Source organism: Thermotoga profunda AZM34c06, assembly GCF_000828675.1.
Taxonomy (GTDB): Bacteria; Thermotogota; Thermotogae; order Thermotogales; family DSM-5069; genus Pseudothermotoga_B; species Pseudothermotoga_B profunda.
Genome location: NZ_AP014510.1, coordinates 807,401 through 922,743, shown reverse-complemented (window position 1 = coordinate 922,743; position 115,343 = coordinate 807,401). Strand labels below are relative to the sequence as shown.

Annotated in this window: 119 protein-coding genes and 1 pseudogene (2 of these 120 running past the window's edge); 37 read left to right on the top strand and 83 right to left on the bottom strand. The window is 37.9% G+C overall.

All coding sequences use genetic code 11. The annotated features are described in order from the left end of the window. The 3 genes in view from TSP02S_RS04410 to rsmH are tightly spaced (at most 14 nt apart) and all read right to left on the bottom strand, a layout consistent with a single transcriptional unit that may run on beyond the window. Positions 1-1,165 carry the 5' portion of a penicillin-binding protein gene (locus tag TSP02S_RS04410; protein WP_041082192.1) on the bottom strand. 608 nt of this gene lie to the left of the window's left edge, so 1,165 of the gene's 1,773 nt are visible here — the first part of the coding sequence; it begins with the start codon at positions 1,163-1,165; the stop codon falls past the left edge of the window. Continuing rightward, the gene (locus TSP02S_RS04405; RefSeq protein WP_041082190.1) at positions 1,155-1,442 is read right to left on the bottom strand and encodes a hypothetical protein; all 288 of its coding nucleotides are present in this window, start codon (positions 1,440-1,442) and stop codon (positions 1,155-1,157) included. The genes TSP02S_RS04410 and TSP02S_RS04405 overlap by 11 nt, the downstream gene beginning before the upstream one ends. A 14-nt stretch (positions 1,443-1,456) precedes the next feature. Continuing rightward, positions 1,457-2,335, bottom strand: a complete 879-nt coding sequence (gene rsmH / locus TSP02S_RS04400; protein ID WP_144380723.1) for a 16S rRNA (cytosine(1402)-N(4))-methyltransferase RsmH — start codon at positions 2,333-2,335, stop codon at positions 1,457-1,459. 277 nt (positions 2,336-2,612) lie between these two features. Here rsmH and TSP02S_RS04395 point away from each other — a divergent pair, with 277 nt between their 5' ends. From TSP02S_RS04395 to rsmD, 5 genes are read left to right on the top strand one after another with little or no spacing between them, the layout of a single operon-like run. Then, on the top strand, positions 2,613-3,356 hold the full coding sequence (locus tag TSP02S_RS04395; protein WP_041082188.1) for a PIG-L deacetylase family protein: 744 nt from the start codon (positions 2,613-2,615) through the stop codon (positions 3,354-3,356). Between the two features lie 11 nt (positions 3,357-3,367). Continuing rightward, positions 3,368-4,333, top strand: a complete 966-nt coding sequence (locus tag TSP02S_RS04390) for an N-acetylglucosamine kinase (protein ID WP_041082186.1) — start codon at positions 3,368-3,370, stop codon at positions 4,331-4,333. Continuing rightward, positions 4,330-5,583, top strand: coding sequence for a 6-phospho-beta-glucosidase (locus TSP02S_RS04385; RefSeq protein ID WP_041082184.1), 1,254 nt, complete (start codon positions 4,330-4,332; stop codon positions 5,581-5,583). The genes TSP02S_RS04390 and TSP02S_RS04385 overlap by 4 nt, the downstream gene beginning before the upstream one ends. Positions 5,584-5,593: 10 nt before the next feature. Then, the gene (locus tag TSP02S_RS04380) at positions 5,594-6,904 is read left to right on the top strand and encodes an MFS transporter (RefSeq protein ID WP_052465314.1); all 1,311 of its coding nucleotides are present in this window, start codon (positions 5,594-5,596) and stop codon (positions 6,902-6,904) included. Further along, positions 6,901-7,431: a 16S rRNA (guanine(966)-N(2))-methyltransferase RsmD gene (gene rsmD, locus TSP02S_RS04375; protein WP_041082183.1), complete on the top strand. Its 531-nt coding sequence runs from the start codon at positions 6,901-6,903 to the stop codon at positions 7,429-7,431. The genes TSP02S_RS04380 and rsmD overlap by 4 nt, the downstream gene beginning before the upstream one ends. 188 nt (positions 7,432-7,619) lie before the next feature. On the opposite strand, the gene TSP02S_RS04370 is transcribed toward rsmD, so the two are convergent. The 22 genes from TSP02S_RS04370 to TSP02S_RS04265 form a co-directional block, all read right to left on the bottom strand. Beyond that, on the bottom strand, positions 7,620-9,062 hold the full coding sequence (locus TSP02S_RS04370; protein WP_041082181.1) for a gluconokinase: 1,443 nt from the start codon (positions 9,060-9,062) through the stop codon (positions 7,620-7,622). A gap of 18 nt (positions 9,063-9,080) precedes the next feature. Beyond that, complete coding sequence (locus TSP02S_RS04365) at positions 9,081-10,055, bottom strand: phosphoglycerate dehydrogenase (RefSeq protein ID WP_041082180.1); 975 nt, start codon at positions 10,053-10,055, stop codon at positions 9,081-9,083. 24 nt (positions 10,056-10,079) lie between these two features. Further along, positions 10,080-10,922 carry a MurR/RpiR family transcriptional regulator gene (locus tag TSP02S_RS04360; RefSeq protein WP_041082178.1) on the bottom strand — a complete coding sequence of 281 codons (843 nt, stop codon included), beginning with the start codon at positions 10,920-10,922 and terminating at the stop codon, positions 10,080-10,082. A gap of 89 nt (positions 10,923-11,011) precedes the next feature. Further along, positions 11,012-11,767 carry an SDR family NAD(P)-dependent oxidoreductase gene (locus TSP02S_RS04355; protein WP_041082176.1) on the bottom strand — a complete coding sequence of 252 codons (756 nt, stop codon included), beginning with the start codon at positions 11,765-11,767 and terminating at the stop codon, positions 11,012-11,014. Between the two features lie 15 nt (positions 11,768-11,782). Continuing rightward, positions 11,783-13,066, bottom strand: coding sequence for a TRAP transporter large permease (locus TSP02S_RS04350; protein ID WP_041082175.1), 1,284 nt, complete (start codon positions 13,064-13,066; stop codon positions 11,783-11,785). 1 nt (position 13,067) lies between these two features. Next, positions 13,068-13,562: a TRAP transporter small permease gene (locus TSP02S_RS04345; RefSeq protein ID WP_041082173.1), complete on the bottom strand. Its 495-nt coding sequence runs from the start codon at positions 13,560-13,562 to the stop codon at positions 13,068-13,070. A 75-nt stretch (positions 13,563-13,637) separates the two neighbouring features. Beyond that, entirely contained in the window at positions 13,638-14,663 is a 1,026-nt protein-coding gene (locus tag TSP02S_RS04340; protein ID WP_041082171.1) for a C4-dicarboxylate TRAP transporter substrate-binding protein, read from the bottom strand. 133 nt (positions 14,664-14,796) lie between these two features. Next, positions 14,797-15,726 (bottom strand): alpha/beta hydrolase family protein, encoded by a 930-nt coding sequence (locus tag TSP02S_RS04335; RefSeq protein ID WP_232503772.1) that lies wholly within the window; start codon positions 15,724-15,726, stop codon positions 14,797-14,799. Between the two features lie 4 nt (positions 15,727-15,730). Further along, entirely contained in the window at positions 15,731-18,100 is a 2,370-nt protein-coding gene (gene pheT, locus TSP02S_RS04330; RefSeq protein ID WP_041082169.1) for a phenylalanine--tRNA ligase subunit beta, read from the bottom strand. Positions 18,101-18,114: 14 nt separating this feature from the next. After that, positions 18,115-19,119 carry a phenylalanine--tRNA ligase subunit alpha gene (locus tag TSP02S_RS04325; RefSeq protein WP_041082167.1) on the bottom strand — a complete coding sequence of 335 codons (1,005 nt, stop codon included), beginning with the start codon at positions 19,117-19,119 and terminating at the stop codon, positions 18,115-18,117. Then, positions 19,079-20,053 (bottom strand): elongator complex protein 3, encoded by a 975-nt coding sequence (locus TSP02S_RS04320; protein WP_232503797.1) that lies wholly within the window; start codon positions 20,051-20,053, stop codon positions 19,079-19,081. The genes TSP02S_RS04325 and TSP02S_RS04320 overlap by 41 nt, the downstream gene beginning before the upstream one ends. Before the next feature lie 26 nt (positions 20,054-20,079). Next, positions 20,080-20,805, bottom strand: a complete 726-nt coding sequence (gene rnc, locus TSP02S_RS04315; RefSeq protein ID WP_041082163.1) for a ribonuclease III — start codon at positions 20,803-20,805, stop codon at positions 20,080-20,082. Then, on the bottom strand, positions 20,802-22,691 hold the full coding sequence (locus TSP02S_RS04310; RefSeq protein ID WP_041082161.1) for a transketolase: 1,890 nt from the start codon (positions 22,689-22,691) through the stop codon (positions 20,802-20,804). Before TSP02S_RS04310 ends, rnc begins: the two co-directional genes overlap by 4 nt. A gap of 22 nt (positions 22,692-22,713) precedes the next feature. After that, positions 22,714-22,926, bottom strand: a complete 213-nt coding sequence (locus tag TSP02S_RS04305) for a DUF2905 domain-containing protein (protein ID WP_144380722.1) — start codon at positions 22,924-22,926, stop codon at positions 22,714-22,716. Further along, positions 22,919-23,749 carry a PSP1 domain-containing protein gene (locus TSP02S_RS04300; protein WP_232503770.1) on the bottom strand — a complete coding sequence of 277 codons (831 nt, stop codon included), beginning with the start codon at positions 23,747-23,749 and terminating at the stop codon, positions 22,919-22,921. The genes TSP02S_RS04305 and TSP02S_RS04300 overlap by 8 nt, the downstream gene beginning before the upstream one ends. After that, positions 23,749-24,624, bottom strand: coding sequence for a hypothetical protein (locus tag TSP02S_RS04295; protein ID WP_041082157.1), 876 nt, complete (start codon positions 24,622-24,624; stop codon positions 23,749-23,751). Before TSP02S_RS04295 ends, TSP02S_RS04300 begins: the two co-directional genes overlap by 1 nt. Positions 24,625-24,629: 5 nt before the next feature. Continuing rightward, positions 24,630-25,079: a YaaR family protein gene (locus TSP02S_RS04290; RefSeq protein WP_041082156.1), complete on the bottom strand. Its 450-nt coding sequence runs from the start codon at positions 25,077-25,079 to the stop codon at positions 24,630-24,632. Next, complete coding sequence (gene mtnA, locus TSP02S_RS04285) at positions 25,076-26,128, bottom strand: S-methyl-5-thioribose-1-phosphate isomerase (protein ID WP_041082154.1); 1,053 nt, start codon at positions 26,126-26,128, stop codon at positions 25,076-25,078. The genes TSP02S_RS04290 and mtnA overlap by 4 nt, the downstream gene beginning before the upstream one ends. Then, positions 26,125-27,153: a peptidyl-prolyl cis-trans isomerase gene (locus TSP02S_RS04280; RefSeq protein WP_041082152.1), complete on the bottom strand. Its 1,029-nt coding sequence runs from the start codon at positions 27,151-27,153 to the stop codon at positions 26,125-26,127. Before TSP02S_RS04280 ends, mtnA begins: the two co-directional genes overlap by 4 nt. Next, positions 27,150-27,926, bottom strand: coding sequence for a nucleoside triphosphate pyrophosphohydrolase (gene mazG, locus TSP02S_RS04275; protein ID WP_041082151.1), 777 nt, complete (start codon positions 27,924-27,926; stop codon positions 27,150-27,152). Before mazG ends, TSP02S_RS04280 begins: the two co-directional genes overlap by 4 nt. A gap of 1 nt (position 27,927) precedes the next feature. After that, positions 27,928-28,575 (bottom strand): DUF47 domain-containing protein, encoded by a 648-nt coding sequence (locus TSP02S_RS04270; protein ID WP_041082149.1) that lies wholly within the window; start codon positions 28,573-28,575, stop codon positions 27,928-27,930. 1 nt (position 28,576) lies between these two features. Further along, the gene (locus tag TSP02S_RS04265; RefSeq protein WP_082025902.1) at positions 28,577-29,512 is read right to left on the bottom strand and encodes an inorganic phosphate transporter; all 936 of its coding nucleotides are present in this window, start codon (positions 29,510-29,512) and stop codon (positions 28,577-28,579) included. A gap of 124 nt (positions 29,513-29,636) precedes the next feature. Between TSP02S_RS04265 and TSP02S_RS04260 the strand changes: the two genes are divergently transcribed. Genes TSP02S_RS04260 through fliE form a run of 12 tightly spaced genes read left to right on the top strand, consistent with a single transcriptional unit; the run spans position 29,637 to position 39,310 of the window. Continuing rightward, complete coding sequence (locus TSP02S_RS04260; RefSeq protein ID WP_041082147.1) at positions 29,637-30,236, top strand: AroM family protein; 600 nt, start codon at positions 29,637-29,639, stop codon at positions 30,234-30,236. A gap of 14 nt (positions 30,237-30,250) precedes the next feature. Then, positions 30,251-31,789 carry an ABC transporter substrate-binding protein gene (locus TSP02S_RS04255; RefSeq protein ID WP_041082146.1) on the top strand — a complete coding sequence of 513 codons (1,539 nt, stop codon included), beginning with the start codon at positions 30,251-30,253 and terminating at the stop codon, positions 31,787-31,789. Positions 31,790-31,831: 42 nt separating this feature from the next. After that, on the top strand, positions 31,832-32,788 hold the full coding sequence (locus tag TSP02S_RS04250; RefSeq protein ID WP_041082144.1) for an ABC transporter permease: 957 nt from the start codon (positions 31,832-31,834) through the stop codon (positions 32,786-32,788). Between the two features lie 7 nt (positions 32,789-32,795). After that, complete coding sequence (locus tag TSP02S_RS04245; protein ID WP_052465313.1) at positions 32,796-33,611, top strand: ABC transporter permease; 816 nt, start codon at positions 32,796-32,798, stop codon at positions 33,609-33,611. A 6-nt stretch (positions 33,612-33,617) separates the two neighbouring features. Further along, positions 33,618-34,790, top strand: coding sequence for a M20 family metallopeptidase (locus tag TSP02S_RS04240; RefSeq protein WP_041082140.1), 1,173 nt, complete (start codon positions 33,618-33,620; stop codon positions 34,788-34,790). Beyond that, positions 34,787-35,746 carry an ABC transporter ATP-binding protein gene (locus TSP02S_RS04235; protein ID WP_041082138.1) on the top strand — a complete coding sequence of 320 codons (960 nt, stop codon included), beginning with the start codon at positions 34,787-34,789 and terminating at the stop codon, positions 35,744-35,746. The genes TSP02S_RS04240 and TSP02S_RS04235 overlap by 4 nt, the downstream gene beginning before the upstream one ends. A 3-nt stretch (positions 35,747-35,749) precedes the next feature. Beyond that, positions 35,750-36,679 (top strand): ABC transporter ATP-binding protein, encoded by a 930-nt coding sequence (locus TSP02S_RS04230; protein WP_041082136.1) that lies wholly within the window; start codon positions 35,750-35,752, stop codon positions 36,677-36,679. A 13-nt stretch (positions 36,680-36,692) separates the two neighbouring features. Next, positions 36,693-37,616, top strand: a complete 924-nt coding sequence (locus tag TSP02S_RS04225; RefSeq protein WP_041082134.1) for a DUF1177 domain-containing protein — start codon at positions 36,693-36,695, stop codon at positions 37,614-37,616. Beyond that, on the top strand, positions 37,613-38,173 hold the full coding sequence (locus TSP02S_RS04220) for a helix-turn-helix domain-containing protein (RefSeq protein ID WP_041082132.1): 561 nt from the start codon (positions 37,613-37,615) through the stop codon (positions 38,171-38,173). The genes TSP02S_RS04225 and TSP02S_RS04220 overlap by 4 nt, the downstream gene beginning before the upstream one ends. 46 nt (positions 38,174-38,219) lie before the next feature. Further along, positions 38,220-38,597, top strand: a complete 378-nt coding sequence (gene flgB / locus TSP02S_RS04215) for a flagellar basal body rod protein FlgB (protein WP_041082130.1) — start codon at positions 38,220-38,222, stop codon at positions 38,595-38,597. Positions 38,598-38,601: 4 nt separating this feature from the next. Further along, the gene (gene flgC / locus TSP02S_RS04210; protein ID WP_041082128.1) at positions 38,602-39,015 is read left to right on the top strand and encodes a flagellar basal body rod protein FlgC; all 414 of its coding nucleotides are present in this window, start codon (positions 38,602-38,604) and stop codon (positions 39,013-39,015) included. A gap of 4 nt (positions 39,016-39,019) precedes the next feature. Beyond that, entirely contained in the window at positions 39,020-39,310 is a 291-nt protein-coding gene (fliE, locus tag TSP02S_RS04205) for a flagellar hook-basal body complex protein FliE (RefSeq protein WP_041082126.1), read from the top strand. Position 39,311: 1 nt separating this feature from the next. On the opposite strand, the gene TSP02S_RS04200 is transcribed toward fliE, so the two are convergent. The 14 genes from TSP02S_RS04200 to TSP02S_RS04135 form a co-directional block, all read right to left on the bottom strand. After that, positions 39,312-40,601 (bottom strand): glycosyltransferase family 4 protein, encoded by a 1,290-nt coding sequence (locus TSP02S_RS04200; RefSeq protein WP_041082125.1) that lies wholly within the window; start codon positions 40,599-40,601, stop codon positions 39,312-39,314. After that, positions 40,598-41,425: a MurR/RpiR family transcriptional regulator gene (locus TSP02S_RS04195; RefSeq protein ID WP_041082123.1), complete on the bottom strand. Its 828-nt coding sequence runs from the start codon at positions 41,423-41,425 to the stop codon at positions 40,598-40,600. Before TSP02S_RS04195 ends, TSP02S_RS04200 begins: the two co-directional genes overlap by 4 nt. Further along, positions 41,415-42,608 (bottom strand): glycosyltransferase, encoded by a 1,194-nt coding sequence (locus TSP02S_RS04190; RefSeq protein WP_052465312.1) that lies wholly within the window; start codon positions 42,606-42,608, stop codon positions 41,415-41,417. Before TSP02S_RS04190 ends, TSP02S_RS04195 begins: the two co-directional genes overlap by 11 nt. Beyond that, a complete protein-coding gene (locus TSP02S_RS04185; RefSeq protein ID WP_041082122.1) occupies positions 42,605-45,139 on the bottom strand; it encodes a glycoside hydrolase family 38 N-terminal domain-containing protein in 2,535 nt (844 codons plus the stop codon). The genes TSP02S_RS04190 and TSP02S_RS04185 overlap by 4 nt, the downstream gene beginning before the upstream one ends. Next, on the bottom strand, positions 45,136-46,209 hold the full coding sequence (locus TSP02S_RS04180) for an ABC transporter ATP-binding protein (protein ID WP_041082120.1): 1,074 nt from the start codon (positions 46,207-46,209) through the stop codon (positions 45,136-45,138). Before TSP02S_RS04180 ends, TSP02S_RS04185 begins: the two co-directional genes overlap by 4 nt. 8 nt (positions 46,210-46,217) lie before the next feature. Next, positions 46,218-47,012, bottom strand: a complete 795-nt coding sequence (locus TSP02S_RS04175) for a carbohydrate ABC transporter permease (protein WP_041082118.1) — start codon at positions 47,010-47,012, stop codon at positions 46,218-46,220. Beyond that, positions 47,009-47,863, bottom strand: coding sequence for a carbohydrate ABC transporter permease (locus tag TSP02S_RS04170; RefSeq protein ID WP_041082117.1), 855 nt, complete (start codon positions 47,861-47,863; stop codon positions 47,009-47,011). Before TSP02S_RS04170 ends, TSP02S_RS04175 begins: the two co-directional genes overlap by 4 nt. 58 nt (positions 47,864-47,921) lie before the next feature. After that, positions 47,922-49,184: an ABC transporter substrate-binding protein gene (locus TSP02S_RS04165; RefSeq protein WP_041082115.1), complete on the bottom strand. Its 1,263-nt coding sequence runs from the start codon at positions 49,182-49,184 to the stop codon at positions 47,922-47,924. Between the two features lie 117 nt (positions 49,185-49,301). Then, complete coding sequence (locus TSP02S_RS04160; RefSeq protein ID WP_232503769.1) at positions 49,302-50,435, bottom strand: ROK family transcriptional regulator; 1,134 nt, start codon at positions 50,433-50,435, stop codon at positions 49,302-49,304. A gap of 1 nt (position 50,436) precedes the next feature. Continuing rightward, positions 50,437-51,657, bottom strand: coding sequence for a glycosyltransferase (locus TSP02S_RS04155; RefSeq protein WP_041082111.1), 1,221 nt, complete (start codon positions 51,655-51,657; stop codon positions 50,437-50,439). 13 nt (positions 51,658-51,670) lie between these two features. Then, positions 51,671-52,489 carry a carbohydrate ABC transporter permease gene (locus TSP02S_RS04150; RefSeq protein ID WP_041082110.1) on the bottom strand — a complete coding sequence of 273 codons (819 nt, stop codon included), beginning with the start codon at positions 52,487-52,489 and terminating at the stop codon, positions 51,671-51,673. Further along, positions 52,486-53,364 carry a carbohydrate ABC transporter permease gene (locus tag TSP02S_RS04145; RefSeq protein ID WP_041082108.1) on the bottom strand — a complete coding sequence of 293 codons (879 nt, stop codon included), beginning with the start codon at positions 53,362-53,364 and terminating at the stop codon, positions 52,486-52,488. The genes TSP02S_RS04150 and TSP02S_RS04145 overlap by 4 nt, the downstream gene beginning before the upstream one ends. Before the next feature lie 9 nt (positions 53,365-53,373). Beyond that, positions 53,374-54,546, bottom strand: a complete 1,173-nt coding sequence (locus tag TSP02S_RS04140) for an ABC transporter substrate-binding protein (protein WP_041082106.1) — start codon at positions 54,544-54,546, stop codon at positions 53,374-53,376. Between the two features lie 131 nt (positions 54,547-54,677). Next, positions 54,678-56,246 (bottom strand): hypothetical protein, encoded by a 1,569-nt coding sequence (locus tag TSP02S_RS04135; RefSeq protein ID WP_052465311.1) that lies wholly within the window; start codon positions 56,244-56,246, stop codon positions 54,678-54,680. Between the two features lie 177 nt (positions 56,247-56,423). Between TSP02S_RS04135 and TSP02S_RS04130 the strand changes: the two genes are divergently transcribed. The 11 genes from TSP02S_RS04130 to TSP02S_RS11205 all read left to right on the top strand — a co-directional run bounded on the left by TSP02S_RS04130 (position 56,424) and on the right by TSP02S_RS11205 (position 63,969). Beyond that, complete coding sequence (locus TSP02S_RS04130) at positions 56,424-56,603, top strand: hypothetical protein (RefSeq protein WP_041082104.1); 180 nt, start codon at positions 56,424-56,426, stop codon at positions 56,601-56,603. 57 nt (positions 56,604-56,660) lie between these two features. Next, positions 56,661-58,067 (top strand): radical SAM/SPASM domain-containing protein, encoded by a 1,407-nt coding sequence (locus TSP02S_RS04125; RefSeq protein WP_041082102.1) that lies wholly within the window; start codon positions 56,661-56,663, stop codon positions 58,065-58,067. After that, positions 58,068-58,193 (top strand): hypothetical protein, encoded by a 126-nt coding sequence (locus tag TSP02S_RS11180; protein ID WP_269763778.1) that lies wholly within the window; start codon positions 58,068-58,070, stop codon positions 58,191-58,193. A gap of 83 nt (positions 58,194-58,276) precedes the next feature. Then, complete coding sequence (locus TSP02S_RS04120) at positions 58,277-60,019, top strand: ABC transporter ATP-binding protein (protein WP_041082101.1); 1,743 nt, start codon at positions 58,277-58,279, stop codon at positions 60,017-60,019. An 882-nt stretch (positions 60,020-60,901) separates the two neighbouring features. After that, on the top strand, positions 60,902-60,997 hold the full coding sequence (locus TSP02S_RS10980; protein WP_094122519.1) for a Cys-rich RiPP peptide: 96 nt from the start codon (positions 60,902-60,904) through the stop codon (positions 60,995-60,997). Positions 60,998-61,351: 354 nt separating this feature from the next. After that, positions 61,352-61,885, top strand: coding sequence for a radical SAM protein (locus tag TSP02S_RS11125; protein ID WP_232503768.1), 534 nt, complete (start codon positions 61,352-61,354; stop codon positions 61,883-61,885). 70 nt (positions 61,886-61,955) lie between these two features. After that, on the top strand, positions 61,956-62,330 hold the full coding sequence (locus TSP02S_RS11120) for an SPASM domain-containing protein (RefSeq protein ID WP_232503767.1): 375 nt from the start codon (positions 61,956-61,958) through the stop codon (positions 62,328-62,330). Positions 62,331-62,375: 45 nt separating this feature from the next. Further along, positions 62,376-62,726 (top strand): hypothetical protein, encoded by a 351-nt coding sequence (locus TSP02S_RS11115; RefSeq protein WP_052465310.1) that lies wholly within the window; start codon positions 62,376-62,378, stop codon positions 62,724-62,726. Then, on the top strand, positions 62,612-63,487 hold the full coding sequence (locus TSP02S_RS11030) for an ABC transporter transmembrane domain-containing protein (RefSeq protein ID WP_232503795.1): 876 nt from the start codon (positions 62,612-62,614) through the stop codon (positions 63,485-63,487). Before TSP02S_RS11115 ends, TSP02S_RS11030 begins: the two co-directional genes overlap by 115 nt. Then, the gene (locus TSP02S_RS11210; protein ID WP_332370269.1) at positions 63,484-63,618 is read left to right on the top strand and encodes an ATP-binding cassette domain-containing protein; all 135 of its coding nucleotides are present in this window, start codon (positions 63,484-63,486) and stop codon (positions 63,616-63,618) included. Before TSP02S_RS11030 ends, TSP02S_RS11210 begins: the two co-directional genes overlap by 4 nt. Before the next feature lie 138 nt (positions 63,619-63,756). Further along, on the top strand, positions 63,757-63,969 hold the full coding sequence (locus TSP02S_RS11205) for an ATP-binding cassette domain-containing protein (protein ID WP_052465308.1): 213 nt from the start codon (positions 63,757-63,759) through the stop codon (positions 63,967-63,969). On the opposite strand, the gene TSP02S_RS04105 is transcribed toward TSP02S_RS11205, so the two are convergent. The 25 genes from TSP02S_RS04105 to TSP02S_RS10970 form a co-directional block, all read right to left on the bottom strand. Then, positions 63,966-64,571 (bottom strand): nucleotidyl transferase AbiEii/AbiGii toxin family protein, encoded by a 606-nt coding sequence (locus TSP02S_RS04105; protein WP_052465307.1) that lies wholly within the window; start codon positions 64,569-64,571, stop codon positions 63,966-63,968. The genes TSP02S_RS11205 and TSP02S_RS04105 overlap by 4 nt on opposite strands. Next, positions 64,504-64,764 carry a hypothetical protein gene (locus TSP02S_RS04100; protein WP_041082100.1) on the bottom strand — a complete coding sequence of 87 codons (261 nt, stop codon included), beginning with the start codon at positions 64,762-64,764 and terminating at the stop codon, positions 64,504-64,506. The genes TSP02S_RS04105 and TSP02S_RS04100 overlap by 68 nt, the downstream gene beginning before the upstream one ends. A 142-nt stretch (positions 64,765-64,906) precedes the next feature. Then, a complete protein-coding gene (locus TSP02S_RS04095) occupies positions 64,907-67,876 on the bottom strand; it encodes a CRISPR-associated protein Csx11 (RefSeq protein ID WP_041082099.1) in 2,970 nt (989 codons plus the stop codon). Between the two features lie 156 nt (positions 67,877-68,032). Continuing rightward, positions 68,033-68,251 carry a type IV toxin-antitoxin system AbiEi family antitoxin domain-containing protein gene (locus TSP02S_RS04090; protein ID WP_171816319.1) on the bottom strand — a complete coding sequence of 73 codons (219 nt, stop codon included), beginning with the start codon at positions 68,249-68,251 and terminating at the stop codon, positions 68,033-68,035. Positions 68,252-68,268: 17 nt separating this feature from the next. Beyond that, entirely contained in the window at positions 68,269-69,180 is a 912-nt protein-coding gene (locus TSP02S_RS04085) for an RAMP superfamily CRISPR-associated protein (protein WP_041082095.1), read from the bottom strand. Beyond that, positions 69,170-70,168: a type III-B CRISPR module RAMP protein Cmr1 gene (cmr1, locus tag TSP02S_RS04080; protein ID WP_041082093.1), complete on the bottom strand. Its 999-nt coding sequence runs from the start codon at positions 70,166-70,168 to the stop codon at positions 69,170-69,172. Before cmr1 (TSP02S_RS04080) ends, TSP02S_RS04085 begins: the two co-directional genes overlap by 11 nt. Then, on the bottom strand, positions 70,161-71,036 hold the full coding sequence (locus TSP02S_RS04075; protein WP_041082091.1) for a hypothetical protein: 876 nt from the start codon (positions 71,034-71,036) through the stop codon (positions 70,161-70,163). Before TSP02S_RS04075 ends, cmr1 (TSP02S_RS04080) begins: the two co-directional genes overlap by 8 nt. 5 nt (positions 71,037-71,041) lie before the next feature. Next, positions 71,042-71,410 carry a hypothetical protein gene (locus TSP02S_RS04070; protein ID WP_041082089.1) on the bottom strand — a complete coding sequence of 123 codons (369 nt, stop codon included), beginning with the start codon at positions 71,408-71,410 and terminating at the stop codon, positions 71,042-71,044. Between the two features lie 3 nt (positions 71,411-71,413). Continuing rightward, positions 71,414-72,259, bottom strand: coding sequence for a type III-B CRISPR module RAMP protein Cmr4 (cmr4, locus tag TSP02S_RS04065; RefSeq protein ID WP_198407765.1), 846 nt, complete (start codon positions 72,257-72,259; stop codon positions 71,414-71,416). A 197-nt stretch (positions 72,260-72,456) separates the two neighbouring features. After that, the gene (locus TSP02S_RS04060) at positions 72,457-73,356 is read right to left on the bottom strand and encodes a hypothetical protein (RefSeq protein ID WP_041082086.1); all 900 of its coding nucleotides are present in this window, start codon (positions 73,354-73,356) and stop codon (positions 72,457-72,459) included. Between the two features lie 22 nt (positions 73,357-73,378). Further along, a complete protein-coding gene (rmuC, locus tag TSP02S_RS04055) occupies positions 73,379-74,608 on the bottom strand; it encodes a DNA recombination protein RmuC (protein ID WP_052465306.1) in 1,230 nt (409 codons plus the stop codon). A gap of 47 nt (positions 74,609-74,655) precedes the next feature. After that, on the bottom strand, positions 74,656-75,318 hold the full coding sequence (locus TSP02S_RS04050) for a macro domain-containing protein (protein ID WP_232503766.1): 663 nt from the start codon (positions 75,316-75,318) through the stop codon (positions 74,656-74,658). Continuing rightward, the gene (locus TSP02S_RS11215) at positions 75,215-75,433 is read right to left on the bottom strand and encodes a DarT ssDNA thymidine ADP-ribosyltransferase family protein (protein ID WP_408645541.1); all 219 of its coding nucleotides are present in this window, start codon (positions 75,431-75,433) and stop codon (positions 75,215-75,217) included. The genes TSP02S_RS04050 and TSP02S_RS11215 overlap by 104 nt, the downstream gene beginning before the upstream one ends. A gap of 230 nt (positions 75,434-75,663) precedes the next feature. Continuing rightward, entirely contained in the window at positions 75,664-76,572 is a 909-nt protein-coding gene (locus TSP02S_RS04045; RefSeq protein WP_041082084.1) for an RAMP superfamily CRISPR-associated protein, read from the bottom strand. A gap of 6 nt (positions 76,573-76,578) precedes the next feature. Continuing rightward, the gene (locus TSP02S_RS04040) at positions 76,579-76,974 is read right to left on the bottom strand and encodes a hypothetical protein (RefSeq protein WP_041082082.1); all 396 of its coding nucleotides are present in this window, start codon (positions 76,972-76,974) and stop codon (positions 76,579-76,581) included. Continuing rightward, on the bottom strand, positions 76,967-77,866 hold the full coding sequence (gene cmr4, locus TSP02S_RS04035; protein ID WP_232503764.1) for a type III-B CRISPR module RAMP protein Cmr4: 900 nt from the start codon (positions 77,864-77,866) through the stop codon (positions 76,967-76,969). The genes TSP02S_RS04040 and cmr4 (TSP02S_RS04035) overlap by 8 nt, the downstream gene beginning before the upstream one ends. Positions 77,867-77,942: 76 nt before the next feature. Beyond that, the gene (locus TSP02S_RS04030) at positions 77,943-80,888 is read right to left on the bottom strand and encodes a CRISPR-associated protein Csx11 (RefSeq protein ID WP_232503763.1); all 2,946 of its coding nucleotides are present in this window, start codon (positions 80,886-80,888) and stop codon (positions 77,943-77,945) included. Further along, positions 80,875-81,960, bottom strand: a complete 1,086-nt coding sequence (locus TSP02S_RS04025) for an RAMP superfamily CRISPR-associated protein (protein ID WP_041082077.1) — start codon at positions 81,958-81,960, stop codon at positions 80,875-80,877. The genes TSP02S_RS04030 and TSP02S_RS04025 overlap by 14 nt, the downstream gene beginning before the upstream one ends. 11 nt (positions 81,961-81,971) lie before the next feature. After that, complete coding sequence (cmr1, locus tag TSP02S_RS04020; RefSeq protein ID WP_269763784.1) at positions 81,972-83,186, bottom strand: type III-B CRISPR module RAMP protein Cmr1; 1,215 nt, start codon at positions 83,184-83,186, stop codon at positions 81,972-81,974. 187 nt (positions 83,187-83,373) lie between these two features. Beyond that, on the bottom strand, positions 83,374-84,099 hold the full coding sequence (locus TSP02S_RS04015; protein WP_198407763.1) for an ATP-binding protein: 726 nt from the start codon (positions 84,097-84,099) through the stop codon (positions 83,374-83,376). 68 nt (positions 84,100-84,167) lie between these two features. Next, positions 84,168-84,341: a hypothetical protein gene (locus tag TSP02S_RS11085; RefSeq protein WP_198407762.1), complete on the bottom strand. Its 174-nt coding sequence runs from the start codon at positions 84,339-84,341 to the stop codon at positions 84,168-84,170. 172 nt (positions 84,342-84,513) lie between these two features. Beyond that, a complete protein-coding gene (locus TSP02S_RS04010) occupies positions 84,514-88,443 on the bottom strand; it encodes an AAA domain-containing protein (protein WP_232503762.1) in 3,930 nt (1,309 codons plus the stop codon). A gap of 198 nt (positions 88,444-88,641) precedes the next feature. Further along, positions 88,642-88,980 carry a glycosyltransferase family protein gene (locus tag TSP02S_RS11110; RefSeq protein ID WP_052465305.1) on the bottom strand — a complete coding sequence of 113 codons (339 nt, stop codon included), beginning with the start codon at positions 88,978-88,980 and terminating at the stop codon, positions 88,642-88,644. Between the two features lie 122 nt (positions 88,981-89,102). Further along, positions 89,103-89,462: a glycosyltransferase family protein gene (locus tag TSP02S_RS11105; RefSeq protein ID WP_052465304.1), complete on the bottom strand. Its 360-nt coding sequence runs from the start codon at positions 89,460-89,462 to the stop codon at positions 89,103-89,105. A gap of 21 nt (positions 89,463-89,483) precedes the next feature. Further along, on the bottom strand, positions 89,484-89,672 hold the full coding sequence (locus TSP02S_RS10970; RefSeq protein WP_144380721.1) for a hypothetical protein: 189 nt from the start codon (positions 89,670-89,672) through the stop codon (positions 89,484-89,486). 304 nt (positions 89,673-89,976) lie between these two features. On the opposite strand from TSP02S_RS10970, the gene TSP02S_RS04000 reads away from it, so the two are divergent. Continuing rightward, complete coding sequence (locus TSP02S_RS04000) at positions 89,977-91,371, top strand: ATP-binding protein (protein WP_041082073.1); 1,395 nt, start codon at positions 89,977-89,979, stop codon at positions 91,369-91,371. Between the two features lie 557 nt (positions 91,372-91,928). Next, positions 91,929-92,093, top strand: a complete 165-nt coding sequence (locus TSP02S_RS11020) for a hypothetical protein (RefSeq protein WP_171816317.1) — start codon at positions 91,929-91,931, stop codon at positions 92,091-92,093. A 273-nt stretch (positions 92,094-92,366) separates the two neighbouring features. Here the strand turns inward: TSP02S_RS11020 and TSP02S_RS03995 are convergent, their stop codons facing one another. The 7 genes from TSP02S_RS03995 to TSP02S_RS03970 all read right to left on the bottom strand — a co-directional run bounded on the left by TSP02S_RS03995 (position 92,367) and on the right by TSP02S_RS03970 (position 98,263). After that, positions 92,367-94,220, bottom strand: a complete 1,854-nt coding sequence (locus TSP02S_RS03995) for a TRAP transporter permease (protein WP_041082071.1) — start codon at positions 94,218-94,220, stop codon at positions 92,367-92,369. A 47-nt stretch (positions 94,221-94,267) separates the two neighbouring features. Beyond that, positions 94,268-95,233 carry a TAXI family TRAP transporter solute-binding subunit gene (locus tag TSP02S_RS03990; RefSeq protein WP_041082070.1) on the bottom strand — a complete coding sequence of 322 codons (966 nt, stop codon included), beginning with the start codon at positions 95,231-95,233 and terminating at the stop codon, positions 94,268-94,270. A gap of 80 nt (positions 95,234-95,313) precedes the next feature. Next, the gene (locus TSP02S_RS11175) at positions 95,314-95,439 is read right to left on the bottom strand and encodes a hypothetical protein (RefSeq protein WP_269763777.1); all 126 of its coding nucleotides are present in this window, start codon (positions 95,437-95,439) and stop codon (positions 95,314-95,316) included. Positions 95,440-95,547: 108 nt separating this feature from the next. After that, on the bottom strand, positions 95,548-95,784 hold the full coding sequence (locus TSP02S_RS03985; protein WP_144380720.1) for a UDP-N-acetyl glucosamine 2-epimerase: 237 nt from the start codon (positions 95,782-95,784) through the stop codon (positions 95,548-95,550). Positions 95,785-95,832: 48 nt separating this feature from the next. After that, on the bottom strand, positions 95,833-95,958 hold the full coding sequence (locus TSP02S_RS11170) for a hypothetical protein (protein ID WP_269763776.1): 126 nt from the start codon (positions 95,956-95,958) through the stop codon (positions 95,833-95,835). A 241-nt stretch (positions 95,959-96,199) separates the two neighbouring features. Then, positions 96,200-96,892 (bottom strand): class I SAM-dependent methyltransferase, encoded by a 693-nt coding sequence (locus TSP02S_RS03975; protein WP_041082065.1) that lies wholly within the window; start codon positions 96,890-96,892, stop codon positions 96,200-96,202. Positions 96,893-96,907: 15 nt separating this feature from the next. Further along, a complete protein-coding gene (locus tag TSP02S_RS03970) occupies positions 96,908-98,263 on the bottom strand; it encodes a glycosyltransferase (protein WP_041082063.1) in 1,356 nt (451 codons plus the stop codon). A 111-nt stretch (positions 98,264-98,374) separates the two neighbouring features. Here TSP02S_RS03970 and TSP02S_RS11200 point away from each other — a divergent pair. The 3 genes and pseudogenes from TSP02S_RS11200 to TSP02S_RS03960 form a co-directional block, all read left to right on the top strand. Next, positions 98,375-98,452: pseudogene (locus TSP02S_RS11200) on the top strand (hypothetical protein); the annotation flags it as partial. A 181-nt stretch (positions 98,453-98,633) separates the two neighbouring features. After that, on the top strand, positions 98,634-98,783 hold the full coding sequence (locus tag TSP02S_RS11100) for a hypothetical protein (RefSeq protein WP_232503761.1): 150 nt from the start codon (positions 98,634-98,636) through the stop codon (positions 98,781-98,783). A 332-nt stretch (positions 98,784-99,115) separates the two neighbouring features. Next, a complete protein-coding gene (locus TSP02S_RS03960) occupies positions 99,116-100,291 on the top strand; it encodes an ATP-binding protein (protein ID WP_041082060.1) in 1,176 nt (391 codons plus the stop codon). Positions 100,292-100,357: 66 nt separating this feature from the next. Here the strand turns inward: TSP02S_RS03960 and TSP02S_RS03955 are convergent, their stop codons facing one another. From TSP02S_RS03955 to TSP02S_RS03925, 7 genes are read right to left on the bottom strand one after another with little or no spacing between them, the layout of a single operon-like run. Beyond that, positions 100,358-101,449, bottom strand: a complete 1,092-nt coding sequence (locus TSP02S_RS03955; RefSeq protein WP_041082058.1) for a glycosyltransferase — start codon at positions 101,447-101,449, stop codon at positions 100,358-100,360. A gap of 33 nt (positions 101,450-101,482) precedes the next feature. Beyond that, a complete protein-coding gene (locus tag TSP02S_RS03950) occupies positions 101,483-102,940 on the bottom strand; it encodes a lipopolysaccharide biosynthesis protein (RefSeq protein ID WP_171816316.1) in 1,458 nt (485 codons plus the stop codon). Positions 102,941-102,965: 25 nt separating this feature from the next. Beyond that, entirely contained in the window at positions 102,966-104,036 is a 1,071-nt protein-coding gene (gene rfbB / locus TSP02S_RS03945; protein ID WP_041082054.1) for a dTDP-glucose 4,6-dehydratase, read from the bottom strand. Between the two features lies 1 nt (position 104,037). Continuing rightward, positions 104,038-104,613, bottom strand: coding sequence for an acyltransferase (locus TSP02S_RS03940; protein WP_041082052.1), 576 nt, complete (start codon positions 104,611-104,613; stop codon positions 104,038-104,040). Between the two features lie 3 nt (positions 104,614-104,616). After that, positions 104,617-105,699, bottom strand: coding sequence for a DegT/DnrJ/EryC1/StrS family aminotransferase (locus tag TSP02S_RS03935; RefSeq protein WP_041082051.1), 1,083 nt, complete (start codon positions 105,697-105,699; stop codon positions 104,617-104,619). Then, entirely contained in the window at positions 105,696-106,568 is an 873-nt protein-coding gene (gene rfbA, locus TSP02S_RS03930) for a glucose-1-phosphate thymidylyltransferase RfbA (protein WP_041082049.1), read from the bottom strand. Before rfbA ends, TSP02S_RS03935 begins: the two co-directional genes overlap by 4 nt. 23 nt (positions 106,569-106,591) lie before the next feature. After that, positions 106,592-107,551, bottom strand: a complete 960-nt coding sequence (locus TSP02S_RS03925; protein ID WP_232503793.1) for a TDP-N-acetylfucosamine:lipid II N-acetylfucosaminyltransferase — start codon at positions 107,549-107,551, stop codon at positions 106,592-106,594. 978 nt (positions 107,552-108,529) lie between these two features. On the opposite strand from TSP02S_RS03925, the gene TSP02S_RS03915 reads away from it, so the two are divergent. Genes TSP02S_RS03915 through TSP02S_RS03900 form a run of 4 tightly spaced genes read left to right on the top strand, consistent with a single transcriptional unit; the run spans position 108,530 to position 109,558 of the window. Beyond that, positions 108,530-108,724, top strand: coding sequence for a DUF1659 domain-containing protein (locus TSP02S_RS03915; RefSeq protein WP_041082043.1), 195 nt, complete (start codon positions 108,530-108,532; stop codon positions 108,722-108,724). A 13-nt stretch (positions 108,725-108,737) separates the two neighbouring features. Next, positions 108,738-108,947, top strand: coding sequence for a DUF2922 domain-containing protein (locus tag TSP02S_RS03910; protein ID WP_041082042.1), 210 nt, complete (start codon positions 108,738-108,740; stop codon positions 108,945-108,947). Positions 108,948-108,959: 12 nt separating this feature from the next. After that, positions 108,960-109,205 (top strand): hypothetical protein, encoded by a 246-nt coding sequence (locus TSP02S_RS03905; protein ID WP_041082040.1) that lies wholly within the window; start codon positions 108,960-108,962, stop codon positions 109,203-109,205. Then, the gene (locus TSP02S_RS03900) at positions 109,184-109,558 is read left to right on the top strand and encodes a hypothetical protein (RefSeq protein ID WP_171816315.1); all 375 of its coding nucleotides are present in this window, start codon (positions 109,184-109,186) and stop codon (positions 109,556-109,558) included. Before TSP02S_RS03905 ends, TSP02S_RS03900 begins: the two co-directional genes overlap by 22 nt. A 152-nt stretch (positions 109,559-109,710) precedes the next feature. Here TSP02S_RS03900 and wecB read toward each other — a convergent pair whose 3' ends face one another. The 5 genes from wecB to TSP02S_RS03875 form a co-directional block, all read right to left on the bottom strand. Beyond that, the gene (wecB, locus tag TSP02S_RS03895) at positions 109,711-110,763 is read right to left on the bottom strand and encodes a non-hydrolyzing UDP-N-acetylglucosamine 2-epimerase (protein WP_041082036.1); all 1,053 of its coding nucleotides are present in this window, start codon (positions 110,761-110,763) and stop codon (positions 109,711-109,713) included. A gap of 41 nt (positions 110,764-110,804) precedes the next feature. Further along, complete coding sequence (locus TSP02S_RS03890) at positions 110,805-112,112, bottom strand: glycosyltransferase family 4 protein (protein WP_041082034.1); 1,308 nt, start codon at positions 112,110-112,112, stop codon at positions 110,805-110,807. A gap of 25 nt (positions 112,113-112,137) precedes the next feature. Next, positions 112,138-113,178: an EpsG family protein gene (locus TSP02S_RS03885; RefSeq protein WP_232503792.1), complete on the bottom strand. Its 1,041-nt coding sequence runs from the start codon at positions 113,176-113,178 to the stop codon at positions 112,138-112,140. A 244-nt stretch (positions 113,179-113,422) separates the two neighbouring features. Next, positions 113,423-114,433, bottom strand: a complete 1,011-nt coding sequence (locus TSP02S_RS03880) for a glycosyltransferase family 2 protein (RefSeq protein ID WP_041082031.1) — start codon at positions 114,431-114,433, stop codon at positions 113,423-113,425. A gap of 50 nt (positions 114,434-114,483) precedes the next feature. Then, positions 114,484-115,343 carry the 3' portion of a sugar transferase gene (locus tag TSP02S_RS03875; protein ID WP_041082029.1) on the bottom strand. Its footprint extends 382 nt past the window's final position, so 860 of the gene's 1,242 nt are visible here — the last part of the coding sequence; its start codon lies beyond the right edge, outside the window — the gene reads right to left on this strand; its stop codon occupies positions 114,484-114,486.

Sequence of the window (115,343 nt, the reverse complement as noted above, 5' to 3'; positions counted from 1 at the left end):
CAATTGAAATCATTGCAAAATCGATCTTCGACCATTGCTCTGGTTTTCTCAAAACACCAGATATTTCACCTGCAATCTCTACACCAGTTTTCTCACCAAATTCAAACTTCTTGAGCCAATCGTAGTATTGATAGACTCCAAGTTGATTTTTGATTTTCTCAGCAATCAAAATCGTTGCGGTATTACACGAAACAACGAGCGCTTTACTGACATCAGTCTTTCCATGGGCTTCGAGATCTCTTACAGTTATATCGAGTTCCGGTACGGGTTTGATACTACCCGGACAGTCAAAGGAATCATCCAATTGGATAACGTTGTTTTCCAGAGCTATTGAATAAACAATGGGTTTTATTGCCGATCCAGGCTCAAAATAACCCATGACTATATCGTTCCAATCTCTTGTTGTAACCATCGCCCTGATCTTCCCAGTCTTTGTCTCCATTATAACTACTCCGCCTGCGAGTGCCTTATTTTCTTGTACAGCCTTTTGTATCTCTCTATAACATATTCTTTGAATGTCTATATCAAGTGACAACTTTACATCTTGTCCATCGATTGGCTTTACGATCTTATCTATTTTCGGAGATAACGTGACAAACCCTTGGTATTTCAAAAGTAATTTCCCATCGCTTTTCTTTGAGAGCACGCTGTCGAGTTTCTCTTCTATTCCACCTATTCCATGACCATCAATAACCTTTCCAAGGATTTTGTCAAAGTCATATTCTTTTATCTGTTTTCTGACGGTGACCATCTGAATAGATACGTATGGTATGAGTGAGGTTGGGATCTTCACGATTATCGAATTTCGGTCTTTCTCTTCGGCTAATTTCACAAAACTTGTTGATCCTTTGAGAATTTCTTCGGCAGATAAAGAGATGCCAAAGTTTTTCAGCAAAAGTGATAATTGCGGAGATAACCTGTCGGAGTACTGTGATTTGAGGAAACGAACATCCAAGTAGGCAACATAAGAAATTTCATCGACAGCACAAAAGCGGCCATTTGTGTCAAGTATCTTACCACGCATCGCAGGTATGCGAACACTCCAATTTGAAGAAACACCAGCTGATGTGCCACGAAAACAAAACGCCAATATCATCACGGCTGCCGCAATGCCCGCTATTCTAATTATCAACTTCGTACGCAATTCAAGAAAACTATTTCTCATGCTCTCCTGTTCTTACAAGTTCATGATTGGCAAACGTCAAAGATCGCTGGTTCTCAAGTTGCTCAATTTGTTGTTGGAGCTCGACGATTTTCATTTCCAAAACTCTGTTCTGCTGAGACAATTGAGCAGAAAGTTTAGCAAGCCGCACTATAGGGAAGGCTATGGCAACTATTATTGCGACAAAAAGAACCAGGAGAAACACCTTGCTGAGATCGAGGACAATGGTGCGTGTGACAACCCTTGAACTTCTCTTCGCTTGAGTTTTTGCGAGGGCCAAACCCCCTCCTCCTCTCACTTTCGCTCCGCTACTCTCATCTTTGCGCTTCTGGCTTTTGGATTGTTAGATATCTCATCCTGCGTTGGTCTAATTGGTTTTTTCGTTACAACCGTTAAACACCCACTTGATCTGAAACTTTCCTTTACAATCCTATCTTCCAAAGAATGAAAAGAAATAACTGCAATTCTCCCTCTAATACACAATAACTCTGGAGCATACGACAAGAATTTCTTCAGATTTTCAAGCTCATTGTTTACCGCTATTCGAATTGCCTGGAACACCTTTGTTGCAAAATGCCTTTTTCGTAATCTTTTCTCAGATTCTGGCAAAGCCCTTGCTACTACTTTGGCCAATTCCTGGGTTGTTTTTATAGGTCTACATTTGACAATAAAATCTGCTATTCTCTTGGCATAGCGTTTTTCTTCAGCACATTCAAAAAACAACCTTCTAAGTTGCTCTTGTGTCCAGAAATTGACAACATCATAAGCCGTCAATTGTTGATCTTTGTCCATTCGCATATCAAGTGGACCATCCATAGAAAACGCAAAACCACGCTCGCTATTGGTAAGCTGCAGCGTGGACATACCAAGGTCCATAAGTATTGCGTTTACTGACGACACTCCCAATTGTTTTAGAACATCTCTTGCATTGACATATGAAGATTTTACTAAAAACAATCTTCCTTGTTTTTCAAATTCGCTCAATCTTCGCTTCGCTAACTGCAAAGCATCGTCATCGACATCCAATCCAATGACCACGCTGCCATCAATGTTGTTAAGAATTGCTTCCGAATGTCCACCTGCACCCACAGTACAATCGAGAAATATTCCCCTTAAACTGCTAAAATAATGTAGTACTTCTTTTGCCATGACTGGAACATGAATCCAATCCACTTACACCGCTCCGCTACCAATGGTACTTTAATTATATGGCTATGTACGTCGATATTCAAACAAAAACGCTTTACAAGCAAACGTTTTCTAACACGCATGTTAACAATATTCTCGATGCGTCGTCTGTCAGTAACCTTATGTTTACATGAAATTTTACACCCTCCCGCTCTTTTTTCAACACCGAAAAGGTCTTTCACAAAACCAAACAACAAATTCCCAGATTGAACAATAAACACCATTGTGATGTAGAATTATTGTTATGAAAGGAGTGAACATCATGACTGATCTATCCCAAAAGCTCAGAGAGTTTTTCATGGTTCCTAATTTCGAAGAGTGTGAGAAAATTCTGTGCGTTCAACCTCATCCAGATGATGCCGACATCAGTATGGGGGCAACAGTCTCAAAACTCTCAGAGAAAGGTGTTAAAGTTTATTATTTAACAGTCACGGATGGTGGGGCAGGTTCACAAGACCAGAAAATCGTTGGTCAGAGATTGAGCGAAATAAGAAAAAGTGAGCAACAAAACGCTGCGCGAATCCTGGGTGTCCATGAGTTGATTTGGCTTGATTTTGAAGATCTCGGAGATTACACAATTGAACAAGTCAGAACAAAGACGGCTGAATACATAAGAAAGATTAAGCCTGATATCGTTTTTACCGTCGACCCATTTTTGGTTTATGAAGTTCATCCAGATCACATAAAAACAGGTATGGGAGCTTCGCAAGCTACAAGTTTGTATAGATTACCCAAGGTTTGTCCTGGCACAACAGACCATGAAGTAAAGGCTATCAGTTTTTTCAACACAGCCTTTCCGAACACTTTTTATGAAATCGAGCAAAGACATCTTGAAAAGAAATTACTTGCCATTGCACAACACAGGAGTCAGTTTGATGAAAAATCTTTACAAATGCTTTCTTTTTACCTAACTGAGAGAGCAAAATATAACGAGAAACTTGTTGAAGCGTTCAAAGTTCTTCCACCTACAATGCTTCATGTGATGCCAGAAGCCGTGAAATTTTAGGGGTGATCGAAATGTATTTCATGGGAGTAGATATCGGTGGTAGCAAAACAGATGTTGTAATAGCAGACGAATCTGGAAAGGTTGTGTCATATCTCAGAACGAAAGGTGCAAATTACCAAGGTGTCGGCGTGGATCAAGCGTTTGAAATCATAAATCAAGCAGTAAATCAAGCAATGACAAAAGCCGGTTTGAAAAAGATCGATCTGACTTACTCATATTTTGGAGTTGCCGGAGCTGACATGGATTTTGAAATAAAAATCACGAAATCTATCTTGGATAAACTCAATTTGGAAAAATACAGTTTTGACAACGACGGTAGAATTGCTCTGAGATCTGGAACCTTAGATGATGTAGGTATACTGATAAGTTGTGGTACTGGTGGTATCAACTATGCATGTGATAAAAAGACAATCTCAAGAAAAGGTGGATTCTCACGTTTTTTTGGTGAAAGACTTGGTTCATTCATAATAGCTGGCATGGTTGCTTCAGCGATAATCCGATCAAAGGACAAAAGAGACGAACACACACTCATGCAACAGATTTTTGAAACCAAGATAGGCAAACCAATTGAAGATATTATGCATTATGAATACATGGGACATGATAGATCAAAGATTTATGAGTATGCCATCCTACTGATACAAACTCTTTATGAGGCAGCCCATCTCTTTGATTACGTAGCCCTCAAAATACTTTCTCAAATAGTCGATGAAGTGGTTAAAATAGTCGATGCTTTTACAAGAGAAATGCATTTCACTTTTCCTGTGAAGGTAGTTCTTGAAGGTGGGTTTTTCAAAAATGCAGACGAAATACTCATAAAAATGATAAAGTCTGCTCTTGGAAGTGAATTCAACGTAATTATTCCTAAGCATCCTCCAGTAGTTGGAGCGGTACTCCTTGCGGCGGAGATATCGGGTCATCCATTCGATGAAAATGCCATCGCAAGATTGATTAAATATTGGAGTGATGAGCAATGAAAATCGCTGTGATCGGCGCTGGAAGTACATATACTCCTGAACTCATCAAAGGTTTTATGGAAATATCAAAAGATGTGAACATAGATGAAGTTGTTCTACATGATATAGAAAAATCATCTGAAAAACTTCAGATTCTCTATGAGTTCACACAAAAACTTGTCAAAGGTGGGTTCAAGATAAAAAAGACCTTTGAAATAATAGAAGCTGTACAGGGAGCAGATTACGTGATTTTTCAGTTTCGCGTAGGTGGACTCTTGGCAAGGCAGAACGATGAACGAATACCACTCTCTCATGGATTGATAGGTCAGGAGACAACTGGTATAGGTGGTTTTGCGTGCGCTTTGAGAACCTTTCCCGTGGTGAGAAAATATGTTGAAATAGTAGATAAATACAGCAAAGCAACGATTATCAATTTCACCAATCCATCAGGTCATGTGACTGAGTTTGTTTTGAATTACCTTGGTTTTGATAGATTCATTGGACTTTGCAATATACCCATCAATCTTTTGAAGATGATATCACAGATAATCGGTTGCAAAATGGAAGATATTTTTCTCAAATACTATGGCTTGAACCATTTGACATTTCTCGAAAAGGTTTATGTGAAAGACCAAGATATAACAGAGAAGTTGATGCAAAACATGAAATTGCACTTAGCCAATATCCCTTCGCAAGAATTTCCAGAATGGGTTTTAGATGCGCTGAGATTATATCCAAATGCCTATTTGAGATACTATCTCTCTGAAAAAACAATGCTCGAAAAACTCAAAAAGGAAGGCATTCGTGCTGAAAAAGTTCTATCGATAGAAAGCAAACTACTCGAACTGTACAAAAAAATAGACCAAATTCCATTGGAATTGTCCCAAAGAGGGGGTAGCATGTACTCAACGGCTGCGGCTTACTTGATAAGAGATCTTTCACTATCTTCAGGAACAATGCACATAGTGAACACCAAGAACAATGGTGCTGTGAACAATCTTCCAGATGACTATGTGCTTGAAATTCCTTGTCTTGTAAAGGCAGGTAGAGTCTTTCCAGTAACACTTGGCAGAGCTGATGAATTCGCAGTTGGTTTAACTCACACCATCAAAATGTATGAAAGGCTAACAATTCAAGCCTTTCTGGAAAAATCAAAACAAAAAGCAATTAAAGCAATGTTACTACATCCACTTGGACCTGGTATTGAAGATGCTCAACAATTACTTGAAGAAATTCTCAAATCAAACAGAGATTTCATAGACCTGGGATAGGAGGGTAATCATGAGAGATTTTGTCTACAGCCTTGGTTCGTTCAGTTCTGCTCTTTTGTCGAACGCCGTTGCGACCTTTGCAATTTTTTATTATGTAGATGTTCTGAAGGCACCACCACACTTGATAAGTATAGTCATGATGTTGTATGGACTTTGGAATGCCATAAACGACCCATTGTTTGGCTATCTTTCAGATAGAACAAAAACAAAATGGGGCAGAAGAAAACCATATATATTTTGGTTTTCATTGCCTCTTGCTTTGGTTTTTGCACTTTTTTGGGCACCACCTTTTGACAATACAAAACCAATGGCTTTGGTGGTGTACTATTTTTTAATGATCTTTCTTTTCGATAGCTTTTTCACCATAGTCATTCTGAACTGGACCGCACTATTTCCTGAGATGTATCCTACATTGAAAGAGAGAGCAAAAGTATCGGCTTTGAGGCAGATCCTCGCAATACCAGGTTTGCTACTTGGAATAGCTGCACCACCAATGATTGCTTCAATGATAGGTTGGCGAAATATGGGAATAATCTTTGCAACAATAGGTGGCTCTATCCTATACCTAACATTACTTGGCTCAAAAGAAAACCCCAAATATTCTCAAGAACAAAGTTTGAGTATAGTTGAAGCGTTGAAATTTACATTCATCAACAAGTCTTTTTTAACCTATGTAATAGCTTCGTTCCTTTTACAATTCACTTATACTGGACTCACATCGGCTTTACCTTTTTATGCAAAGTACGTTTTGAAAATCAACGACACTCAGACAACGATCTTAATGGCTCTGATATTCATAGTTGCCTTCTTTTTGATTCCACTGTGGCAAAGGATAACAACAAAGATTGGTGCTAAAAAGACCATGATGCTTTCCATGATCATCTGGGCAACACTGTTGAGTGGGTTCGCATTTATAAGAAATTTCGTTCAAGGAATAATACTCACTTCAAGTCTCGCTATGGGTCTTGCGGGTGCATTGATAATACTCGATATAATGATTGCGGATATAGTTGACGAAGATCAGGTCAAAACAGGGAAAAGGCGTGAAGGTATGTATTTTGGTGCGAATGCATTGGTGATAAGGCTTGGCATATCTTTGAATTCCATAATAATGGGACTTGTTTTCTCTTTGAGCGGTTATGACGCAACTGTGTCCGTTGATTCGCAACCACCAACCGTATTAGTTGGTTTCAGAATACTTTGCAGCGTCGTGCCGATAATAGCCACGTTAATAGGCGTTTTTGTTCTAAGATACTATCCACTGGATGGAAAATATCTGGAACAAATCAAGCAAAAGGTCAGGATGCAGGAGAAGGTATGAAAATAACAGGTGGGATTTTTAAGGGGAGGGAATTAAAACCAGTTCCAGATAAAAGAACAAGGTACACAACTTCAATCGTAAGACAAGCGATCTTCAACATGGTTGATGTTTCAAACAAGAGTTTCTTAGAACTTTTTTGTGGGAGTGGGATTGTTTCTTTCGAGGCGATGAGTCATGGTGCAATTAATGTCGTAGCCGTTGATATATCAAAAAAAGCAATTACCACTACCATTGAGAATGCCAAGAAACTCGGTGTAGAAATAAGGATTGTGAACGCAGATTTTAGAAGATTTCTTAGCTCATGTACAGAATCGTTTGATATAGTCTTTGCCGATCCACCATATAACCTTGGTTTCACTCAAGTGCTCTTAAACACCATCTCTGAAAAAGATCATATTGGAAAGATCATCATTTTAGAAAAAGCGATTTTAGAGAAATTCATTTTACCAAAACAATTTACTTTAGTCAAATCAAAAAGGTACGGCGACACAGAACTCGTTATTGTTGAAAGAGTACCAAAAGAGTAGACTTATGCCATTGTACGTTGACAATCTTGCACCGGCCGGTCAGCGCTGTCCATTATATATTATACGATTTTGTGTATATACTAAAAATTCCAGAACCTTGATCTAAAAAGAGTTTAGAATAGAAAAATCAAAATATTCCACGATTTACAATCAAAGTAGAACTTAGTTTAATCTAACTTCTGAAAAGCTCATCTTATGCCATTAAGCCATATTTGGTATAATTTCGCATAATACTCTTTTAGCACAGGTTCTGGCTTATATTCGTCTATATTTTCAGTTGTTTGCTCTAAAGATGATAGATCGCCATTGCTCAATACATAGAGCACCGTACCAAGTGCTGCACCTTGTCGGCTACTCTGAAGAATTATCTTTTGGTCAAAGATGGCGCTGACCATTTTCATCCAAACGTCAGCTTGAGTCAATCCACCGGTAGCTACTACTTTCTCAAGGGATTTTGGCATCGTTTTCACAACGTCGAAGGCGCGCTTTAAATTAAAAGCTATCCCTTCAAGTACACTCTTTGCAACCTGTTCCTGCGTAGTAGTGCTCTTTAGTCTGTCAAACCTTGCACACGGTGTTGGATCGAATTTTGGAAATCTCTTTCCAAAAATGAAAGGATAGAAAAGAACCGAATTTTCTAAATCAAGTTCGTATAGTATCTTTTCAACGTTTTTCACAGCTGCAGTATGGTCGTACTTTGAGAGAAGTTTTATATACCAATCAAAAACATAACCGCCATTTTTAATAGCTGCACCTGTTATGTAGTGATTCTCATCGAGTATATAACACCAAATACCGGGAGCTGGATATTCTTTTGGCGGCTGTTTGACAATAGTTCTAATTGCAGCACTGCTCCCAACAGAAAGCGTCAAAGAATCTTCGACACCTGCACCTGCACCTATACTTGAAGCGGCCGCGTCCGAAAGGCTCACAATTACAGGAATTCCTTCCTTCAAACCGGATCTGTCTGCTGCAGGTTTTTGTAATCTCAAAATCTCTCTCACCGAAACAAGTTGTGGAAATTTTTCTCTCTCAAGTTTTGCAAGGTCTTTCAATTCGTCATAGCACCATTGTTTTTTGTGTATATCAAGACAGCCACTTCCAGACGCAACGGAAATATCACTGACTAACTCGCCTGCCAATTTGTAAACAATGTAGTCTTTCTGAGAGACTATTTTGAAAGTCTGTTCGAGTTTTTCACCATCATTTTCATAAAGCCAGAGAATTTTGTAAAATGGATAGACTGTATCTGGAGGGCAACCAGTTTTCCTGTGCAAATGATTTGCAAGCTCCTGGTTATTTGATATCTTTCTTACTTGTTCTACAGATCTTTCGTCCAACCAGGGAACAATATTACCGATTGGTTCTAAGTCTTTATCAAGTAGCAACAAAGTATGCAATGCAGAATCCAAAACAATCGCATCGATATTTTTAAATGATTGTGCTACTTGCTTTAGAGCATCAAAAACTGCATCCTCTATATCTGAAGGATTTTGCTCGAACATTCCTGGTCCTGTGGAAAAAGGTTGATAGGCTTTACCGATGTCCATTTCTATTTCCTTAGTAAGAGGGTTGTACACAATCACTTTGACGGCAGTTGTACCTAAGTCAACACCAACATATACTCCCATGACAAAAAAACACCTCCATTATTGTGAAAAACCCTGCTTCAAAAGTTTCTCAGCAACCTCACCATTGGCGATGTGCTTAGGTAATTTTTTATTGAAGAAATCGACGACAGATTGGGCTGCCATCATATTCATTTTGTAGATGGCTTCATAGGTATGTGCACCGATATGAGGCGTTAGAATTAAATTAGGACAGTTGTACAACACAGAATCTTCAGGCAAGGGCTCTATTTCAAAGGCATCGAGCGCCGCTCCAGCGATCTGATTTTGCCTCAATGCTTCGACCAACGCTACTTCATCGACTATGCCACCACGTGATGTGTTTATCAAAAAGGCAGTTTTTTTCATCATTTCAAACTCTTTTTTACCGATTAATTTCCTTGTAGATTGATTCAAAGGCAAATGTAGGGAAACAAAATCACTTGTTTTCAAAAGAGTTTCCATGTCAACACATTCAACTGAATATTGCGCCATCGTTTGTTTATCAACGAATGGATCATAGGCTAAGACCTTCATTCCAAGACAGAGTGCTCTTTTTGCTGTTTCTTTACCTATAGCACCAAAACCTATTATTCCAAGAATTTTTCCAAAAAGCTCTACACCAATTGATGACGAAAATCTTTTCCTCTCATACAACTCGTTGTGGACAGCGACTATCTTTCTTGACAAAACAAAAATCAGTCCCATAGTAAGTTCGGCAACCGAAATTGTATTTGCATTCACGGTAATTGTTACTGGTATTCCCATCTGTGTGGCCGTTTTTAGATCGACATTATCCACACCCACACCATTTCGAGCTATGATCTTCAAAGAAGAATTTTGGATTATATCACCGCTGAGTTTGCCAGTCCCCAAAATGATTGCGTCTACATTTTTCAAGATATCTGGATCTAAAGAATCACTCCACCGCAAATCAAATCCATTGTTTTTCAGCAAATCAATCGGTTCAGATGAATACTTACCAAAGGTTCGCGTAACTATAAGTACGGTCTTCACATGATCCCCTCCTGAAAACGAGAATCAGTATTTCAATTCTGAGACTGCAAGACGACTCTTATTCAAACTCTCTATAGCTTTTGCATCTCGCGCGGCAAGCATAGTGTAAATCGTATCTAAGATCACCAACTGAACAATTCGAGATGTCATCGCATCTGTTCTGATTCGAGTTTCTCTGGTGTTCGTGGAAAGAACAATTGTCGAGACCTTTGCCAAACTCGATTTTCTGTTGCCTGTTATAGTAACAACTGGTACGCTCAGTTCCATAGCCTTTTTTGCAAGCGCAACCATTGATTTTGTTTCTCCTGAATGAGAAACTGCCACTAATAAATCGTTGCGAGTACAATTTGCAAGAACAGTAGCCATAATGTGCTCATCATTGGAAAACAAACAATTTTTCCCTATTCTGGTGAATTTGTGAAAGGCATCGAATGCAACGGCCGCAGATGCCGCAAAACCGAAAAAGAGTATCCTTTGGGCGTTTTTGAATAGAACAGTTGCCTTTTCGATAGATTCAACATCTAAACTATCAAGTGTATCCAGTATCGCTTTAACCGTTGCTTTGAAGATTTTTTGAGTAATTGTTCTTGAATCATCCTCTTCTGAGACATCTTCATAGACAATTTCCATCGGTGCTTTAGAAAGATCTTGAGCGAGTAATACTTTGAATTGTTGAAAACTACTCAGATTCAACTTCCTGTAGAATTTAACCACAGAGGCTTCGCTTTTTACATTTGCAAGTCTGCTCAGATCGCTTATTGAACATTCAAGCACGCCCCTTGGATCTTTTAAAATCACATCGGCTATTCTCTTTTCGGCATCTGTTAGTGAATCATAAGCATCTCTCAGAACTTGTAGTATATCCACAAAAACACCTCCTAATGATATCCACTACTTTGATGAAAATTCTATCTCACGAGTATGCATTGTTCTATGACAATTTTCATAATATGAAATTAAACCATCGTCGATCCCCCATCGATGTTGATCACACTACCAGTCATAAAAGACGCTTCATCGCAAGACGCAAACAGTATCGCAAAGGCAATCTCTTCCTCTTTTCCAAGTCGTTTCATGGGTATTCTTGAAACCATTTTTCTCATGGTTTCTTCTGGATTTGGCGATGCTTTAACTCTTTCTGCTAATCCTTGAGAGTATGTTGTTCCTGGACAAATTGCATTAACCCTAATTCCGCAATCCACATAATCAACGGCTAAAGACCTTGTCAAACCCAAAAGTGCGGCTTTTGAGACACTGTATACACATCTTCTTGGGATACCGACCTGTCCAGCTTCAGAAGCGATATTGACTATAACACCCGAACCTTGTTTCTTCATCTCTTGAACAGCGTATTTTGAAAGTAAGAAAGGTCCTTTCACATTTATCTCTATGGTTTTTGCAAAATCTTCTTCAGAAGTTTCTTCGATATTGCCGTATGGAACTATACCGGCATTATTCACCAGTATATCTATCTTTCCAAATATTTCCACAGTTTCTTTCACTATTCTTTCCGCATCTTTTGCAACATCTCCACCAACAAAAATGGCTGTGCCACTTATTTTTTTAATCATCTCAACAGTTTCATTACCTCTCTGCTCTGATATATCATTGACTGCTACTTTTGCGCCTCTTTCAGCAAACATCACCGCAGCTTTGCGACCTATGCCAGAACCAGCACCTGTTATCAAGACTACTTTCCCAGAGAAATTCATCTTTTCTAACCTCCTTTATCTAAACAATAAATTCGGTAGCAACAACACTAATTGTGGGAAAAGCATTACAACAAATATAACGGCAACAGTTGCAATGAAAAATGGCAATGATGCCTTCGTGTACTCTTCTACGGAAGCACCAAGAACTGAACAACCTGCGTACATCGATGCGCCAACTGGTGGAGTTTGATTTCCCATAGCCGCGGCGAGTATAAAAACCAAGCCAAAGTGTACGGGATCCAATCCAACTTTTCTTGCAACAGGAAGCAGAACCGAAGTCAACATCAAAATTAATGCCGTCGCATCTATGAACAAACCTGCAAAAATCAAAAACAAAACTATCACCGTCATTAATAAATATGGATTGGTACTGATATTCAACAAGAAACTTGCCAACTTTTCTGGTGTTTTTTCCCACACCATACCATAACCAAAGATCTGTGACATGGCTATTATGTACATGACACTGCCAACGTCATTAATCGAGTCGTCGAGTGTATGCTTGAAAAATGTTTTTACATCTAATTCTCTGTAGATGATCATACCGACTATCAATCCGTAAACTACTGCGAATGATCCAACCTCAGACGGTGTGAAGATACCTGTTCTGAGTCCCAACAAAAGGAGTATAGGAAATATGACAGCCCAGATACTCCTACCCAAAGCTCTGATAACTTCACTCGCAGGAGCTCGCTTTTCCCTTTCTGGTTGTAAACCCATGCTTTTTGCTGAAAGCCATATCGCAAACATGTATGCAACCATCAACAAAAGTCCTGGAATTATGCCTGCTGCAAACAATCTTCCTATTGAAACCTGTCCAATAGTCCCATATATAATGAATGCAATCCCAGGCGGTATTATCGGTGTTATCAATGAAGTCCAGACATTCACTGCCACCGCATAACCTTTTGGATAACCCCTTTTAAGCATCTCTGGCCCAAGCATTCGTGTCTCCATAGCCGCATCTGCAATACTCGAGCCAGAAACACCACCCATGAGCGTTGACAAAACCGCTGAGACTTGAGCAAGACCACCCCTCATGTGACCAGTCAAAGATGCCGCAAAATTCATCAATCTGCTGGTCACGCCTCCATAATTCATCACATTACCAGCCAAAATAAAGAGTGGTATTGCAATCAACGTGAAATTGAGTACCTGCGACAAACTAACCTGTATGGGTATGGTTATGGGAAGAGATGGATTTTGCAAAAACCACACGAATCCAGATATACCTATAGCAAAAGCCACAGGCATACCCATTAAGAGAAAGATGGCGAAAACGATTATAACAAGAGTCATCTCATTCTGCCCCCTCTGTTTGTACCTTCTTGGGTGTCTTTCGTAGCTCAGTTATTATCTTGATTATCGTGGTTCTAAGCGTGAGAATTGCACCTATTGGCACACTCACGTTTACCCATGAATAACTGAAATTAGGTATACCTGCAAATGTTCTGAACCTGGTTGTGTAGGTCAATCGAAATCCCCAGATTATCAAATAAACCAGGAAAGCAGATATTATAAAATAATTAATCAATCTGATTATCTTCTGTGCTCTTGGTGAAAGCCGTTTTACCAAAAGATCGACTGACATCATTCTGTTGTTTCTCCATGCTACATCAACTGCAAAAAAGCACGCCCATGCAAACATAAAAGTACTCATATCAACTGCCCAATTCATTGGATGTTTCAAGAATCTCGCAATACCAGACATAAAAATAAAAACTATCATCACAATTATTAAAATCTTCGCGGCTGTCTTCTCAAATGCAAGAAGATACTGGTCGAGTTTCTTCATCCATATCACCTCTGCAAAAGACAGATCAAAAGCCCAACTCCATGTGGAGTTGGGCATAGGAAGAACAAAGAGTTGTCATTTCCCTTCCAGTGCTTTTAGTTCTTGAACGAGCTGGTTTCTGGCTTCGACAAGCTTGAGAACTTCATAAGCCTTTTCTCCAGCCTTCATGAATGCATCGATGTCGACATCTGTGATGATTTGCATACCCTTATTCACTACTTCCTGTTTGAATTTTTCATTCAATTCCTTCATGATCTTCAAAGAGGTTTCAATACCGGCTTTATCACATTCTTCTACCAGTATTTTCTGATATTCCGGTGGCAAACTGTTAAACCACTTTGCACTGACAACTTCAAAGTTGATTAAAAGAATGTGGCCAGTTTCAGAACCGTATTTGAGAACTTCGTAGAGTTTTCCACCGTATATATTTGCGTACACTAATTCTGCACCATCGACGGCTTTGGTTTGAATACCCGTGTAAATCTCTCCAAAGTTCATGGCTACAGGTTGTGCACCAAGTGCACGAACAGATTCTTGCCAAATAGGAGTCCCGGGTGTTCTAATTCTCAATCCTTTTAGATCCTCGGGTTTTCTAATCGGTTTGTTGGTGAAGAAATGTCTGTAACCCTGAATCCACATGTAAGAAACCACTTTGAACCCATACTTTTCTTCCAGTTCTTTCAACCATTTTTGCATTGTCGGAGTCTGTTTAAGTTTTGTGAGAGCGTCCAGAGCTTGTTCTGGTGTAGTTGCACCAAGGTAATTAACAAAATACGGTGCATTCATGACTGCGATAGGTGGAACGTACATTCCCATTCTTGCCGAATCTGTATTCTGACCGATATTGGCACCAGCTCTGATTTGTTCGAGTATGTCTTCTTCAACACCAAGTTGTGCGCTGTGATAAACTTCAATTTTCAGTTCACCGTTTGTTCTTTCTTCAACAGCCTTTGCCCATTTGAGAAATCCTTCATGGTATGGTTCGGTAGGAGCAAGAACGTGGTTGAACCTCAAGACATATTTCGGAGCTGCGAACAATGCAGTTGTAAGAACACATAGAGCCACCAAGAAGATCACTGTAAGTCTGCCTGTACCCTTCATGGGTTCACCCCCTGTGAAAAAATTATATGACTGCCACCGTTAATAGTGGTGTCCGAAAAAAAATTATACACCAAATCAAATTCAAGTCAACGACATAGGTGATTTTTTAACAAATAACTGGAGAGTGGTTATCTCAAATGCCTTTAGAGAATGTACTTCTCAAGAAATATATTACCCTTTTAGCTATATATCTTCTGAAGATATATGAAGATTTGTGTCCAGAGAAAACCATCGCCTTTTTTGCATTTGGGAGTTTTTCAAAGAGAATCTGCGAACTTTTATACGGAATAATTTTGTCAAAGATTCCCTGGAAAAACAATATAGGTTGCTCTACAAATTGTGCATAAGCGATGGGATCGTAATGAAAACAAGCTGGAAAGAGTGAAAATATATCGTCGATTTGTTTGAGCTTTCCTATTTTCTGAAAATCTTGCAATCTATTTTTGATACAACTTGATTCGTTTACACAGTTGTACTCATTACTGTACTTTGAATAATTTTTCCTGAGTGGCTCTGTATAAGGTGAGTACCAGTTTATCCATCTCCAATCGCCACCAGCAAAGGCAATTACACCGTTTTCTAATCTCTTATCTAAGGCAAGACACATCGTGGCAATCATGCCACCAAAACTAAAACCCATTATTGAGACAGGCAAAGTTGAGATTTTCTTTACATAATCAAGAGTTCTTCTGACATCTTTCACAGCTTGATGAAAGATCTTAGAGCAATAAGATGGAGAAGGAGAGAAGAAGGGCTCCCCACCATTCCACTGTGGTTTTGCCCTGTTTTCATGATATGGAAGGATCATGAAAAAAGTTTGCACACCATATCTTTCGAAATACTTTCCAAACCAAAGTAAATAGGGTATATTTCCGTTGCCAATACCGTGTAGGAAAATCAGATTGACCCACGGATCCTTTGGTTGAAAAGCGTACACATATATCTTTTTTGACTCGGGTACATCTGGTTCATAAACTGCATCAAAGGAGATTATTGAATAATCTCCACAGTTTTTTTGTTCGATGTTCATTGGTAGATCTGGGTTATACTCATAAATCTTCACAACTTCACACAAATCTCCTTTTCACGCCAAAGGTACTCTCGATATCACCAATGGTTTTATCAAAGATGGTATTTATCTCTTCATCTGTCAATGAACGATCAGAAGCCCTATAAATGACATAAAATGTTACACTCATCATATTTTGTGGTATATCTTTACCTGTGTATATATCGCTCACGCCCACTTTTTCAACATATTGATTCGATTTCATCAGGAATGAAGTTATTTGTTGCGAAGAAAATCCGATTGGTATCAATAACGATATATCTCTTCTTACCGCTGGAAAGTTGGAAATATCCCTCAATTGTTTTACAGTCCTGCTATTTTTGAAAATCTGTTCCAAATCAAGTTCCATATAGTAAACTTCTCCTTTTATATCGTAGATCTGATTGAATTTGCTGTTCAACATTCCAATTATCCCAACAGTTTCATTCTCCAACTGAATCTTTCCAGATCTACCAGCAGTAAGCCAGTCAATCTGTGCAGGTACAACTTCTAAATTCACCGAAAGATGGTCAGAGAGTTCATCGAGAACGCCTTTCATACTCAGCAAAGATACTGAACGATGATCTGTATAGTCTTCTTCATTCAACTGTCCTGTCATAATAACGCCAACTTTTTCTTTCTCGATAGGAACACCATTGTCCAAATAGTATACCTTGGCTATCTCAAAAAACTTGATATCTCTGATCTGTCGTTTGGCATTGTAAGAAAGTGAATCTATCAAACCAAAGACAAGCGATGGTCTTAGACAATCCATATCTTCTGTCATCGGGTTTTTCAATTTCAACAAATCGATATCCATAATTTGTTTTACAATCGAAGAAGATGCAAATGAAAGACTCACAGTTTCGTCAAAGCCACTACCGATGAGAAGTTGACGGATAGTTTTTCTGAAGGTGTTGAGCTCACTCCACCCCTTGCCAGATGCCGAAATTTTCGGTACCTGTTGAATTATCTTGTCATATCCATATATTCTCCCGATTTCCTCGATCAGATCTTCCTCTATGGATATATCCGGTCTAAATGTCGGAATCTGGGTGATCCATCCATCTTCTACGTTTTCAACTTTCATTCCCAGCGAAATCAAAATCCTTTGCACCGCGTTTCTGTCAACATTCGTTCCCAAAAGCTTGGAAAGCTTGGATTCTCTGAGTTTGACCTGTTTTGGGGTTATTTCTTTGGGATACACATCTACAAAATCCCTTGTGGCTTTTCCATTGGCAATTTTCTCAATAAGGTGTACCAATCGCTTCATGACGAACAACGAATCGTTTGGATCAACACCCCTTTCAAATCTATAAGACGCATCTGATTTTATGTTTAAACTCTTTGAACTTCTTCGAATTCTCACTGGATTAAAGTAAGCGACTTCCAAAACAATGTTTTTTGTTGAATCAGACACTCCACTCTCGTGAGCTCCCATAATCCCACCAATTGCCAAAATTTTATCTTTATCTGTTATGAGAGTCTCTATCCCGTTGAGTGAATACAATTTCTCATCCAGGAGCGTCACTTGCTCACCTTCCAAAGCCTTCCTCACAATTATGTACCCATCTGAAATCTTAGAATAATCAAAAATGTGTACAGGATGTCCTGTTTCAAGCATCACGTAATTTGAAATATCAACAACATTGTTTATTGGTCTAATACCGGCATTCATTAATCTTCTACGCAACCAAATTGGACTTGGTTTAATTTCAACAGATTCCATAAAACCAGCACAGTATCTTGGACAACCATCTAAATCTTCTATCTTGACCTTGACAAAGTCCTTTGTGAGATTACCTGTCACATTGAAATTCGTGTCTGGCTGCTGCAAGGTCTTACCACAAAGTGCCGCAAGTTCTCGTGCAACACCGATGACTCCAAGGCAATCAGGTCTGTTAGGGGTTATTTCGATCTCCAAAGTTTTACCATCCAGATTCCAGTATTCTATTAGATCCGTTCCCAAAGGTATATCCTCTTGTATCTGATAAACGTGCTCAGATTTCATTTCCAGTCCAAGTTCTTCCAAGGAACACATCATCACTTCAGAAGAAACACCTTTTATCGAGATTGGTTCAACAACTGAACCATTGGCAAGAACGGTACCAGGTATTGCAATAGCTACGAGCGATCCTTCGCCTACAGTCATGTCAGAAGTTATAGTTCTGTAGCGATTACTCCCATCGAAAACCTCACAGATATGGAGTTTGTCTGAATTTGGATGTGTTTGTATCTTCTTAACGACTGAACATATAACCTTTCCTTTTGTCAAAGGCGTTATTATACTCTTCACACTCACACCAACCATTGTGAGTCTGTTTGCTATTTCCTCATCCGTCCAGTCTATCTGAACATATTCTCTGAGCCATTCTAACGGTATAAGCACGACTTATCCCTCCATCAAAAGTTCTCAAGAAATCTCTTGTCGTTTCTGATAAAATCCCTCATATCTTTGATGTTGTATTTGAGCATTGTTATTCTTTCGACACCCATTCCAAAAGCAAAACCAGTCCATTTCTCCGGATCATAACCGACATTCCTAAAAACATTTGGATGTACCATACCCGCACCCAATATCTCAAGCCATCCACTGTAACCACATGCTTGACAGCCTTTTCCACCGCATACTCCACAAGAAACATCTACTTCGAAACTGGGTTCTGTAAATGGAAAGAAACTTGGTCTGAGCCTTATGCGTCTTTCACTACCGAATATCTGTTGAGCGAATTTCTCAAGCGTATATTTCAAATGTGCCACAGAGACATTTTCATCTACGTATAAGCCTTCAACTTGAGTAAACATTGGAAGATGTGTTGCATCATAATCTCTTCTATAAACCCTACCAGGAGATATGATCGCAATCGGTGGCTGCGCAGACAACATAGTTCTCACCTGAACAGGTGATGTGTGAGTACGCAGAAGAAAACTATCTAAATAAAACGAATCGTGCTCGTCTCTCGCAGGATGCCACTCAGGAGTGTTCAATGCATCGAAGTTGTGCCAACTATCTTCGATTTCCGGACCTTCAACGACCTTGAATCCCATCGATACGAATATAATCTCTATTTCCTCAAGAGTTTTCATTATTGGATGTCTGTGACCTACACGTCTTCTGATTCCTGGAAGCGTTATGTCGACCCACATTTTTTTAGATAATTTTTCGGCTTCTATTTTCATAAGTTCCTCTCTTTTTACCTCAAGAGCTCTTTGAATCTCCTCTTTGAGTTCGTTCAAAACCCTACCCGCTGCCGGACGTTCTTGGATAGGTAATTTACCGATACTCTTGACTTGCTCTGTGATTGTTCCTTTCTTGCCGAGTAATGCCACTCTTAGTTTTTCAAGCTGCTGAAGATCGTTCACACTCTCAATTTGTTGTAATATATCTTTTTTGAGCTGTTCGAACACCTTGCACACCTCCAGAAATGTATCTATTCAGTGCGTCTTTCCATCTTAAAAACTGACCATCAACCAGAAAGCCGAACTCTTCACCCATCTGTCTTTGCAAATCGACAAATTTCAAAATACCCGTTTGTCTATGAGTATAAACGATTTTACTCGGTTTCAGATAAGAGATCACATCATTGACGAGTTTGATTCTCACAATTTCACCAAACCTTGGATGGTAAGGACCGGCTATGATATTACCCTCAAGCTCATTTGGAATGAATAAACCCACTCTGATCACCTTTACATTATGCGATTCAAGTATGCCAACCATTTTTGAACATATATTGACAGCATTTTCAAAATCGAGTGGACGGTACTCACCGGTCATGAAAAGCTTTGAAAGAGTGGAATTTTTTAAAACCAAAGTTGGATGTATCCTGCATGTCTTTGCACCAACTTCTATTGTTCTCCAAGCACTGTAAAGATCTTTTTGCTCATCGTCGGCAGGCAATCCCACCATCAGATGTAAACCAAAATCCACTTTCATGTCATTCAACATCTTGCAAACATTTTCTACATCTTCAACACTATGACCTCTATTCGATCTTTCCAGAACCTCTTCATCAAATGACTGAACACCTATTTCTATGAAATTCACATTGTGAATCTTGAGATATTCAATCTTTTTTTCGTCAATTTGATCTGGCCTTGTTGAAATTCTAATACCCTTACAAACCCCTTCTCTGACATATTTATCCGCCCAATCAAGATAAAATTCCTGCAAAGTTTCACTCATACCTGTGAATGTGCCCCCATAAAAAGCTATTTCAAACTGCTCAGTGCTGGATCTATAATTCTTCACCAACTCATCCAGCTGTGAGAGTTCGGGGGCTTTTGAAAACCCTGTCGCTGATCCCTGGTCGCAGAATACACACTTTTTTTCGCAACCCATTTGAGGTAAAAATACCGGTAAAATCTTCACTGATTCTGTTCTCCTTTGAGCTTTTCAATGGCTTTTTTTGCAGCATTTTTTTCGGCTTCTTTTATTGAAAACCCCTCTCCTACAGCAATGACTTTTCTGTTTAATCTAAGTTCTACAGTGAATCTTTTCATATGAGATGGTCCTTGTTCATCGACAACAACATATTCAGGAAGTTGCTTGAATCTGTCCTGAGTTATTTCCTGCAAAAAGGTTTTATAGTCAAAAACAATTTTTCCTTCTACCACTTGATGGGCGTACTTTGCAAAATATGAAAGGAGACATCTTTTTAAAGATGACATACCACCATCAATATAGATCGCTGCAGCCACCGCTTCGAGTGTGTCGGCAAGTATTGAATCTCTATCACGACCACCCGTGACCTCTTCTCCATGGCCAAGGAAAAGATACTGCCCCAAATTTATGTCTCTGGCTATTTGCGCAAGGGCTTCCTCACTTGCTACGGCGGCTTTTACCTTCGCCATGATGCCTTCTGAAGCATCGGGAAGATTAGTATACAAATACTCAGCGATCAAAAGATCGATAGCTGCATCACCGAGAAATTCCAATCTTTCATTCGATTCAACATCTTTTCGACCACGTTGATTTTGTTCATGTGCATATGAAGAGTGACACAGAGCGTTATAAATTAACTGTGGTTGGAGAAATCTATAACCAATAGATTCCATGAAAGAAATTACAGTTGATATTTCTTCTTTATTCACTCGATCATCCGACCCAGTTTTTCAACGATCTTAGGAGTACTGAGTCCATAAATGTCATACAAAGCTTCATAGGGTCCAGAAACAGCATGTTCTTCGATCGCTACGTGTTCAAATCTCGATGGAATTATCCCCTTGACAAGGAAAAATTTAGCCAGCAGAGCAGCAAGACCTAATGGTGCAGCATGATCTTCTAAGACAAGAACATTTTTCCCATGGGCATATTCTCTGAGAACAGACTCATCGAGATCAAATGGACAAGATACATTTAACACAGTAACTTTTTCTTTGAAATTGTCGGCGGCTTTTACCGCATTTTCAACAATTGAACCACAAGTGATTATCGTTATTTTATCTCCCTTTCTGAGAACATCGATTTTTCCATAAACAAATTGATAATCATCACCAAAGAATATTTTTCCTGTTTCATCTAAGATCGGTGCCATCTTTGCTCTACCCATTGCAATTAAATAATTTCCATATACCCCTGAAACATATCTGATCACCCGATCTGTTTGATTGGGATCTGCTGGAACTATCACTTTATACCCAAGCCAATTCGCGGGAGCAGAGATATAATCAAGACCATGGTGAGTCTTACCATCTTCACCGACATTCAGCCCACAGTGAGTTACAACTACTTTCAAATTAGTATGATTTATTGCATTCAATCTATGCTGATTGTACGTTTCACTAACCCCAAAGACACCGAAATCTGCAAAGAACGTCACTACACCATCTGCTGACAAAGCTCCTGCAACTGCTGCAGCATTGTGTTCTTGAACACCAAGCTCAAGAACCATCTGTGGAAGATGTTTTTGAACATCATCTAATTTGACTGATGTAGCAAGATCGCAGTCTACTGCTACAATAGGAGTCTCGATGTCTTTATTCGCCTTTACCAGATCAAGTAAGGCTTTCCCGAAAGCCCCACGATTGTCCATCTTGTCTGTGTAGGTTCTGCTCGGTGGAATAGTTATTTTAACGGGATACTCAATATGAAATGGCCTGTGTCTTTGATTTCCAAGTTGTTGACGCATCTTGAGATATTTTTCCACATCATTTTCTATTCCAAGTTCATTCAAAGCCTTCTCGAGTTGTTCCTTAGTCAAAGGTTTTCCATGGAAAGAAACATCATTTTCCATGAATGAAACACCTTTTCCCATAACAGTGTGTGCAATAATAGCCACAGGGTTGACTTTATCTTCAACTGCTTGTTCCAATGCATTCAAAAGCTGTTCTATATCATGACCATCAACTTCGATTACTCTCCAACCATCAGCTTCGTAATTTGCTTTTATATTAACTGGCATTACATCTCTGGCTCTCCCAGATATTTGAGCGTCGTTGTAATCTATGACAACTGTTATGTTACTCAAACCATATTTCTTTGCCACCCTACGCGCTTCTCCCACTTGACCTTTTGCCTGTTCGGCATCACTCATCGCAACAAAGACATGATAATCTTGCTCTTTTATCTTAGATGCAAGAGCAAAGCCAACGCCTGCTGAAAGACCTTGACCGAGATTGCCAGTTGTCCATTCAATACCAGGTATTCCACGGGTAACGTGGCCTTCAAAAATGCTTGCATGATGCCTGAAACCCGCGATGACTTCATCTATATCTACAAAACCAAGCCTTCCAAGCACAGAATAAACGCCAGGTGATGTGTGACCATGGCTGATAACAATTCGATCTCGCAAAGGATCTTGAGGGTTTTTTGGATCTATCTTAGCGAAAGAAAAGATACTCAAAAAGATCTCAAGTGATGACATCGACCCACCTGGATGACCTGAATTAGCAATATACGTCATTTTAAGGATATCACCACGACACAATCGAGCAATTTCTTTAAGCCTTCTAATCTCTTCCTTGGTGAACTTTTTCATTCGCCATGTCCCTCCCTTAAACTCACTTGGTCAATTTTGATATTACGAAAAAGATCAACGACAAAGCAGCGCTTATGATCAAGCATGTCATGAGTGGAAAATACAACACAAACCTTTCTCTCTTTATAACAATATCCCCTGGTAAACGTCCAAGTGGTGTGAAACGACCAATTATGTATGTGAATATCCCTACTACTATAAGAATAAGCCCTACAATTATCAATAACTTACCCACCTGAAGCACCTTCATCACCTCTGAAATATGAAAATGGTAGATACACCATTTCTCCTTCTTCAGACATGACAAGCACCGTTTTTTTGAACACATCTGTCGATTGAACTTTGTAACTTTTTTCATTGTAAAGGACCGTTTCGCCCTCTTCGGGGATACCCCTGAGTTCCTCTTCATAAAAATTGTACTCATACATTAAGCAACATAGAAGTCTTCTACAGGCACCAGATATCTTCGCCGTGTTGATCATTAACTGCTGGCATTTTGCATGTTTCAAGGTAATACTGTCAAATTCTCTTAGGAACGTGCTACAACATGTTGGTAAACCACACAGCCCCAAACCACCAATGAATTTTAACTCATCTCGCACTCCAACTTGCCTCAGTTCTATACGTGTCTTGAAAATTCTCGCAAGGTCTTTCACAAGTTCTCTAAAATCGACCCTGGTTTCTGAACTGAAAAAGAAAACCAGCCTCGATCTGTCAAACATATAACGAGTATGGAGTAGTTTCATAGGAAGATTGTGCTCTTTTATCTTTTCCGCACATACATTGAATGCTTCTTGAGCATCCTTTATATTTTCTTGATGTGTTTTTAAATCTTCCTCGGTCAATTTTTTGATAATCGGCTTGAGCTCAGTTCCGAGCTCTTCTATTCCCATCTCTTTAGGACCCTTTATAACCCTTCCGACATCCGGTCCAAATTCAGTCATGACCAAAACAAGATCACCTGGTTTTATATCTTCACCATTCTCTGCGTAATAATTCAGCTTTCCCTTTGGCAATACTTCAACAGCGTATACAACTGCTGTCATATACAAATTCATCACCTCTTTGCTGTTTTTTTGATCAATATAAGCAAATTCAATAAAGTAAGCGACCCATTGAAATTCATCAATCTGTTAGTTAATATCGAATCAAGCCATTTAAATGTCGATACATCTCTATATCCTCTCAATTCAAGGATGTTTTGCAAAATCCTGCACATAAGAAATACCATCATGTTCAAGTCTATCTTATCTGAATTTTTCATTATACTCAGATACAGTTGTACTAAATCTTTTTCAGTCCATTTTGAAAACCTCGCATATAAATCATCGAGCATAAGTGCCATTTTTAATCTGTCATGAGCAGCTATTTCACCATCAACAAACATCTTAATAAATTCTGACTCTTCAAATTTAATGTCTGATGGAATTTCCTCAATTTGTTGTATATAACGAAGTATTTCAAAATCATCTTTGCACAGGGCGAGTATCAAGTCAATCTTCGGATGATTAAGAAATCTTTCTTTCAGTGATTCGAAGATGCCTTTGTCGATAAATATATTCAAAGTCTTTACCCTGCTTCTGACAGTTGGCAATAAGTCAGTAAATCTCGTGGTAGTCAAGACAATAGCAGAATTAAAAGGTGGTTCTTCTAAGATTTTGAGCATTGAATTGGTTGCCTCCTGCAAAATTCTCTCTGCTCTGTGAATAAAGACAATTTTGTAACTATCATTAGCCGCACTGTACAAAAAATCAATCATATAACGTATATCATCGATACCCGGTTCATTCAAAGTCAAATACTCTTTTGTAATCATTTCAACAACCCGTGGACAGATCCATTGCAACAGATGTTCATCGTTTGAACATAGACATATAGATGATCCAATATGCGCAGTGATGAAATTCTTAACCCTATCTATTAAATCATCCATACTGCTCACCTGTATAGATCCATGAGCAAGCCGTATATCTCTTGAACTCTGGCTGCAAGCATGATCGCACCTTTTTCAGCTTCTATCAAATCCTTCGCAATCTGTTCTAATCTTTGATCGATCTCTTGACCTACAACATGTAGATCGATATCTTTTGAGATCTGCTTCCCTATTTTGTATAGCCTTTTCTCAATCACTTTGAGAAATTCTTTTACGCTCTCCCGGTATTTCTTGAGGTTCTCCTGGGTGGGAGATCTGACAAGCTCATTACCTGAATTGACGACCTTCTTGATCAATTGCTCCAGAAGTTCGTCTAACTTTTCTTCTTCGACATCTTCAAGGATTTCAAAAAAACCAGATTTTGAGACTTCACTCAATCCCTTTGATTTTATCTGTTTTTTTCTCTTTACCTCAGAACTTTTGAATTTTCCATCCTCTAAGGGATCTATCCTCACATTTGGTCCTCCAGTGAAAATAGTTTTCTGATACTTTCACTGTATGGTTTTCTCAAGACTCCCTTTTGCGTTATTATCGCGCTTATCAATTCGTGCTCTGTGACATCAAAAGCGGGATTGTAAACTTTGACACCATCGGCAGCAATTCTTTTTCCATTTATATGTGTGACCTCTTCGTGAGAACGTTCCTCTATAGGGATTTGGGTGCCGTCTTTAATCTTTATATCTATCGTCGAAATGGGTGCTGCAACGTAAAAAGGCACGCCATTTTTATTCGCAAGAACTGCAACGGAATAAGTACCTATTTTATTTGCCACATCGCCATTTGCAGCTATTCTATCGGCTCCAACGATCACGGCATTGACCTTACCTTGTTTCATAACCCAGCCAGCCATATTGTCCGTTATGAGTATTGTTTCAACACCGAGTTGTACCAATTCCCAAGCAGTTAAACGTGATCCTTGTAAATAAGGCCTTGTTTCATCTACATAAACTCTTATCTTTTTACCGTTTTCAACTGCTGCCCTTATCACTCCAAGAGCAGTACCGTAATCCACTGTTGCCAGAGCACCAGCATTACAGTGCGTTAAAACCGTGTCGCCATCTTTCAACAAAGTTTGTCCATACATTCCAATGGCTTTGTTCACTTTTATATCTTCGTTTGCAATTTCTATAGCTTCTTTTTCAAGAACAGATACAAGTTGATCAACATCGTCAATTTGATCCATTTTGTTGTATATGCGTTCCAATGCCCAGAAAAGATTAACTGCGGTTGGACGAGTTGATGCGAGAACTTCTTTGACTGTTTTCATGTGTTCAACAAAACTCTTTTCCTTCAGATTCGAAAATTGCTTTGCTCCAAGTACAAATCCAAATGCTGCTACCGCACCTATGGCAGGGGCGCCACGGACGATCATCTCCTTGATCGCCCGTGCAACCTCTTGATAAGTTTTACATTCAATATACTCAACAACGTGTGGTAACTTTCTTTGATCAACAAGTACAAGAGAATCTCCTGTCCATTCCAAAGTTATTGTCTTAAGATTCATTGATTTGCTTGTCCTCCTTCTGCTAACAGATAGATATTTATCGTGCTGGAATTTTTAAATGGTATGAATTGCTGAGATATCCAATCCTGCCAAAGTTGTTGAGCTTTTTGCTGGGTTAAGTACTGATATATATCGTTCATAACGTTTTCGAATGCCTCATATCCCTTTGGTCTTTTATCCAAAATACGATAGATTTCCCATCCACCTGTACTTTGAAGTGGTCCAAGCGTTGCACCTTTAGGACTTGCGAAGATCTTCTCTTCTATGTCGGTTGCTATCAATCCACTGTTACGCTCAACCCATCCAAGATCCCCTGCTTTGCCCTTGGTAAGAGGATCGATAGATACATCACTTGCAACTTGAGAAAATTCCTCACCAGCTCTTATACGATCAAGGACCTTGTCAGCCTTTTCCTTACTGTCCACGATAATGCGCAACAATTTTGCCGCTTCTTCGACAGCAAAATAATCCTTGTTTTCTTCATAAAACTTTTTTGCTTCTTCCTCAGTAACAGTTGCCGAGGAAGTAACTTGTTGTTGAATCAAAGTAACAGCTTGCTGAACAGAGAAGATCCACCTCAATCTATCCTTGAATGATTCAAGATCCCCTAATCCAGATTGTTTTAGATACCAATCCAAATCGGTCTCTGTCATGCCATACTGGGTAAGTGTTTTGTTCAGTTCATCTGAAACCATTTTCTCGATATCCTCTTTCTGGATAATTATATTCATCTTTTCAGCAATTTGTTTGATCAACACTTGGTCTATAAGGCTGTTCAATACTTCTCTCTTGTAACGAAGCAAAAGATTCATGCCTTCCGATGTACCTGTGAGAACTTCATAAAATCTGTCGTCAATGGACTGGATCTGAACTAACAGCCTGTTAAGGTTTGCCTCTCTGTCCAGTTCAGCCATGGTAATAGGTGTACCGTTGACTTCAGCAACTACCGTTGTTGCTGGTTGGGTTTGTTGAGCGAACAAAAAAACTGTTAAAAAGATTGCGCAGAACACGAAAAACTTCTTCATTTTGATTCTCCTCCCTTCACTTCTTCCCAAAGTGCATCGAGTTGAGCAAGGGAAAGTTTCTTCATATCCAATCCTCTTGCTCTGGCAAATTCTTCAACAATTTGAAATCTTCTGACAAATTTCTCGGTTGCCTTTCTCAAAGCAATTTCGGGGTCTAAATCCAAAAATCGTGCTACGTTGACTACTGCAAATAGTAAATCACCTAATTCTTCTTCAAGTTTATTCCTTTGACCCTTTCCCATAGCCTCTTTCAATTCTTGAATTTCCTCATCGATCTTTTGTAAAGCACCTGAAACATCAGGCCAGTCAAAACCAACTGCTGCAGCATTTTCTTGAATCCTTCGCGCAAGACTCAATGCCGGAAGTGCGTGATTGACTTTACCAATTGCGGAAGATTTTTCCTCTCCTTTCTCTTGAGATTTGATCTTCTCCCATTGTTGATAGGAATACCCGGGACTGTCTCCAAAAACATGCGGATGTCTTCTGATGAGTTTTTCATTCAAAGATTTTATAACTTCTTCAATCTGAAAAGTTCCTCTTTCTGATGCGATCTGACTGTGAAAAACAACTTGAAGCAACACATCACCAAGCTCTTCTTTCATTTTTTGATCATCTTTTTGATCTATTGTTTCAATCAATTCAAAGATTTCCTCAACCAAATAAGATTTTAAACTTTCATGAGTTTGTTGTCTATCCCACTCACATCCTCTCTCAGATCTCAATTTTCTCATTATTGAAACTAATTCTTCGAAGCTCTGACCAATCTGTGACAAATCACACCCTCCTTTTTAATGATACTATCTCTACTCTATCGGAACAATCCTCGGCGCGATCTGCAATATCGGCGATATTTCTAACGAGTTCTTTGAGTTGCATCTTATGTCCATTCGAAATATCCATTCTGTATATCTGCTTGATCAAACATCTCTCAACACCATCGACTTCATGTTCTTTTTGTTCAACCAACAGGACATGTTCCTCTATTTTTTCGAGATCTTCAAACAAATCTTTTATCGAAACCTTTAATGCTTCGTACGTTTCAACACAAATGTCAAACAATTTTAGCAATTGGGAATTCAAAGAATCAGGAATAATAGGATGCTCAAGTTCAAGAATATCAGCCACATATTCTCCTTTATTTCCAACTTTGTCTGCCGCTTCAATGATACCGAGTAGATCCCCCCTGAAATTCGGTAAAAATGCACCACTGTACATCATTGTCTCAGCTTCTCTTCTCGCAATATCCGCTTGATGCTCATAATATCTCACTCTTTCAGCAAGAGACTCGATTTCGTCAATTTCATGATTTAGATATTTCTCAATGAGCTTTCTAAGTTCCTGAAGCTCTGTACTCATGATATCCAGATGTTCCAAAACTTTTTTTATTATCTCCTGTTCCTTTCTTCCAACTATCCAACCCATATTAACCTCCTCTCAATACAAGATAGAGGAAAACAGAGATAATACCACCAACACATGGCGTCAATGTCAAACCAAGGACAATCCTAACCTTCGTTTTTCTGCTACTCAGACGTTCACCTCTACTCATACCCGCACCTATCACCGCACCCACAGTGGACTGCGTGGCAGAAATTGGAACACCTACTAAGGAGAATATAAAGACATTTGTTGCCATAGAAATAGATGCAACAAGTGATGAAAAATGATCCAACAATATTATACTTTTTCCAATGACAAAAGTCATCCTCTTACTGAAAATCAGAACACCAAAACCTATACAAACACCACCAACTAATTGAGCCAAAAATGGGTCCAGACCCATTTCAACAAAAGAACCAGCAACATTAGCAACATTGTTAGCTCCAAGTGAATATGCACTATAACAAACCGCTATAAAACTCGCATATCTCAAGAGCAAATCTTGCACGTAAATGCTTCTCAAATGTCTGAAGATAACCGCTAATATTCTGTACACAACAAAAGCCAGAAAACTTGCAAGAAGCGGTGTAAAAACCCAAACTAAGATTATCTTTAGCAGAACAAACCATCTCACATTCTCGGGCCCGAAAATCAGTCCGATACCAATGAGTGAACCAACGACTGCCTGAGAGACTGAAGCTGGAGCTTTTAAAGATATCATCAAAATAACGGTTATTGCTGCAGACAATATTGCTATCGAAATCTGATATTGATCGAGTGTGGTCAGAGTATTCAAAGTCTTTATACCTTCACGACCGCCAAAGATCGCACCCAAGATCACAAAAAGACTGCTGATCAAAACAGCTGTTCTTCGTTTGATCGACCCCACAGCCACAAGGGGGCCAAAGATACTTGCGCCATCATTTGCACCTAATACAAGTCCGAGTGCAATACCAGGTATCAGGTACAACATGCTCATTGTTCACCATCCTTTTAATTACAGTGAATCTTATTATACAACTTAAAAAGCCCAATGAACTAAATGTTGACACTTCAAAGTACGTTTAGTATAATTAATTAAACAATAGTGGGGGTAAAGAAAAATGCTTTTCATCACCATAGGTGAGAGCCCGAGAAACGACGTGATTCCAGAGTTAATGAAAATAATCGGTAAAGACTTTGCATATCGCGAAATAGGTCTCATAGATAACGTTGAACCTTCTATTTATGCGCCGATGGGCCCAGACGATCTCCTTGTCAGTAGAAAGAACGATGGTACAATCTCTTATATATCACACAAATGGGTATGCAAAAAACTTTCAAAGATGGTATTCGATGAGCCTACAGTCCTTCTCTGCACTGCAAAATTTGACAATGATAGATTGATCTTGCCATACAAAGTTATCAACAGTTTTTTCCAGGCATTGCCAAAGGTTCAAAATGCGACCGTTATAGTACCGCAAAAAGATCAATGCAAAGACGCCATGAAAAGATGGAATGAAATCGCACAAAAGGTGAACTGCATAGCTTTTTCACCATATACAGAAGATCATTTGGATTTTGATCTAACTGATCAACAACTCATCTATTTAGATTGCATTGGATATACATTGGAGCATGAAAAATTCTTTAGAAGATATACAAAAGGTATTGTTTTGAGTGCAAGGAGGATTTTGGGGAACTATTTAAGAACTTTACTCTAAAAGGGGGTGTTCAAATGAAAAAGTGGGTTTTGGTGTTTTTTTTGGTAGCTTTGTTCAGTTTCGTCTTGGCAGCGCCAAACTACGATTCAGTTATTACAGTTGGCTCAGATCAAAATCCAACAACTATGGATCCCGCCATGTATCAAGACCTTGCCTCAGCACAGGTTATGAGAAATGTCTTTGAAACCCTTGTTGCGTACGATGCAGAAGTCAAGGAAATTCATCCTCTCCTTGCTGAGTCATGGGAAGTTAGTTCAGATCTGAAGGAATGGACTTTCAAACTGAGAAAAGGAGTTCATTTCCAGAAAGGAAAGTTCCAGGATGGAAGGGAAATGACCGCCGAAGATGTGAAGTACAGTTTTGAAAGGGAGATATCAATTTCGCCGATGGTTAGAATCTATATGGTGGATCGTGTTGAAGTTCTGGATAGATACACTGTAAAAATCACACTCAAATATCCCTACGCTCCGTTCTTGACAGTTTTAACAGATATAGGTGCAGCAATTGTTCCGAAGGAAGAATGTGAGGGATGGAAAGATCAATTCACACTCCACCCAGTAGGAACAGGTCCTTTCAGAATGGTCGAATGGGTAAAAGACAGTCACATGGTCTTTGAGAGAAATGAAGATTACTGGGGTGAAAAACCATACTTAAAACAAATCACATACAAATTCATACCAGATAAATCTGTACTGACGGTAGCATTGCTGAGTGGACAAGTGGACATAACGAGCGATATTCTCGATCAAGATATTCCCAAGGTAAATGCCAGTTCAAATGTCGAGGCAAGAATGGTTGGAGGATGTAATGTCTACGCAGTTTACTTGAGTTCGATCAAGGGACCGACAACCGATAAAAGAATCAGAGAGGCATTTTTCAGGGGAATAGATGTCGAACAACTCGTCAAAGTCATCTTTCCAAATGGAACTGCCGAAGCAGCTTATGGTCCTATCCCAACAGGTTCCTGGGCATATAATCCTAATGTGAAGTCTTTCTACACCAAATACGATCCAGAGAAAGCAAAACAACTCTTGAAAGAAGCTGGGTATGAAAACAAACCAGTCAAACTCACCATCTACACACCAGAAGACCCCAACAGAAGAAAGGCTGCTGTGATAATCCAGTCAATGCTCAAAAAAGTCGGTTTCGAAATCGAGGTCCAATCACTCGAATGGGGCGCCTTCACCGGAACTACTTCCAAAGGCGATGCGGATGCATATACTATCGGCTGGACGTGGTATCCTGACCCAGAATTCTTTATCTTCTATATGTTCCACTCTTCAAGAAAGGGAACCTATGGAAATGGTGGAGGCTATAACAATCCAGAAGTAGACAAATACATTGAACTGGGGGAATCATCGGTTGATCAGGCAAAAAGAACAGAATATTATAGAAAAGCAGAAGAACTGATTATGAAAGATATGGTTTACTTTCCAATGTGGCACAAATTAGTCGTTAATGGAGTTAACAAGAAGGTTCAAGGTTACAAACCATCTCCCGACATGATGATTCGCTTGTTCGCACCAGGTACAAATGTGTGGGTTGAGAAATGAGCCAAGGGCGCGCAAGCGCTCTTGGTTTCTTGGAGTGATTGAATGGGAAAGTATGTCGCAAAAAGACTTCTTCAAGTTATTCCTACGCTTTTCTTCGTGATACTGACTGTCTTTTTGATAATGAAAATGATACCAGGAGATCCAGCCATGGTGCTACTTGGTCCACAGGCAAGATCCGAGGACATCGCACGATTCAGACAACAACTTGGCCTGGATAAACCTGTTTTGATACAATTTGTCATCTATTTGAAAAGGGTTCTAACGGGAGATCTCGGAAATTCTCTCATATATAGACAAAATGTTTTATCACTCATTCTTGAAAGACTACCAACAACCATCACGTTGAGTTTGTGTGCGTTACTGATAGCCGTTGTTATAGGTATTCCATCAGGTATCTTGGCGGCAATGAAACACAACTCTTTTGTCGATTTATTTGTGACTGTGTTGGCTTTGATAGGTATCTCCATTCCAATATTCTGGTTCGGTATGGTCTTGATAATCGTCTTTTCATTACAACTTGGTTGGTTACCCGCTGTTGGTCTTGGTAACCCAACTAAGGGTTTGTGGGATGTCATAAGCCATTTCATACTACCATCCTTCGCGTTGGGGATTCTTTCGACGGGAACAATTGCCCGTTTTACAAGATCGAGCATGCTTGAAGTTCTGAATCAAGACTACATAAGAACAGCTTATGCCAAGGGACTAAAGAGAAATCTGATTCTTTATAGACATGCTTTGAAAAACGCACTCATACCCGTGATAACAGTCATAGGTTTGCAGCTTGGAAATCTTCTTGCAGGTGCAGTTTTGACAGAAACAGTCTTTGCTCTGCCAGGACTTGGTAAATTGATGGTAGATGGGATTTTCAGGCGTGATTATATGCTCGTACAGGGAGAAGTTCTCTTTATAGCCATCATGTATATTTTTGTGAATCTCATCGTGGATATAACTTACGCTTTGATAAATCCCAAGATAAGACATTCTTACAGGAGTGTGTGATAACATTATGAAATTTCTCAACAAACAAATCGTATTTGGATTGGCAATAGTTCTTGTTAATATCTTTGCGGCAATCTTTGCTCCGATTTTGGCAACGCATCCCGTTGATGACATGGATTTTCTGTACATCTTTGCAAAACCAGGTGAAGGTGGACACATATTGGGAACAGATGATTATGGAAGGGATATATTTTCCAGATTAGTTTATGGCAGTAGAATTTCATTAATGGTCGGAATAATCGCTGTTGGGATAGGTGCACTTATCGGAACTTTTTTTGGTATCCTGTCTGGTTATTTCGGTGGTTTTGTCGACGCTCTTATAATGAGATTTACAGATGCTTTATTGTCTTTTCCATATGTACTTCTCGCAATTGCCATGATGGCCGTTTTGGGTGCTGGTTTGTTCAATGCAATGCTTGCCATAGGAATTGTTATGGTGCCAAGTTTCGCAAGAGTAATGAGAAGTGCCGTGATGAATATCAAAAATGAAGAATTTATACTCGCAGCAAAATCAATGGGTGCTTCTCACTTGTGGATAATCTTTCAGCACATTTTGCCAAATGTTGTACCCGTATTGATAGTCTATTCATCTTTGAATTTTGCTGGTGCAGTGATAAGTGAAGCCACTCTGAGTTTTTTGGGGCTTGGAATTCAACCACCAACACCATCGTGGGGAAGTATGCTTTCAGAAGCCAAAAATTATCTTCAGACAGCTCCACACATGGCAATCTTTCCAGGGCTTGCAATACTCATCACCTGTCTTGGTTTCAACATACTCGGTGATGGCTTGAGAGACCTATTAGATCCGAGACTGAAAAAATAAGGAGTGATGATCTTGAAGGACAAAATCTGTGAAAAAATCGATCTTTTGAAAAATGAATTGGTGAAAATCGCAAAAACTATTTTCCAGATTGCAGAGCTTTCTCATCAAGAATTCAGATCTTCAAAGTTACTCGCAGATTTTCTTCAAGAAAATGGTTTCTCTGTTGAAAGAAAAATAGGAGGGCTTGAAACAGCTTTTATAGCAACAGCAGGTCATGGAAAACCCAAGATAGCTCTTCTGGCTGAATACGATGCATTACCAGCGATAGGTCATGCCTGTGGTCATAATATGATAGGTACTATGAGTTGTGGTGCAGCCGTTGGCCTTAAGAAAGCTTTTCAAGACCTTCCATTCACACTTGTAGTTGTTGGCTGTCCTGCGGAAGAGCATGGAGCTGGCAAAAAAGAACTAATAAAAGCTGGTGTTTTCAAAGATATTGATATTGCAATGATGATCCATCCAGCTTCAATGAGTACAGGTTTTGATATTGCGTATGCGATAAGACGTTTCAAAATAGAATTTTTCGGAAAATCAGCACATGCAGCAGCCGATCCAGCAAAAGGCATAAACGCACTCGATGCAATGATACTTTTATTCAGCTCGATTGGTCTGTTGAGGCAGCAACTTCCAGAAAAGGTCAGAATCCATGGAATAATCACCAATGGTGGACAATCTTTTAACACCATTCCAGAGTATACATGTGCAGAAATTGGTTTGAGGGCTCTGACAATCGGAGAGGTGAATTTCTTAGAACAAAAATTGAGGAATCTTGTACAAGGTGCTTGTAACATGACCGGTTGTGTCAGCAATATCACAGTCGAGGAAGAGATGCCCGAAGTCTATGTGAACGTACCACTTGCAAAAACTCTTGAAGAGAACTACAAATTCGTCGGTGAAAAAATCGCAGCCAGAACTTATGAACAAGGTGTTGGCTCGACAGATATGGGTGCGGTAACACAGATCGTTCCGGCAATCCATGCATATATAAATATAACAGGTGACAAAATCATACCGACTCATACAAAAGAATTCGCCGAGGCATCCAATTCAGAATACGGTTATAATGCCATGATAAGAGCTACCAAGGCACTCGCACTGACTGTTTTTGATCTTGTAAATAACTCAAACCTTCTTGAACAAGTTAAGGAATATTTCATCAACAGGAGGAGAGAGTTTTGAATCCTCTTTTGTCTGTTGAAGATCTCACAGTGGAATTCAAAACATCACACGCAACACTTAAGGCACCCGATGGTATCTCTTTTAAGGTGTTTGAAAATGAATGTGTCGGGATTGTTGGAGAAAGTGGATCGGGTAAGAGTGTGACTGCCCTTGCGATAATGGGACTCATTCCAAAACCACAAGGGAAAATAGTCAAAGGAAAGATAATCTTTGAGGGTCAAGATCTTCTGAGAACCAATACCCACCCTCGTGGTACAAAAATCAGCATGGTTTTTCAAAATCCGCTGAACTCACTCAACCCAAATATAAAGATTGGAAAACAACTCTCAGAGGTCCTTGAACAACATTATGGTATGTCGTACAAAGAGGCGATAGAGAAAGTCACAACGATAATGAGACAACTCGGCATACCAGAACCCGAGAAGATGGTCTACAGATACCCTTTTGAATACAGTGGCGGAATGAGACAGAGAGCCATGATAGCCATGGCAATGTTGTGTAACCCAAAATTACTCATAGCAGACGAACCAACAACTGCCCTTGATGTAACAATACAAGCCCAGATAATACAGCTCTTCAAGAAATTGAAAACCGAATCTAAGACTTCGATTCTTTTCATAAGTCACGATCTCAGTGTCATCTCTCAAATTGCAGATACAGTAATCGTGATGTATGCAGGGAAGATATGTGAGATATCCAGTACCAGAAAAATCTTTGAAAAACCTTTACACCCATACACGATTGGTCTGATCTCGTCCATACCAACCATGAAAGAAAGAAAGACAAAGCTCAAATCAATTGAAGGTAATGTCCCAAGTCTTGTCAATCCTCCAACTGGCTGTAGGTTTCATCCCAGATGCTCACAAAAGATGTCAATCTGTACTGAGAGAGAACCAGAAGAATTCTCGGTTGATGATAGATTAGTGAAATGCTGGCTCTATAAAGGGGTTGACTAATAGATGCTCTTGAAAGTTGAGAATTTGTGCAAAGATTTTCCAGTGGAGTTCAATGTTTTTGGAAAACCCATCAAATTCTTGAGAGCTGTACAGGAAGTTTCTTTTGAAGTCGAAAAAGGTTCTGTCTTCAGCATAGTTGGTGAAAGTGGTTCTGGAAAGTCAACGATCGCTCGGATTTTGAGTGGAATTTATAAACCTTCATCGGGAAAAATCTTCTATGAAGGCAATTTGAGGGAAAATTTGAAAAACCGAGATATTCAAATGATTTTCCAAGATCCAGACAGTTCACTGGACCCAAGGAAAACAGTGGCATTCATTGTCGAAGAAGGATTGCGTGTGCACAAAATTTCAAACAAAAATGAACGTAAGAAGCTTGTCATAAACGCAATTAAATCCGTTGGTTTGACAGAAGATGTACTCAAAAAGTACCCTCATCAACTGAGTGGTGGGCAAAAACAAAGAGTTGCAATCGCAAGATCACTGGTTCTTAGACCAAAGCTGTTGATACTGGATGAACCAACCTCAGCTCTCGATGTATCAGTTCAGGCACAGATACTGAACTTACTCATGGAACTAAAGGAAAAATATGAATTGACTTACATACTCATTACTCATGACTTGAAAATCGTAAATCACATCTCAGACCAAACAATGGTGATGTATCTTGGTCAGATCATGGAAATGGGAAAAACAGAACATGTAATGCAAGAACCTCTACATCCATACACAAAAGGACTTTTGGAATCTATACCGAAGATTGGTATAGAAAACCTCGCAGGTTTTTCCATAAAAGGTGAAATTCCAAGTCCACTCAACCCACCAGAAGGTTGTGTTTTTAAAACAAGATGTCCCGTGGCCTTTGAAAAATGCTCAGAAAAACCAAAACTCGTTGAGATCAAAAACAGAAAGATTAGATGTCATCTTTACACATAGGGAGGTATGAAAAATGCTGACTCAGGTTCTTAAGATAATGGAATTGTTGGATGATCCCAAAGTAAGTGGTAAAGATGTCTGTGAATTTTTCAAGAATTACAAAAATGTCGAAGCAGAGTTTGAAGAAGTTGTGACGTCAAAGGGAAAGACAGATATAGTGAGAATAACTATAGAAGGAGAAGATAAAAAGGCACCTGTTCTTGGGATCGTTGGACAATTAGGTGGAGTTGGTGCAAGACCACAGATGGTAGGAGTTGTGAGTGACGCCGATGGTGCAATAGCGGCATTAGCGGCGGCTTTGAAGATTGCACAAATGAAAGAAAAAGGTGAATCTCTTGCAGGTACAGTGTACATAGCAACTCACATTTGTCCAGATGCCCCTACAATCGACCACAAACCAGTACCATTTATGGATTCACCTATTGGTGTAAGGGAAGTTTTAAAATTGATGTTGAACAGACATGTTGATGCTGTTCTTTCGATAGACACGACGAAAGGAAATCGCATTGCCAAAAGAAAAGGATTTGCAATTTCACCAACCGTACTGAAAGGTTATATACTAAAGGTAGCAGATGATTTATTGGATATATACGAAAGAGTTTGTGGAACGATGCCGTTTGTTTTACCAATAACAATTCAAGATATTACGCCATATGGGAATGGGGTGTATCATTTAAATAGCATTATGCAACCTTGTACTGTCGTTGATGTACCTGTTGTAGGAGTCGCTATTACAACAGATATCCCAGTCGCAGGGTGTGCAACGGGTGCTTCACATGAAATAGATATAGAGCTTGCTTCTCGTTTTTGCGTTGAAGTGGCAAAATATTTCGGTAGAGGACAAATAAATTTCTATGATGAAAAAGAATTCGAAAGATTACAAAATTTGTATGGTGATTTGACCTTTCTTGTATCTGGAAAGGGGTGTGACGAATGAGTGGCAGTGAACTTGACAACATAGGCGGAAAGATAAGAACATTGAGACAATCCAAGCAGATGACAGTCAGAGAACTCGCAAAATTAGCAGATGTAACACCTGGCTTGATAAGCCAAATCGAGCATGGCAAGGTTTCACCTTCTTTGAGTACCTTGAAGAAGATTCTTGCAGCACTGGGAGAAACGATTATATCACTTGTCGAACAAGATATTGGCGAACAAGCCCTCAAAGGAATCATTAGAAAAGAAGAAAGGCGTAGGGTTTTTGTATCGCCAGGTCTTACTTACGAACTCATTTCTTCAAAAAACAAGGCTTATTCAATGTTCATCTCCTATCTCGAACCTGGTTATGATAGTGGGGAAAACTTCTATTCTCACGATGGCATTGAATCTGGATTAGTTATCCAGGGATCAGTCGAGATATCGCTCGGTGACAAATCAGTTATTTTAAACGAAGGTGACAGTATAACTTATCCATCGACGATACCACACAAGTGGAAAAACGTCGGTAAAGTACCAGCAGTGGGAGTGTGGGTTGTCAGCCCCCCGAGTTTTTAGGAAAAACGATGACCTTTGTAGAAAAGATACTCAGGGAGTGAAAAGGTTGTTCAATGCCAATTTTCAGATAATAAAAACGGGAATGGATGTAGCGATGCTCAGGCAAAATGTACATGCTCAGAATGTTGCCAATGCCGAGACACCAGGATACAAGAGAAAATATGTGGTTTTCGAAGAGCTTCTTAAAGAATCAATGAGATTGCAGTTAACAACTACAGACACAGAGCATCTCCAAGCTACACAACAACTTGCACAGCCAAAGATCGAACAAGAAAAGAATTTCTTCTACAAAAACGACGAAAACGGTGTGGATATAGATTATGAAATCGCACAGATGACTGCTAATGGTTTAAGGTACGAGGTTCTTTCAAGGTTAATGTCGAAGAATATAGAATACTACAACATCGTCTTGAGGAGTGCATGATAGAATGAATGAGTTTTTGATAATGAATGTCAGTGCCTCGGGGATGACAGCCCAGAGGTTGAGAATTGACACGATTTCAAGCAATATTGCTAATTCAGAAACGACAAGAACAGAAAACGGTACACCATACAGAAGACGCGTCCCTATTTTTTCGGAGTATCTAATGGGAGACGGGAAGACAAAGAGCAGCGGAGTCAAAGTTGTGAGAATTGAGGAAGACCCTTCACCCTTTAGATTGGTTTATGATCCAACACATCCTGATGCCGATGAAAATGGTTATGTGAGTCTTCCAAATGTCAATGTCTTAAGAGAAATGGTAGACTTGATTAGTGCACAGCGATCGTACGATGCGAACGTTGCGGCTTTCAATGTGACAAAGTCAATGATAAACAGCGCCCTTCAGATAGGGAGGGGATGATTGAATGATTGACAGAATATCTAATATTGGGCAGAATTTGAACCAAGCAGGTCAGACTTCACAGACAAAAAACCAAGGAGACTTTGCTGATATACTCAAAAATGCCATAGAAAAGGTCAACCAAATACAGAAGAACGCAGAGCAGATGTCTGCCGACTTTGCACTTGGAAAGATCAGTAACATCCACGAAGTGATCATTGAAGCAGAAAAGGCAACTATAGCTCTGAGATTGACAACAGAAGTCAGAAATAGAATCGTACAAGCCTATCAAGAAATAATGAGAATGCAACTATAATTCAAATACGACTCAAGATCTCTTGTAAATAACCTTGAAGACTTTGTAATGAAAGGTATTTTTTGCCTATTTCAAAATTTTTTTCGACGTTTTCTGACAGTGCTTGTTCATTTGACAACAAATCACTCAACCTTCTTGCAGCCTTTTTGAGTACATCAACATCTACTCTATACAAACCTTCTGCTTTATCATAAAAAACTTCATCGCCAAGTGATACAAAATCAAACCCAAGTGGAGCAATATCACTTTTGTAGACAGGATACTCAAAGATGACAAGTGGTTTTTTTGAGAAAACTGCTTCTATGAGTTGATTTCCCCAGCCTTCGAGTACCGAAGTATAGGTTATTGCATTTGAGATTGCATACATGTCCCAAAGCGAATAGTACTTTTTGCCACTGACAAACCGTGTAGATCTAACCTTTTCAAAAACAAAATGAGTCTTATAAGACATCATCTGAGCTTTCTTTAATAACTTTTGATAGTACTGTTCAGACTCTTGTTCAAAAAAACCAGCGATAACAAAGTGAACTCTATCTTTGCTCATCTTGAAAAAGTATTCCACAAAATCCATTGCTATCTCTATTGCCTTTCTTTGAACTATTCTGGTTCCATGCAAAATTACAATGTCTCTTTCATCAATACCAATCGATTTTCGTAGGTCTCTATTGTAATCGTCTATTCTCCAGGCTGGTTGATCAAAATCAAAGACGTTAGGTATTACCATAGAACGAATACCTTTTCGTTTGAATAGTTCTTTTTGTGCAAGACCGTTTATGGTAATATGAAAAATTCCATTGTCCTTTGGAGGAAAGTATTCGTCTAAGATCTTTGCCACAAAATCACTTTGAGGTCTTGAGTATCTCTCTCTTTCCCAATAGAAATCATGGTGATGCCCAATGATTTTTATTTTTCTTGATCTCGCATACTCTGTTATTGCAACAGCGGCAGCCAAGTTAAATCCAAGAGAAAGTACGTTGTTGACTATCAAAAGATCTACAGAAAGATTTGCCATTTCGAGCTCTTTTTTGATCTGAAAAACATACTCTTCGAATACCTTGATAAAAGTTTCCTGATCGACTGAGAGCCCCTCAAAGGCATTTTTGTGAATCCAGAGATTAGTTGGATTTTCCATCGAAAGAGAAGGTATCTTTATACCATCGATTTGATTCAATTCTCCAGCAACATAGAAAACATCATGCCTCATCTTTTCAAGGACTGTCTTCCATTTCTCCATTTCAAGGGAGACACCATCGGTTTGCCCTGCCCTAAAATGGACTAATGCGATCCTCATCTTTGTTCATCCTCATATCTTTTTGGTTTTAGAACTTGCGATAAACCTTCAAGGTGTTCTTCTTTCTCTACGTAGATTTTCTTGAGTATCACTCGAAAAAGTATTTCAATAACTGCGAGTTCGCCGAGATTTCCCCTTAGAAACTCAAGTTTTTCAAATCTTGCAACTGGGCTATACAAAACCACGTTCGCCACAGAAGATAAAGGTGAATTCACCCCGGCAGTTATCGCAACTGTCTTTGCCCCCACATCTTTTGCAACCTGTGTTGACTTTACTGTATCCCTAATATTCCCACTGTGACTCACAGATATAACAAGATCCTTTTCACACAAACCCGTCGCAACTATAACCTGAGCGTGTGGATCATTGTAATAAAATGATGGTAGTCCCAACAGCGATAAAAGTAAACTCCCATACTCGGCAGCGACTGCTGAAAGTCCAACTCCGAAGAATATAGTCTTTTGAGATTCGACAACCCATTCAGCAACCTTTTGAAGGTCTTCCTTTTTAAGAGTTGTCGCTAAACGTTCAATCAAAGATCTTATCTGATCGATGTATTCATCAAATGCATCCTTAGCAGTGGAAGGGAATGTTTTGGCACCACTTATCTGTTTAGTGAGCTCTATCTTGAAAGACTGGTACCCATCGAATTTCATCTTTCTGATCAATCTGTATATAGTTGTTTCACTAACTCCAATAATTCTTGCAAATTCTGTTATAGAGTAATGTATAACATCATCTGGTCTTTCGATGATATAAGATGCAACCTTTTTTTCTGCTTCGCTGAGTCTGTCGTAGATACCAAGCAAATGATTAAGTATCAAGGAACCACCTCTTTACAAAATTCCCTTTTTGTTTTTGGAAGATTTCAAGTTGCTCAGTTATAAGTTTTTCAGCCTCAAAACTATCCATGTCTTTTGTTCTTTCAACAAAATCAGCTACACGAGCAAAATAAAAAGGTAAAAGATTCAAAACAACTTCTTCGTCCCTTTTCTCTCTGTATTTTAGTGCAAGATCATAAACCACTTCAACCCAATCTTGAGCATTCACAATTCCACTTTCAAGGACTGATTTGATGATTTCCTCGCGCACAGATATTTCATTATCTAATCTCTGTTGCAAAGTTGTTTTTGCCCTTTGTTTTAAACCATTCAAATCCACAACAATCTCTTCAACAGGCTGATCTGGCTGTTCACCGTAAACCTCTGTGGGAACAACCGTCGCGACATGTCTCCAGATACCTTGGTATTCGATCATCATGTCAAAAAGTGTTTGCACAACTTGTATGAACATACCTTGAAGATGTTTTCCTGGGTCTTTCACATCATGTACCTTTGCACCAAGCGAAGCTTGTACAGGGGGTTTATCCAGTTCATTTATCGCGGTTGTGGTCATCCATATATCGATACCAAAACGCGCAACATTCGTCTGCCAAACTTGCTCAGGTTTGCTCAAATAGATTTCAATCAATTTCGCCCCTATTGCGAAGTCACCCCCGATTGGTTGGCGAACCTTCAAGCCATACAAAACGGATGTGAGTGGATAACAGATATTATTGGTGATCGTACCATCATATTTATGGCGAAGATAAAATGGCGTCACATAATCTGTTCTCCCTTCAAGAATCGGTTTTGCCAGTCTTTCAATCCACCATGGTTCGACACTTCTTAGATCTGAATCCAACATTATGAAAACCTTAGCTTTCGCTTTATGAGCTATCTCAAACAGCGCTCTCACAGCGCTTCCCTTGCCTGGTATACCTTTGTATTTGATAGATATCTTTGGTATACCAAAAGTATCGCTCTGTAGAAAAGTCTCGGTAGTTTTGTCAACGGAACCTCCATCTGAGTTGGCTATCAAACCAGTTAACCCCAAATTTCTAACTCCTTTTGCCGCAGTTTGAGCAACATAACCTATCGTATTGGCGTTGTTAAAACTGGGTATGCCAATGACGATATCACATCTTCCAAAATTGTTCGGTATGTCGTTGTGATATTTCACTTTCATTCCTCCTTTAGAAGTTCAACTATGTAGTCATAAATTCTTCTCTTCGCCCTTACTTGATTCAATTTTTTCATTAAATTTTTTGGCATCTTTCCTTTATTGAGCGTTAGAGAAATTTTCAATTCAAGCTGAGTTCTTTTCTTGCTGAGAATCTTGTGTTTCAACAAGTGGTATTCTGAAGAATTCTTTTTGGCTTTCTTCAATCGATTTTCAAGTAAATACACCTGTTTTGTGATCTCTATGATCCTTTTTCTTATAAGGTTCAAAATTCTTTGAGAAGTAGTTACCTTGGACACAGAAGATGGGAAAGCAGGAAAATCATAGATCTTGAGGCTGACATTTTGATCAATGTGCTTCAATTTAGAGTCAACCAGAATCGAAGATATCTGCCCTGGTTTTAAATCATTTACCAATTCTGAATAAGGGTTATAGACGACAAGTCTATTTTCTTCTGTACAAACCCACGGGAGCTCGCTGGTATAAAGATTCAGAGACCTCAACTCTCCTTCTTCATTCCTCAGAGAAATCGTCATTGGTGGATCGTCAAACAAACTGAACCATTTGAAAAATTCCTTTGATTTAGCGTGCAAGCTCACATCGCAGATTGCCAACTCAAAATTCATTCTTCCTTCACACTTAGCATCTGGAACATACATCAAAGGACCAGCATCACCAGATCTGCCTTTTACATCACCCTTTGCAATCCATTCCATACTCCTGACAAGGTCAATCTTTATATCACCGCATTCATCGACTTCATATTGATAAACACCTTTTGCCATAACTGCTTTGGTTCTATCATTTGACAACGCCACAAAACCTTGAAAAGGAAATTTTCTGACAGGTTCAACTTCTCTCGCCGCAAGTAAAACAGAATTGAGTTCATGACCTGCATCTAAATCGAGTAAGTCTTCATCTATTCTTTTTCTTTCAACTATCTCAAAAGGCATCTTTACCAAAACCTTGGAATCAGTATCAAAGGTCTTTGTCACAAAACTCAAAACATAATTTTTTCCATTAAGGTCGGTAATCATTTGCCATTTCACCAACGGAGATTGATCGAAAATAACCTTCTCTTGTATTTTTATCAGTATGTTTTTTGCTCTAATAATTCTCTGAAGCCTAATTATTTTGTGTTTCTTGCCAGCTCTTTCAACTTCAATTCTCAGCAAATGCGTTGAAAAATCTAACTTCTCCGTACTTGTGGAATAACTATCTCCCAGTTCTTTTTCAAGGTTCAAAATACCAGTCAACATATCGTTTACCCTTAAAGTACCATCTTCACAAAATTCGGCTCTGTAATAATCATTTTCAAAAGAAAGTGTTTGATCTTTGATTGGCCGATCAACATCGAATAGTTCAAAAAACCCCACACCATTGCTTTTTAATCTGTAACACTTCTTACCATCGCAGTGCCAATGGTCATAATCAAAAGGCAGAAAAGATAAGACATATCTTCCACTTTTAAGCTCAGTCTTTTTGAGAGCTTTGGTTAATTCATCTACAAACAATGTTTTGAGTTTCAAATACATCTTTTTGTAATCTCTTTGCATTTGCCTATGTATTCTGTCTATACCCACACCACAGATATTGTCATGAATGAGTGTCTTCAGATATGTTCTGTACCAATCTTCAATTGATCCACCATTCAAGAAACTCAGAAACTCTACATATCTAAGTATTTTTCCAACCACATATGACTGTCTCTTCAAGTAAACTCTTGTTGAAAGCGTCCCAGGAAATACGCAGGCATACTTTCCGCTGATCATCTCACCATTCACAATTGGAAAGTGTACAGGTTTTGAGAATATATCTTTTAAAAAATCATCTGGTGTTGTTAAAATAATTTCTTCGCCAAGAACTTTCATGGGGTCTTCAGGATTCGTATCAAGATCATATCCATCAAGAAGTGGTATCAGACCAGTCAAAGAGAAAGGTTTCAGCTTTTTCACTTCATGCCACAATCTTTTCTTTGCAAGGTCTTTTGTGAGAGAAAGACCATATAGATTCCTATAACCACCTATCAAAAAGATACATTTAACTTTTGAGCCATCAGGTGAGCTCCAAAAAAGTTCAATCGAAGGTTTTTCAACACCAACACCTCTCCATATAAAAGCACCATCGATACCGTATCTTTTCAACAACTGTGGAAGTTGAGAGATGAATCCAAAATTATCAACCATCCACGCAACTTTTGTATTGGCGCCAAATTCTTTCATATCCTTTCTGCCAATCTGCAAATTCTTCAAGATAGCCGATTCAGGAGAGATTCTGAAATCTATTTGAGAATAGAGAGGACCTATCAACAGATTACCCGATCTCACAAACTCTTTCAGCTTGGGTTTCAATTGAGGAGATTTATTAATTAGATCTTCCAAGATCAGAGTTTGTCCGTCAAGTACATAAGTGTACCTTTTGTTTTTTTCGATCAAATCAAAGAGTTTTTGAAATAATTCTTCCAACCATTCGTTTGTTAAAGACGACGGAGCAAACCATTCTCTGTCCCAGTGAGTATGACATATGACACAGTTCAAAGTTCGATCCTCTCCCCTGTTAGCGGATTAAAGAAATGAACCCAATTGAGATCAACATGAATCTGAATCTTTTCTCCCTCTTTAACTGACAGATCGTATGGAATTTTGGCAACGATATTTGTGTCATTACCAATGGAAAGGTGAAGAACTGTCTCGGACATCAATTTTTCGGCAAAATAAACAACGCCAGTAATCGGTACCGAATGATTAGATTTTTCTAAATAGATGTGTTCTGGTCTTATGCCAATAATGAGTGAATCCATCTTTGGATCGGTTTTCAGTGGTATTTTCAAGTCGAAGTTTTCTGCAAAAAATTCGTTGCCAGTTGAAACGATCCTCACGGGAAGGAAATTCATCTGAGGTGACCCGACAAAACCTGCTACAAAGATCGTTTTAGGTTTTTTGTATATCTCTTCCGGTGTTCCATACTGAATGATCTTGCCCGCATTCATGATTGCTATCTTGTCTCCCATCGTCATGGCTTCAGTTTGATCGTGCGTGACATATATGGTTGTAACCTTTACCTGTTCATGCAATTTCTTGAGCTCACTTCTCATTCTCACCCTCAAAAGTGCGTCAAGGTTTGATAAAGGCTCGTCCATCAGCAAAACCTTAGGTCTGTGGACAATTGCCCTCGCAACTGCAACTCTCTGCCTTTGACCACCAGAGAGTTGTGAAGGAAATCTATCCAAGAGTTCTGTGATATGAAGCAAATCTGAAACCCATTTTATCCTCTCATCTATTTCTTTCTTTGGTACTTTCTTGAGTTTCAATGGATATGCTATGTTGTCTTTCACCTTCATATGTGGCCAAACTGCATAACTCTGGAAAACCATCGCCACGTTTCTATCTTTCGGAGCGATATTACTCACATCTCTCTCGTCGAAAAGAACTCTTCCTTCAGTGAGTTTTTCCAAACCAGAGATACATCTCATCAAAGTTGTCTTGCCGCAACCTGATGGACCGAGTAAGACAACAAAAAGGCCCTCATCTATTACAATATCTATTCCATCAAGGGCTTTCACATTGCCAAAATACTTTTTCACACCGTCAATGGTTACTCTGGCCATCGAATCACCTACTTTAGAGAGATTCCCCACATAGAGATTAGATATTTTCTTATTATGAATATGAAGACCAAAGCCGGTACAGCCATAATAGTTCCGGCGGCAAACTTGAAATAATCAGGTGAAGCCATAGCAGTACTCAGTATATGAGCGGGTAGAGTTCTATTGGTTATCGCAAGCACAGATGCGGCAAAAACCTCGTTCCAAGACATTATGAATGCGAAGATCGCCGATGCCGCAAGTCCGGGTAGGGCAAGGGGCATCGTGATTCTCAAAAAGGCACCAAATCGCGAGAGACCAAAAATCATACCAGCTTCTTCATACTCAACAAAAACCCCAGAGAAAATACTCGAGGTTATGAGTACAACAAAGGGTAATACCATTGCTGCGTGCGCAAGTGCAACACCAAACATAGTATCAGCCAGATTCAACCTCAAGTATATGGTTATGAGTGAAACTGCTATTACTACGAGCGGCACAGATCTTGTAAAAAGCATCACAAGTTTTATAAAATTTTTTCCACGAAAAACATACCGAGTAATTGCATATCCTGCGGGAATGCCAAAGGCAAAGGAAATAACTATAGCTATGAGAGCAACTTGAATACTGACCAACATCGCCCTCCACCCACCCAGATTCACAAGCAGTTTGTTGATATGCTCAAGGGTGAGCTTTGATGGCAAGATTTTATTCATACTGTAAAAATCTGAAGAAGGTGTCAAAGATGCAAGAAAAATGAAAAACAACGGGCCCAAGAACCATAAACTAACACCTACAAAGACAAGTACATAGAAGAACTTTTTCATGTTCTCACACCCTCTTCAAGATGTTTTGAGCGAATGGTGCCAATATAAAACCACCCAACGATGAAGGTTAGTATCGCTATTATCAAAGCATAAGTACTTGCGATATTTCTATTATTTCTGAAAACATACCAATAATATGTTTCTCCTGCGAGAACCGTGATATCTCTTCCAGCCAAAAGCCAGACAACACCAAAGATTTGAAATGCAAAAAGCGTTCTGACAAGCAAAGCCGAGACAATAGAAGGTTTGAGTAAAGGCAATGTGATCTTGGTGAACTTTTTCCAAGGTGAAAAACCAAAAACATCTGCTGCCTCAAGATACTCAGCATTTATCGACTGTAATCCAGCAAGTAAGATTACAAAAACCAAAGGTGTTGCTCTCCAAATCTCGGTAAGAATAACAACGAGAAATTCTCTTGATTTGAACATATAGCCAAAAAAATAAAGTGGTTTTTCTATCCAATTCAAATTGAGCAATATTTTGTTCAAATAACCATTTGGAGCAAATATAGAATAACTTATCAAAGCAGCTGTGACATCACTCAAGGCAAGTGGCGTTGCTATTATATATAAGAGAATCTTGTATCCTTTCCATTTTTTGTTTATCAGCAGAGCGAACATCATCGCCAGGATAAACTGAATGGGTATGACGATTATACCAAGTATAAGTGTATTCAAGAATGCATTTTGAAAATCCTTCGATGAAAAAACTTCTCTGAAATTTTCAAACCATCCCTTTGGATTGCTGAATGCGAGTTGAAAGGTACCAACTATGGGATAACCAATGAAAATAACAAGATATACAAGAGCCGGGAGTATCAACAATGTAGGTATCAGAGATTCTTTTTTCACATGAATTCACTCCCCAAAAACAAAAGGTAGGCGGCATAAGCCACCTACCTTTCAATTATCAAAATAGGCTCGAATCTGGTTCAGGTAACGGTGCTCCTACCTCTTTGAAGAATTGTCTTATCTTTTCTCCAAGTTCTCCTATGACCTTAGCAGGATCTTCTTTGTTCAAAACAATTCTTGTGAAGGCCTGACGATATGTTTCGTTGAATTCTCCACCTTTTGCTCCAAGACCAGGGATGAAACAAACAATCGAATCATTAGCAGATGATTGATTTACAACACCCTGTGCGAGTATCTTCAAACCACCTTCTGGTATCTGACCAGTAGCTTCCTGTACCACTGGGAAGAAACCAACATTCTCCAAGATTGCATTTTGAGCCTTTGGACTGGTTAAGAAATCAAGAACCTTGAGCGGTTCATTCATATCTGTGCCTTTGGGTACTGACAGACCGACAAGAACAATGATATAACCTCTTCCCATTGGGCCTCTGGGAACTGGAACCACCACAAAATCATTTGGTTTCTCGACAATCGCCTGTTTAATCCTCGCTGTATGATCCCAAGCGATCATTACTTCACCTCTTAAAAGAGGTTGATCCATATTATCCCATGTCGTACAGGCGGGGTGAACATACTTGAAAAGCTCTCTCAAATAATTCCACATCTCAACTGCCTTTACACTGTCAAATTTCAGAGCCTGAGCGCCTGTATAAGATGGATAGATATGACCATGCAAGAATCTATGCCATAGACCCTTAGGACCCAAAGGAAAACCGAGTTGTGGTTGCTTGGTTTTCTCCTGCATATTCTTTGCCCATTCGAGTAAGGCATCATATGTCCATTTTTCCGTTGCATTCATAACATCTTGTTGTGTTAAACCCTTGGGTAAATAATCAAAAGCCTTTTTGTTAATGGCAAACGCAAAAGTTGCCTGTAACCATGGGAAGAAGACCTTTTCTTTTCCAACATATGTGTACTTTTCAAAGGTTTGTACAAAGGTCTTATTGGCAAACTTCACATTTGAAAGATCTGCAAGAAGTCCTCCTGATCCCATCGTGTAAAGCCCGCTTTGAAGGTCTGCAATCAGATTTAAAACTATTTTTCCTGCCTTTTGCTCAGCTTCAATCCTACTCAACAAATCGGTGTACTCGAAGTTGAGAAATTCAATCTCAATTCCTGAGCTTTTTGCATAATCACTCAAAAGTCTGATCATAAATTCTCTTTCAGCAGCAGGAGTCATCTGAGTCGAACCGAAGTTAACCTTTGCAAAAGCAAAAGCCACAACAACAACCAAAACAAAGCCAACTAACAACTTTCTCATACAAGCACCCCCTTATGTGGATGAAAATTTTTTTCTTAAGTGCAATACATATAGAAAATTTTCTACCACATTTTTACCACAAGTTACATATTTTGTCAACAAAATTAATACATGGCTTCACTTCACAATCTCGTGTAAAAATCTGTGGACTGTTGCTGTGGCAACACCTTGTTCCCAATCGGCTTTCACAATGGAGAAAGTTATATCGTTTACGAATTCCCTGTTGAATCTGTTTTTTATATACCTTTTTAAGAATCTTGCCATCTCTTCATTGACCATACCTTCTCCAAGTAGAAAGACAGAGGAAGGTTTGAGTACCATCAAAAGATTACCAAGGATTGTTCCAAGCATCTGGAAGGCTTTTTCGTAATAACTCTGTACAGAATGAAAATCCTTGGATGCCATCGATCTAATGTCTTCTATAGTTTCTCTATACTTCTCTTCTTCGTTCTTTGCAAAGTCTTCAAAGTCTATTTCTTGATTTTTGTAAGCCTTGAGTATTGCATATTCAGAAGCATGATATTCTAAACAACCAATTTGACCACAATAACATCTTCCCTCTGAAGAAACAATTGTATGTCCAATCTCAAAATGCTGAGTTTGCCCTCTGGTCCAGAAACTTGCTCCTATACCTGTACCATATGTAAGAACAAGAAAATCAGATCTTTCAGTTCCCGAGAGTGCATAACACAATGCATCAACATCGTTCATTAGGATGAATCTTCTTATTCGAAAATCCTTCATTAAAATTTTTCCTATATCCAGATCATTCACATTCATTAAGTGTGAAACTACAATTTTACCGTCTTCGACGATACCCGAAGAACATATACCAACACCAAAGAGATTATCACAATTGAGATACTCAAGTACCTCTTTAAAAACCTGTGCATAACCATCGTTGTTTCTCAAGTGTGAAAGAACTCTCAAACCGTGGCTTTTCAACGGTTTCATGGTCGCATCAAACAATGTGCCACGTACCTCTTCTCTACCGATCTTGACACCTATTACAGACCAGGCGTTTGGATTTATCTTCACAATCTGAGATGGTCTTCCTCTATTCTGTGCTACTTCTTCAGAACATAACAAACCTTCTTCTTCGAGTTCTCTGATTATATAACTCAAAGTACTCAAAGAAAGATTAGTCGCGCGTGATATCTCTGTGCGCGACATCTTCTTTTGATCGAAAATGTTTTTCATGACATTCATTTTGTTCCTTTTTCTCAAAACGGGTGCAGGCAATTGTCCCACCTCATGACGATAGAAATGCCTTCAAATAGTTCTTGAGATTAACCGTTATTATGAAGTTTTCCACTACAACTCTTCTTCCAACCTGACCCATTCTTTTTCTCAAATTTTCATCCTTCATCAACTTGATTATATAATCGGCAAGTTCGTGCTTATCGTGTGCAAGATATCCACATTCGCCATGTTTGACCTGTATCTTCACACCACCAACAGGTCTTGCAACTACAGGCACATTTTTATAGAGAGCCTCACTTATAACAAGACCAAAGCCCTCTCTCGTTGCCGTATGAAGTGCCACAGTAGACATCCTTTGAATCGCATTAACTTCTCTGTTCCCCACACCATTTAAATTAGTACAAAAGATTATGTCTTCGTCAGTACCCGCGTATCTTATGACCTTTTCGAAAAACACCCAACCTTCAGGATCGTCTGAAGCCATGGCAGAAACAATCGCCAATTGGACAGATGGTTCTACTTTCTTGACCATTCTGTAGACATCTATCGCCGAGAAAAGATCTTTCCATGGATCGAATCTCGCAACGACCGTTATCAAAGGCCTTTGCAGATCTATCTTCAATCTCTTGAGTGTTTCTTGTACAAAGGCATCATCCAGCTCCATATTTTTCTCGCTCAGAGGATCTATACTCGGTGGAAAAGCTATGCATCTATCAACAACATCCCCAGGAAAATACTCATCAAGGTGAAAGATCATCTTATCATATCTTTCCAAATATTTTGCAAACCTATTCCAAATTACCTTATTTGGTGTCGAAAGATCTATGTGACATCTCCAAAACCACTTTGTCGAAGGTTTTGTTTTTGCAAAAAGCCTTATTGCAGCTGGTTGCGGATCGTGAATTACAACTATGTCTGCATTTTCATCTATAATTTTCGCATTTTGTTCACACACATTTTCGTACAGTCTCCACTCCTCTTCAGAGATCTCAATCTGCGCACCTTGAAGTGTGTTATGAAACTTTTTTGTCACATTAAAAAATTCATTTGGTGCTTGTATCGCATACCAATCTGTATCAATTCCAACAGATCTCATCAGTGGCACTAAATTCTGCAAAATCTCCGCAACTCCACCTCCAAAGGCAGTTGCATTCACGTGTATCACTCTTTTACCTTTAAGAGGTTTGGCAAGTTCTTTGATCTTTTCAACCTCATCATTGATGATATTTCTGTACTCTTCAATAGACCTGTCCTTGAGATTTACCTTCATATTATTCCTCCTTTTATTTCAAAGACCAACCGATCATACCCTTAATATAATATTTTTGTAGCAATAAATAGACCAATATGGGAACGATCATAACAATCATTGCCGCCGCAGATAACAATCCCCAATCTACATGATAGACACCCCTCATCAACGGTATTCTCTGTGTCGCAAGGAGTTTGTCTGGAGAATATATAATTATGAGTGCCAGGAAAAAATCACTCCAAACCCAAGTAAACTGCAAAGCAAAGGCTGAGCCTATCGCAGGTAAAGCTAACGGCAGAACGATCCTGAAGAAAGTTGTTATATCATTTGCTCCATCTATTCTCGAAGCCTCCTCCATTGCTTTTGGTATGGTCACGAAAAAGTTTCTCATGAAGAAAGTGATCCATGGAATACCCCACGCCGTATGAACGATAATCAATCCAAGATAACTATCTATCAAATTCATTGCATTCAAAAGTTGAAAAATCGGCACGGCAATTGTCTGTTGTGGAAGAGCCAGAGTAATAACCACAAGCGTGAACAAAGGTATCTTTAAAGTGAATTTGTATCTTGAAAAACCATAACCTGCCATGGTGCCAAATATAAGGGGCAAAACCGTCGCAGGAACAGCCACTATCAACGAATTCACTATACCTTTCGACAGATTAGCCGTTGGGTGATTCAAAGCATCTACAAAATTTTTCAAACTCGGTGTAAACGAGTCAAATCTCCACCAACCATTCAACAATTCCTCCAGAGGTCTTATCGCAGTCATGAAAACACCAAAAAATGGAATGATCCATATAAAGGCAATCAACCATCCAAAGAGTGTAAAGAAAGACTTTCTCATGCTTGCTCATCCTTCACAGATCCAAGAAGTGAAAGCCCCACACTAAGAGTTGAGAGAGTCAAAATAACGGCTACAACTGCTGAGCGATTAAAATCAAGAGTTCTGAATGCATAGGTGTACATCTGCAAAGCAAGAACATTTGAAGCTCCACCAGGGCCACCCATTGTTGCTATATAAACAATATCAAAGACCTTCAGTTCCCAAAGCAAAGTCATGGTGATTACAACCACTGTCACAGGTTTCAAAAGTGGCACGGTTATTTTTGTGAAGATTTTCCACGGTCCTGCACCATCTAACTGTGCCGCCTCGTAGTAGTCCTTGGGTATCGTTTCTAAGCCAGCAGAGTAGAGTATCACAGAAAAACCTGTCCAGAGCCAGACAGATCCAAAGATAAGGGAAAGCAATGCACTATCTGGATGTGCAGTCCATGTCCTTGGCTGAACTCCAAAGAGACTCAAAAATCCATTTATAATGCCGAGATTTTTGTCAAAGATGAAACTTATCATCACACCTCCAACAACCATAGGCATTACCATACCAAGAAAGATGATGGATTTTATTATAGATCCACCTTTTACATTTTTCAGAAAAACCGAGAGAGTCAACCCCAAAATAATTATCAGTGGCAAATGAATGGCTATCCAGAGCAGATTATGAACAAGGGCTCCCAGGGGAAACCCCCTGGAAAAGCCCCTAACATCTAATATTTCTTTACTCTTGAGAACATTCACGTAATTTTTCAATCCAACAAAATCTCCATTCGAATCAAGAAAGCTCAGCAAAATTGTTTTCAAAACTGGATAAACAACAAAGATCAATAGCAATGTCACAGCTGGTAAAACAAAAAACAAAACATAGCGTTTTTTAGTTTTCATACTTTTCCATCACTTCTTAGGCGCCTTCTCTTGCAATGTCTGTATAACTTCATTGAGTCTGTTTGGTTGTACCCAGAGTAATTTCAACTGATCCCAGAACGCAGGTTGGAATTCACCACCAATAGAATCATCAAGATCTGGCAAGGCTGTTACACCTTCAATTATCTTGGCAACTTCTCTATCAACCTGTGGATAATTTGAAAGATCAATTCCAACAGCCGTTGCTATATGACCACCTTGCTTTACCTGAACAGCCTGTCCCTGAGGACCAGAGAGCCATGCGATGAGTTTCTTTGCCTCTTCGGGATATTGAGTGTACTTAGATACAAATGCATAATCGGCACCAAAAACAACACCCTTTGCTCCTGGTAGTGAGAACACACCAAGATCATTTGGATTATCTACCATACCGGTTATCCAACTTCCCATAAAATAGAGTCCATAATCACCGTTCCACCACTGTTTTAAGACAAGTGTCCATTCCGTTGGCTCTCCAAAATATTTCTTGTTTAGCAACGACGTCAATTTTTCAAATGCATTTCTGACTATGTAACTATCCCATCTAACGTTCCCTGCTATCAAATCGAGTTGCAACTCAGGTCCACCAAAAGTTATCAAGAAATGTTCTGTAACATCTGAAAGAGGCCAGCCAACGCCATCGCCACTCGCAATAGGAGCTTTGATACCGGGTATGTTCTTTATTTTTTCGAGCAACGTGACAAACTCTTCCCATGTCTTTGGTGGTTGTAAACCGTATTTTTCAAAGAACGATTTTCTGTACCAGAATCCTGGCTTAACCTTCCCGGTGTAGGCAACACCGTAGAGCTCCTTACCGACTTTTACCGCATCAAGCGATCCTGGTAGGTATTTACTCTCATCGATCACATTGGTGAGAGGCATGATGTGTCCCTTTTGTCCGTATTCTCTTATAAAACTCGCCCACATGAAAATAACATCACCAGGTGTTTTTTTCGCCGCAAATTGTGCAGGTAATAGGTTTGCAAGATCTTCTGCCCTGTAAATCTTGTACTCGATCTTTATCCCGGTTTGTTTCTCAAACTCACGAAGAACTGGCATGAAACCTTCCATCTCTGCTCCAGACCATGGACCTATGACAGTAAGTGTTACAGCACTTAGAACACTGGCGAGTAACAATAAAGAGCCAACGATCCACCTTGACATATACACTCCCTCCCCTTTCTGGCACGCAGGCCAGATTTTTGTTGTAACATGAATTAATTCTATAGACATAATACAGCAAAATATGTCATCTGTCAAGTTGATCATCAGGATAGATCATTCCAGAGTTTTTTCTAAACTAACGCTCTCAAGATTCTCTCCAATTTTCTTCTCACTCTACCATCTTCTTCACACCAGAAAGCAATAAAGGAAGGCTGTACTTTGAGTGAATATTTTTTTGCAAACTCTCTCATTATATCTGGTCCTTTCAACCTGATTTCAAACCTCACACCATCGTACCTTCCGTAATTCCTCAGAAATTTATCCAAAAGTTTTCTGTCGCCCTCTTTCAGTTCGATATATTTTTGAATGAATCTCTCCAATTTTCTTTCACTCATTCTCTCAAGAGCTCTTTTTACAATTTCTTTTCTTCCTTCAATATAAGGATGTGCTTCCACCATAGAAATAACAAATTCCATGGTTTCATATCTTTTCAACATATGATTTTTGAATATTTCGATGTCTTTGAGCGATTTATATGCCCCTTCAAGCTTCTCTTCCCCTGAAAGGTAGTTTCTATCAACCAATGCTGTATAAGTAGAGAGGAAAAGAAGTAGTCTTTTGTGAAAAGAAAACTTTCCAAGTTTTTCTGAGAATATATTAAATCTTCTTTCAATATCCACCTTTACCCGCTCATTCCATATGGGGAATGGAATTTTTTCATCAACGTGTGTCAGTATCTTTCTTATAGTGTTTCCACGAATTGTTTTTGTCTTTCCTTTCAATATATCCGAGATACCCTTGGGACTGAGATTTTTTTCATTTTGAGCAACTTTTTCAATATAATTTCTCAGCTGAGCTGTGTTTAAATAACTCGATTTAGTGTAGTCTACTACAAATTTTTTTGCTTCTTTGAGAAGAGGTACATAATGTTCTGGCACGGGAAGAGAAGAAATAACACGTGCTGTGTTGTAAATAAACAATGAATTGATGTTTTTTTCTATAACAAACAAAGTATCCAACGCTCCAAAGAGGTTTCCAGGAGCTTCTTTGTAATAACCGAGCCAGAAAACAGCTTTTTGAGAAAGATCATGAGCAATCTTTGGATGTCTTTCTTTTACGTCCCATGCAAAATCATTCAAAGAGGCAATAACACCAGTTGGATGAGGATTAGATTTTGCCATTCTGTAAGCTTGTATATAATTATGAACAGCTTTAGAAAGGTTTTCCCGACTTGCCTCTCTTCTTGCCTGCGCAAGATACAAAAATGAGAGTGTTTCTTCATCGATTTTGTATCTGCTTTTCCACAACCGTATCTTTCTTGATACTTTCAGACCACTTGCTTCAACACTCATCAGAACACTTATTACATCATCTCTAACCGATCGAGGCATCTTTGAAAGATTGTGCTTCAAATATTTGTAAAGCTCCAAATCCAACTGACCTGTGTTTTTCAAAAATGAGAGTTTGTTTGCTAAAAGAAGATATTTCACAGTTCTGAGTCTACAGCTTTTCATAGCTTTATCTGTTCTTTGAATTGCTCTCTTAAAATTTCCATTCCATGCGTACTTTAAAACACAGACAAATTCCTTCCAATCTTTTGAAAGATTTCCCTCACAAACAAGAAAATTAACTATTGGCAAAGAGAATGCTCCATATTTGAAAATTGCTTTCATTTCCTGTGCAGGTTTCTTCATCTTCATCACTTCTGCTATAGTTATACCTCAAAAAATCAAATTGTTCAAAATTACATAAAAATAGATAGTAAAATTGCTTTCTATAAACTGGCTTCAAACACACCAAAAGTTGAAAACCATATAAAGCATGACAAAAATTGAAGTGGGAGGAAGGGAAGAGGGAACAAAGGGAAATGAAGGAGAATGCTTTTAACCGTTCTTCTAATATTCTTGTTTTTACCTGGAATCATCTTCGCTGATAAGACAGAAGCAGGTAACGAAACTCATTCTTGGAGGCCTGGGGTTGACAAAGTTGTTGCAAACTATCTCCAGAAAAACGGGGTTTTTTACGATGATTACCAAACAGCAAAACACGGAACATGAGGTAAGTTGTTTTTACTTTTGTTAGTGAATAATAACATTAAGAAGGGGGTGTGATTAATGATCAAAGAAAGTTACTATAATTTTAGAGTGAAAACAAATAATGGTGAACTTCTCTTATACAACACAAAAACAGGTGCAGTTGCTTTGTTGAATAAAAAACTTTCTCATGAACTCTTTAGGCTTTTGGAGGGAAGACAGGATTTTCCCAGCGAGTTTTTGTCATCCTTGAAAAATGAGGGATTTCTTGTATCTGAAGAAGACGATGAAATTTCTGAAATTCGCTCTTGGCATTTAAAGCACATAAATGATCCGCGTTTCATTCATTTAACATTACTCCCTGCTGAAACCTGTAATTTTGCATGCCCTTATTGCTTTCAATATCGTAGGCGAAACAAATTTATGAAACCAGAAGTCTATGAAGCAATATTGAATCTAGTGGAGAAACTCGCTGTAGAAAACAGCAAACGCGGAGATCAAACTTTTCTGAGAATCTCATGGTTTGGTGGGGAACCCCTTCTCTCAATTCAAGGAATCACCTATTTTCATAAAAAGTTGGAGATATTATGCCAAAAGCTTCCTATCAAAACAAGTTGTTCAATTGTGACTAACGGGTACCTTTTGAGCAACGATGTTGCCAAAAAACTAATTGAATTAGGAATAACGGATTTCCAAATAACCCTTGATGGAGACGAATCGAGCCATGACAAACTCAGAGTACTCAGAAATGGTAGTCCTACTTTTCAAACGATTTATCAAAATCTGATAAATATCTCAAATACAGATCTGAACTTCAAAGTTGCGATAAGAGTAAATTTCATTAAAACAAGTATTGAATCCGCAAAGAATTTGCTTCAAAAGTTCGTAAAGGACCTTGGAAACGACTCTCGTTTTATTATATACTTTCGCCCAGTATATCATTTTGAAACTTCTAGGAACGGTATTCAATGTTTGCTGAAGGACATTTTTGATCTTGAAAATGGCTTAAAACAACAACTGCAATTTACATTGAAAGTCTTGGAAATGTTGGCACCTTTGCGACAAGAAGTCAACTGGCTTTCACCATATGGAAAGGCACTTGAAATATTGCCAGCTCCCACTCCTTGTTGGTGTCAAGCAGAGCGACGTTATAGTTACATAATAGGAGCAGATGGTTTGTTATTTCCATGTGATACTTTTGTTGGTAGCAAAAATCATAGTATTGGCTCTCTTTTACCCAACGGTGAGATGGTTTATAATGAAAAAATTCTCCAAAAGTGGAAATCTTCTATATTTGATGATCCTGATAGATATTCTAATTGTTTGAAATGCAAGCTTCTTCCGATTTGTATGGGCGGTTGTAAACGCGTTAGGTTATCATCTGGCAATACTGTTTGCTATTTGAAGGAAAAAGATATCTTGTTTACTATGTGTAAATACACTGAAATTCTTGAAGATAGAATCTCTTCCCCAAAGGAGGTGGGCTAAGTGAAAATTCTTCGGAAAGCTTTGCAAATCAAAGATATTTCTGATATCTACGAGTGGGAATGTGCTCAATTTACTGGTTTTTGTTGCTTGAGTGGTGTTTGCTGCAAATCTGTATTAAACGGCTGATTATGAAAAAAGGGGGAGAGATACTCTCTGATACTCTCCTTCTTTACTATCATTACTAAAAATGTTACTTGAGGAGGAGAAACATGAATTTTAAGAATATCCGAAAGATCTTTCGTTTTTACTCTTTAATTCAAAAGCGGTTTTTGATACTTATACTGGTAGGCGGTTTTCTTGCAACATTTTCGGTTGTGTTGGGCTTTTTTATTCCTCTTCTTGTGAGAGATGTTATCGATGGGCTGACAAATATGCAGTTGAAATTGAACACGATTTACCTCCTTGGCATAGTTTATGGTGCATCGTTTGTTTTGACTTACGTTGGGGATCAGATCTATTTGAAAGCAAAATACAGAGCTGTGTCAGATTTGTCCAGCCGCATTTTTAATCAATCGTTTTTCTTTCCCTGGCAAAAGCTCAAGCAGCAAGGCTCTGCTTATTATGCTACCTTGATCAATCATCAACTCAACGAAGCTTTTTTTGTACTGGACTACGGTTTTTTCCGAAATGCCTTGGTGATAGTGCGTACCATATTTGTTTTGGTGATGGTTTTCATGTGGAGTAAGATCTTCTTTATTTTGTTCGTGGCGAACGCCGTGATAGTCGGAATCTATCTGAACATCATCGGCAGGGTAACAGAACGGCCGTATTCTCGAATGTACGAACTTCTGCGACGTGTAACAAATTTCATTACCGAAACATTTGAAAACATTCACGAAGTTCTCGCAGGAGGAGCTCAGAAAAAGCGGCAGGAAAAATGTAAAGAAATGTACCAGGAAGTAGCAGATGTCGTTCTAAAGGCGGAACTTCCCCGCTCGAGATTCGACAAAGTGATGATAGATCTACCGGAATACTTTACACGACTCTTCATCCTCATTTATGGAGCATACCTTGTGATAGGCGGAAAAATGACTGTGGGAACGATATGGGCGTTGTGGAACTACTTTTCTTTCATCACAGAACCTTTATATATGTTTCGGGAACTTGCTCGTATTACTACGCGAGTATCAGCAAATCTTGATGCTGTGCTTGACTATTTCAACGAAGTAAGACGAGCTGAAGAGGCTTTCAAAAAATGCGAAATAAAACCTATTTCTGGAAGTTCTGTTTACGAGCTTGTAGATGTTACCTTTGGCTTCGAAAAGGGGAAATCTGTTTTAAAACAGATCAATTTTTATGTACAGTCCTTTGAGATTACTGCCATCGTTGGGCTTTCTGGGGAAGGAAAGTCTACACTGCTGAACATATTGCTTGGTCTGGAACAGAATTATGAAGGGATGGTGAAACTTTTTGGAAACGATTTGAAGCAGGTAATGCCATCGGTTATTTTCGAACATGTTGCTTTTTATTCCCAGAACGTTGGTATATTCAACGATACTTTGGAAAACAACATAGTCCTTGGAAGAGAGTACAATGAAGAAAAACTCGAAAAAATCATAAAAGAACTTGGAATAGAGCATCTGAGAGGAAGAAAACTGGGGGAAGGAGGAAGCTTTGTCTCAGGAGGTGAAAAACAAAGAATCCAGTTTGCCAGGCTTTTTTATGCAAACAAACCTGTTGTTATTTTAGATGAACCTCTCACAAATCTGGACACTATAACTGAAAAACTCCTGCTGGAGAAACTGGTTGGATTTTTGAAAGAAAAAACAGCTATTATGATATCGCACAAACCGAACATTATCAGAGTCGCAAGTAAGATAATCTTCCTTGAAAATGGAAAAGTTTCTTCTGTTGGAAGGTTCGAAGAGTTGATGCAAAACAACGCAATATTCAAAAGGATAATAGAAACATACGTGAATGAATCGAAGAAGATCGCTGATAAAGATGTCTGAACCACTTACTGGCATGAACCACAGAAAAAGGGGGTGCGTTTCTACACCATTGTTGAAGTTTTTCAATCCAGATAGGAGAGGCTTTATTCAATGGAGAGTCTTTCTCTGATCTTACAGATTTTCAAGTATTTTCTTGAGTTTCTCCGCTGATATACCCACTTCACAAATGATTTTTCTTATAAGTGATTCCGGCAGATCTTTTGCATGAAACGAGAGGTTATTTACCATTGTTGTGCTTGTAAAACACATAACTTCTTTTTTGACGCAAAGGATGTGCTTCCACCATAGAAATAACAAATTCCATGGTTTCATATCTTTTCAACAAAGATCATGAGCAATCTTTGGATGTCTTTCTTTTACGTCCCATGCAAAATCATTCAAATCAGAACACTTATTACATCATCTCTAACCGAATTTGAAAATTGCTTTCATTTCCTGTGCAGATTTCTTCATCTTCATCACTTCTGCTATAGTTATACCTCAAAAAATCAAATTGTTCAAAATTACATAAAAATAGATAGTAAAATTGCTTTCTATAAACTGGCTTCAAACACACCAAAAGTTGAAAACCATATAAAACGTGATAAGAAAAAATAGGGGATAAATAGTGAAAAAAATATTAGTCGTTCTTTTAATGTTATTCTTAGTAACATCAATATTTGCAGACAAATCAGATGTGGACAACAGAACACATGGATGGAATTCCATAATTATTGAGCTGAATCTGACAATTAACAATTGAATTTGGTGAACAAAAAAGATCAATGTCAATTGCTTAGTTGTATCTTCTGTTTCGATAATCAGATTTAGGAAAAAATGAATTTTTCTGCAAAGGTGTATACCGGTGTACATAAAATTTACAAATGAAAGGAGGAATGACATATGCAGAAGATGCCAAAACCAATCATTCCCAATGATTATCTGAAACCAAAGCAAGGTTGCGGTGGCGCCGGACTTGTTTGTGGATGGTGTGGTTAACCTTAGAATCTTTTTGCCATAATTGAAACTTCTTGTGGTGACAGATTTCTTTTAGATAAAGTTAACTTCGATTTTTATAAATTAGATGAAAATATACAAATTGCAAAACATGATTGTTCTTTTTTGTTTTGGTGTGAAAATCAAAGCATTATAATTAAAAAAAGTGCTTTATCTTCCCTTCGCAAAAAATGGTAAAGAACAATGAAATACTACGTTTGGCACTAAATCTATCCCAAATTTGTACATTGAGATGTAAATATTGCTATGCCAATGTTGGAACATATGGTAATCCTGGTTTTATGAGTAAAGATGTGCTGACTCGAACCCTTGATTTTTTCTTCCAAATTATATAACGTGCATAATGTTCATGTTTTTGGGGGAGAGCCACTTCTAAATATTGAAATGATAGAAAAATTACTTGAAATTTTAAAGCAAAAACATCAGAAGCCAAGGATAACTATAGCTACAAGTTTGTTTGTTTCCGAAGAAATTGTAGAGTATCTCGTCAAAATTTGCAAATTTTATGAGAAGGATTTTCAAACTTATGTGGTCATTAGTCTTGATGGTCCAAGAGAGATTCATAACTATACAAGACCCAGTTCTAATAACATGGGTAGTTTTGAGCAAATAATAAGAAATATAGAATTATTTAGGCAAAATAATATTCCTATATCGTTTGAAGTCACCTATACGAGTTTACATGAAAAATTTGGATTAGACATTTTGAAGATATACAGATATTTCTATAAAAAATTCAACACTATAAATATTACTGTTGCGCCAGTGTATGACTGGAATAATTCTTTAGGCAGAGAATTGAAAACTAATGTTTCTATGGTTTTAGAATATTACAGAGCGTTGTTTTTTATTAAAAAAGATTCGCAGTAGTGAAAAACTGAATGATTTCGAAAAAGTCTTTTTAAACAGTTTACTAAAAAATTATATTAATCCTTCAAATTTGTCTGGAGATTTGATTATTAGTACTTTTTGCCCCGCTGGATCAAATTCGTTTATTGTAGATATTTTAGGGAATATATACCCATGTCAATTAGTTGTAGGAGATTCAAAATACAGGATATCGAATGTAGTTGAACATAATGAAGAAAGAATACTTAAAGATATAAAAAGCTGGAGATCTTCTGCTCTGAAACAATTCGTGCGGGCTAAGCATAAAAAATGCAGAGATTGTTATTTTACTTACCACTGTAATAGATGTGTTTTCAAGCGAGAATACGAAAAAGATATGTTTAAAACATGTGATGTTGAAAGAAAAATACTTGAAACGATAATAGAAGTTGATCCATGGTCTTTATCTTCCACCTTAGAAAAATAACGAAGGGTTGTTGCACAATGTTTATGAAATACTATTCAATGAGGGTTGATAGTTTATGAGAGTACCTTCATTCAGCAAAAGCGCCAAACACACATTCAAAAATTCGAGCGAAAATATAAAAAACACTATCCATTGTTCTTTTTTCTTGAAGCGCTATTTTTGATTATCAACATTCTCATTCCGTTGTTCATCAAAAATACAATTGACAGTGCGTTTTATAAAGGAAACATTGGTGGAATAATGCTCTTTTCTGGCTTATATTTGCTTATTTTATCTCTTCAATCTTTTATCATGTACAAACTCAACTACTCAGTAGCCAGATATCTGATCAACAATCCACGAACAAAGGAATCAAAAAGTGCTTATGCAAAGATATTATCACTATCGATGTTCTGAACTCTCAAAATGTGAACAATTACCTCTCTATCTTTGTAAAAGATATTCCAAAGACAGCCACAGGAATTTATCTTGGAAAACTACAATTCTATTTCAATTTTGGATTCTTCGTTATTGTTCTTGGAATATTGTTCATTTTAAACGCAAAGTTAACTGTCACCGTCCTCATCAGTGCATTTATGTTCTATCTGTCGACATCTGCTCTTAAGAAGTTGGTTATTAGAGCATCTCAAAAAGATAGAGAAAATTATCAGGAGTTCATGAAAAGAACCAAAGAATCAATCGAAGGAATATTCACTCTGAAACAGTATTCCGATTCAAGATTAATAGAAAATCTTACCAATACGAGCGCTAAGGAATGGAGCAAAGCAAACATTTTAGCGAGAATGGCAAACGAACTATCCAGCAAGAATGGTGAAATAAACAAAGGGATCGGAAATGCCATGGTGGTGATTGGTTTTGGAGTTTATCTTCTCTGGAAAGATGAGATAAGTGTTGGGATGCTCGTAGCATATAACTCTTACATGAACTGGATATACGATATCTTGAGGATGATGATCACGGGCCTAACAATGTTTTTCTCTTCAGTACCAAACTGGGAAAACTTTGCAAATATTTTCTCAATGCCCTTCGAAAAAGCAAACGGAGTAAGACTGGAAAAATTTGAAAAATTAGAAATCACACATGTGGAATTCAAATATAACGATGAAACCAAAATTCTCTCTGATTTACATTTCAAGCTCAATTTGGGGACAGAATAGCCATTGTAGGGAGTTCAGGGGCAGGGAAGAGCACATTTGTTTCACTTTCCAATCGATTTCTTTCACCCACAAAAGGAGGGATATTCATCAACAATATTCCCATTGAGGAATATTCTCTTTCATCTCTTTGAAGAAATATCATTGTTATTCATTCGAATGACTATCTTTTTGACATTTCTATAAGGAACAACTTCACTTTATTTGAAGATTTTTCAGAGGAAGAGATAAACAGAGCACTTGAGATATGTGAATGTGGGTTTGTTGAAGATATGGAGAATGGAATAGATACAATTGTTGGAGAAAAAGGAGTAAAACTTTCAGAGGATCAAAGGCAGAGAATTATTCTTGCAAGGGCTTTAATTAGAAAACCACAGGTGTTGATACTGGATGAAGCTACTTCTGGTATAGATAGTGAGACAGAGGAAAGAATTCTCAAAAGAATACTAATTGATAATAAAGATGGGTTTTTCATAAATAACTAAAAAGATTTTATAAAATCGGTAAAGAATTTCTTTATACTGAGCCATTTTTCTTCCACTTCTTCAAAATCTATGTTTTTCTCTGCGTCTTCGAAATACACCAATGCCTTAAGGAATATAAGTGGATTATAACCTTCGTATTTCCTCTCAAGCATTGAAAGTAATTCTTTCATATTCCATTTATGAATGTTGATTAAATACCATAAATCAAAGAAATCTTTTTTGAGTCCTCTTTGAGCGATTGCGCTCATTTTCATACAAGCAATATCTTTATCATGTGCTAAATAAAGATTTCCGATTTTGTCTGGTTCTTTTAAAAGTGGATATGAATATTCAAATAATGAAACCTTAATCCCATCTAATTGAAAAATAAGCGTTTGATTATCTTTATAAATAAATTCTATGTTGAAATGTTTGTATATCGCGTTTTCGTACATGTTTGAAAAACTTTTTTCAGGAAAAAGGAAAAAATCAAAATCCAGAGAAGGCCTATGGTTGTACTTCAAGCAAAGAGACGTTCCACCAGCAAGGTAAAAATCATGGAAAATGTCTAATTGTAGAAGTTTCTCTAAAACTTTCATTTGATTTTCTCTCAATTTCTTCATTAGAAACCTCCAGCAAAATTTTCCAGAAACTTCTATCTTTACCATAGAATCTGTGGAGGTTGTTTAGAAAAATTTCTTTCAGTTTCTCTTTATGGTATTCGCTCAAAAGCCATTTTAGATCATCCACATTTCCCAGAATCATTTTTCTAATAATTGTTTCAACACCCGTACAATAATCCCAGGAAAAATTCATATTCTATCACCTTTTTTATTTTATCACAAACTATGAACAGGATATCGCGCTGAATTGCAAATACGGAAAATCCATACCGGTTAAGATGAAATACCATAGCAAGATGAACAAATCAGGTTACCTTAGAGCTTTGAACTTGATTCTACGCAAGTGTTCTTCTAAAGAGGTTTATAGTATCAAGCAAAAGACCATTACAGGCTGATTTCAAAAGAAGCCGTTTTGTTTCATCTCTCAATTTATCCCATTTATCACTAAAGGCATCTTTTAGGGTTGCTTGTGCAAATTTTGTGAATACATCTTCTTTGCCTTTTGCATCTCTCCATTCTCTGATCTTTAAAGTGAGAGTCTCTTCAATAAAGTGTATCTGCGAGCTGGTTAGATCCGTTAAAACATCCCACAGCTCGAGTATTTCAGAAATTTCGTAAAAATAATACGGTCTTTTTGTGAAGAGTCTATAGATCTCATCTGCTCTTTTTACCTTCTCTTCTTCCGAATAAGCTATATTGTATCTGTCTGTATTTCCCAAAAGTAGATCGAAGTCGAAATATCCTGGATAGAGATAGAAGATCTTTTCTTTAGAGATTGTGTTCAGATCGTCTATGGTGTATTTTTTACCATTTTCTATAGAGTCTACAGGATAAAAACCATAGAACTCATCGTGTCTTTTAATATTCCACCATGGATACATTGCCACTTGTTTTTTGAATTCTTCGCCCTCCAGCATTCTACTTTCTGCATCGAGAAGTAAATAAAGAGGGAATTTTCTTTTTGCCACAAGAAGCTTGATATTCAAAGGAAGCTTTCCTATAACTCTTTTAAACATTTCGTTGTATAGCTCTGTAACCAGAGATATGATCTTCATCGAATCTTGTGCGGGAACTATTAATCGAAGTGAAAGCGGAGATTTGTTTATTTCGATCAAAGGATCGTATTCTTCCTCAGAGATTTTGACAACTTGTAAGTGTTCACCACTTTTTATCAAATTCCCCGAATTCTTTGAATCTTCTTCTGGCTCGATATGTCCTATCCCATCTTTCTTCAGAACTGATTTTATCGCTTCCAGACCAGTTTTATCCTCGAATCTGTACTTTTCGAGTGATTCAATTGTGTAAAATTCTCCATTTTTGTTGTGAAAGACCAAAAAATCAGGTGGATTCAAATTTTCCATTCGAACTATATACGGAGTTTCTGGTTCAATCTGCTTTCCAAGTTTGGAAAATTCATTCGTATCTATAGTGAATTTCACCCTATTCCATTTGGTACTATAAACTGTATTCTTTATCTTTTCGACCACCAGATTTAGAAACTCTTCTGTTTCGTGCCATATTCTATAGAGTCTGGCAGAGGACGAGTTTTGGGTGAAAAGAAAAGTAGCCAAATTTTCTCTGGTGAGTTGGTCAGTTCCTATACGCTCTTTGATATTATTCAAATGTCCATCAAGCTCATCCTTACTTAAATTGATTTCCTCAAAAAATGTGCTCAATATTTCAGCGGCAGTTTTATTGTCATTATTACTTCTGGCTTCAAAAAACATGTCTAATGCTTTGTAGATTGTTTCTTTGTTTGGAGACAACAAGAAAGAAAAATCTTTTTTCTTCTGCTCCAGGTATTTTATTTTTTCAAGTTTTTCATCTATGTTCTCTTTTACTCTTTCTGGATCCTTTGCTTTCTTCATTCCTTCAATCTCTTTTCTTAGATTCTTGATTTCATCTTCTATTTCATTTAACTTTTCTTTCTGCGTTTTATATAACTTTGATCTTTCTTTATTCAACCAATCTTCAAACGTCTGCGAATAAATGGTTCCTACCATTGTTCCATCGAGCCATTTATCGAGGAAAAAATTCAAAGATATCAAAGCAATTTTGTTGTTTTTATCTGCAACTTCGTCTATCCATATAGTTTCTTTCCTGCTTGAAAGCCATTTTGAAAGCCTTCCCTTCCTTCTTTCGTTGCATACTTCGCATCGATTCTTCTCTTTGATCATCGGTCTGATACCACAAACAGGACATACACTCTCTCTAACAGTAAAAGATGGAAGAACGGGGTTTTCCAAATGTCTTTCCTTATCTTCAGCAAATAATACGGGCGTCATCTTTGGGATCTCTCTCTTCTCAGAGGCGAACTTCAACATATTAGAAATGACTGTAAGAGTTGTAACTGCCTTACTCAATTTGAAAAATGGCCACAGTTCGTTCTGAGTTTCTTTATAAATCGTTTCCAGGGCAATTTTTGCGCACTCTTCTGCAAGGTCACCTACCTTTTCCAGATCTGGGAAAGTGAAATAGATTCCGTTCGTGTCTTCAAAGACCACATTACCTATAGGAATTTCCTCCTCGAAGATTTTCTTTAACTCTTTCTTGAGATTTTCTATCACATCGTTTCTTGATTCAATTTCCGCCACCTTTTTTCCTTTGTTTATGAACCCCACTCCATTCCAGCAAATACCAAAGATTCTCCATTTCAAGTTTTTACAGGTAAAATATCCTCCACAGACCTTTCCAGCCAAGAGAGATTTAAACAAAGATGCTGTTGAATAAGAATGATCCCACAAAGTGACATCGTTTGAAGGAATTCTTGTTTCCCCAAGCGCACGAGAGAATGAGGTTTTGAGAGTGTCAATCAAAGTGTTTCTCAAATAATGACATGCATAATTTTTGAAGAGTTCAATCAGGTTATTCTGAATATCATCGAATCTCTTTTGAAGACAGTTCAGATCTATTTTCTCTTTTGGATGCCCAAACGGCGAAGAAATCCATGTGCTATCCAAGGACTGTTTTCTCCTTACAATACCCTTGTCGTCAGCAGAGTCTTTCTTGTCACATTTCTCTAAACACTTTAATAAATTATTCGTTGGATCATGATGAAATCTGATGGCATCGTATATCGACATACTTTCAGTGTTTATCTTTATATTTATGCGTTTGAAAAAATCAATTAGTTCTGCTTTCATAAGCTGATCTATATCTCTGGCATGGTGAGACAGTCCTTTTATATCCTCTATCGACTGTGTCTTGATAAAATGAGGATGAAGCTTCCCAATATCATGAAGTAACGCCCCGATTTCTCCAATCAATATCATCTCTCTTTTCTTTTTAATCATTTCAATATGCATAGTTTTCACCCCTTGAAGTACAACGGATGAATTATCTTTTTCCTGAGCACGGGTAGCAATATTCTTTCATTCTTAGCTTTTGTTATATCCAACTTTATTTTGGTTCTATTTTCACTTCTCTGCATAAACTGAAAATATTTGTTTCTGTTATTCTTACTATCTTGTAATCAATTCCAAAAATTTCAAGGGTTTGTTCTTTCTTCCTTTTTCAGCGCCAAGAGGAACAATCATATATTTACCCTTTTCTATTCTTTCAACCCATCCTTGTTTTTCAAGACGGCTCAAAATTACCCATAAAGTTTTTCTTGAAATATTGAATGTCTCAACCACTTCCTCAAAGGTAAAAGTATTACCCCTTTTTGCAAGGCGATCCAACAGGTTGATTCTCACTTTTATACACCATCATTAACAATATTGTTGTGTTTGGTGTACAATATTGAGAAGATCCCTTTTTTGTCTTCGGGATAAATTTCTACGTTTTCTTCTTTCAGTTCCTCAATTACCCCGAAACCAGACGTCTTTTTTGCCGAAAATCCATAGGTATAAAACATGAGTTTCAATGCTTCAGTAAGAAAATTCAAATCTTCTTCTATCTGTTCTTTCCTAAAATCCCTCCCTCTGGGATAAGGAACGTACAGAAGATAGAACTCGCCTTTACTGCCTGCTTTCACAACTTCAATTAATATTGGACCTCTGGCTGGTGTTCTGGTATCTCTTTTAAGCGGAGTGATGACGTCTTTATCTGAATCTTCTTCAAAAAACGTTGGAAAAAAATAGAGCCTTCCTTTCAATTTTTCTTCGTCTTCATTTTCTGAACCAAAGAGACGATTTATAATTTCTTTTTTGTTTTGACAATCAACTCTTTCGGCAGCAAATCTCAAATGACCTTTCCACGTGGAGGGCCTAATCATTGGAAGATTTGTGAATTTATCTCTGACAATCGGATTATCGAAGATTTTTCCATCGATGATGTGAAACTCTCCTTCATCTTTGCTGGTGTATGGTTTTTTGAGGGTGAAGGTGATTTTAATCAATACGGAACCATTGGGAAGAGATGCTAAATCTTCTTTTTTGGGGTAAAAGACGTGGATATTTTTATTCTTAGATTCATTCTCGATATTTTGTTTCTCTTTAGCCAGCGGGACAATGAATATTTCTTCCAAATACAGTTTTTTCTTTTTATCAGAATTCATGTTTTGCCGTTCTTCTTTTTTTCTTCTATCATTGATAGAATCTTTCTTTTTTTTGTCCCATTCATTGAAATCTTTTATGTTTGCCTTTGATAAAAAATAATCATGTATCATTTTGATCCCCCCGGTACATTTCATCCAGGGCTTCCTCGCCCTTTAAAAGTTTCCACCCATTCTCTTTTCCCCAGACATTTTTGAGTCGATCTCTAATGGTTTCAAAATCTATCCCCCTATCTGGATTAATAAAACCAAATGTTCTGGGAGAAGTTTTGAAGCTGAAGATCTTCTTACTCTCTTTTTGAGAACCAGCAAGCCATTTGGAGATAGCATCATTTTGGTTGGATAATTGATTTGCTTGAATTTTGGGTTCTTTCCTTCCCAAAACATTGTTGTATGTGCTGATACTACAGCATTGACGAGCAAGATATTTTCCTTTGACACACCAAAAATTCTTGATAGAAACCCATTTTGGATTTTCTTGATCTGTGCGGTTTCTTGGAAAGCTTTTCACGTATTTTTCTAAATTTTCTTTTGATGAAGTACTCAGTTTCGATTCTATGATTTCTATTAATCCAAAATCTAAATGATGAGGTGCATTTTCCCTTCCACTTTCATCTGAAGGTTTCAACACAGTTTTGCCGCCAATTGCTCCATATTCAGCTATAAAATGAAGCGTTGAATTGAGAAGTGCCCATTCTTCATTGCTAACTTCTTTTAAAGGTATGAATTTGAAAATCAATTCTTCGTCTGATTCTATGGGACTTAACTTAATTTTTCCATCCTTATCTAAGATACGCAACACGAACTTTTTTGACCATCCCGTACAACCAAAAAATTGGCAGACTAGGCATATCTGTTCATTCAACGCTTCTTGTTCAGATTTGCCTTTTTTCAGAGCCTCTTTAAATTTCATCTGGTCAAGCGAACATCTATCGCCTGAAGTCGGATCACATGCATATCCTCCCAATCCTCTAACCAGTGCTTCGTACCACCATCTTAAACTTCCAATGATTCCGGTTTCCTTCAGAGTGTTGTTTTCCCCTTTTGCATCACCTGTCCATATACGTGTCAATGCCTTTATCTTTACAACGTATTCATTCATTCCCACTCACCTCTAAGATACCATCCCATCTCACTTTGAATTTTTTAGGTTCCGCTAAAACCGTTCCTGGTACAAAGTAATATTCAGGAATTGATATGACAGCTCCCGGTTTACAACCACCGTTTTCTTTCTCTGGTGAATTTGGATCGTAATATCCCCTCCCAGTGAGAAGCTCTATATCTCCCTTGAACTTCAAATTTTTCTCATACTTCAAATGGGCAGGAAGAGGCTTGCTTCTTATTTCCACACTTTCAGGATCATCCCATTCAAAGACTGAAATCTCATTGATCGATTCAAAAACAACATGACCAAAACCATACTTCGATTCTCCACCAAGAATGAATTCCTCTATTATGCCTTCACCTAAAACTATTTCTGTATCTTCTTTTATCCAGACACACCCAGCTATTTTCACATCTTTCGTGTTTCCATCTTCATCCTTGATCTTGTTACTTATAAGCTCAAGCTCATGAAGACTTCCATCTTTTGCAGTTCCGTCAGAATCGATCGCTGTTGAAACAAAACTTCTGATGAACCTGCATTCGAATTCCGATTTACTTACCTCACGGTTGTCGTCTCCATATCTCAATCCATTTTCTGTATAACGTGGAAGATAAACTGTTTTTCCATCATAGACGTAGAAATAAGAAAACCTGAAATTCTTCATAACCTTCACACCAATCTCTTTGTAATTTTCCGCTTTTGGTTTCTCATACAGATATTCTGTTATTCTCTTTGTTATAGCGCCCCAAAAATTTCTTCCAGGAACATAGTAACGTGTGGGAGAAAACACAAACACTTCGAAAGGCATATAGCCTATGTGAAGGGGGCTCTTCAATCTGAAAACGATATCAAGCCTTTTCCACATCTTTTTCACCCGATTTTTGAATGATACAACGCATAAATCAGTATGCGCTCAATGATTCTTTTCATGAAAAGTAATTTATCTATATCTTTTGCGACTTCTGCCAGATTTCTGCAAAAAGCAGCAAAATCTCGACTAAATCTTGCTGAATCATTCAAAAGATATCTTCTTATTTCTGGTTCATTCAACAAACCTGTGAGTTTTTCTCTGACTGTTTTGTCTTTATCCTCAAGCCACAGAAACATTGCATAAACACCATCTTCCTGCAGAACGCCAAGTGCTTTTCTTAAGTTGTTTTCTAATTTTTTCTTCTCGTCACCAGATGAACTCACAATTTCCTGGGCAATTTTCACGCACACAAAATCAAGATTGTGCATTGTTCACACCCCCGAAGATTTTTCTATAGAAGATTCTTTTAGAATTTCCAATCTTCCAAATCCCCTTGTACCCATGCCGCCTATACCAAGATTTTTGAGATAAAGGTCAACAACATTCATCACTATCTTTATTACATCGCCTGAAATAGAATTTCGAGTTCTATCAAGGCAGATTTCAAAACCAAAGATTGTACCTCTTGGTATTGCTTCGTACGTAAAGAGAGCCCTTTCTACCGCAGTTCCGGTATCTTTATCTATTCTCACAGAAGTTCTCACTTCAAGATTGTCGTTTACAATGTGGGAAAAGAGTTTATCTGATACAACAACGATTCTTTTCACCCAATCAACTATTTGGGAAGGAAGAGATTGATTTGTTTCATTTTTCTTAATTTCGAGTAACAACCAACCAAGATTCAACGGCTTTGTTGTATCTATTCCACAAAGTGCCAAAGCTTTATCTCCTAAGTTATCTGAAATTTCATCTTTTACGCCAAACCAGTATCTGAGAAGTTCTTTTGTGGTTATCCATACCGTGCCCTGGATCGAAGAAACAGGAAAGAAGATTATCTGACCATCATAAAAATGTAATGCACCTTTCTTTGTTTCAGTTCCAAACAATTCTTCGATGTTTATATCTTTGAGTTTTTTATCCGCATCACTTTTCTTTTCATCTTCTTCTTTAACAATTTCTGCAAATGCCTTGATCACACCTGCTATAGAAGTTCCTGGTATCTTTGGAACATCCGTTGCAGGATCTCTCACGATCGTGTTGTCAACTCTTCCTAACCTATATCCACCTGTCCCGATGTGAATTGGGTCGAGAGTTCTTGCATAAATTTTACTTAACACCATATTATCCCCCCTTAATTCAAAAGATATAAAATTATAAAACTAATTGTATTATATATCACAATTCTCAATTTTTCAATTTTTTACTCAAATTGTATTACAAATATCTATTGTAATCTCGACATTATCGACAGGCTCGACAAACATCAGATGGGCTCGACAGCAATCTAAGGATACCATCGACAAGAGGTTTATGACTATAAATGCCGTCCATACTTTTCAATCGCCTTTTTTTCAAACCAATTTACAAAATCCAAGAACCTACCTCCTTCTTTTATTCTACTTATAACTTCTAACGCATCAATAAAAAGAAGATACGCATACCTGGAGAAGTATATTCCCAATCTTTTCACTCTATAATTTGATGGCATGCCATCAATACCTCCGATCGTGTAGAGAATATAGTAGCCTATTAACTGGTTAAAATAATCTCTTGTCAAATCGAGCTTTTTTGTGGTTTTTATATCTATTATTGCATCGTCTATAACCAAATCACAGTCTGCTCCACCAACTAATTTGGATGCTTTTCCAAATGTCGGGTTTAATATGCATATTTCCTTTGCTTTGAAATACTCTGGCTTTACTATTGATATCAAATTTTGCAAGTCTTTTATGTCATTCTCATCGACACTGTTTTCATCTAAAAAACCATCTCTATACATTACCTTCGCGCCTTCTCTGTATATTGAATCTACCTGTGCCAATAACAACACAGACTTAAAGAGATCGTGATTCATAATACCTGTGTTGATGTATTCGCTATAAGCTTTCTTTGCATATTGAATTATCTCCTTAATTTTCTTCTCAATGTTATCAATTTCTTCAATATCAATGAACACACCGGATGCCGATATCAGTAACAAGGAATAAAAGTCATCACAAACCCGTTCACTAATCCAGCGATGTTCTATGGCATCAGGATTTAATCGCTTTACATAAAAACGTAGTAGATAATCAAAAGCAGTGCCCAAAAGTGCATAATTGTTCGTCAAAGGATGTGCTAATAATTCAGCCTGGAGTTTAAATTGTGGTTCTTCGAAAACCCGCTCAAATGCATTTTTCACATCTTTATCTTTCAAGAATGACGTTAAACTCATACAATTCACCCCCTGCAAATTATCAATAATTTTGTTCAACATCTTCGCTTGTTTTGGCAATTTCATCTGGCTTATTCATTTGCATGGTTTGCATTGAAACAAGATCACCGCTTGCGATCGATTTGCCCTTTGATGTTAATGTCTTTATTTCATCACTGGCATTGGAAATAGACCTTAATGCCCTGTCCATAGATCCAATTTTTCTCTCTATTTCTCCAAGGATTTTCAACAAAACTTCCACCATTTGTCTGTATTTTCCTGCTTCATCTTGCCTTGTGCTGAAATATCTTGCCTCAAGATAATGCGCAACAGCAAAGATTTCCCTGTAAGAACACAGAAAAACATTGTGCTCTTTCCCTATTGCAACCAATTCCGGAGCGATATCAAGTACTGTGGAAGGTACTACCATGATACAGCTGTCTATTGTATTGGGCTGATTGCAGTATTTTTTAATATTTTCTATTTCTTTCATTATTTTCTGAACAATCTGTTTTTTCACCTGTTCTCGATTATCTGGTTTCTCTTCATACTCTTCAGCCAGAGAGAAAATCTCCGGGAACTTCGAGTCAATCGGAATGTATTTTCCATCTCCCAAATTCCAGGCAAATTCCACATTCATTGAATTTATAGAAAGATTCTTGACGACTTTTCCAACTTTTATTGTTTCACTCAGAGCATCACTCAAGAGCATCTCTCCAACATTTCCTCTGGTTTTGGTTCCAGAAACCGTGTGTATGAAATTTTCCATGATTCTTCTCATGTCTTTTAGTTCTGCATCACGGCGCTTTTCTATTTCTTCTCTTGTAGTACCCTGCTGCAAAAGAAATTTCTCGGTTGATGCTCTCTGTTCATCGGTAAAACGTTTCATATTTTCAACAAGTTCCATTATTCTTTTTTCTTTTTCCTCATCAATTTTCAGCATCTTGCTGGAAACTTCCTCAAAAATATGTCTCATACTTTCCATGAAATCTTCCATTCTTTTATCGCGCTCAAGACTCAATTTCTTTTCACTTTCTTTAATCTCTTCATATCTTGCTTTGAGGTCTGCCACAAGAGCAGAAAGATTGTTTAATGTGTTCAAGTGAGAAGAAAAGGTTCCCTGTTGTCGGCTAAGCTCAGAAAGTTGTTCCAAAAGGGGTTTTAACGACGACTGAATATCTTTCTGGCTTTCACTTTTAGCAACCGACTGCCCAATGAAATATCCTATGATAAACCCAAAAAACACTCCCAAAATTACTAAAAGGAGGCTCATAATATTCCCCCTATTCATGTAAAACCTTCGATCATTTTTTGCATTATTTATTGTTCGTCCAGCAGAAATTTTTGCGAAAGTTGGGCATCTGGAATACGTTGTTCTAAAGGTAGATACACTTGTACAGGTATATCAAGTTGCTGCAAATACCTGCACATCAATGGTCCAACAGTCGCCCACTCCAGACCACCAAGACCACAACCAAGCGCTGGAACAGCTAATGATTGTATACCTTCTTTTTTATAATTTTTAACAATCCAATTTAATCCAGATTCTATTCCTTCAAGATCTGCCATATTTTTCCAGTGACTTTTAGTAGCAAAAAGCAAAAACCACGTCTGATGATTGAGATTCGGCAATTTCTCCCCTTCGTCAGCCAAAAGCGAATCCAGTGACGACTCTCTTTTGTACAAATATGGTTTACCGAGTCCAAGTTCTCCGGTTTTACAAACATCTTGATACCTCACGTAAACATCGGGGAATTGGTATTTTACCCTAGAAGCAAGCCCTTTCCCCATAACGCCAACTGTGTTTACGCTTACAGTGAGTGTCTGCATCCTTGAAAAAAACATATCGCTCTCGACCAGCGACAGTTTTTCGGTCAGTTCAATCTTTCGAGTAGGCAGGAAAAACAACGTGGGATCTGGTATGATCGATATGTCTCTTGCTGAAATAATGCTGATGTATAGATTGCCTCTCAATTTCTGCATGGGACAAAATTCCTCTTTGAAAAATAGATGGCACGTTATCAACATGTGTAATGTAATACAATCCTCGCAATTTTGGAAGAGTTGGCACAATTTTACCTCCGATTTCCTTTATCATACGGTGTCTACTATCTGTTCTTTGATCAAATGAAAATTCTGATTATTTTTAACATGAGCTTTTGAATCTACGATCAATTATAGCAATTCTTTTTTACCAATCATACTAAAAGTACAGATATGACATAATTATTATTTACTAAATCTTCACTTTTCTTATCTTAGCAGTTTTTCATTTATGGTCAGACAGAGCAGATAAGAAAGGACTTTGATATACCAAATGATAATATGTTATAGTTTGCCTTCTGTCGTGTTTTCATATTTCCAAATTCCTAAATCTGCCACTTCGAAGGTAACAGTATTTTCTTCTACGATAGAGCCTGGTACCCAGCAAAGGCCATGAGAAGCGATATTTTTTCCTGCCCCCTTGCTCTGGTTCCATTCTCTTCCCATGAAAATTTCTATCTCACCTTTCATTTTCAAATCTGGAACATATTCAACATGAGCCCACACTGGCTTTCCCTTTGGTATGGTCACATTTATAGATTTCTCGCCACTCCACTCACCATAGAACTCTTCTGCTTCTAACTTCGGATTGCTTATCTTTCTCATCTCTGATAACTCTACCTGCCCAAATCCGTATTTTCTCTCACCACCTATTTGTAAAAATTGCATTAGCTCGGAAAGTCTCAATTGAACACCTTCGTACCTGAATGAAAGATCATTACCTTGCTCGGAAAAATTCTCAAGTCTTACCCATAATAATCCTTTGAGAAACAGAGGAGAGGAATCATCCATACCGCGAGGATTTATATATTCAAGGTGATGCAGAGTCTCTTCATCTGCTGATAAAGAATATGCATCTATAGCGGTCGTCGATATAGAGCAAACGTATTTTTTCTCAAATTCGTGCAAGTGCATTTGCCCCAGTTTCAAACCTTCCTCTGTGTATTGTGGAATAAAAAGCTCTTTACCATCTGAAAGGCAAAGATATCCAAACCTCATTTGTTCTTTTAGAAACTGCCCTGCTTTTTCATAATTACTCGTACCTGTCTCCTGCACAAGTCTCACTGTCAGAGCACCCCAAAAGGTCCTTGCAGGAACATAGAGTCTTGTTCGCATGAGGTGCAAGATTTTATGGTATCCAATGTGCAACGGTGATTTCAGCCGAAAGACCAGAGAATAAAGTCCCCATCCCATGCTTCTTCACTCACTTTGAGTACTTGTTTCCTTCACCAGAGCTTTAGCATGATATCTTGAATATATCAAAGTTTTTTCCACAATCTCGACTGCAAGTATCAAATCATGTATATTCTCTGAAAGCTTACTTAGTTTTGAAAGCTCATTTTCGGTTGAATTGTCCAAAACTTCAATCTCATGAAGCATTTTTATGATATTCTCAAGAATTTTTCCTGCTTTACTTTCTGCTTTACAGAACAGACCAAACGAATACAGTCCTTGCTGCTGAAGAACACCCAGTGCTTTAGTTATAAGATTCTGAACCTCTTTTGGATCGTATTCACTCGTCATCTCACTGATGATACCAATGCTATATTTTGCACAGATCTGATCGATATTTTCACTCCTTGGTCTTTCATGCATTTCCACTCACTCCCTCAAGATTCAACACCTTCATTCTTCCCATGCCACGCGTGTTCATACCACCTATCCCCAGTACTTCAAAAAGCTTTAATCCCTTCTCCACTTGATTCTTCACCCAGTTTGCATCAACTTCTCCTCCGTTTTCTGTTCTCAGAACCTCATCACCGACCCCGAAATATTTGCCGGAATTGTATGTGACGTCAAATTTTAAAATAGTGCCACGCGGTATCGCTTCATAGGTGAAGAGGGCTTTTTCTTCAGCAGTTCCAGTGTCGGGGTCTATGCTCACTGATGTTCTCACTTCAAGGTTGCTGTTCACAATCTTTGAAAACAGAGCGTCTGAAACAAGAGCAATTCTCTGTTTTATAAATTTTGGTATCGGAACATGGTTGAACAGCTTTTCTTTTATTTCCTTAAGCTCATTAGGTTCATTTTCTGCTTTTTTTAACAAGATCCAACCGAAGTTGAGTTTTTCTATAGTTCCTAACTCGTCTCCCAGAGAATAAAACTCGTTTTCCAACGGATTGTTAACTTCGTATGTTTCCAGTGCCAAAGGAGAAGTCACCCATACAGGGCCTATCATTGACGCAACGGGAAAAAGGAATATATGAGCGTCAAAAAATTGTGCAAGTCCCTGCAAGCTGTTTCCAGAACCTTTAGAAAAACCGTATGGAATGCACACAGGACATGCAGGATTCACCATTCCACAATGTCTTTCACCACCTTCTCTCCCTCTTCCCACACAGGAATATTCGCGATCATCTTTTTTCCACTTGTACTTTCCTGTTACAAGCGCAGTGTACGCTCTGGTAGGTCCACTTATACTCGTTCCTGGTATTTTTGGAAGTTTTGTAGCAGGATCCCGTATTATGGAGAGATCAACCCTTTCCAATCTTGTTCCACCTGTGCCAACGTGTATCGGATCGATAGACATCGCGTAATAGGTCTTCTGTTCATAGAGATTCATTTCAATCCCCCTTTCCTACTTTTTCTTTTCTAACTTGGAGATTCCAATAAAGACATAGTTCAAACAGTTCATCTTTGATTGCTTTCTTCAGAAATTCGAATTCATTTGAAGAACGATCGAGCCCAAGTATGTTGATGAGATTCGATTCCAAAAAATATTCAGAAGTTTTTTCATCGTACTTTTTTATTTTTTCAAATTCTCCCCAGAAATTATAGAGCTGCGAAACAGTCCAACTTCCCGATTTCAATTTATCTACCACGAATTTCCACAAACATTGAATGGTATGGATGTCATCTATAAATCCAAAGTTCTCATCCACAAAAAACCTATCTGAAGATTCTTCTATATAACACAGCTTGAAGTAGGAAGGTTCTATTTTTAATTTGTCCCCTTTCTTCATCTTCTTGACGTGAACAACATAATCTCCATTACCTGTGTAATCGAAAGAGAGATCTCTATCTTGAAGTTTATCAGGAATCCTTAGATATGGATACCACAAGTCTTCTACTCCTGGGTCTTTTGTAGAATGCGAGATAATCCAGCTCAAGGGAATATCTCTTCCATCAGTCTGCAATTTAAGTTTTCTGCACTTTCCTAGCTCTTGATCCTCAATATCTTCCACATCTAACACTTTGGCTTCTATTGTTTTCGACATCTCAAACCCTTTTAACAACCTCTTTGCGGCATCCATAACGATGTAAAGAGGTGTCCTCCTGTGGAAAGCAATGATCCCAAGGTGGAGTGGCAATCTGTCTCTCACTTTGGAGAATTGTTTTTCGTATTCCATAAGGATCTTTTCCGTTATACTGAGGGCTTCATATGCAGGAACGAGTACCATGAACTGATCCGGAAAATCGTAGATTTCTATATAAGGGAGATAATCTTGAAACTCATCATTAGCTGGCTTTGCTTCAATGATTTTGAAATCTTTCCAATTTTTCTCTTCTTCTGTTTTCAGTTTTATATCTTGCCCGGAGAGTGTTTTTGCTATTTCCTCGACAGTTTTTCCAAACTTGTTCAAAATCTCGAGATTTGTAGTACTTATGAAGATACTTCTTGTATCATCGATACAAACGGGACTGAATCTTGCGCCGTTTACAATTACGTCACATGTCGAATTCTTTGGAATCGATGGATTTGGGGAAATTACAAGTTTGATTCGTTTTGTTCTTGGATCCGAAACCCCGAAAGTATTTCTTATTATTCCAAAGACCTCATCAATGAATTCTTGAGTTGTTAACCATATGCGCCTTAAGCGGGCAAACGAAGGATGTTTTCTAAAAAGCAGCTTGACAAGATATCTTGCTTTTTCTTTGTTATCCACAAGATTTAGAGCATATCCAGTAGCATCTCTTTCGGCAATAGGATGCCAGAACTTGTTGAAATCATTTATCTTTGTGTCAACAAATGATTTCAAAAGTTCCTCCCCATCTCTATTAAGTTTAGGATTTTTGAACATATCTTGAAACTCTCTTTCTAAATCTTCTATTTCGTGAATTCCTATCTTCGAACATAAAGTGCTGTTTTTGTTCTTCCATTCCACAAAAGTTGTTGAGGTCAATGTATCCAACATTTCGCCAGAGAGCCATTTGTTTAAATTGAATTTTCCGACGATCATAGCGATACGGTCGTTACCATCTGATACTTCGTCTATCCATATTGTTGCTTTTGGATCTTTATTCCAAACTTCCGCTCTATTCTCGTATCGCTCATTGCATACTTTGCACCTATCGCCTTTTTCAAGTTTCATTCTGATACCACAAACCGGGCATTTTTCAAGGACAAATTTATTTTCGTGATTTTCATTTATCACGGTATTTCTCCAATGTTCTGCACCACTAGTATATGAAAAAGAAATTTTTCCTAAAGCTTTCACTCTTTCATTGGCAATAACAGTCATACTTCTGCTATTTCTTGAGATGCCAGCGTGAAGGCTAACATCGAAACTGAGGCTGTTGAGAAAAGTTTCCATTATTTCTTTTAAAAATTCATCAATTTTCTCAAAGACTGGACAGGAAAAGTAAATACCAGTTCCATCTCTATAAATTTCATTACCAAATGAGTAGTCATATTCAACGAACTTTTTGATTTCGTTGAAAAGATTTTCTGTTTGACTTCGGTATCCTAAAATATCTCCTATTTTCAGCCCTTTGGAAAGTAACCCGGGAATATCCAGGTTTACTGAAAATACCGTCCATTTAGATTTACTTTGTGGTTCATACCAGCCATCCACGAGCATTTTGGCAAGGTTGGATTTCATCAGAGATGCGATCGAATAAGCGTAATCATAAAGAGAGATCTCATTGATAGGTCTTCTGGTTTCACCAATGGTTTTTGGGTAATATTTTGCGACAGTTGAAAGAAACTTTCGGTAGTTCTCGTAGGAAATCTGTTGATTTGTCGCAATTTCTGCGAAAATATCGTTCAGAATCTGATAAAGTTCTTCGAACAATTGCCTCTTTAAGTCCGGATTTTTCAGCAGTTCTATTTCTTTTTCATAACCAAAAACTGTGGAACGAAATGTGTAGTCTTTTCTTTGTTTATTCTCCAATATACCAGCCAGCGACTTGTCTATACCAGATACTATTCCATGAGCATCTGCCAATATCTGGCAAAGTCCATACGGGCTATCTCTCCAAGTGTGCTTTTGAATGAATTCACAAAAATCATCAACGCCTTTTGTTAACTCTCCAATATTTGCATTTGTATTGAACTTTATAAAGCTTTTTAATCTTTGGTCACTGAGTATCTTGTCCAGCCCTGTACTTTCAAAAAATGCTGGATCAGAACAAATTTTCTGATAATCAAAATTTGGTGAAATGCTTCCATTTTTCACGTGACTCTCGAGAAATTCCTTGGAAAATCTTCCTATCAAATGCAAATACGCCCCTATCTCAGCGAGCAAGATAGGCGTTCTGTTTTTACTTAATGTTTCAAGAATGCTCATCTTCCACACCCCAAATATTCTCTAACTCTTCAAAATTTGAAAATTTTCGAGCAGATAGGAATCCTTTTATCTCCAACCTACCAAAGCGAAGATTATTTTTTGCTTTTCCAAACCCGACCGTTTTTTTGGCAGAAAATCCATATTCGAATATCATAGCCTTGATACCAGTTATGATTTGAGGCAGATCTTCCTGGATTTTATTTCTCAATTCTTCATTGTTGCTTCCAAGCCAGTGATATGGCACGTAAAGCAATCTGAACATACCCTTTGCTCCCTCTGGAACAATTTCAAAATAGATGGGATTTTTACCTGTTTTTGTCTTTCTATCGTGCGGATTAATGATCATAAGCTCAGCTTTGTTCCAGAAAGTAGGGTAGAAATAAAGCATTCCTTGAACGTGGATATCCTCTGCCTTAGCATAATCTCCAAACTTCTCTATCAGTTTCTTTCTATAGATTTCCTTTGCATCTGGACACATCCTGTCTAGATACTCTGTCCATCCCTTTGGTATACTTTCCCATCCCTTTTCTGTCCCAAAAAGCAATGTATGGCGAAACCTTATCTCTGCAAATTCCCTTGGATTGTTTTTTCTACTTTCGAGCCATTTTTTCATCATTGCCCAGCGCAGATTACCCTTCCAAGTAGTAGCAAGAGTGACAGGAATTGAAAAAACAATGTCCTTTTTCACGGGATTATCGATGATGTAAAACGGTACATCGTCTCTCGAGAGAAATGGTTTCTCCAGTTCTATCTGAAACTCAAGAATCCAACTCCCCTTTGGTAGAAGGGCAATATCTGCTTCCGGGTCCATGCCAAGCGTTTTCATCTCTTCCAATCTGCATGAAATGTGTTGATCGTAAAGTTTAGAAGAATGCAAGATTGCTTTTAAGCCGGATGATATTGTTCTATTTCCAGATCGTGCGTAATTAAGGCTGTTCGGGTAGGCTGTGGAGAGAAGCAAGATTCTTTGATACACATCCGTTATATCGTTGTATTTTCCAGAACCAATGGTGAGTTGATCGACATCTTGTTCATTTTCAACTTTATATTGAGCGTAGAAATCGTGACACATCATCTATCCCCCTACAATAAACTCTTGACAAAGCCATCGAAGTTTTCTTCTTTCTTAAAAGTATCTCTTTCTGAGTTATACTCTCGCCACACAACGAGTTTGTGATCTGACGTTTGATTACCAAATAGTGCGTGAAAATTTCCGCCGTTCAACGCACTTTTGAGATTGTCCAGAAACCGATCTTTTTGAAAACCTTGAATCTTAGGGTAAGAAGGTATCCATCCCCATATTCTGACTTCCCAAAGATTATTATCAACAACATAAGCGCAGGAAATGTTTATCTTTGAAGCACATCTATCTATGACTTCCTCTTTTTTGAATTTTTGATTGCAATTTCGACATTTATAAGTTTCATTTTCCTGAGGCACTATGTCATAGTCATAACATTGTGGACACACTGTCTTACTGGTACCAAACAACCAGTTTTCTAAACCTCTTGCTCTATTATTGTGTTGCCAGGTTTGCCTCCCATTACCATATCTCAACCAGTTTTTGATCACCGGAGCTATGGGTAAGAAATTGTTATTAAGACATTCTTCTATCACTTTTTTTCTTATTTCTTTTTCAAATCTATTTTTACCTGATTTATCTATTAATCCATCAACTTTTTCCCACCAATTGTTGCTTGCTTTGAACTGAATCTTTGCAAAGAACATTTCTTTGAGATTTGGTAAACTGAGGTTATTTAATTCCTGACGTTTTCTTTCTCTAGAAAGATCTTCAAGGGCTTTCTTAAATTTATCAAAATCAGCATTTGATGAACTTGCCACTTCAACAACGCCATATCCAAGTTGTGTTTTTGCGCCGATACCTCCCCATTTAGAAGCAACAAGTAATGGCACCAATACGAAGTTTTCATCAAATTTTTCGTCGAGAGGAATGATTTCCATTTTCAATCCTCCGACTATCGCGGGGCCAAAAAACCAACCGCGTGAACGCCCAGATGGTTTTACGTTTATTGCCCCATTCCCTGGAAAAGAGATTTTCCTTCCTCCATTTATCTCCAATCTGAAAAGCCTTCTTCTCCCTGTGGCACCAAAAATCAAGCAAGAGGAGCAATATTTTTCATCATCAGGGCATCTTGAGTCACCAGTAGGATCACACGCAAATTCATTCATTCCTCTGAGAAGTGCTTCTGTCCACCAGCGAAGAGATCCAACAATACCTGTTGATTGAATAGTATCGCTCTTTGAATCAATATCACCAGTCCAAATTGGAGTTTTTATTTGTAAGTTAATCTTTACACCCCCACGGTCGAAATCGGAAAAATACTTATCATTTATATTATAAACATTTTTCGTTTTGTTGTCAAATAAAACTGACCAATTATTTTCACCAAACTTATATATACAAAGCAATCGTCATAACAGAAAGTCCAGAATCAAAATTCGCCGATTGGCAAAAAGTTTAAAGTCAATCAGAATCGAGCAAAAAAAGATAAGCAGGTAAAGCTTTTATTTTCAAACCATTCCAAGAAAGTTTGGTGTATAAATCCCAGGTTATGAGGTATCTTTCAACCGTAGGGTATGGGAATTCCACAAAGCCTTTTAGTTCTCTTTCTTTTATCTCAGATTCTTTTGAAACATACGAGACATTGTACAATACCAGATCATTTTGCTTTTTGCACACAAAATCAACTTCGTTTTTTTCTTCCCAATAGAATATCTCCTCGTACATATTTCTTAATTTCAGATATATTGCATTTTCCAATAACCTCCCACGATCAGGGCTGGAAGAAGGATATATCGTATTTCTTAGTCCTGTGTCTATCAAATAATACTTAACGGGACTTTTGATGGTTTTTTTCAATGAATAATCGAACTTAGGAACTTCGAAACAAAAGTAGGCAGATTCCAGATAGGAAATATAGGTAGATATTGTACTTGTAGAAGATTTTTCTTCAAAAATGTTTTCAAAATATCTCTGCATCTTTCTAATTGAAAATTTGTTACCTATATTTTGAGCGATGAATTTTGACAGTGCTTTTAGAAGCTTTGTATTTTCTACACTATATCTTGCTACTATATCTTTAAGAATGATATCCTCTGCGTATTGAGAAAGAATTCTGTCGACAACCTGTCCTTTTTCTATGTTCATAACTACCTCAGGAAAACCACCGTATACGAGATAATCCTTCAAAAGGGAAAGATAAATGTTCTTCCCAGAGATCAGTTTAAGCTTATCTGGAAAGTTATAACCCCTTGCAGTTACATATTCGTTGATTTTCCTGCCCTACGTGGTCCTTTTATCACAATAACACCGTGATAATCTTTAAAAGACCTCACTTTTTGAATACATTCTCTTGAAACTATCTTGGTCTTTCTTGCATTTCCCCACAGGTTCCACCTTAAGAGAACTGCCAGTATTTCATCACGTGTCACATAAAACAACCTCCAGATGCTCATTTTTTCACTCATTATAATATATTGACCCTCTGTTAGGTCAAATTTTCATTATTTTGACCTAAAGCAAGGTCAAAACTTGTCGATCTAAATTATTCGATCTTTTTGAAATACCACAACTTCTTCTGTTCAGAAGAATTTCTCCCGACTTTCAAACTGATATATCTTCAATCACTTTATTTGAATTCATGTACCACTCCAAAGTCCAGATTCTTTTCAGTGGCCATCCAAGACGTTCAAGAACTTTGAATTTTAAAACTTCTCTATCGAAAGCATCGCTGATCATCATATGATCTTTGCCGTCATGGATGAATCCCATTAGATACTTCTTTGAATCCTTAGAATCTTTTATCACAATATCTATCCGGCACAATCCCAATCCTACATTGACATCGGTCAAAATCCCTTTCTCGTTGAGCTTTGAAGCTACAATATTTGGCAGGATATCATTACATTCTTCTTTAAATGCATTGGCGCTTAATTTGCAGCCTCTTTCGGCATATTCTATATAATTCTTCAGTGCCATAGCACCACGATTATCGGGTTTTATTTCAGAGAGATCCGATGATTTTAAGCTGGTAACCAGGATGATCTGATAACGTGCCCTTGTAACAAGAACGTTCAGTCTTCTCCAACCTGATTCGTAATTCAGCGGACCAAAATTGTACGAGATCTTTCCAGATGGCGACTGAGCATAACCAACACTGATGATAATAGTATCTCTCTCATCACCTTGGACATTTTCGAGAGATTTTATAAAGAACGGTTCATTTGATGGTGCAAAAACAATGTCGAACAAATGTGGATACTTTTCGAGAGCTTTGTAAAGAAGATCTTCTATTAGATTTCTTTGAGAGATATTCATTGTTACAACTCCCAGTGAACGCTCAGGGTGCTTATTGAGATGTTCGATCACAATATCTACAACCTTCTGAGCTTCAATTGGATTTGTTCTGCTCTTTGCACGATCCCATACTCCGTTAACATATACCAGTCTTACTCCTTGATCGTCACTATTGCTATTAATAGACGGGAATGTTATCAAGGGATTGTCACCGTAAAAATAATAGTTTGAAAATGCTATTAAACGTTCATCCCGGCTACGATAGTGCCATTTTAAGTAGCCATTACTGAAAACGTGAGGTGAAGCTATGCAATCATCCAAAAACGATTCAAGAGGTTTGAATTCATCGTCGGTATCTTCTAATTCATAATATGATTTGAAAAAGGTTGTTGGTGGGAGTTGCTTAGGATCACCTGCTACAACAATCTGTTTTCCTCTGACTATTGCAGGTATCGCCTCTGGAGTCATCAGCTGCGATGCTTCATCAAAGATGACAATATCAAAATAAAAAGCATACTTTTTCAAATCTAAAAAAGAAGCAACAGAGATAGGGCTCATAAAGATACACGGTTTGAGATATCTAAAAACATCCGATGTTTCCTGAAATAATCTTCTGATAGGTTTGTGCCTGCGTTTTTTCTGAATTTCTCTCATCAGAATTCGTATTTGCTGTGTGAATTCATTAGGAAGATTTAATATATTTCTTATTCTCAGCGAGGTAGTTGATTTTATGTACTTTGTCCAATCTTGTCTGAGTTTTTCTTCGGTCTCTCTGAGCTTTAGGATAGTCCTTTCATGAATTTCCTTGGAAAATCCCTTAAGGTAAACATTTTGAGAACATATACTTCCCACCCATTGTTTGTAGAAATTTTTTTCAAAGATCTTTCTAATGTTTTTCAGGTTATCTTTGTTATCCTTGATAACCCTCTCGATGAAAGATATCAGATTCAATTCTTCCAATTTTTGCACTATTTCTTGAAAACGAACCCATTCATGAAGTCTTGTTTCATTTTCTAACAATTGCTTGATTTTGTCCAACAGTTTATCGATATTTAGTTCAAAAACAGACTTGGAATTTGCAAAACCATTAGGCCAGAGCTTTTCCAGGTCATGCATGACTTTTTTTAAAGTAAGATCTTCTACGATCTTCAACGCCTTCAAAATTAACTCCTTAATGCCATCATCAATGATAAGATCAGATTGAATGAATCTTTCTGGATTTCTAACCAGCTTGGTTATTTCAAAGGCTATTTCCATTTCTTTCAGAGTTATTTTGAGCCTTTTCAGATCAGATCCCACGTTGATATAAGTGTTTAAGAAATTCTCTTGTTCAATGATTTTCCTCTTGCTATCAAGAACCATTTTTGTATGAAAATAAAGATTTCTGATCTGCTCAAAGTTGTGGGGATAATTTAGCTTTGTGTTGACATATCTCATCCATTTCCAGTACGATGGTTTGAGAATCCGTGTCCATTTGTTGTAAACGCACTCCACTGGGCTGAGTAATTCTGCTAATTCTTCTACAGACTTTGAAGTATGTTCGGCACATATTTTCGATAGGGAGCTAAAGTCATCGATCGCTTTGAAATAATCTCTCAAAACTCGAAGAATTTTTTCAAATTTCTCCTGGCTCATGCGGAACCATTCAATTGAAAAAACATCAACTTGTGTCAATGAATTTAAAGTTTTAGCCATTTCTTGCAGGATTTTGAAATTTAACTCGTCGACATTGGAAAACCCGATTTTTTCTAATATCTGCTTCAAATCTTCCAGATTCACCTTTACATATTCAACGAATTCTATTACCTTTGCAGGATAAGGAAGTAAATTGTTTTGGAATTGGAATCCATTCCAAGGATGTTGATCCATCTTTGTATACATATCTGAGAAGTCTTCTAATAAGGTCAAGATTTGCAAATACTCTTCAAGTTGTTTTTTCGGAACCTCAGTTATTCTTGAAAACGGCAAAGGATGTATCATGCCAGGGGAATCTTTCATCTGTTCTAATCTCAAAATTGCATCGTAAACAGATATACCCAGCGGATAATCTGTCCAATGAAGCGCTTTGAGAGAATTGTCCAGGTAGTTTTTCAAGTCTTTAAAATGTTCAATAAGCTTTTCTGGTCGTTCAAAAGGCTGCTCGGTTTGAATTTGATCAATCGTTTTCTTCAAATCCGAGATCAATTCAACCTTTGCTTTCCTGGTGCTGTGAACTTCCAAACAGAATCTATCCAGGCCGATATTTTTCAATCTTTCATAAACCACATCCAACGCCGCCTTTTTTGCACTCACAAAAAGTACAGTCTTTCCACATATCAAAGCATCTGCAATGATGTTGACAATCGTTTGACTCTTGCCAGTACCAGGAGGACCATGTACGACAAGATTTTCACCATTTCTTACCCGTCGGAGAATATCAATTTGACTTGAATCAGCTTCTAAAACAGGTACTAATGGTATTGACTGTACTACTTTTTTGGATTCATTTTGACGTGGCATTCCTGCCAATGACTCTATGATTGGATGGCTTCTGATTTCGCTGTTTTGTATGATATTTTCCAAGTCATTGCGTATCACAATTGTTTCCGGGTTCAGGTTTAAAAGCCAAGATTGTGGTAAGATCCTCCAATCAGTGTATTGTTTGAGTAAATTTTCTATATAGTGAATAATCTCCTTAAGATCTATTTTCTCTGTTTGGGGAAAAGGTATCTTGTATTTCTCACGGAACAATAGCTCTAAAATAGGATTGAGTTGGGTCTCTTCCTCAAGGGCATTTATTTTGAATGCAGAGTATGGTCCTTTTCTTGTAAGTTCGCAGGGAGTCAATATTATTGGAAAAGACAAATATGGAACAAGAAATTCTGGATCTTTCAATTTGAGTACTCCAAAAGTTATAAACAAAGAGACAATTCCTTTTTCTTCAATTGAAGTCTTTGAAAGCATGTGAAGTCTTTTTATTTTTTTCTCGAGCTCTTTTGTATAAATTTCAAATTGAATGTCTCCCTGGTCTTTAAGAACATACTCATCATTCTCGTAATCATAAACAACAAAGGGCAAATTCAACTCTTTGCCTCTTTCAACCAGGATGTCAAAAAGATTGAACATATCAGGATCTTTCACCAATAATTTCGAAACATTCGCTTGATCTACAGCAAGTAAAGGATTGTTAGCACTCAGATTCAACAATCGATCTTGCCAAACTCTTATTTGTTTAATGACAGCTTGCGATATCTCCAAATGGACCCCCCCCACGAATCTTTTTATACAGTCTTTGAATATTTTACCTTGAAACCACGGTACAATGGCGACTGTACATAGAAAAATATATATTCCCTAAATTTTCAAGATAAATCCCAAAAACTCATCTTTTTTGCCCAAGTTAACACAAATCTTTCTTGGTACTTCTTTATATTCTCGACTAATTCATTATAACCTTCATAAGCTTTCAATCTTCTCTACCGACTCATCCACATTTTTAGGATCTATAACCACTCCAACTTTATAACTTTCAACCTCTCTCGCCATAGATAAAAACGTATTTTTCACAATCACAGGCACGCCAGCTGCAAGTGAATCGTAGTATTTATTTGGTAAAGCAAATATATAGTTTTTGTAATCATAACCTATGGTATTGTACAAAATAAGCGAAAAAGCAGACTTTGAAAATTCTTTCATCATCCCATCATATGGCATAAATGCTTTGTATTCATGTGGAATATCGCTAAAAACATCCAAATCCATGCCTATCAACTTGAGTCCAAAGTCCAAATCCATTAGCGATAAGTTTTTTTAAGATCTCTTTCTCGTGGCTGATACCCCTTGGCGTTTTTCCAACTATACATATCTCTTTCTCTTTCCTGTCTGAGAAAAAACACTTTCAGCGTAATTTGGAAACACTAAATGTGGATATCATAGATGACCACCTTCCCTCTCTTCTTTGCCACTTTGAAAGCCTTAACAAGCAGACTTGCCAAGAAATGATGGAAATACACAACATCGTATTCACTATCTCTGATCAAATCAAAGATCACTTTATCGAAAGATATTCTTTTAAAATACTCTAAAATATATTTTGTTTTACCATCCTTTGCATACTTTACAGGCACATATCTAATATTACCTTCAACACATTCTTTCTCGTCTTTATCTGTCAAATATCGGTAAATTACCTCACATCTTTCAGCCAACATCTTTACCGTTCGAAACATCCTTTTGTCGTACTTTGGATGCATGTAGCCTATCACAAGGATTTTCACGAACAATTACCCCAATTTTGTTTATTTTTTAAGTAAATTACCAACTACGTTAGTTATACTCGTGAACAACGAGATAACAAAATGCCAATATGTCTTCTTTGTGAAATTAATTCCTATAACAGTAGTTTCTGATATTCCCAACATAACTGGTCCAAAAACAAGAAATGGGGCTATCCCTAACGCTAATCTGTATTTTCGTGAAACTATCAAAAAGATTATATCCTTAGAAGAGGCAAAGAACCCGTCCACACGCATCCAGTAGGGATGGCTTCATAATCTAACTAAATGTTTCGACGTTGTTGACAACCTCGACAAACACCATACAGGCTCGACAGGTTTTAGAAAATGTTCTCTGTCACCTTTCTCTACTTCAAAAAGTGAACAGTCTGGTTTTTAACACGTATGTTTTTATCGATCATAATCGATAAATTCGTACGATTTTATTTAACATAATCGATAAATTCGAACAATTTGGTATAATAGGTAGTGTAATTAGATATAGGGAGTGATCTGATTGCAAATAGACGAACTTTATATCATGAACCCATGGTGGCGTTCCCAAAAAGAAATACACGTTGATAGACACATCAGTGCTTTTGAGAAAAGCACATTTAGATACTGTCCAGAAAAATTCTTCAGAGAAATCCCAAAGGGAAAACCGGGTATTTACACTATCAGAGGGCCTCGCCAGATAGGAAAAACCACTTTTCTTAAACTCTATATCAAAAAACTGATCGAAGATGGTGTGAAACCGTCTAATATATTCTTTTTCATGTGTGACGGAATAAACGATAGATTCGACCTGATAGAAACTGTGAGGTCTTTCTTTCAAATGTTCGAAGAAAAACCAGGAGAGATCAGATACATCTTCATAGACGAGATAACAGCTATCGAAGACTGGCAAAAATCGTTGAAGTACCTTGTAGATATCGGCTTGCTCGATAATTGCCTTGTTGTTCTCACAGGTTCTTCCGCCTATGACTTGAAAAAATCCAGCGAAAGACTTCCGGGAAGAAAGGGTTACGGTAAAGATCTGGTTTACGCTCCCATCACGTTCGGAGAATTTCTGAGAAGTTCAGGAGTTGACATTAAAAGAAAAACGATAGAAGAAATTCTCACAAGCTCTGTTGATGATCTGAACAGATTATATCTTAAAAACGCTTTTCTGAAAGAGTATTTCTTGAAATATCTGAGCGCAGGTGGTTTTCCCAAGGTAATAGATGATTTTTTGAGAGAAGGCGGAATTACTGAGATGACAAAGAACGTGTATAAAGACTTCATTCTTGGAGATGCGGAAAAGTATCTAAAGGCAAGAACAAATTTGCTGGAAATATTCAGAAAACTTCCAGACATCGTTGGTCAGAGATTTTCCTGGAACTCTCTGGTCGATCTTTTCACAGATGCTGTGAAAAGCGTCGATACGATTCAGAAATACTTCGAATACCTGGGCTACAGTTTCATACTCATGAATGTCTTTTTCGTCGATATCTCCAGAAAGATCATCAGACCCAAAAAACAAAAAAAGACCTACCCAATCGACAAAGTAATCGCCGATATAATATCTGACATCAGCGGAAAAACGATCGGAATTCCACAACTTGTAGAGATGCTAACGCTCAGACATCTTTTGAAAGATTTTGATATTACCCAGAACGGCTTAAATCTCTACGATGGCCCGTTTTTCTGGTATTCAGAGCGGGGAAACGAGATCGATTTCATCTACAACCATGAAGGAACGCTGATACCAGTCGAAGTGAAGTACCAGAACAAGATAAACAAATCTGATTACCTCGGGATGAAAAAGGTGTTCGGCAGAGGAATTCTCATCACACAGGATATCATCTTCAAAGACGATGGGATTGTGGGAATTCCCGCATGGTTGTTTTTTGCTATGATTGAGACCACCTGAAATTTCTCAATGGTGTCGTATGAGATTTTTGAGATGGTTTTTCAAAAAGATTACAAATCTTGTATCCCAGCTATTTTGAAAGCCGAGTGATACAGCGGAATAATTAACTCCAATTTTTGGATACTACTCAAGCCTTCTAACTGTAAATATCCCAGATATTATTTTTCTTTAGTAGCGAGAGATTTGTAATCACCAAAACTCTCATGTGTACCCTCTGATGTGATTTTTATGAAATCAATTTTTCAAAAGAATTCTATCACACAGAGATATAAGAATTTATGCCCAATCCTTCATTGGTGTTATCCTCAACAACATTTTATTTTAACCAACTTGGTACAACTACTTGAAATACTTGCCAATAGAGAACAATCACATATAATTTTTTCATTAGATTCAACTAAGTTTCAAGATAGGCTTGAATAAAGAGTTTATCTTAGAAAAACGATTCTTTTATCGTTGTTTTCATAGGCAAGGTTATTTTGTTAAATATATACATCCGTATACTATATATTGGGAGAAATACCCGGGTGCTCCCAAAAATTTAAGGAGGTGTTATGGTGAAACAACTCAGAATCGTTTACAACACAGGTGAACTGTCACAGACAGGCCGTCCTATCTTGCGCAGAAACAATATCGATGTAGAAGATTCTGTCGATCCTTCAAAGGCTTTGCAGATCGCTCAGGTTATAGATGATACTACAAATATATCTTGTGGAAGATGAAATCTTAGACCAATGTTCATGTGAATAGAGATTAGAACATCGATTAATTTGAAAAGATAATATCTTACTGTTTTTCTTAATAACTTTTAAGTTTTGTATGAATAGATCATCGAAAATTCTGATTTTTCATGTGAATGATCCTTCGAATTTAGAAAAAGTGAAGTTGTCTAACTAAGATTATCGAAACACGTCAGCATGCGAAATGGAAAGACAGCTTGCGAAAAGTTGAAAGTCTTCGTCGAACAATGAAAGAAAGGCGCCTGTAGGCGCCTCTTATTTTGATTTCTTCAAATATGTTGTCACGTAGAAGGCCACGAAGGCAAGGATAGAGGCAAGCCTGAGCCAGAAAATTGGGAACAACGTGAACACTCCCAAAACAGTTAACAACACTCTCATTGGTACTTTCAATTGTACTTTGAAGAAACCTTCGAATGCATAACTCAGGGCGAAAGCAGAAACGATGCCTGCGATAAGAGCGAAAAGGGTTTTCGCCAAGCTGGCCCTAAGAAGAAAACTTGTGTCATACATGAATGCGAATGCTACGATCATGGCGATCAAGCCCAATCTGAATGCTTGATAACCCGTTTGAGATGGCTTTGCACCCGAAATAGAGCTGGCAGCATAGGCAGCGAGTGCCACTGGTGGTGTGATTGCAGAGAACACAGCAAAGTAGAAAACGAACATATGTGATGCCAAAGTATCGAATCCCAACTTCACAAGCGCGGGCACTGCCAAAGCCGATGCAACGATGTACGCAGCCGTGGTAGGAAGTCCCATACCCAAAACAATCGCCATGAGCATCACCATAATCAATGCGAGGAACGGAATGTTATGTGCGAGTGAGAAAATGAAACCCACTAATTTGAAACCAATGCCCGTCAAAGTGACAGCACCGACGACTATGCCTGCCGTGGCGCAAGCGATCGCCACAACGAAAACATTTTTCGAGCCATCATAGATGGCGTTCAAAATGCCCCTTGGTCCCATGCGGTGCTTTTTGTCCAGTAGAGAAACGAACCAACTGCTCACAATACCCCACGTGGCCGCAGTCATAGGTGTGTAACCTCTCATGATGAGCACGACGAGCAATGCTATAGGAAAGAGTACGTAAAGCTTTTTCAAAACTTGTTTTATAGGCGGTATCATCTCGCTTGGAAGACCTTTCAGATTGAGCTTTGAAGCCCTGGCATGAACGGACATGAAGACATAGAAATAATAGAGAAACGCTGGGATGAGCGCAGCGATCATCACTTGTTTGTAAGGAATACCCAGAAATGACGCCATGATGAACGCAGCTGCACCCATGATCGGCGGCATGATTTGGCCACCACTACTCGCTACCGCTTCTACAGCTCCAGCGAAGACTGGCGAAAAGCCGAGCTGTTTCATCATGGGTATAGTGAACGTACCCGTCGCATAGACGTTCGCTACAGCCGAACCAGAGATACTACCGAACAGGCTAGAGCTCACCACCGCGATCTTCGCCGGCCCACCTGTGGCTTTACCGGCGAGCGATTTGGACAGATCCATGAAATATTCCCCAATTCCACTGTGTTCGAGAAAGCCACCAAGGATGAGGAAGATCATAACGAATGTGGCTGAAACACCCAAAGGTGTAGAGAATATGCCTTCACCTGTTAGATACAAATGTTCCACTATCCTATCGTACGTGACATACATGCCTTTGAACTGGCCAGGCAGGAGGTGCCCAGCGTACATATAAAGGATAGAAGCAGCTGCAAGAATTGTGAGCGCGAGTCCAACGATTCTGCGTGTGGCTTCGAGTATCAAGACGATGAGCAATGTACCAAGTAAGATCTGTGCAACTGTAACTTCTTCCACCTGGACCATACGATAGATGATCTTCTCGTAATTTATGATCGCATACAGACATGGAGAGATCGCAAGTACGAACAAAAGCCAATCGTACCAAGGCACTCTGTCCTTTGGACTTTTCTGGGTAGCAGGATAGAAAATGAACGCGAGTGGGAGAGCAAATATCAAATGGATGTTCCTCTGAAGGTATGCTTCAAAGGTGCCAAATATCGCTGTATAGATGTGGAATATTCCCATCGCTATAAGCGAAAAGAAAGCAAAAAAATAAGTCGCTCCTGTGAGTTTACGCATTAAGATTCACCCCTATGAAAGAAAGGGGGTTCATGCCCCCTCACACTTCACTTCTGATTTTTCTCTGACCAGAACTTCACTGCACCTGGATGTGCAGGCACACCCTCGCTGATGGCTTCACTCGGATTCAATTCAGCCACGTCCACGAAAGCTTTCGCGATCTGTTCTTTGTTGTTCCAAAGCGCTTCAGCCAGTTTGTAGACCAAATCTTCTGGCAGACTTTCGCGGGCTACTATGCACACATAATCACCAACAGTCGAAACGGGTTCAGTGACACTCTTGTAGACACCTGGTTCTATGTAAAACTTCGTAGTTCCCAGGTACTGGGCCAATTTTTGGAGCGCCTCATCATCCACTGGAAGGATGACAACATCGATTCTGCTCTCTATGTCCATGACGACGGAAGCCACACGACTGATTTGAAACGCGAACATGTCTAAATGGTTGTCACACAACAAATTAGCGCCATCTGTGTAAGAAGCAAACTCAACCCTGCCACCCCAAGATTTGATGTCTGACCAGCTGACACCGTAACCTTTTTCAAACAGTACGCGTGTGACGAACTCTGATGTGGTACCTGGCGTGAGCGTTGCGAACCTGATGGGCAACTTTTTCTTTATAACATCTCCCAAAGTCTTGATGCCATTCTTAGTCGCATAATCTTTCCTCATAATAAAGTAAGCGTATTGCCTGTAGATGTTTGCAAGCAGCATGGTGCCTTTCACCGGTTCTTTGAAGGGGTCTAATCCCTTGATTGCGGCTGTGAAACCAGACAATGTGGTGAACCCTAGATCTGCTTGACTCCTGGAGATAGTCAAAATGTTGGCAGTACCACCACCTGTGCCACTGGTCGTGGATATAACTGCTTGGCTCCATATACCTGCGAGCGTACCACCCAGTGCGAACCAAGTTCCTCCGGACGGACCAGAGACGAACCTCAGCTGTGATGGCCACTGTGCCGCGAATGCCACAAAGAACAAACCCATGAGCAAGACAAAGAAAAATTTCTTCATGTTTTCACCTCCGGAAGATGTGCGGATCACAGTGTATATTTTACAACATTGAAGCATATAACACAAATAAGATTAATACATTAGAAGCGGTTGGGACTAAAAATCACACACTCTTCCAATATCTTCAATGCGAGTTTTTTGTTTGACAGTTTCTCATCTCTCACCAAGCCCGTACCTATGATTTCATCCACTGTGACCTGTGGCACCACAACAGGAACTCCAATCAGGTATCGTACCAAGCAGCCATCGCATGATCAACACGATCAGAAGAAAGATAGTCATTTTATGCGTAGTATTTATGTTTTGAATTTCCATCAGTTGCTGTTATATCGAACAATCAACTCAGCGATTTTTCTTCCAGCTTGTCCATCCCCATAAAGATTTTCTGGATAATCAGTTGGTTTCATAAGTAATTCAAACTTTTCTGTCAAATCTTCTGGATCACTCAACACATTATGAACTAAAATTTCTTGTATATATTTGCTGCCTTTTTCTATTGCTTTCAAATAAATGTTTGTTCTCAATATTATGGTTAGAATTGCCTCCTGCAAATATTACCGCTTCTATTCTTCCACCAATCTGAAGAAAATTTTCATAACTTATCGTTCCTGAATATTCAACTGCATGTGTAAAGTAAACAGAAACAACTTCAAAACCACCTTTAAGTAAATACTCCACCAATTCTGTCCTATGAATCCACTTGCTCCAAGAACCACCACTTTCATTTCATTATCCCCTCATACCACCTTATCACTTCTTTCAACCTTTCTTTCAGTGGTACCTTCTGTTGCCAACCTAATTTCCTCAATCTCTCATTTGAGAATCTCTTCCTTCCAGATATGAACTTGTCAGGTAGTTCAACTACGGGTCGATGGTAGGGCGACCCCTTGCGAGAGTAGGTAATGCCCAGGCTTGATATATCCCAAACAACCCCCTCTGCTAATACAGTGGGGGTTTTTGTTTTAATCAAATCTGCGCAATCAAAACCAGATCCTCTCTGAGAATAGGAATTTTGGAAAGAAGGTAAAAGTCTTTTTGGTTGTAATAGCTATTGACGAAATATAAGTTTTGTATCACTAAACCAGCTTCAGTTGCTACTTTCATAAGTGTATAAGGTGTAAACCAATACCGATGGTCCGTGTTGATTGTTTCAATTCCACGGAGTGCAAATTCAAAATTAGCCAATCTAAGTGCATTGGGAGTTGTTATAACCAGTGAGCGACAAATAAGTGACAATTTATTTTTTATTTTACTCAGGAACAATACTGGATTGTTAACATGTTCGATAACTTCACCGAGAATTGCTATGTCGAAGTTCTTTTCTAAAAGATCCGTAGGAAGTTCTTCGGTTATTATATCCAGACAATACACATTAGAGATTCCAAGTTCTTTCCTCACGTACTCTACACTGTCACAATTAATATCTATTCCATAGCAGCTTTGTGAGACATCTAAAAGCCTTTTGTGAAGCCAGAGATTGTTCTTGATTTTCTCATTAATCACATCTTTGTGGTCCGCAAAACCTATGTGAAGAACTCGCTTACTCACGCAGAGCTTTTCAAGAAACTCTAATCGCGTTGTATAAGGTTGATCTGGAAAAGATATTTGAAGACCGTTTGAAAATTCCTTTCCACTCAAATAATCCATTAAAGAAGCCATAGTTCTTTTTCCTCCTTATAGAGTAATAATCAAATATAGTATTTTCTCCATCTGCCTTTCAAGAGAATAATTGTCCTCCACATGTTTTCTATATCTTTCTGAAGAGTACTCAGATTCTATTATCTTCGGAATTTCAAAGATGAAGTTGTACACAAGCTTTTCTGGCCATTGCACTTTAGCTCCTTCATAATTATGAATGATAGGCTTAATGCCCCTTGCCATTGCTTCCATTATGTTGTACGGATGACCTTCGTGGATGCTCGTAGACAGAATATAGTTTTTATCTTCCAAGAATTTGGCTATGTCTTTAATGTGCCCGTAGAGTTTGACGTTCTCTTCAAGGTCTGCTTCTTTAATGAAATGTTCAAAATAATTCTGGTAGTGAATTTCTTGAAAGGAACCAGCTATATGCAGTGTGTAACGTGGATCTATTTGTTTGAGATAGCCTATTACTTGAAGCCAAGCGGCTGGATCTTTCCTATGATTTATCAGTGCAACGATAGCTATGTTGTATCCGTGGCCACGTGGTCTAAAATCGAATTTACAAAGATCCAAACCGTTTGGCACGACGACAATTTTATCACGAAATTTTTCATAGGCATTTGAGTGATATTCTTTTAAAACATCACCTATGTGTTCGGCAACAAGTATCAACCTATCCACGTTTTTCCAATTTATGTTTCTTGTATAATTTGCGAAGGCTTCGTAACGGTGTAGGCGGCAAATTATCTTTTTTGTGCCTTTCGGAAGGTTGTTTGTTATCGCAACAGCCATTTCGTTTGCCCATTCAAGCCAGACTATATCTGCCCAGCTGTAAGCTTCCTGAATCTCCTTCGAATCAGCGCTTACCACCAGTTTTACGTCATATACATGTGATAATATCTCGGATATATTGTGAATAAAGTTATCAAGTCCCGGGAGGCACAATATGGCAAACTTCTTTCCTGTGTGGTATTGGTTTCTCAAGGAATCGTACTTAGTTTTCAATTCTGATAAATTGGACATATCGTAGGCTTTCTTGTAATAGTGAAGAGCCATTGGCATGTTTCCTGATTTGAATTGAGTATCTCCAAGCATATCCCAAATTTCCCATGATTTGTCACTTATTCTTGTAAGGTACCTCCAAGATTCAAAATATTCGCCTTTTTCAAACAATACTTTTGCATAATTGAATAACACATCGTTGTGAGTTGGAGCGATTTCCAAAGCGTTTTTAAAATCCTTAAGTGCATCGTCTAAGTTATTTTCATAGAAATTGATTATTCCAAGGATATTCAACCTTTCGATATCGCTTTCTATACTTTGTGCCAGCTGTTTTGCCGCAGAAAAGTCCTTTTTCTCTATGAGTTTTATAACATCTTCAAATTTCATGTCTTATACCCCCTCTGTAGCTATCAATCAAATTGTTCTCTGGTCGTATCCAAAAAACCTAAAATTTTTTCCAACAATTCCGAAACATTAACGCGCTGACGAAACATCACGATGACAAACATGCATATGAGTGAGACACTTGAAAGACTTTCATCAGGTCCGAGGATCAACAAAGCAGAAGACGATGCAAAGTAATGGTTCTTGCTTTCCCACAACAAGAAAGTAAATTTCTGGATTCTTTTTCCGTGCTCGCTGGCCCACAAAAAGATTGTATCCTTAACATTTGGAAAGATAAAAGATTTAAATCCATAATGTTTTCATCTTCCCTCATAGACAAAAATTGATTATCTGAAAATTTTTCAATTCTTTCTTGAAAATCACACTAAATGCAATTTTACAAGAGCTTCTTTCAATCTATTTCAGAAAACTCATAGAAAAAACTATTGCAATCCCAAATGAACCACAATATTTTTCAATCCTCCTTCAAAGTCTATTTCCGCTTGCAACCAGAGTTCTTTAACGAAGAGGAAGGATATCTTGCCTTTGAAGGTATTAAATTAGAAATCATCGGGAAAAAGAAATCCTCAAAATCAAGGGATTTTGTACTCCAAACACTGGACAGACTCAACAACTGGCAAAAGAAGAAACTAAACTTTCTCTTGCTTGGATTCATTTATCAACCTTTCGGCAATATTTATAGCCTGACAGTACCTAAATCGTTTCAATACAAAACTGAAATAAGTTATTTTCGTTTTGATATAAAACTATAATAGTGTTCTTTGTAATAAATCGTTTTACATTAAAACTATTTATGATACAATCAGTTTTGAACAATATCCAGGAGGTGTTAGGATGGATCTAAATCAAATAATTGAAAGGCTTGAACTACGTACAACAAGGCTAACAAACTTCTTGCCAGAAAGGAAACGATTGTTTTTCAAGCAGCTTGAAGCGAAATTTCAAAACAGGGCAATACTACTTCATGGTCCACGAGGTGTTGGCAAAACCACCTTCCTGCTTCTCATGGCAAAAAGGCACAACTTGTTGTATATCTCGGGCGATGATCCGCTCCTTTTAACTGTACCTCTGCAAGATTTACTCGAAACGATTCTCATAAACTACCCGGGTGTTATCATCGACGAAATTCACTTTATGCCAAATTGGTCCGCCATGCTGAAGTTCTTGTACGATTCCTTTCCAAACAAAACGATCTGGATTTCCGACAGTAGTTCTGTGTTACTGAGAAAAAGCGTGGACGATCTTTCAAGGCGATTTGTGCTTTTGAAACTTCCATTGATGTCTCTAAGAGAGTACATACATTTCGAAGCGGGCATTGATTTAGAAGTATTAGATTCACCGTTCGAAAACCTCGCCGAATACACTTCTGAAATCTTAAGGCAAGTAGACATATTGAACTTTTTCAAAGACTATCGCGAAAAAGGCACCAGACCGTTCTACATCGAAGGGAATTTCAAAGAGAAGCTATTGAACACCCTTGAAAAAACGATATACTACGACATAACACACCTGCTAAACGTTGTTCATGAAAATCACTTTGGAGTGATGAAAGCGATAATCAGCCACCTTGCATACTCTAAAATCCAAACATTTAACGTCGAATCAATGTGCAGGCAGTGGGCTATAGGAAAGCCTAAATTGTACGAACTTCTTCACGCTATGGAAGAATCCGGCGTGATAAATATAGCCTACAAAGACAAGATTGAAAAGCCATACTCTAAGGGCGCGAAGATTTTCTTTGCCGATCCAGCCTTGTACTATGCCCTTGAAGGGGAAATTGGAAACTTCAGAGAAGCCTTCACAATCTTTGCACTTAAAGAGAGGGGAAAGATCTTAGCCAGCAAAAATGAAGAGGAGGCAGATTTCATATTCGAAGGTGCAAAAGTTGTAAAGCTTGAAATCTGGGGAAAAAATAAACGATCAAAATCAAGTGACTTTGTCGTTAGAGATGATATCGATCTTCCCATAAGAAACACAATACCCCTGTGGACACTTGGCATGTTGTGGTAAAAAATCTTCATCTTGTCACCGTCGACAAGCTCGACAAACACCGTACAGGCTCGACAACAGATAACCTCAACTTAAGATAAAACTCAAGAGCTCGTCTTTTTTCGCCTCATCAAATACAAACATGTGCTGGTATTTTTTCACATTATTAATCAATGCTTGGTAATTTTCATAAGCATCCAGTATCTTCTTCACAGAACCATTTACATCCTTAGGATCAATCACCACACCTATGCCGTACTTCTCTACTTCTTTTACCATCGACACAAACGTATTCTTCACTATAACAGGCACTCCAGCTGCAAGTGAATCGTAATACTTGTTTGGTAGTGCGAATATATCGTTTTTGTAATTTTCATAGCCGATCGTATTGTACGAAATAAGGGAAAAAGTACATTTTGAAAGTTCTTTCATCATCTCTTCGTATGGCATAAAGGCTTTGTACTCATGTGGAATATCACTTAGCACACCCAAATCCATACCTATTAACTTGACCCTAAACCCGTGCTCAATTAACTTCTTCAAAATTCCCTTCTCATGTTCCATACCCCTCGATACTTTTCCAACAATGCATATCTCCTTCTCCCTTTTCTCCGAGAAAAACACATCATCTGCATAATTTGGAAAAACAAGATAGGGCTTGTCAATTGAAAGCCTTTTGTACACATCTTCCTGCATTTCTTTGGAAACAAAAATAACCTTGTCTGACAAAGTCAATTGTTTTTTGAATATATTCAATACAACCTTTTCTTTCAAATACTTTAAGACCCCTTTTAGCGCATTCAAGAAATTTTCAGGGTGATACTCGTGCACATCGTATACAATCATCTTTCCTCTTCTCTTTGCCACCTCAAAAGCCTTAACGGGCAAACTTGCCAAGAAATGGTGAAAGTACACAACATCGTATTCAAAGTTCTCGATCATATCCAAAATTAATCTGTCAAACTTTATCCTTCTCATGTATTCCACTATATAGTTGCCCTTTGTATTTTTCGTGTATTTCACTGGCATATATCTGACATTACCATCGACGTACTCCTTCTCATCTTTGTCTGTCCAGTATTGATAGATCACCTCGCACCTTTCTGACAATGCTCTTACCGTTCGAAATACCCTTTTATCATTTTTAGGATGCATGTACCCTATCACGAGGATTTTCATATGATTTCCTCCTGTTTCATATAACCTTAAAGTTCATACGCCTCTTCGTCTCTCGTTAACAAACCTCTTCAACATTACAATCGCTTCCTTAGATTCTCTCAACAACACTTTTCTATAAACTAATCCTATACCACAAACCGTTAACAAACCAACAACCACATTCAACAACAAATTCCTATTCATCGTCGCAAAATAACATTGAAATACCAACAAAACCGTTGATGCATAAATCTTTCCAAGTTCATAATCCACCGGATACAACTTTGTGCTTATCTTTGTCCTCAAAGTAAAGAACAACACATAACTTAATCCCGTTGAAATTGCCGCACCTTTTGCACCAAGTAGTGGTACAAGCAAAATGTTTCCCAGCACATTTGTCGTACTTGTAAACACAGAAATAACAAAGTGCCAGTAGGTCTTTTTCATAAAATTAATACCCAAAACCGTTGTTTCGGATATAGAATACATAACCGGCCCAAGAACAAGAAACGGTGCAATGTATGCCGAGGGTCTATAATTTCTTGAAACAATCAAGAAAATAACATCCTTACCAAGTACAACAACACTTGCAAATAAAAACATCAAGACTGAAATGATTTCATTCATCTTCTTGTACAAATGCTTGTCGTCTGGATCTTTCTGAAACTGTTCGTATGATACCGGGACCCAAAAAGTTGTAAAACCAGCCTGGATCAAGTTCATTGCGCTGACAACCTTGAAAGCCGCGGTGTACAGACCAACTTCATCGAAAGACGTCATTGCTCGAAGGGTTAATCGATCGATAGATTGAAAAACCCACAGTAACAAGGAGGTTGGTACAAACGGAATGCCATACAAAACAACCTTTTTCAAAATATCCATTTGCCACTTAACAGGTTTCCAATAATCCGTTTCAAATGCGACACCTATTGCAAACGCACCAATATTGGCAACAATTTGCCCAACAACAATAGAATAAAAATTCCTGGCGAAGATCAGTGAAAAAGAAAGAACACCGGCAAAATTAAAAAGATTAAATAATACTTGTATAAACGAATACCGCCATCCCATCTGCTTCATCCTGATTGAGTACATGTTATAAATTTGCAGAAGACCCGTGAAAAGTGAAAAAATCAAAAGAAGAATTATCTTACTATCGCACTCACCTACAATCAGTTTCGAAATGTTGCGTGAGAAAAACATCAACACAATCGAAATCATAGCAAGCAACCATAACCCTGGCCACATGCAATTCCATAAAAGTTTCTTTCGATCGGTTTCGGAAAACTCGTAGAAAAACCGCACATAAGACTGCTCTGTTCCCAAACGGACTACAATTAGTAAGATAGAGTATACTAAAGTATAAATACTTGCCTTTCCGAATTCCTTAGGTGAGATAAGAAAGGTAACTACTGGAGTTGTAATAAATGACAAAAGTGCATTAGCCCATGTACCTACAGAAAAACTAACAAAAGATTTCAAATAACGCTCTTTACTCATTGCCCTTTTCACCTTTTTGTTTATCTATTTAACTATCCTAAACTCTCTTCTGGACAACGTAATTTTTCTCGTACCAATTCGAATATTCACCACTAAGTATCTTTTCAAACCAAGATTCATTACTCAAATACCACCTAACCGTATCCTTCAACCCTTCCTCAAAATCTATTTCTGGTTGCCAACCAAGTTCCCTTCTGATTTTGCCACTATCTATTGCATATCTTCTGTCGTGTCCTGGTCTGTCTTTCACATATCTTATCAAGCTTTCGTTTATCTCCTCATCACCTGTTTCTTCCCTTACCAGTTCTATTATTTTTTTGACTATCCATATATTCTCCCTTTCATTTTCCGCACCAATGTTATATATTTCCCCTACTTTACCTTGCTGAATCACTTTATCTATAGCATTGCAATGATCTCTTACATGGATCCAATCCCTTACGTTCTTTCCATCTCCATATACGGGCAGCGGTTTGTGGTCCTTTGCACTTATTATCATTAGCGGTATCAATTTTTCTGGAAATTGGTACGGTCCATAATTGTTGGAACACCTGGTGACATTAACAGGCATACCATATGTTTCATAGTACGCTAATACCAACATATCTGCTGCAGCTTTACTTGCCGAGTACGGACTTCTCGGTGAAAGTGGCGTGCTCTCGGTAAATCTGCCAGTTGGTCCCAAGCTGCCATAGACCTCGTCTGTTGATATCTGGACGAACCTTTTACCACTCTTCCATCCCTGTTCACTTTTCCAATACTTCCTTGCAACATCTAAAAGATTTTGAACACCGAGTACGTTGGTTTCCAAAAAGACCCTCGGCGTATATATAGACCTATCCACATGACTCTCAGCAGCAAAATTTACAACAACATCTATATCGTACGTTTGGAATATATGTTCAACTAACTCGGTATTATTTATATCACTCTTTATGAACACAAACCTCTCCTTTTGATCATCAGAAAGTTTTGAAAGATTATCAAGATTCCCCGCATACGTTAACTTATCAAGCCCTATAATCTTTCGATCTTTATATCTCTCAAGATAGTAATACACAAAATTACTCCCTATGAAACCACAGCAACCAGTAACAAGGACCGTCAACTTACTCACCTCTGTTCAATTCTCTTAGTAATTCCTTTTCAAGTTCCAATAGATTTCGCTTTCTCTCCTTTATCGGTTTTGCTGGAATACCAACCGCTATCACCCAATCTGGTATATCTTTCGTTACCAAGCTCATGGCACCAACAGAAGCCCCTTCTCCAATTGTTACACCAGGCAGTATTGTTGTTCCTGTTCCAATAATTGCATGTCTTTTTATCAACACAGGTGCATGTGTAACTTTCCTGTATTTACTCGGTACCGTTGGATTTGTCAAAAACTCTCCACCGTAGTCTTCATTAAGAGTATATACGGCTACTCTGCTTGATAATCCAGAGAAATCCTCCATTACTATTCCTGCGTCTCCGCCGAACAAGAATGTCCCAGCCGCTATATGTATAAAACTACCGAGTTTTATCCTCCCGGACAGTATGCCAAAATCATCTATTCTCACATTATCTCCTATTTCAATATTCTCGGCACCATATATCGATGCTTTCCTGCTTATTAAAACATTCTTGCCTACTGATTTAAAACCTATTTCTTTGAGTTCTTCTTCTGTATAAAATGATGTCTTCATACTCTATACCCCCTTCAACACTTTTCTTATCGTCCCCACTATTCTATCTATTTCCTCGAATTCTAAATCTCCATACAAAGGAAGGTGAAGTATCCTTTTCGAGACATCTTCCGATACAGGTAAGTTCTGATCTCCGAAAACCCTGTTCAACGACGGATAAAAATATTTTCTTGTGTTTACACCGTTCTCCTTCAAATTCTCGTACACAAGGTCACGTTTTTGTTCATTCTCAAATAGCACCGGCATGTATATGTAATTGTATTTCGTTATCCCGGAATTCAATCTTTGAAAGTTGACGTTCTCTGTTCTCAACAGTTCAACGTATTTTTCGTATCTTTCCTTGCGTTTTCTTATCTCTTCATCCACGATTTCCAAATTCAACAATCCCATCGCTGCTTGGAATTCGTTCATCTTCGCATTTATGCCTTTATCCACTATCTGCAAATCCTTGTTGAACCCAAAATTCCTTAACATCTTTGCACGCTCTGCTAGTTGTTCATTTGTTGTAAATATCGCCCCACCTTCTATCGTATGAAATACTTTCGTTGCATGGAAACTGGCTATCGATACATCGCCGAAAGCATACACGGACTTACCTTTGTAATACACATCAAAGCAATGTGCGGCATCATAAATTACCTTCAGATTGTTCCTCCGTGCTATCCCGTCTATTTCTTCAACATTGCATGGATTCCCGAACACATGAACCGGAAGTATTGCTGTTGTCCTGTCACTTACTTTTTCCTCTATTTTTTTCGGGTCAATATTAAACGTCTCAGGTTCAATGTCAACAAACACGGGTCTGTACCTTTGCCATATTATTGAGCTTGCCGTTGCAACAAATGTAAATGGTGTTGTTATTATTTCCGCACCTATTGGAAAATCAAACAACTCAAGCGCTATCAACAGTGCAAGTGTGCCATTCGACACAATAACACACTTAGCTTCAAAACGTTGCTCCAAACTCTTCTCAAGTTCTACCAAATACTCACCGTTGTTCGTTAACCATCGCGTATCCCAAAGCTTTTTTATCTTCTCAACATACTCTCCAAATTCCGGCATCATACTTCTAGTAACGTTTATCATTCTTCTCCCCTCGCTATTTCAAGAATATACCTCCCATATTCTGTATTCTTCATCATTTCCCCAAGTTCTAACAGCTGCGTTCTTGTTATAAATCCCATCCTGTAAGCTATCTCCTCTATACAAGCCACATAAAAACCTTGCATCCTCTGAATTGTGGCAACGAAGTTTGAAGCTTCTAACAAACTTTCCGGAGTCCCGGTATCAAGCCAAGTAAAGCCCCTTCCAAAGGCCTCTACCCTAAGTTTGCCCATTCTTAAATACTCTCTATTCACATCCGTTATCTCTAACTCTCCACGTGCTGATGGTTTTACTGATTTGGCTATCTCAACAACTTGGTTATCGTAAAAGTAAACTCCAGGCACCGCAAAATTTGAACGTGGATTTTTCGGCTTTTCCTCCAAACTAATGACTTTTCCATCCTTATCAAACTCAACTACACCAAAATCGGATGGATTCCTAACCGGGTATGCGAAGATTATTGCTCCATTCTGAAGTTTTACACACTTTTGAAGTACGGACGTTAAACCTTGACTGAAAAGAACATTATCACCCAAGACAAGCGACACCGTATCATTTCCAATGAACTCCTCACCTAATATAAATGCCTCCGCTATCCCTCTTGGCTTTTCTTGAATTTTGTATTGAATATTTATTCCAATATGCCCACCATCACCAAGCAATCTTTTGTAAAGCTCTATGAATTCCGGATTTGAAATTATTAGTATATCTCTGATCCCCGCAAGCATGAGTATGGAAAGTGGATAGTATATCATCGGCTTGTCATACACAGGTAAGAGCTGTTTACTTAAAGCTATTGTTAGTGGATACAACCTTGTACCTGAACCACCAGAAAGAATTATGCCTTTCACTTTCTCTACCCCCCATCTGCGAGTTAAGCATTTTTCTGAAATTCATCAAATATACTTTTCCATGATTGTGCGCATCTTTCTTCTGAAAGCTCTCTTTTAATAATTGCTCTGTTTTTCTGTCCTATTTTTTCGTCATACTCAAATAAGTTTCTATCTTCACCAGACAACAATTTGATTGTATCAAATACAATTATGCCGAGTCTACCCAAGAATTTCCAAGTAGATATATCACTTCTAACATATACTTTCTTACCAGCATAAAGCAACGCCAGGATGTTCCCAAGCGCCTGTTGCCTCCGGTGTGCGAAAACTGCTACGTCAACACTGGTGAGTATCTTTGCATACTCTACAGGCGGAAGATAATCCATCAAAGCAATAAATCGTTCTCCAAAGAGTTCTCTACCGTATCTTTCGACCTTTTTTGCATATTCCATATCACCATAAGAAAGTGGACATATAATTTGAAAGTCCTGAATGTCTAATTCTTTGATAATTTTAAAAGCTTCAAAGTGATTATTCGTCTCTGAAGCAGAATTTCCGATCAAGAGCTTTCTAACAGAATTATCATGGTTATCCTCCATCAATTGATCAATAGTCTCAAAATCCACAGGATTTGGATAGAATGCGTATTTATAAACAGCATTTGTTTTATACTTTTCTTTCAAGAATTTATAGTCTTCTTCTAGAAAACAAATTACACTGTGTAATCGTTTGATTAACCTTCTCTTTAAAAATTCTATGAACCTTGCTTTCAAACCATGCTTATCATTCAACCAGTAATTATATAGATCGCCGCCCCAAAGGACCCAAGAAGCTTTTCTTGCAAAACGTGAAAATATATTAAAAAGCGATATGATTTTGATATCAAAAAGACCATGGATAAAAATATAGTCTGACTTTTTTAAAACATCGATAAGATTTTTGAATTCTATGGGATTTAATAATCGGAAACTTTCCACTTTGTTGCTATTAACGTATTTCATAGGCTCTAACGAATGGCTGTGAATAAAAATGTATTTGTTGTTGTACTTTTCAAATTGTCTTTCTACGAAGTCAATGTATTTCTGAGTATATATACTATCCGTTATCAGGTGAAGAAACATTATTAGCCTCCTTCGGTTCACTAATCGATTTTTTACCACACCAATATACTTCTTTCCGCAACTCCCAACTTACTCTTTTCCATTAACCCTATCATAATTAAATAATCTAACGGTTCTAATACAACAAACTCTTTAACCAATTCCTGGAAGGTAAATTTCCTCACTCTTTTCATCACTCTTGGATGTATTGTAAAAACAACCAGAAGCCTTTTCAATATTTCTGTCAATTGAAGTAGTATATTTCTTAGTCCCTCGTAGTCATTTGTAATGTTTGTAACAATTTGTATTTAAAACCAAAACTTAAGCACACCTAAACTAAAGATTTCCATAGTTTTTCCAGCCCGTATATTTCGAAATTAACTTCTCATCATTCGTTCTACCAAATAACTTACTCAGTTGCCATTACTAACGCATGTCAGACAGTTACTACTTACTATCGGTAAGATTTTATCACAAAAGAAAGTGTAGGAGCAAAATTGGTGATAATCAAAATCTTCATATTTACCCCCTAATTAGAAAATCCATAAGATCTTTCCAAAAAATTCTATCACATGAAAATCTATGTTTTTGTCAAATGTGAGAATTGTTGAAGGGTTCGTTTGTTATCTTCAATAACATGCCATTTTAACTAAACTGGTACAGTCACTTTAATACTCATGAATAAAGAACAATCATATCTTGTTTTTCATTAGATTCAACTAAGTTTCAAGATAGGCTTGAATAAAGAGTTTATCTTAGAAAAACGATTCTTTTATCGTTGTTTTCATAGGCAAGGTCATTTTGTTAAATATATACATCCGTATACTATATATTGGGAGAAATACCCGGGTGCTCCCAAAATTTTAAGGAGGTGTTATGGTGAAACAACTCAGAATCGTTTACAACACAGGTGAACTGTCACAGACAGGCCGTCCTATCTTGCGCAGAAACAACATCGATGTAGAAGATTCTGTTGATCCTTCAAAGGCTTTGCAGATCGCTCAGGTTATAGGGGATCTTACAAACTACACCGTTCAAGAAGTTTATTTGATAGTCACCACACAAGTTATGTAAGGAGGTGTGATGAATGAAAAGACTGTTTCTTGATTTTGTAAACCAGCAAGAAGGTAAAAGAAGAAGGATAACCATCCAATCACCAAAAGAAGATCTAACAAGTCAACAAGTTTCTCAAGCAATGGATGCACTCATAACACTTGGAGCTATACCAACTGGTTATGTAAAAGATAGAGCAGCGATAGTAGAAACAAATTCCAATGAGTTCTTCAACCTACTCTGAGGAAGTGGTTAAATGAATTTCTTTGAAGTTTTTCAGATCATAGGTAGAATTGTGGCTTTGGGAGTGTTTCTTGTAGAAAGGCCCAAGGATGGAGTGAAAAAGAAAGAAGAAGTTAAACAGATGGTCTTTGATTTTCTAAGTGATTTCAACATAAGGCTGCCTATACCAGATGTCGTCCTTGATTATGTACTGGATTTCATGATAGATAACTTAGTAGATTTTCTAAACCAAACTCTATGGAAAAAAGAGGCGGCATGAAAAGGAGGAGGGGTCAACCCTCCTCTTTTGAAGAGTACTTTGAAAAGTTTCAACCTTTTCTGAAAAAGATCTGCACAGAGTACTGGAATAAATACTGCTACAGAATAGATTCATGGAATGACCTATACCAAACAATACAGTATTTATTTATCTATGTATACAACACATGGCAGCCTGAAAAAGGATCTTTTGAATTATACTTAGAAACAGTGATGAGGTATAAATTAAAATCAATGCTAAATGGAGAATATGCACCATGGAGTAGTGAAAGTCCATTCACGTTTTTAAAAGATAGAAAAATACAACTATATCTTGTAGAAGATGAAATCTTAGACCAATATTCATATGAATAGAAAAAGCCCCCTTTTGAAGGGGGCTTTTGTTTTGTTCAATCAAAGATCGATTAACTTGAAAAGATAATATCTTACTGTTTTTCTTAATAACCTGTAAACCTTTTATGCATGGTATTTATGTGTCATTTGAATTTCCATCAGATGCTGTTATATCAAACAATCAATTCAACAATTTTCCTTCCAGCTTGTCCATCCCCATAAAGATTTTCTGGATAATCAGTTGGTTTCATAAGTAATTCAAACTTTTCTGTCAAATCTCCTGGCTCACTCAATATGTTCCATCCTACCTCAACAAGTTCTCTCCAACCTGTATCTGGCATGACTACAATAGATCTTTTACCACTCCAATATGCTTCTTTCTGTAATCCCCCTGAGTCTGTTATTACACATTTACTCTTTTCAATCAAACCCATCATGTTTAAATAATCTATTGGTTCTGTCACAAAAATATCATCAATTAATCCTTCAAAACCAAACTCCTTTATCCTTTTCATCGTCCTTGGATGTATTGGAAAGACTACTGGAAGTTTTTTGGATATCTCCACCAATTGAAGTAGTATATTTTTTAGTCTTTCTGGTATATCTGTGTTGAAATCTCTGTGCAACGTGCATACGATAAACTCATTTTCTTTTAAGTTCAAGTTTTTGTATATATCGTATCTAAACAATGGTTTCATTTCCAAAAACAAATCGTACATCACATCACCCACAAAATATACTCCTTCACTTATCCCTTCTCTTTTCAAGTTCTCTACAGCCAACACACTTGGACAAAAAAGTAAAGTTGAAACATGATCAGTCAGCACTCTGTTTATCTCTTCAGGCATATCTTTCGGCTTTTGCCTTATTCCTGCTTCAACATGCGCTACTGGTATCTTTAGTTTTGCCCCAACTATTGCACCTGCAAGTGTTGTGTTCGTGTCTCCGTAGACAATTATTATGTCTGGCTTTTCTTTCAAAACGATCTTTTCAAATTCAATCATTATCTTTCCAGTCATCTCTCCATGCATTCCTGAACCAACATTGAGATAATAATCTGGCTTTCGAATGTCAAGCACTTGAAAAAATATATCTGACATGTTGAAATCGTAATGCTGGCCTGAGTGGACAAGGATTTCTTTTATTCCAACTTTTGAGAATTCTTTGTGGAGTATGGCTTCTTTGATAAATTGCGGACGTGCACCAACGAGAGAGATCAACTTCACGAACCAGAACCCTCCTTTGTTTACTGAAATAAGACCTTATTTCATTTCATTCTTGCTCTTCCTCGACTTAACAATTTCTCAATAAGTTTTATCTCAACTTCCATTCTCCGCTTCCAAGAATAAAGAGTAGTAGGTCTTACATGTCTCTCACTAATATTTTTTTCAAGAATTTCAATTGCTTTGATAGGCCCCTGAATTTCAAACTCCTCTGGTTTAACATAGACAATATTAGGAGTTGCGATTATTCTAGAGTTAGTACCATCGTCAGTAGCCAAAGTAGGAACACCAAGCCATGCAGCTTCTAAAATCTGGTTCCCCAAGTTGGCCTCATCATTAAGAATTAAGTTTAGGTCTGAAATGCACAATAATTTTAGAACCTCTTCATATGGAATAGGTCCTAGGTACCTGAGAAAATTATGAACATTTAACATCTTAGAGTATTCGATGATTTGCTCTTCCAGAGGTCCATTAGCACCGGCCCAAATTAGAAATACTGGTATACCCTTGTCGCGTAATGATTTCAAGAGATAAACAGCTCTGTCAACTCTCTTTGCAGGATATGCTCTGTTGAAGGTTGTCAAAATTTTTGAATCAGTTGGTAGTGAATGCCGTTTCAATACATCATCTCTAAGTACGTTCTTGCACTCGAATGATAATACTCTCTCATCAATTCCATTTAAAAGGAAAATTATTCTATTTCTTGGAAAACCGAGTTGTGTAAGAAGTTTGTTCCCCCCAGTCCCATCATTAGTAATGATTGCCAAATCAGAGGCAACACTGTACGCAATTTTGAAGGGAAAGTATCTATAACTTTTTAATTCGTATTCATGCGCCGCATAGACACCTTGAAAGCGTTTAACAAATGGTATACGAAAGAGCTTGCTTATAAATAACGCCGGAATCACTGAATACACTTCGTACGCGTAAACAATATCTGGTTTGAAAAAAGCTGCAATCAAAATCCCACGAACAGTTTCGAATAGGCTGTAGACGATAAAAAAGATTAAGTTTAACGATCTTACTTCATTCAGAAATCTTTCACGTCGGAAAGTTTGATGCGAGGCATCTAGTTGAAAATTTTCTTTTCTTTGCTTCTTTAAACCGATCTTGGAGATGGTTTTTACCAACACAGCTAGCTTTTCTAAAATTAGAGGTATGCCACGAAATCTGTAATTTTTGAAACCAAGAAGATCCTCAAGTTGATATCTTCGATTTTTGCGTGAAAAGAAACAAAGGTGTACAATTTGCCAATCACTGTTAAGATAACCGATAACAGTATTCCTAAAGGACTGATTACTTCCAGTGACTGGTCCAACAATTCCACTTATCAATAGCATCCTCTTTCTCAACACTTCACCTCCTAATGATCTACTGTTAACCGTTCAATATGTTCCATACATTCATTGCAAACGTATTTACAAAGAAAGCCCATAATGGAGAATATAGATAACCCATTTGGAAAGCCTTTACCATCCAAAACATTTCTACTACGTAGTAATAGTAAAGTACACGCGATCCTGCTTCCCACCAAAGTGGATCTGTGATGAAGAGGACAGAAACTGTCAAAAGAATTAACCTTAAGTTGTTTGTTAACACTAAGAATTCTTGGTTCTCGTGATGTATATCAATCTTACTTACGTTGAATCGCTCAAATCTAAACTTGGCAAAAACCAACGAGCCAACATATGAGGTAATAACGAAGATAATCTTCAGATAAAGCGGTTGGCGTCCTTCGATAAAAAGAGCATTAAAATAGAATCCATAATCTGTAGAAAGAAAGATTGAAGTAGTTGATGGAAAAATTAAGAAAATCAGCATGTACGGTATCGAAATAAGGAAAAATGTAAAAGGGATAGAAAATCTAGCCCTAATAGTGATGCCATTTACTCGCGTATAGGGTATACCACGAACCTGGCACTTGTTTAAGATAACAGCTAAAAACAATAACGGCACAACAAAAATAAGCGAAAAGTGAAACATTATTCCCAGGAAGAAAAGAAGAAAGGAAAGAGAGTACTTTTTTCTAACAAGATATTGAATGGATAGAATCATAAGTAATCCAGCCAAACATTGGCGGAGAGCGTTTGAAAAGCCAAGGAGGAAACCTGGCATAAGCACTACAAGTATGAAATACTTCACTATTGATGCGATATCATTTTCTCCCGCAGATTTAGTAGTTATACTAACAATTAAGTAAGATATTATGAGTATAACAAATTGAACAACCCATATTGTCAGTCGCGGTGACAGGAAGTTTCTCAAGACCATTAGCGTAATTGAAAATAAAGGCTCAAATGTAAAATATGAGACATACCCTACAGCATCGGTGTAGTTTAGTATATCAAATGTATCTGGCTTGAGAAACAACAAAATAAAAGTTAGAGCGGATAAAAGGAACAATATAAAGCCATCCATTTTTTTCTTCATCAACATATATGTCGTAATTATAAGATGAAGTAAAACATATATAGCTGCAAACAAGGTGTCTTATCACTCCTTAAGCTTTATTGTTTTTAAAAAGCGTCTTACTCTGCAAGCGTTAAATGCGAAGTGTTTTAGCTCGCATAGTTTTTTATTGAAAAGGTATCATAAAATCTTAAACACCTTTTTTAAGAAACTTTGTTTAATGTACCACAAATCGATGTTCTGCAATAATCTATCATAATCTGTTTGACATAATATAAAATAACTTTGGAAAATACCTCAACATTACATATCCAACAAATGTTGGAAACCACAACTTGGACGACACCGGAAGGGGTAAAGGCATCTTTTTGAACGTTCCTCTTTTTGCTCTCATGACTGTAGCCATCTCATCGTATGTCATAATCTTAGATAATCTGTAAAATGCTCGTACATAGAGATATGGTAGCTTGAAACGACGGATTAAATTCAAAATCTCATCTTTGCTCCTGCGATCCAAAAAGTATTTGTCATTTTCGACCTCTTGGGTAAATAGCTCGTAAGCTTTCAAAGAATCCAGGACTTTATCAGAAGCCGCTAAGCTTCCACTCGTACGCTGTACGTAAAACATTCGACCGCTGGGACTAAAAACAACTTTCTTTGCGTGCAAAAGGATTTCCATATAAAAGTATTGATCTTCGCCACCATGAAACTCTTCTGGAAACCAAATTTTTCCATTATTTATAAGATCACGTCTGATAATGTTATTGCCTGTACATAACCATTTCCTTCCTTTTAAAAAATCCTTCAGAAATTCTACACCAGATATTATTGCTTTGTGTGATTTATATAGTTTTTCATACGATAGTTTTCTACATTCTGTGTCGCTTTGTAGGATTCTATCAAAAGGACAGTATGTAATATCGGCACGATTTTCCTCGGCAGCTTTGTACAATGAACCCAATGTTTCGGGTGAAATATAGTCATCGGAATCTAAAAAGAAGAGATATTTCCCATTAGAAGCTTTTATACCCTCGTTTCTTGCTTTTGATACATTCCCTTCTGGAATCGATATTATTTTATATCTTTCCGCAGGGAGCATCTTAGAAAGACATTCCTTTGCCACATGTAAAGTCCGATCGCTTGAACCGTTCTCGATAACGACAATTTCAGAATCTTGAAAGGTGTTGCGGGTCACAGAATCTATACATTTTCCTAAATATTTCTCTGAATTATGTGCAGGTATAACTACACTTATTCCAAACATGTATTGCACCTCGCATTAAATATATTCTGAGCGACAGAGGCAGTGATGCATTACCTCGCACCCCTTCTCCAGAATATAGCTTCAATTGTTTGAAGAATTATCCTTAAATCCATAATTGTGCTTCTGTTCTTTATGTAGTACAGATCATACTCCGTCTTTTTTTTGTACTCTTCAAGCGTTGTCGTGTGTTGATAATTTATCTGTGCCCAGCCGGTTATACCTGGTTTTAGCCTTAGTCTGTATTGATAATATGGAATCCGATTTGAATATACCCTATGATACTCCACCATCTCTGGCCTTGGCCCAACCAGGCTCATCTCACCTTTTAACACCAGCCAGAATTGCGGTAGCTCGTCTATTCTTAGAGGTCTTATTATTTTTCCAATTTTTAACATCCTTGTTTGAATCGTGCCATTTGGATTGCTCGGGTCAAAACCTTCTTGCTTTAACGAACGGAGCTTTACAAATTGGAAATACCTCCCATTCTTCCCAACACGTAGATGTTTGAAGAATACCGGCCAGCCATCTTCAATAAGTATCCAAATTCCAAAGAACAGCATGATTGGTAGGCTTATTATCAACCCCACTATCCCTCCAAGTATGTCGATAATTCTTTTCATCGGTGATTCTTTTGCCTTTTGGAACTCAAGTTCGTAGTATTCTTTGAAATTCTCAATCACTTCAAGTGGGATCCTTCTTAACACTCTCTCTGCAAGTTCTGAAAGGTATTCGATTTTAGCCGTGCTGTTTTCAAGCAGATAATCTACGTGCTTGTACAGTTCGTAGTTTGCAACAAGCACATGGTCGTACGTCTTTATCTTCTCTTTCAGAGTTGTCGGTGAAGGGTTGATGTATTGAACAAACTGGTATTCACCGCGTGTTTTTCGAGTGATTTCATCTAAGATATGAC

What these genes read in the sequence shown, in the direction of transcription:
- TSP02S_RS04395 (WP_041082188.1), top strand. Translation starts at nt 2,613, where the DNA reads ATGACTGATCTATCCCAAAAGCTCAGAGAGTTTTTCATGGTTCCTAAT.
- TSP02S_RS04390 (WP_041082186.1), top strand. Translation starts at nt 3,368, where the DNA reads ATGTATTTCATGGGAGTAGATATCGGTGGTAGCAAAACAGATGTTGTA.
- TSP02S_RS04385 (WP_041082184.1), top strand. Translation starts at nt 4,330, where the DNA reads ATGAAAATCGCTGTGATCGGCGCTGGAAGTACATATACTCCTGAACTC.
- TSP02S_RS04380 (WP_052465314.1), top strand. Translation starts at nt 5,594, where the DNA reads ATGAGAGATTTTGTCTACAGCCTTGGTTCGTTCAGTTCTGCTCTTTTG.
- rsmD (WP_041082183.1), top strand. Translation starts at nt 6,901, where the DNA reads ATGAAAATAACAGGTGGGATTTTTAAGGGGAGGGAATTAAAACCAGTT.
- TSP02S_RS04370 (WP_041082181.1), bottom strand. Translation starts at nt 9,062, where the DNA reads ATGGGAGTATATGTTGGTGTTGACTTAGGTACAACTGCCGTCAAAGTG.
- TSP02S_RS04355 (WP_041082176.1), bottom strand. Translation starts at nt 11,767, where the DNA reads ATGAATTTCTCTGGGAAAGTAGTCTTGATAACAGGTGCTGGTTCTGGC.
- TSP02S_RS04350 (WP_041082175.1), bottom strand. Translation starts at nt 13,066, where the DNA reads ATGACTCTTGTTATAATCGTTTTCGCCATCTTTCTCTTAATGGGTATG.
- TSP02S_RS04345 (WP_041082173.1), bottom strand. Translation starts at nt 13,562, where the DNA reads ATGAAGAAACTCGACCAGTATCTTCTTGCATTTGAGAAGACAGCCGCG.
- TSP02S_RS04340 (WP_041082171.1), bottom strand. Translation starts at nt 14,663, where the DNA reads ATGAAGGGTACAGGCAGACTTACAGTGATCTTCTTGGTGGCTCTATGT.
- TSP02S_RS04320 (WP_232503797.1), bottom strand. Translation starts at nt 20,053, where the DNA reads ATGGGTTGCGAAAAAAAGTGTGTATTCTGCGACCAGGGATCAGCGACA.
- TSP02S_RS04310 (WP_041082161.1), bottom strand. Translation starts at nt 22,691, where the DNA reads ATGAAAAAGTTCACCAAGGAAGAGATTAGAAGGCTTAAAGAAATTGCT.
- TSP02S_RS04300 (WP_232503770.1), bottom strand. Translation starts at nt 23,749, where the DNA reads ATGAATTTGTATATGACAGCAGTTGTATACGCTGTTGAAGTATTGCCA.
- TSP02S_RS04295 (WP_041082157.1), bottom strand. Translation starts at nt 24,624, where the DNA reads ATGGATGATTTAATAGATAGGGTTAAGAATTTCATCACTGCGCATATT.
- mtnA (WP_041082154.1), bottom strand. Translation starts at nt 26,128, where the DNA reads ATGAATCTTAAGACAATAACTTTGGAATGGACAGGAGATTCTCTTGTA.
- TSP02S_RS04280 (WP_041082152.1), bottom strand. Translation starts at nt 27,153, where the DNA reads ATGAAGAAGTTTTTCGTGTTCTGCGCAATCTTTTTAACAGTTTTTTTG.
- TSP02S_RS04270 (WP_041082149.1), bottom strand. Translation starts at nt 28,575, where the DNA reads ATGGGTTGGATAGTTGGAAGAAAGGAACAGGAGATAATAAAAAAAGTT.
- TSP02S_RS04265 (WP_082025902.1), bottom strand. Translation starts at nt 29,512, where the DNA reads ATGAGCATGTTGTACCTGATACCTGGTATTGCACTCGGACTTGTATTA.
- TSP02S_RS04260 (WP_041082147.1), top strand. Translation starts at nt 29,637, where the DNA reads ATGCTTTTCATCACCATAGGTGAGAGCCCGAGAAACGACGTGATTCCA.
- TSP02S_RS04255 (WP_041082146.1), top strand. Translation starts at nt 30,251, where the DNA reads ATGAAAAAGTGGGTTTTGGTGTTTTTTTTGGTAGCTTTGTTCAGTTTC.
- TSP02S_RS04250 (WP_041082144.1), top strand. Translation starts at nt 31,832, where the DNA reads ATGGGAAAGTATGTCGCAAAAAGACTTCTTCAAGTTATTCCTACGCTT.
- TSP02S_RS04245 (WP_052465313.1), top strand. Translation starts at nt 32,796, where the DNA reads ATGAAATTTCTCAACAAACAAATCGTATTTGGATTGGCAATAGTTCTT.
- TSP02S_RS04240 (WP_041082140.1), top strand. Translation starts at nt 33,618, where the DNA reads ATGATCTTGAAGGACAAAATCTGTGAAAAAATCGATCTTTTGAAAAAT.
- TSP02S_RS04230 (WP_041082136.1), top strand. Translation starts at nt 35,750, where the DNA reads ATGCTCTTGAAAGTTGAGAATTTGTGCAAAGATTTTCCAGTGGAGTTC.
- TSP02S_RS04225 (WP_041082134.1), top strand. Translation starts at nt 36,693, where the DNA reads ATGCTGACTCAGGTTCTTAAGATAATGGAATTGTTGGATGATCCCAAA.
- TSP02S_RS04220 (WP_041082132.1), top strand. Translation starts at nt 37,613, where the DNA reads ATGAGTGGCAGTGAACTTGACAACATAGGCGGAAAGATAAGAACATTG.
- flgC (WP_041082128.1), top strand. Translation starts at nt 38,602, where the DNA reads ATGAATGAGTTTTTGATAATGAATGTCAGTGCCTCGGGGATGACAGCC.
- fliE (WP_041082126.1), top strand. Translation starts at nt 39,020, where the DNA reads ATGATTGACAGAATATCTAATATTGGGCAGAATTTGAACCAAGCAGGT.
- TSP02S_RS04200 (WP_041082125.1), bottom strand. Translation starts at nt 40,601, where the DNA reads ATGAGGATCGCATTAGTCCATTTTAGGGCAGGGCAAACCGATGGTGTC.
- TSP02S_RS04190 (WP_052465312.1), bottom strand. Translation starts at nt 42,608, where the DNA reads ATGAAAGTGAAATATCACAACGACATACCGAACAATTTTGGAAGATGT.
- TSP02S_RS04180 (WP_041082120.1), bottom strand. Translation starts at nt 46,209, where the DNA reads ATGGCCAGAGTAACCATTGACGGTGTGAAAAAGTATTTTGGCAATGTG.
- TSP02S_RS04175 (WP_041082118.1), bottom strand. Translation starts at nt 47,012, where the DNA reads ATGAAAAAGTTCTTCTATGTACTTGTCTTTGTAGGTGTTAGTTTATGG.
- TSP02S_RS04165 (WP_041082115.1), bottom strand. Translation starts at nt 49,184, where the DNA reads ATGAGAAAGTTGTTAGTTGGCTTTGTTTTGGTTGTTGTTGTGGCTTTT.
- TSP02S_RS04155 (WP_041082111.1), bottom strand. Translation starts at nt 51,657, where the DNA reads ATGAAGGTAAATCTCAAGGACAGGTCTATTGAAGAGTACAGAAATATC.
- TSP02S_RS04150 (WP_041082110.1), bottom strand. Translation starts at nt 52,489, where the DNA reads ATGAGAAAGTCTTTCTTTACACTCTTTGGATGGTTGATTGCCTTTATA.
- TSP02S_RS04145 (WP_041082108.1), bottom strand. Translation starts at nt 53,364, where the DNA reads ATGAAAACTAAAAAACGCTATGTTTTGTTTTTTGTTTTACCAGCTGTG.
- TSP02S_RS04140 (WP_041082106.1), bottom strand. Translation starts at nt 54,546, where the DNA reads ATGTCAAGGTGGATCGTTGGCTCTTTATTGTTACTCGCCAGTGTTCTA.
- TSP02S_RS04135 (WP_052465311.1), bottom strand. Translation starts at nt 56,246, where the DNA reads ATGAAGATGAAGAAACCTGCACAGGAAATGAAAGCAATTTTCAAATAT.
- TSP02S_RS04130 (WP_041082104.1), top strand. Translation starts at nt 56,424, where the DNA reads ATGCTTTTAACCGTTCTTCTAATATTCTTGTTTTTACCTGGAATCATC.
- TSP02S_RS04125 (WP_041082102.1), top strand. Translation starts at nt 56,661, where the DNA reads ATGATCAAAGAAAGTTACTATAATTTTAGAGTGAAAACAAATAATGGT.
- TSP02S_RS04120 (WP_041082101.1), top strand. Translation starts at nt 58,277, where the DNA reads ATGAATTTTAAGAATATCCGAAAGATCTTTCGTTTTTACTCTTTAATT.
- TSP02S_RS10980 (WP_094122519.1), top strand. Translation starts at nt 60,902, where the DNA reads ATGCAGAAGATGCCAAAACCAATCATTCCCAATGATTATCTGAAACCA.
- TSP02S_RS11205 (WP_052465308.1), top strand. Translation starts at nt 63,757, where the DNA reads ATGGAGAATGGAATAGATACAATTGTTGGAGAAAAAGGAGTAAAACTT.
- TSP02S_RS04105 (WP_052465307.1), bottom strand. Translation starts at nt 64,571, where the DNA reads ATGAAGAAATTGAGAGAAAATCAAATGAAAGTTTTAGAGAAACTTCTA.
- TSP02S_RS04100 (WP_041082100.1), bottom strand. Translation starts at nt 64,764, where the DNA reads ATGAATTTTTCCTGGGATTATTGTACGGGTGTTGAAACAATTATTAGA.
- TSP02S_RS04095 (WP_041082099.1), bottom strand. Translation starts at nt 67,876, where the DNA reads ATGCATATTGAAATGATTAAAAAGAAAAGAGAGATGATATTGATTGGA.
- TSP02S_RS04085 (WP_041082095.1), bottom strand. Translation starts at nt 69,180, where the DNA reads ATGATACATGATTATTTTTTATCAAAGGCAAACATAAAAGATTTCAAT.
- cmr1 (WP_041082093.1), bottom strand. Translation starts at nt 70,168, where the DNA reads ATGAATGAATACGTTGTAAAGATAAAGGCATTGACACGTATATGGACA.
- TSP02S_RS04075 (WP_041082091.1), bottom strand. Translation starts at nt 71,036, where the DNA reads ATGTGGAAAAGGCTTGATATCGTTTTCAGATTGAAGAGCCCCCTTCAC.
- TSP02S_RS04070 (WP_041082089.1), bottom strand. Translation starts at nt 71,410, where the DNA reads ATGCACAATCTTGATTTTGTGTGCGTGAAAATTGCCCAGGAAATTGTG.
- TSP02S_RS04060 (WP_041082086.1), bottom strand. Translation starts at nt 73,356, where the DNA reads ATGAGTTTAACGTCATTCTTGAAAGATAAAGATGTGAAAAATGCATTT.
- rmuC (WP_052465306.1), bottom strand. Translation starts at nt 74,608, where the DNA reads ATGAGCCTCCTTTTAGTAATTTTGGGAGTGTTTTTTGGGTTTATCATA.
- TSP02S_RS04050 (WP_232503766.1), bottom strand. Translation starts at nt 75,318, where the DNA reads ATGCAGAAATTGAGAGGCAATCTATACATCAGCATTATTTCAGCAAGA.
- TSP02S_RS11215 (WP_408645541.1), bottom strand. Translation starts at nt 75,433, where the DNA reads ATGATAAAGGAAATCGGAGGTAAAATTGTGCCAACTCTTCCAAAATTG.
- TSP02S_RS04045 (WP_041082084.1), bottom strand. Translation starts at nt 76,572, where the DNA reads ATGGGATGGGGACTTTATTCTCTGGTCTTTCGGCTGAAATCACCGTTG.
- TSP02S_RS04040 (WP_041082082.1), bottom strand. Translation starts at nt 76,974, where the DNA reads ATGCATGAAAGACCAAGGAGTGAAAATATCGATCAGATCTGTGCAAAA.
- TSP02S_RS04030 (WP_232503763.1), bottom strand. Translation starts at nt 80,888, where the DNA reads ATGAGCATTCTTGAAACATTAAGTAAAAACAGAACGCCTATCTTGCTC.
- TSP02S_RS04025 (WP_041082077.1), bottom strand. Translation starts at nt 81,960, where the DNA reads ATGTGTCACGATTTCTACGCTCAATATAAAGTTGAAAATGAACAAGAT.
- TSP02S_RS11110 (WP_052465305.1), bottom strand. Translation starts at nt 88,980, where the DNA reads ATGGATTTGGACTTTGGACTCAAGTTGATAGGCATGGATTTGGATGTT.
- TSP02S_RS03995 (WP_041082071.1), bottom strand. Translation starts at nt 94,220, where the DNA reads ATGCGTAAACTCACAGGAGCGACTTATTTTTTTGCTTTCTTTTCGCTT.
- TSP02S_RS03990 (WP_041082070.1), bottom strand. Translation starts at nt 95,233, where the DNA reads ATGAAGAAATTTTTCTTTGTCTTGCTCATGGGTTTGTTCTTTGTGGCA.
- TSP02S_RS11170 (WP_269763776.1), bottom strand. Translation starts at nt 95,958, where the DNA reads ATGAAAGTGGTGGTTCTTGGAGCAAGTGGATTCATAGGACAGAATTGG.
- TSP02S_RS03975 (WP_041082065.1), bottom strand. Translation starts at nt 96,892, where the DNA reads ATGGCTTCTTTAATGGATTATTTGAGTGGAAAGGAATTTTCAAACGGT.
- TSP02S_RS03970 (WP_041082063.1), bottom strand. Translation starts at nt 98,263, where the DNA reads ATGAAATTTGAAGATGTTATAAAACTCATAGAGAAAAAGGACTTTTCT.
- TSP02S_RS03960 (WP_041082060.1), top strand. Translation starts at nt 99,116, where the DNA reads ATGGATCTAAATCAAATAATTGAAAGGCTTGAACTACGTACAACAAGG.
- TSP02S_RS03955 (WP_041082058.1), bottom strand. Translation starts at nt 101,449, where the DNA reads ATGAAAATCCTCGTGATAGGGTACATGCATCCTAAAAATGATAAAAGG.
- TSP02S_RS03940 (WP_041082052.1), bottom strand. Translation starts at nt 104,613, where the DNA reads ATGAAGACATCATTTTATACAGAAGAAGAACTCAAAGAAATAGGTTTT.
- TSP02S_RS03935 (WP_041082051.1), bottom strand. Translation starts at nt 105,699, where the DNA reads ATGATAAACGTTACTAGAAGTATGATGCCGGAATTTGGAGAGTATGTT.
- TSP02S_RS03925 (WP_232503793.1), bottom strand. Translation starts at nt 107,551, where the DNA reads ATGAAATACGTTAATAGCAACAAAGTGGAAAGTTTCCGATTATTAAAT.
- TSP02S_RS03910 (WP_041082042.1), top strand. Translation starts at nt 108,738, where the DNA reads ATGAAAAGACTGTTTCTTGATTTTGTAAACCAGCAAGAAGGTAAAAGA.
- TSP02S_RS03905 (WP_041082040.1), top strand. Translation starts at nt 108,960, where the DNA reads ATGAATTTCTTTGAAGTTTTTCAGATCATAGGTAGAATTGTGGCTTTG.
- TSP02S_RS03900 (WP_171816315.1), top strand. Translation starts at nt 109,184, where the DNA reads ATGGAAAAAAGAGGCGGCATGAAAAGGAGGAGGGGTCAACCCTCCTCT.
- TSP02S_RS03885 (WP_232503792.1), bottom strand. Translation starts at nt 113,178, where the DNA reads ATGGATGGCTTTATATTGTTCCTTTTATCCGCTCTAACTTTTATTTTG.
- TSP02S_RS03880 (WP_041082031.1), bottom strand. Translation starts at nt 114,433, where the DNA reads ATGTTTGGAATAAGTGTAGTTATACCTGCACATAATTCAGAGAAATAT.